This is a genomic window from Herbaspirillum rhizosphaerae, from assembly GCF_046025915.1.
In the GTDB taxonomy this organism is placed as follows: Bacteria; Pseudomonadota; Gammaproteobacteria; order Burkholderiales; family Burkholderiaceae_D; genus Herbaspirillum; species Herbaspirillum rhizosphaerae_A.
In genome coordinates, this window is record NZ_JAQQFR010000016.1 from 1 (window position 1) to 110,879 (window position 110,879).

At 57.0% G+C, this 110,879-nt stretch carries 107 protein-coding genes and 1 tRNA gene; 57 read left to right on the forward strand and 51 right to left on the reverse strand.

The annotated features are described in order from the left end of the window. The first annotated feature begins 116 nt into the window (after nucleotides 1-116). From PQR63_RS20735 to PQR63_RS20780, 10 genes are read left to right on the forward strand one after another with little or no spacing between them, the layout of a single operon-like run. Nucleotides 117-557: a hypothetical protein gene (locus PQR63_RS20735; RefSeq protein ID WP_408169842.1), complete on the forward strand. Its 441-nt coding sequence runs from the start codon at nucleotides 117-119 to the stop codon at nucleotides 555-557. Beyond that, nucleotides 554-976, forward strand: a complete 423-nt coding sequence (locus PQR63_RS20740; RefSeq protein WP_408169843.1) for a zinc-finger-containing protein — start codon at nucleotides 554-556, stop codon at nucleotides 974-976. Before PQR63_RS20735 ends, PQR63_RS20740 begins: the two co-directional genes overlap by 4 nt. 10 nt (nucleotides 977-986) lie before the next feature. Beyond that, complete coding sequence (locus PQR63_RS20745; protein WP_408169844.1) at nucleotides 987-1,532, forward strand: hypothetical protein; 546 nt, start codon at nucleotides 987-989, stop codon at nucleotides 1,530-1,532. 3 nt (nucleotides 1,533-1,535) lie between these two features. Continuing rightward, a complete protein-coding gene (locus PQR63_RS20750) occupies nucleotides 1,536-2,120 on the forward strand; it encodes a hypothetical protein (protein ID WP_408169845.1) in 585 nt (194 codons plus the stop codon). After that, nucleotides 2,120-2,392 (forward strand): hypothetical protein, encoded by a 273-nt coding sequence (locus PQR63_RS20755; RefSeq protein WP_408169846.1) that lies wholly within the window; start codon nucleotides 2,120-2,122, stop codon nucleotides 2,390-2,392. Before PQR63_RS20750 ends, PQR63_RS20755 begins: the two co-directional genes overlap by 1 nt. Further along, the gene (locus PQR63_RS20760) at nucleotides 2,389-2,772 is read left to right on the forward strand and encodes a hypothetical protein (RefSeq protein ID WP_408169847.1); all 384 of its coding nucleotides are present in this window, start codon (nucleotides 2,389-2,391) and stop codon (nucleotides 2,770-2,772) included. Before PQR63_RS20755 ends, PQR63_RS20760 begins: the two co-directional genes overlap by 4 nt. After that, on the forward strand, nucleotides 2,769-3,311 hold the full coding sequence (locus PQR63_RS20765) for an HNH endonuclease signature motif containing protein (RefSeq protein WP_408169848.1): 543 nt from the start codon (nucleotides 2,769-2,771) through the stop codon (nucleotides 3,309-3,311). The genes PQR63_RS20760 and PQR63_RS20765 overlap by 4 nt, the downstream gene beginning before the upstream one ends. A gap of 9 nt (nucleotides 3,312-3,320) precedes the next feature. Then, the gene (locus tag PQR63_RS20770) at nucleotides 3,321-3,614 is read left to right on the forward strand and encodes an ASCH domain-containing protein (protein WP_408169849.1); all 294 of its coding nucleotides are present in this window, start codon (nucleotides 3,321-3,323) and stop codon (nucleotides 3,612-3,614) included. 1 nt (nucleotide 3,615) lies between these two features. Then, nucleotides 3,616-3,819, forward strand: coding sequence for a DUF4224 domain-containing protein (locus PQR63_RS20775; RefSeq protein WP_408169850.1), 204 nt, complete (start codon nucleotides 3,616-3,618; stop codon nucleotides 3,817-3,819). A gap of 25 nt (nucleotides 3,820-3,844) precedes the next feature. After that, nucleotides 3,845-4,846, forward strand: coding sequence for a tyrosine-type recombinase/integrase (locus PQR63_RS20780; protein ID WP_408169851.1), 1,002 nt, complete (start codon nucleotides 3,845-3,847; stop codon nucleotides 4,844-4,846). A 390-nt stretch (nucleotides 4,847-5,236) separates the two neighbouring features. Here the strand turns inward: PQR63_RS20780 and PQR63_RS20785 are convergent, their stop codons facing one another. Further along, nucleotides 5,237-5,512, reverse strand: a complete 276-nt coding sequence (locus tag PQR63_RS20785; RefSeq protein WP_408169852.1) for a hypothetical protein — start codon at nucleotides 5,510-5,512, stop codon at nucleotides 5,237-5,239. Nucleotides 5,513-5,645: 133 nt separating this feature from the next. On the opposite strand from PQR63_RS20785, the gene PQR63_RS20790 reads away from it, so the two are divergent. After that, the gene (locus PQR63_RS20790) at nucleotides 5,646-6,305 is read left to right on the forward strand and encodes a thiopurine S-methyltransferase (RefSeq protein ID WP_408169853.1); all 660 of its coding nucleotides are present in this window, start codon (nucleotides 5,646-5,648) and stop codon (nucleotides 6,303-6,305) included. 29 nt (nucleotides 6,306-6,334) lie between these two features. On the opposite strand, the gene PQR63_RS20795 is transcribed toward PQR63_RS20790, so the two are convergent. After that, nucleotides 6,335-6,775: a winged helix-turn-helix transcriptional regulator gene (locus PQR63_RS20795; protein ID WP_408169854.1), complete on the reverse strand. Its 441-nt coding sequence runs from the start codon at nucleotides 6,773-6,775 to the stop codon at nucleotides 6,335-6,337. A 166-nt stretch (nucleotides 6,776-6,941) separates the two neighbouring features. Between PQR63_RS20795 and gstA the strand changes: the two genes are divergently transcribed. Continuing rightward, nucleotides 6,942-7,550 (forward strand): glutathione transferase GstA, encoded by a 609-nt coding sequence (gene gstA, locus PQR63_RS20800; protein ID WP_408169939.1) that lies wholly within the window; start codon nucleotides 6,942-6,944, stop codon nucleotides 7,548-7,550. Between the two features lie 23 nt (nucleotides 7,551-7,573). On the opposite strand, the gene PQR63_RS20805 is transcribed toward gstA, so the two are convergent. Next, nucleotides 7,574-8,608 (reverse strand): dienelactone hydrolase family protein, encoded by a 1,035-nt coding sequence (locus PQR63_RS20805; protein WP_408169855.1) that lies wholly within the window; start codon nucleotides 8,606-8,608, stop codon nucleotides 7,574-7,576. Nucleotides 8,609-8,864: 256 nt separating this feature from the next. Between PQR63_RS20805 and PQR63_RS20810 the strand changes: the two genes are divergently transcribed. Then, nucleotides 8,865-9,320 carry a hypothetical protein gene (locus PQR63_RS20810; RefSeq protein ID WP_408169856.1) on the forward strand — a complete coding sequence of 152 codons (456 nt, stop codon included), beginning with the start codon at nucleotides 8,865-8,867 and terminating at the stop codon, nucleotides 9,318-9,320. Nucleotides 9,321-9,359: 39 nt separating this feature from the next. Here PQR63_RS20810 and PQR63_RS20815 read toward each other — a convergent pair whose 3' ends face one another. From PQR63_RS20815 to bla, 7 genes are all read right to left on the reverse strand, one after another. Continuing rightward, nucleotides 9,360-9,503, reverse strand: coding sequence for a hypothetical protein (locus PQR63_RS20815; RefSeq protein ID WP_198361802.1), 144 nt, complete (start codon nucleotides 9,501-9,503; stop codon nucleotides 9,360-9,362). A 172-nt stretch (nucleotides 9,504-9,675) separates the two neighbouring features. After that, complete coding sequence (locus tag PQR63_RS20820) at nucleotides 9,676-11,025, reverse strand: sigma-54-dependent transcriptional regulator (protein ID WP_408169857.1); 1,350 nt, start codon at nucleotides 11,023-11,025, stop codon at nucleotides 9,676-9,678. 41 nt (nucleotides 11,026-11,066) lie between these two features. Then, nucleotides 11,067-12,899 (reverse strand): sensor histidine kinase, encoded by a 1,833-nt coding sequence (locus PQR63_RS20825; RefSeq protein WP_408169858.1) that lies wholly within the window; start codon nucleotides 12,897-12,899, stop codon nucleotides 11,067-11,069. A gap of 147 nt (nucleotides 12,900-13,046) precedes the next feature. Next, the gene (locus PQR63_RS20830; RefSeq protein ID WP_408169859.1) at nucleotides 13,047-14,342 is read right to left on the reverse strand and encodes an MFS family transporter; all 1,296 of its coding nucleotides are present in this window, start codon (nucleotides 14,340-14,342) and stop codon (nucleotides 13,047-13,049) included. A 262-nt stretch (nucleotides 14,343-14,604) separates the two neighbouring features. Beyond that, nucleotides 14,605-14,838: a hypothetical protein gene (locus tag PQR63_RS20835; RefSeq protein ID WP_408169860.1), complete on the reverse strand. Its 234-nt coding sequence runs from the start codon at nucleotides 14,836-14,838 to the stop codon at nucleotides 14,605-14,607. Beyond that, nucleotides 14,835-16,457, reverse strand: coding sequence for a methyl-accepting chemotaxis protein (locus PQR63_RS20840; protein ID WP_408169861.1), 1,623 nt, complete (start codon nucleotides 16,455-16,457; stop codon nucleotides 14,835-14,837). The genes PQR63_RS20835 and PQR63_RS20840 overlap by 4 nt, the downstream gene beginning before the upstream one ends. Nucleotides 16,458-16,715: 258 nt before the next feature. Further along, nucleotides 16,716-17,615 carry a class A beta-lactamase gene (gene bla, locus PQR63_RS20845; RefSeq protein ID WP_494410436.1) on the reverse strand — a complete coding sequence of 300 codons (900 nt, stop codon included), beginning with the start codon at nucleotides 17,613-17,615 and terminating at the stop codon, nucleotides 16,716-16,718. A 113-nt stretch (nucleotides 17,616-17,728) separates the two neighbouring features. On the opposite strand from bla, the gene PQR63_RS20850 reads away from it, so the two are divergent. From PQR63_RS20850 to PQR63_RS20860, 3 genes are all read left to right on the forward strand, one after another. Then, nucleotides 17,729-18,607 carry a LysR family transcriptional regulator gene (locus PQR63_RS20850; RefSeq protein ID WP_408169862.1) on the forward strand — a complete coding sequence of 293 codons (879 nt, stop codon included), beginning with the start codon at nucleotides 17,729-17,731 and terminating at the stop codon, nucleotides 18,605-18,607. A gap of 240 nt (nucleotides 18,608-18,847) precedes the next feature. Then, complete coding sequence (locus tag PQR63_RS20855; RefSeq protein ID WP_408169863.1) at nucleotides 18,848-19,000, forward strand: hypothetical protein; 153 nt, start codon at nucleotides 18,848-18,850, stop codon at nucleotides 18,998-19,000. A gap of 347 nt (nucleotides 19,001-19,347) precedes the next feature. Continuing rightward, nucleotides 19,348-19,932, forward strand: a complete 585-nt coding sequence (locus PQR63_RS20860) for a gamma-glutamylcyclotransferase (RefSeq protein WP_408169864.1) — start codon at nucleotides 19,348-19,350, stop codon at nucleotides 19,930-19,932. Between the two features lie 28 nt (nucleotides 19,933-19,960). Here the strand turns inward: PQR63_RS20860 and PQR63_RS20865 are convergent, their stop codons facing one another. Continuing rightward, nucleotides 19,961-20,599, reverse strand: coding sequence for a LysE family translocator (locus PQR63_RS20865; protein ID WP_408169865.1), 639 nt, complete (start codon nucleotides 20,597-20,599; stop codon nucleotides 19,961-19,963). Nucleotides 20,600-20,960: 361 nt separating this feature from the next. On the opposite strand from PQR63_RS20865, the gene PQR63_RS20870 reads away from it, so the two are divergent. Continuing rightward, nucleotides 20,961-21,884 (forward strand): hypothetical protein, encoded by a 924-nt coding sequence (locus tag PQR63_RS20870; RefSeq protein WP_408169866.1) that lies wholly within the window; start codon nucleotides 20,961-20,963, stop codon nucleotides 21,882-21,884. A 21-nt stretch (nucleotides 21,885-21,905) separates the two neighbouring features. Further along, complete coding sequence (locus PQR63_RS20875; RefSeq protein WP_408169867.1) at nucleotides 21,906-22,496, forward strand: IMPACT family protein; 591 nt, start codon at nucleotides 21,906-21,908, stop codon at nucleotides 22,494-22,496. On the opposite strand, the gene PQR63_RS20880 is transcribed toward PQR63_RS20875, so the two are convergent. Both PQR63_RS20880 and PQR63_RS20885 read right to left on the reverse strand, forming a co-directional pair. After that, nucleotides 22,436-22,630, reverse strand: a complete 195-nt coding sequence (locus PQR63_RS20880) for a hypothetical protein (RefSeq protein ID WP_408169868.1) — start codon at nucleotides 22,628-22,630, stop codon at nucleotides 22,436-22,438. The two genes, PQR63_RS20875 and PQR63_RS20880, sit on opposite strands and share 61 nt — an antisense overlap. A gap of 23 nt (nucleotides 22,631-22,653) precedes the next feature. Beyond that, nucleotides 22,654-24,123 (reverse strand): MFS transporter, encoded by a 1,470-nt coding sequence (locus PQR63_RS20885; RefSeq protein ID WP_408169869.1) that lies wholly within the window; start codon nucleotides 24,121-24,123, stop codon nucleotides 22,654-22,656. An 85-nt stretch (nucleotides 24,124-24,208) separates the two neighbouring features. Between PQR63_RS20885 and PQR63_RS20890 the strand changes: the two genes are divergently transcribed. From PQR63_RS20890 to PQR63_RS20900, 3 genes are all read left to right on the forward strand, one after another. Further along, nucleotides 24,209-24,871 (forward strand): helix-turn-helix transcriptional regulator, encoded by a 663-nt coding sequence (locus PQR63_RS20890; protein WP_408169870.1) that lies wholly within the window; start codon nucleotides 24,209-24,211, stop codon nucleotides 24,869-24,871. A 120-nt stretch (nucleotides 24,872-24,991) separates the two neighbouring features. Beyond that, on the forward strand, nucleotides 24,992-25,423 hold the full coding sequence (locus tag PQR63_RS20895) for a hypothetical protein (RefSeq protein ID WP_408169871.1): 432 nt from the start codon (nucleotides 24,992-24,994) through the stop codon (nucleotides 25,421-25,423). 362 nt (nucleotides 25,424-25,785) lie between these two features. After that, on the forward strand, nucleotides 25,786-27,183 hold the full coding sequence (locus PQR63_RS20900; protein WP_408169872.1) for a GGDEF domain-containing protein: 1,398 nt from the start codon (nucleotides 25,786-25,788) through the stop codon (nucleotides 27,181-27,183). 791 nt (nucleotides 27,184-27,974) lie between these two features. Here the strand turns inward: PQR63_RS20900 and PQR63_RS20905 are convergent. Next, nucleotides 27,975-28,814, reverse strand: a complete 840-nt coding sequence (locus tag PQR63_RS20905) for an alpha/beta hydrolase (RefSeq protein WP_408169873.1) — start codon at nucleotides 28,812-28,814, stop codon at nucleotides 27,975-27,977. Nucleotides 28,815-28,977: 163 nt separating this feature from the next. On the opposite strand from PQR63_RS20905, the gene PQR63_RS20910 reads away from it, so the two are divergent. Further along, nucleotides 28,978-29,769, forward strand: a complete 792-nt coding sequence (locus PQR63_RS20910) for a substrate-binding periplasmic protein (protein ID WP_408169874.1) — start codon at nucleotides 28,978-28,980, stop codon at nucleotides 29,767-29,769. Between the two features lie 265 nt (nucleotides 29,770-30,034). Here PQR63_RS20910 and PQR63_RS23620 read toward each other — a convergent pair whose 3' ends face one another. Next, on the reverse strand, nucleotides 30,035-31,438 hold the full coding sequence (locus PQR63_RS23620; RefSeq protein ID WP_459251794.1) for an HdeD family acid-resistance protein: 1,404 nt from the start codon (nucleotides 31,436-31,438) through the stop codon (nucleotides 30,035-30,037). Nucleotides 31,439-31,661: 223 nt separating this feature from the next. On the opposite strand from PQR63_RS23620, the gene PQR63_RS20920 reads away from it, so the two are divergent. From PQR63_RS20920 to PQR63_RS20930, 3 genes are all read left to right on the forward strand, one after another. Further along, the gene (locus tag PQR63_RS20920) at nucleotides 31,662-32,438 is read left to right on the forward strand and encodes a YdcF family protein (protein WP_408169875.1); all 777 of its coding nucleotides are present in this window, start codon (nucleotides 31,662-31,664) and stop codon (nucleotides 32,436-32,438) included. 187 nt (nucleotides 32,439-32,625) lie between these two features. After that, on the forward strand, nucleotides 32,626-34,398 hold the full coding sequence (locus PQR63_RS20925; RefSeq protein ID WP_408169876.1) for a methyl-accepting chemotaxis protein: 1,773 nt from the start codon (nucleotides 32,626-32,628) through the stop codon (nucleotides 34,396-34,398). A gap of 306 nt (nucleotides 34,399-34,704) precedes the next feature. After that, nucleotides 34,705-34,893: a hypothetical protein gene (locus tag PQR63_RS20930; RefSeq protein ID WP_094563154.1), complete on the forward strand. Its 189-nt coding sequence runs from the start codon at nucleotides 34,705-34,707 to the stop codon at nucleotides 34,891-34,893. 62 nt (nucleotides 34,894-34,955) lie between these two features. Here the strand turns inward: PQR63_RS20930 and PQR63_RS20935 are convergent, their stop codons facing one another. Next, nucleotides 34,956-35,873: a LysR family transcriptional regulator gene (locus PQR63_RS20935; RefSeq protein WP_408169877.1), complete on the reverse strand. Its 918-nt coding sequence runs from the start codon at nucleotides 35,871-35,873 to the stop codon at nucleotides 34,956-34,958. Nucleotides 35,874-36,007: 134 nt separating this feature from the next. Here PQR63_RS20935 and PQR63_RS20940 point away from each other — a divergent pair, with 134 nt between their 5' ends. Continuing rightward, entirely contained in the window at nucleotides 36,008-37,390 is a 1,383-nt protein-coding gene (locus PQR63_RS20940) for an NAD(P)H-dependent oxidoreductase (RefSeq protein WP_408169878.1), read from the forward strand. A gap of 67 nt (nucleotides 37,391-37,457) precedes the next feature. On the opposite strand, the gene PQR63_RS20945 is transcribed toward PQR63_RS20940, so the two are convergent. The 4 genes from PQR63_RS20945 to uraH form a co-directional block, all read right to left on the reverse strand. Further along, nucleotides 37,458-39,701 (reverse strand): TonB-dependent receptor, encoded by a 2,244-nt coding sequence (locus tag PQR63_RS20945; protein ID WP_408169879.1) that lies wholly within the window; start codon nucleotides 39,699-39,701, stop codon nucleotides 37,458-37,460. A gap of 111 nt (nucleotides 39,702-39,812) precedes the next feature. Further along, entirely contained in the window at nucleotides 39,813-40,193 is a 381-nt protein-coding gene (locus PQR63_RS20950) for a DUF2946 domain-containing protein (RefSeq protein WP_408169880.1), read from the reverse strand. Nucleotides 40,194-40,443: 250 nt separating this feature from the next. Continuing rightward, complete coding sequence (locus tag PQR63_RS20955) at nucleotides 40,444-41,166, reverse strand: cobalt ABC transporter substrate-binding protein (RefSeq protein ID WP_408169881.1); 723 nt, start codon at nucleotides 41,164-41,166, stop codon at nucleotides 40,444-40,446. A gap of 605 nt (nucleotides 41,167-41,771) precedes the next feature. After that, nucleotides 41,772-42,125: a hydroxyisourate hydrolase gene (gene uraH, locus PQR63_RS20960; protein ID WP_408169882.1), complete on the reverse strand. Its 354-nt coding sequence runs from the start codon at nucleotides 42,123-42,125 to the stop codon at nucleotides 41,772-41,774. A gap of 166 nt (nucleotides 42,126-42,291) precedes the next feature. On the opposite strand from uraH, the gene puuE reads away from it, so the two are divergent. The 4 genes from puuE to PQR63_RS20980 all read left to right on the forward strand — a co-directional run bounded on the left by puuE (nucleotide 42,292) and on the right by PQR63_RS20980 (nucleotide 45,232). Further along, entirely contained in the window at nucleotides 42,292-43,263 is a 972-nt protein-coding gene (gene puuE / locus PQR63_RS20965) for an allantoinase PuuE (RefSeq protein WP_408169883.1), read from the forward strand. Nucleotides 43,264-43,335: 72 nt separating this feature from the next. Next, nucleotides 43,336-44,184, forward strand: coding sequence for an outer envelope protein (locus PQR63_RS20970; RefSeq protein WP_408169884.1), 849 nt, complete (start codon nucleotides 43,336-43,338; stop codon nucleotides 44,182-44,184). Between the two features lie 90 nt (nucleotides 44,185-44,274). Beyond that, the gene (locus PQR63_RS20975) at nucleotides 44,275-45,030 is read left to right on the forward strand and encodes a class II aldolase/adducin family protein (RefSeq protein WP_408169885.1); all 756 of its coding nucleotides are present in this window, start codon (nucleotides 44,275-44,277) and stop codon (nucleotides 45,028-45,030) included. Beyond that, nucleotides 45,011-45,232, forward strand: a complete 222-nt coding sequence (locus PQR63_RS20980; RefSeq protein WP_408169886.1) for a 4-oxalocrotonate tautomerase — start codon at nucleotides 45,011-45,013, stop codon at nucleotides 45,230-45,232. The genes PQR63_RS20975 and PQR63_RS20980 overlap by 20 nt, the downstream gene beginning before the upstream one ends. 86 nt (nucleotides 45,233-45,318) lie before the next feature. Here PQR63_RS20980 and PQR63_RS20985 read toward each other — a convergent pair whose 3' ends face one another. From PQR63_RS20985 to pmbA, 3 genes are all read right to left on the reverse strand, one after another. Further along, entirely contained in the window at nucleotides 45,319-46,917 is a 1,599-nt protein-coding gene (locus tag PQR63_RS20985) for an MDR family MFS transporter (RefSeq protein WP_408169887.1), read from the reverse strand. A gap of 238 nt (nucleotides 46,918-47,155) precedes the next feature. After that, nucleotides 47,156-47,920 (reverse strand): carbonic anhydrase, encoded by a 765-nt coding sequence (locus PQR63_RS20990; RefSeq protein ID WP_408169888.1) that lies wholly within the window; start codon nucleotides 47,918-47,920, stop codon nucleotides 47,156-47,158. Nucleotides 47,921-48,227: 307 nt separating this feature from the next. Beyond that, complete coding sequence (gene pmbA / locus PQR63_RS20995) at nucleotides 48,228-49,592, reverse strand: metalloprotease PmbA (protein WP_408169889.1); 1,365 nt, start codon at nucleotides 49,590-49,592, stop codon at nucleotides 48,228-48,230. Between the two features lie 69 nt (nucleotides 49,593-49,661). Here pmbA and yjgA point away from each other — a divergent pair, with 69 nt between their 5' ends. Together yjgA and mog are read left to right on the forward strand one after the other, a co-directional pair. Beyond that, nucleotides 49,662-50,273, forward strand: a complete 612-nt coding sequence (yjgA, locus tag PQR63_RS21000; RefSeq protein ID WP_408169890.1) for a ribosome biogenesis factor YjgA — start codon at nucleotides 49,662-49,664, stop codon at nucleotides 50,271-50,273. Then, a complete protein-coding gene (gene mog / locus PQR63_RS21005; RefSeq protein ID WP_408169891.1) occupies nucleotides 50,257-50,871 on the forward strand; it encodes a molybdopterin adenylyltransferase in 615 nt (204 codons plus the stop codon). Before yjgA ends, mog begins: the two co-directional genes overlap by 17 nt. 150 nt (nucleotides 50,872-51,021) lie before the next feature. On the opposite strand, the gene PQR63_RS21010 is transcribed toward mog, so the two are convergent. Next, nucleotides 51,022-51,648, reverse strand: a complete 627-nt coding sequence (locus PQR63_RS21010; protein WP_408169892.1) for a hypothetical protein — start codon at nucleotides 51,646-51,648, stop codon at nucleotides 51,022-51,024. A gap of 153 nt (nucleotides 51,649-51,801) precedes the next feature. On the opposite strand from PQR63_RS21010, the gene PQR63_RS21015 reads away from it, so the two are divergent. Beyond that, nucleotides 51,802-52,482, forward strand: a complete 681-nt coding sequence (locus PQR63_RS21015; protein WP_408169893.1) for an alpha/beta hydrolase — start codon at nucleotides 51,802-51,804, stop codon at nucleotides 52,480-52,482. Nucleotides 52,483-52,571: 89 nt separating this feature from the next. Here PQR63_RS21015 and PQR63_RS21020 read toward each other — a convergent pair whose 3' ends face one another. Next, complete coding sequence (locus PQR63_RS21020; protein ID WP_408169894.1) at nucleotides 52,572-54,686, reverse strand: TonB-dependent receptor; 2,115 nt, start codon at nucleotides 54,684-54,686, stop codon at nucleotides 52,572-52,574. Nucleotides 54,687-55,014: 328 nt separating this feature from the next. Next, nucleotides 55,015-57,327: an NADP-dependent malic enzyme gene (locus tag PQR63_RS21025; RefSeq protein ID WP_408169895.1), complete on the reverse strand. Its 2,313-nt coding sequence runs from the start codon at nucleotides 57,325-57,327 to the stop codon at nucleotides 55,015-55,017. 267 nt (nucleotides 57,328-57,594) lie between these two features. Here PQR63_RS21025 and thiL point away from each other — a divergent pair, with 267 nt between their 5' ends. The 3 genes from thiL (at nucleotide 57,595) to PQR63_RS21040 (ending at nucleotide 59,683) form a co-directional block, all read left to right on the forward strand. After that, a complete protein-coding gene (gene thiL, locus PQR63_RS21030) occupies nucleotides 57,595-58,560 on the forward strand; it encodes a thiamine-phosphate kinase (RefSeq protein ID WP_408169896.1) in 966 nt (321 codons plus the stop codon). Next, a complete protein-coding gene (locus PQR63_RS21035) occupies nucleotides 58,557-59,093 on the forward strand; it encodes a phosphatidylglycerophosphatase A family protein (protein ID WP_408169897.1) in 537 nt (178 codons plus the stop codon). Before thiL ends, PQR63_RS21035 begins: the two co-directional genes overlap by 4 nt. Before the next feature lie 110 nt (nucleotides 59,094-59,203). Continuing rightward, nucleotides 59,204-59,683 (forward strand): CinA family protein, encoded by a 480-nt coding sequence (locus tag PQR63_RS21040; RefSeq protein ID WP_050475787.1) that lies wholly within the window; start codon nucleotides 59,204-59,206, stop codon nucleotides 59,681-59,683. 144 nt (nucleotides 59,684-59,827) lie between these two features. Here the strand turns inward: PQR63_RS21040 and pyrF are convergent, their stop codons facing one another. Continuing rightward, nucleotides 59,828-60,646, reverse strand: a complete 819-nt coding sequence (gene pyrF, locus PQR63_RS21045; RefSeq protein WP_408169898.1) for an orotidine-5'-phosphate decarboxylase — start codon at nucleotides 60,644-60,646, stop codon at nucleotides 59,828-59,830. A 184-nt stretch (nucleotides 60,647-60,830) separates the two neighbouring features. Between pyrF and PQR63_RS21050 the strand changes: the two genes are divergently transcribed. The 3 genes from PQR63_RS21050 to PQR63_RS21060 are packed head-to-tail and all read left to right on the forward strand — an operon-like array spanning nucleotide 60,831 to nucleotide 62,778. Next, a complete protein-coding gene (locus tag PQR63_RS21050; protein WP_408169899.1) occupies nucleotides 60,831-61,424 on the forward strand; it encodes a LemA family protein in 594 nt (197 codons plus the stop codon). Between the two features lie 8 nt (nucleotides 61,425-61,432). Further along, nucleotides 61,433-62,278 (forward strand): TPM domain-containing protein, encoded by an 846-nt coding sequence (locus tag PQR63_RS21055; RefSeq protein ID WP_408169900.1) that lies wholly within the window; start codon nucleotides 61,433-61,435, stop codon nucleotides 62,276-62,278. Further along, nucleotides 62,278-62,778, forward strand: a complete 501-nt coding sequence (locus PQR63_RS21060; protein WP_408169901.1) for a TPM domain-containing protein — start codon at nucleotides 62,278-62,280, stop codon at nucleotides 62,776-62,778. Before PQR63_RS21055 ends, PQR63_RS21060 begins: the two co-directional genes overlap by 1 nt. An 82-nt stretch (nucleotides 62,779-62,860) precedes the next feature. On the opposite strand, the gene dacB is transcribed toward PQR63_RS21060, so the two are convergent. Further along, nucleotides 62,861-64,300 carry a D-alanyl-D-alanine carboxypeptidase/D-alanyl-D-alanine endopeptidase gene (gene dacB, locus PQR63_RS21065; protein WP_408169902.1) on the reverse strand — a complete coding sequence of 480 codons (1,440 nt, stop codon included), beginning with the start codon at nucleotides 64,298-64,300 and terminating at the stop codon, nucleotides 62,861-62,863. 219 nt (nucleotides 64,301-64,519) lie between these two features. On the opposite strand from dacB, the gene PQR63_RS21070 reads away from it, so the two are divergent. After that, nucleotides 64,520-65,665 (forward strand): diguanylate cyclase, encoded by a 1,146-nt coding sequence (locus PQR63_RS21070; RefSeq protein WP_408169903.1) that lies wholly within the window; start codon nucleotides 64,520-64,522, stop codon nucleotides 65,663-65,665. Nucleotides 65,666-65,839: 174 nt separating this feature from the next. Here PQR63_RS21070 and PQR63_RS21075 read toward each other — a convergent pair whose 3' ends face one another. Continuing rightward, nucleotides 65,840-66,022 (reverse strand): hypothetical protein, encoded by a 183-nt coding sequence (locus tag PQR63_RS21075; protein WP_094563126.1) that lies wholly within the window; start codon nucleotides 66,020-66,022, stop codon nucleotides 65,840-65,842. A gap of 761 nt (nucleotides 66,023-66,783) precedes the next feature. Between PQR63_RS21075 and mgtA the strand changes: the two genes are divergently transcribed. Continuing rightward, nucleotides 66,784-69,546 carry a magnesium-translocating P-type ATPase gene (gene mgtA, locus PQR63_RS21080; protein WP_408169904.1) on the forward strand — a complete coding sequence of 921 codons (2,763 nt, stop codon included), beginning with the start codon at nucleotides 66,784-66,786 and terminating at the stop codon, nucleotides 69,544-69,546. 112 nt (nucleotides 69,547-69,658) lie between these two features. Here the strand turns inward: mgtA and PQR63_RS21085 are convergent, their stop codons facing one another. The 5 genes from PQR63_RS21085 to PQR63_RS21105 form a co-directional block, all read right to left on the reverse strand. Continuing rightward, a complete protein-coding gene (locus PQR63_RS21085) occupies nucleotides 69,659-70,309 on the reverse strand; it encodes a DUF1345 domain-containing protein (RefSeq protein WP_408169905.1) in 651 nt (216 codons plus the stop codon). A gap of 225 nt (nucleotides 70,310-70,534) precedes the next feature. After that, complete coding sequence (locus PQR63_RS21090) at nucleotides 70,535-71,011, reverse strand: SecDF P1 head subdomain-containing protein (RefSeq protein WP_408169906.1); 477 nt, start codon at nucleotides 71,009-71,011, stop codon at nucleotides 70,535-70,537. Further along, a complete protein-coding gene (locus tag PQR63_RS21095) occupies nucleotides 71,011-71,229 on the reverse strand; it encodes a hypothetical protein (protein WP_408169907.1) in 219 nt (72 codons plus the stop codon). Before PQR63_RS21095 ends, PQR63_RS21090 begins: the two co-directional genes overlap by 1 nt. Before the next feature lie 120 nt (nucleotides 71,230-71,349). Further along, nucleotides 71,350-72,762: a sensor histidine kinase gene (locus tag PQR63_RS21100; RefSeq protein WP_408169908.1), complete on the reverse strand. Its 1,413-nt coding sequence runs from the start codon at nucleotides 72,760-72,762 to the stop codon at nucleotides 71,350-71,352. 5 nt (nucleotides 72,763-72,767) lie between these two features. Beyond that, the gene (locus tag PQR63_RS21105) at nucleotides 72,768-73,436 is read right to left on the reverse strand and encodes a response regulator transcription factor (RefSeq protein WP_007880395.1); all 669 of its coding nucleotides are present in this window, start codon (nucleotides 73,434-73,436) and stop codon (nucleotides 72,768-72,770) included. A gap of 371 nt (nucleotides 73,437-73,807) precedes the next feature. Between PQR63_RS21105 and PQR63_RS21110 the strand changes: the two genes are divergently transcribed. Further along, nucleotides 73,808-76,030 carry a TonB-dependent receptor gene (locus tag PQR63_RS21110; RefSeq protein WP_408169909.1) on the forward strand — a complete coding sequence of 741 codons (2,223 nt, stop codon included), beginning with the start codon at nucleotides 73,808-73,810 and terminating at the stop codon, nucleotides 76,028-76,030. A 24-nt stretch (nucleotides 76,031-76,054) separates the two neighbouring features. Beyond that, nucleotides 76,055-76,741, forward strand: a complete 687-nt coding sequence (locus PQR63_RS21115) for a Fe2+-dependent dioxygenase (RefSeq protein WP_408169910.1) — start codon at nucleotides 76,055-76,057, stop codon at nucleotides 76,739-76,741. 25 nt (nucleotides 76,742-76,766) lie between these two features. On the opposite strand, the gene mdtD is transcribed toward PQR63_RS21115, so the two are convergent. From mdtD to PQR63_RS21140, 5 genes are all read right to left on the reverse strand, one after another. Further along, entirely contained in the window at nucleotides 76,767-78,134 is a 1,368-nt protein-coding gene (gene mdtD, locus PQR63_RS21120; RefSeq protein ID WP_408169911.1) for a multidrug transporter subunit MdtD, read from the reverse strand. Between the two features lie 80 nt (nucleotides 78,135-78,214). Continuing rightward, nucleotides 78,215-79,069 (reverse strand): ABC transporter permease, encoded by an 855-nt coding sequence (locus tag PQR63_RS21125; RefSeq protein WP_408169912.1) that lies wholly within the window; start codon nucleotides 79,067-79,069, stop codon nucleotides 78,215-78,217. A gap of 63 nt (nucleotides 79,070-79,132) precedes the next feature. After that, nucleotides 79,133-79,954, reverse strand: a complete 822-nt coding sequence (locus PQR63_RS21130; protein WP_050475772.1) for an ABC transporter ATP-binding protein — start codon at nucleotides 79,952-79,954, stop codon at nucleotides 79,133-79,135. Between the two features lie 146 nt (nucleotides 79,955-80,100). Next, a complete protein-coding gene (locus PQR63_RS21135; protein WP_408169913.1) occupies nucleotides 80,101-81,114 on the reverse strand; it encodes an ABC transporter substrate-binding protein in 1,014 nt (337 codons plus the stop codon). 51 nt (nucleotides 81,115-81,165) lie between these two features. Continuing rightward, nucleotides 81,166-82,158 (reverse strand): ABC transporter substrate-binding protein, encoded by a 993-nt coding sequence (locus tag PQR63_RS21140; RefSeq protein WP_408169914.1) that lies wholly within the window; start codon nucleotides 82,156-82,158, stop codon nucleotides 81,166-81,168. Between the two features lie 227 nt (nucleotides 82,159-82,385). Here PQR63_RS21140 and PQR63_RS21145 point away from each other — a divergent pair, with 227 nt between their 5' ends. Then, the gene (locus PQR63_RS21145; protein ID WP_408169915.1) at nucleotides 82,386-83,060 is read left to right on the forward strand and encodes a response regulator; all 675 of its coding nucleotides are present in this window, start codon (nucleotides 82,386-82,388) and stop codon (nucleotides 83,058-83,060) included. A gap of 2 nt (nucleotides 83,061-83,062) precedes the next feature. Continuing rightward, nucleotides 83,063-84,481, forward strand: coding sequence for a sensor histidine kinase N-terminal domain-containing protein (locus PQR63_RS21150; RefSeq protein ID WP_408169916.1), 1,419 nt, complete (start codon nucleotides 83,063-83,065; stop codon nucleotides 84,479-84,481). Between the two features lie 68 nt (nucleotides 84,482-84,549). Here PQR63_RS21150 and PQR63_RS21155 read toward each other — a convergent pair. From PQR63_RS21155 to PQR63_RS21170, 4 genes are all read right to left on the reverse strand, one after another. After that, nucleotides 84,550-84,624, reverse strand: a tRNA-Val gene (locus tag PQR63_RS21155). A gap of 113 nt (nucleotides 84,625-84,737) precedes the next feature. Next, entirely contained in the window at nucleotides 84,738-85,460 is a 723-nt protein-coding gene (gene dnaQ / locus PQR63_RS21160; protein ID WP_408169917.1) for a DNA polymerase III subunit epsilon, read from the reverse strand. Nucleotides 85,461-85,479: 19 nt separating this feature from the next. Then, nucleotides 85,480-85,914 carry a ribonuclease HI gene (rnhA, locus tag PQR63_RS21165; protein ID WP_094566185.1) on the reverse strand — a complete coding sequence of 145 codons (435 nt, stop codon included), beginning with the start codon at nucleotides 85,912-85,914 and terminating at the stop codon, nucleotides 85,480-85,482. 122 nt (nucleotides 85,915-86,036) lie between these two features. After that, nucleotides 86,037-86,825, reverse strand: coding sequence for a class I SAM-dependent methyltransferase (locus PQR63_RS21170; RefSeq protein ID WP_408169918.1), 789 nt, complete (start codon nucleotides 86,823-86,825; stop codon nucleotides 86,037-86,039). A gap of 21 nt (nucleotides 86,826-86,846) precedes the next feature. Here PQR63_RS21170 and gloB point away from each other — a divergent pair, with 21 nt between their 5' ends. The 8 genes from gloB to rbsD all read left to right on the forward strand — a co-directional run bounded on the left by gloB (nucleotide 86,847) and on the right by rbsD (nucleotide 96,002). Continuing rightward, complete coding sequence (gene gloB / locus PQR63_RS21175; RefSeq protein WP_408169919.1) at nucleotides 86,847-87,674, forward strand: hydroxyacylglutathione hydrolase; 828 nt, start codon at nucleotides 86,847-86,849, stop codon at nucleotides 87,672-87,674. 326 nt (nucleotides 87,675-88,000) lie between these two features. Continuing rightward, nucleotides 88,001-89,539: a transglycosylase SLT domain-containing protein gene (locus PQR63_RS21180; RefSeq protein ID WP_408169920.1), complete on the forward strand. Its 1,539-nt coding sequence runs from the start codon at nucleotides 88,001-88,003 to the stop codon at nucleotides 89,537-89,539. A gap of 379 nt (nucleotides 89,540-89,918) precedes the next feature. Next, nucleotides 89,919-90,875, forward strand: a complete 957-nt coding sequence (locus PQR63_RS21185) for a sugar ABC transporter substrate-binding protein (RefSeq protein WP_408169921.1) — start codon at nucleotides 89,919-89,921, stop codon at nucleotides 90,873-90,875. Nucleotides 90,876-90,976: 101 nt separating this feature from the next. Continuing rightward, on the forward strand, nucleotides 90,977-92,539 hold the full coding sequence (locus tag PQR63_RS21190) for a sugar ABC transporter ATP-binding protein (protein ID WP_408169922.1): 1,563 nt from the start codon (nucleotides 90,977-90,979) through the stop codon (nucleotides 92,537-92,539). Between the two features lie 38 nt (nucleotides 92,540-92,577). Then, nucleotides 92,578-93,552 (forward strand): ABC transporter permease, encoded by a 975-nt coding sequence (locus tag PQR63_RS21195; RefSeq protein WP_408169923.1) that lies wholly within the window; start codon nucleotides 92,578-92,580, stop codon nucleotides 93,550-93,552. Nucleotides 93,553-93,595: 43 nt separating this feature from the next. Next, nucleotides 93,596-94,588 (forward strand): LacI family DNA-binding transcriptional regulator, encoded by a 993-nt coding sequence (locus tag PQR63_RS21200; RefSeq protein WP_408169924.1) that lies wholly within the window; start codon nucleotides 93,596-93,598, stop codon nucleotides 94,586-94,588. Between the two features lie 72 nt (nucleotides 94,589-94,660). Next, the gene (gene rbsK / locus PQR63_RS21205; protein ID WP_408169925.1) at nucleotides 94,661-95,587 is read left to right on the forward strand and encodes a ribokinase; all 927 of its coding nucleotides are present in this window, start codon (nucleotides 94,661-94,663) and stop codon (nucleotides 95,585-95,587) included. Between the two features lie 22 nt (nucleotides 95,588-95,609). Next, nucleotides 95,610-96,002 (forward strand): D-ribose pyranase, encoded by a 393-nt coding sequence (rbsD, locus tag PQR63_RS21210; protein WP_408169926.1) that lies wholly within the window; start codon nucleotides 95,610-95,612, stop codon nucleotides 96,000-96,002. A gap of 27 nt (nucleotides 96,003-96,029) precedes the next feature. Here rbsD and PQR63_RS21215 read toward each other — a convergent pair whose 3' ends face one another. The 4 genes from PQR63_RS21215 to PQR63_RS21230 all read right to left on the reverse strand — a co-directional run bounded on the left by PQR63_RS21215 (nucleotide 96,030) and on the right by PQR63_RS21230 (nucleotide 101,697). Then, on the reverse strand, nucleotides 96,030-97,652 hold the full coding sequence (locus PQR63_RS21215) for an ABC transporter ATP-binding protein (protein ID WP_408169927.1): 1,623 nt from the start codon (nucleotides 97,650-97,652) through the stop codon (nucleotides 96,030-96,032). Then, nucleotides 97,649-98,719 carry an ABC transporter permease gene (locus PQR63_RS21220; protein WP_408169928.1) on the reverse strand — a complete coding sequence of 357 codons (1,071 nt, stop codon included), beginning with the start codon at nucleotides 98,717-98,719 and terminating at the stop codon, nucleotides 97,649-97,651. Before PQR63_RS21220 ends, PQR63_RS21215 begins: the two co-directional genes overlap by 4 nt. Further along, complete coding sequence (locus tag PQR63_RS21225; protein ID WP_408169929.1) at nucleotides 98,716-99,774, reverse strand: microcin C ABC transporter permease YejB; 1,059 nt, start codon at nucleotides 99,772-99,774, stop codon at nucleotides 98,716-98,718. Before PQR63_RS21225 ends, PQR63_RS21220 begins: the two co-directional genes overlap by 4 nt. 114 nt (nucleotides 99,775-99,888) lie before the next feature. Beyond that, nucleotides 99,889-101,697, reverse strand: a complete 1,809-nt coding sequence (locus PQR63_RS21230) for an extracellular solute-binding protein (RefSeq protein ID WP_408169930.1) — start codon at nucleotides 101,695-101,697, stop codon at nucleotides 99,889-99,891. A 303-nt stretch (nucleotides 101,698-102,000) separates the two neighbouring features. On the opposite strand from PQR63_RS21230, the gene fabI reads away from it, so the two are divergent. Together fabI and PQR63_RS21240 are read left to right on the forward strand one after the other, a co-directional pair. Further along, nucleotides 102,001-102,783, forward strand: a complete 783-nt coding sequence (gene fabI, locus PQR63_RS21235) for an enoyl-ACP reductase FabI (protein WP_408169931.1) — start codon at nucleotides 102,001-102,003, stop codon at nucleotides 102,781-102,783. 410 nt (nucleotides 102,784-103,193) lie between these two features. After that, nucleotides 103,194-104,639, forward strand: coding sequence for a DEAD/DEAH box helicase (locus tag PQR63_RS21240; protein ID WP_408169932.1), 1,446 nt, complete (start codon nucleotides 103,194-103,196; stop codon nucleotides 104,637-104,639). Between the two features lie 141 nt (nucleotides 104,640-104,780). Here the strand turns inward: PQR63_RS21240 and PQR63_RS21245 are convergent, their stop codons facing one another. The 4 genes from PQR63_RS21245 to PQR63_RS21260 are packed head-to-tail and all read right to left on the reverse strand — an operon-like array spanning nucleotide 104,781 to nucleotide 108,449. Further along, nucleotides 104,781-105,422, reverse strand: a complete 642-nt coding sequence (locus PQR63_RS21245) for a PqiC family protein (protein ID WP_408169933.1) — start codon at nucleotides 105,420-105,422, stop codon at nucleotides 104,781-104,783. Next, on the reverse strand, nucleotides 105,422-107,053 hold the full coding sequence (locus PQR63_RS21250) for a PqiB family protein (protein ID WP_408169934.1): 1,632 nt from the start codon (nucleotides 107,051-107,053) through the stop codon (nucleotides 105,422-105,424). The genes PQR63_RS21245 and PQR63_RS21250 overlap by 1 nt, the downstream gene beginning before the upstream one ends. Further along, on the reverse strand, nucleotides 107,050-107,802 hold the full coding sequence (locus PQR63_RS21255) for a paraquat-inducible protein A (protein WP_408169935.1): 753 nt from the start codon (nucleotides 107,800-107,802) through the stop codon (nucleotides 107,050-107,052). The genes PQR63_RS21250 and PQR63_RS21255 overlap by 4 nt, the downstream gene beginning before the upstream one ends. Continuing rightward, nucleotides 107,799-108,449 (reverse strand): paraquat-inducible protein A, encoded by a 651-nt coding sequence (locus PQR63_RS21260; RefSeq protein WP_408169936.1) that lies wholly within the window; start codon nucleotides 108,447-108,449, stop codon nucleotides 107,799-107,801. Before PQR63_RS21260 ends, PQR63_RS21255 begins: the two co-directional genes overlap by 4 nt. Nucleotides 108,450-108,896: 447 nt before the next feature. Here PQR63_RS21260 and PQR63_RS21265 point away from each other — a divergent pair, with 447 nt between their 5' ends. Together PQR63_RS21265 and leuA are read left to right on the forward strand one after the other, a co-directional pair. Further along, entirely contained in the window at nucleotides 108,897-109,022 is a 126-nt protein-coding gene (locus PQR63_RS21265; protein WP_408169937.1) for a hypothetical protein, read from the forward strand. A gap of 77 nt (nucleotides 109,023-109,099) precedes the next feature. Continuing rightward, on the forward strand, nucleotides 109,100-110,803 hold the full coding sequence (leuA, locus tag PQR63_RS21270) for a 2-isopropylmalate synthase (protein ID WP_408169938.1): 1,704 nt from the start codon (nucleotides 109,100-109,102) through the stop codon (nucleotides 110,801-110,803). Nucleotides 110,804-110,879: the final 76 nt, after the last annotated feature.

Consider the following 110,879-nt stretch of genomic DNA (forward strand, 5'->3'; position numbering starts at 1 on the left):
GTAATTTAGTGATTTAGTCAAATGGCTATCCATACCCAACTTCCAATCTACAAGGTTGCTTATGACCTGCTCGATGTTGTGACTAATATCGTCAAGAACATGTCGCGGAGTATTTCATGAACAAGATCGGGAATATTAAGCATGGCGGTCATGGCACGCTGACTTATAGCCGCTGGAAGGCAATGCGTCAGCGCACCAGCGGCAAGCGCGACCAACATCATGCGGAGCACTACGCAGGTGTTTCGTGCTGCGATCGCTGGTCCAGCTACGAGGCGTTTGCGGAAGACATGGGCGAATGCCCGGCCGGCCACACGCTGGATCGGTTTCCAAATGCTGAGGGCAACTATGAGCCCGGTAATTGCCGGTGGGCCACGATGGCGCAGCAAAACGCGAACCGATCAAGCTGCATCCTGATTACTCGCGACGGCATCACAAGGACGGCAACCGAGTGGGCGCGTGAACTTGGCTTGAATCCTTCGACAGTGATCGAGCGGTTGCGCCGTGGATTTAGCCATGAAGACGCGCTTAGCCAGCGTGACATGCGCAGGAAAGCATGAAAAAGCAGAAGACATGCCGCTATTGCCAACAGCCAGCTCAACTGCTTCGCAAAGGCGACCAAGGATATCCGTACTGGCGCGACTATGGGCCAACTTGGACGTGCGTTCCCTGCGGCGCCTGGGTCGGGTGCCACGAAGGAACAACGAACGCCCTTGGCGGCCTTGCGAATGCCGAGCTGCGCGACTGGAAGATAAAGGCTCACGCCGCTTTTGATCCTCTGTGGCAGGCAAAGATTCGGCGGGATGGCTGCACCAAGTCAAAAGCTAGGCGCGCCGGATACAAATGGCTTTCCGAGAAATTGGGAATTGATTTGAAGAAGACGCACATCGGGTACATGAGCGTCGAGGAATGCAAGCAAGTCGTTGAAATCTGCGCCTCAGTTGGTCAGCGCGACAAAACGCCGGAAACAAACACTTAGTGAGGATGACATGAAAGACCAAGACCTGTGCAACCTGCTGAACCGGCATCAAGGCCCAATCGGTCAAGTTGAAGTGTGCCGCGAGGCTGCTGAGCGAATTGCCGCGCTGTCGCCGGAGATGAGCAAATCCAAGGCTGTCGCGCATTACACCGAGCAAGCGCGCCTGGCATCGCCGCAAGTAACGGATGAGCAGATCATGAAATTGACGCGTGTCATTGACTGCTTGGAAATTCTGAATGCACGGCCTCGTCCAATGTGCCGCGACTGCGCCGACGAATGTGGTGTCTGCCCTCATGACGACCTTGACTGCGACATGGCAGGTCTGATCGCATCTGCCCGCGCCCTTCTCTCAGCACCGCCGGCAGCAGAGACGCATTGCATTGCCTGCGCGGGTCATGGCGCATCGCTGGATGGAAGCCGTGATTGCGTGCGCTGCGGTGGGACTGGTGAGAAGACTCCAGCAGTTCCACTTAACGCAAATTCAGTTGTGACAGGTGCGCTTAACGCAAAGGCAGCAGCAGCATTCACCATTCTCAGCACACCTTTCAGAAAGTAAGCCATGACCTTAGACATAAAACGTGAGCGCCGGGATTTTGAGGCGCAACCAGGAATCAAAGAATCCTACGATCTGACCGGCTTCTATGCCGAGGGTGAGTGGGCATATAACGACGGGAAAGCTAATTGTGCTTTCTTTGACGGTTGGCTTGCCGCCAAGCGCGCCGCCGTGGGGAGCGCGGAGCCGTTCACTTATTACAAAGCACCGTTCAAAGGCTGGCCTGAGTACAGCAAAACAAACGAATTCAGTGATGGCAGCAGCGACGGCATCCCTCTTTATCTACACGCCCCTCCAGCGCCTGTAAGTGCGGAGCCGGTAAGGGTGTGGATTGCGAAGTATAAGTATGACCTTGCCGATATTTATGATTCAGAGGGCAATTACATTGCCACTATGTATGGGAAAGAAGCGCGGGCCGTAGTTGAGTCGCACAACAAAAGCGCCCCGCCATTCACAGATACGAAGGACAGCGAGCTTTTGAAAGCCTTGGAAGAATTGGTCGCTGTGGCTGAGAAAGTTGATTCGTGGGAGTCGTTCCCCCGCGCGCCGCTTGAAAGAGCTTACGCAGCTATCGCGGCTAAGGGGGCGTGATGTACGGTGAATTTAGCCAGTCCGATGCGGACGAAATCACAACAGAACATGCGCACAGAACGCTAGGCCATAGGATTGCAGACGGCCACAAAAAAGAGCGTGATGAGGCCATAGGCAATGCAGAATACTGGCGCGAGGAATACCGAGTGGCGGCACACGCCTTGTCCGAACTGTTGCAACGACAGCACAAGACCGATAAAGACGACATCGTGACGGCTCTTGCAGGAATTTCAACAAGCATGAATGTTATCGCAAAGAAGGAATCCCCATGAGCCACCAGTTACCGGAGTTGCCAGAAACGCCCTACCTCACTTTTTGGAGGGAAGAAGCTACGCCAATGAATCCCTTTCATGCTGAACATTTTAAATTCAGTGATGTGAAACTTCTTCCATGGGGAAGACAAAATTTAGTGCGCTTATACACCGCCGACCAAATGCGCGCCTACGCCGAACTCGCCATTGCCAGCGTGAAGCGGGAGCCGCTGAGCGATGAGCAGATTGAAGCGATTTGGGAATCGCATAAATATAAACTGAGCGGCTGGGACTATGACGGCATGAGTGTCATGCAAGAGACTGATTTCGAAAGAGGTGCTCGTGCCATCGAGCAGGCCCACGGCATCGGCGCAACCGTCAAGGACCCAGAGCAAAAATGAAATCTATTCTTACCCAGGATTATCTCAAATCTCTACTTCATTACGATCCAGAGTTGGGGCGATTCTTTAGGATTGTTGCTCGCGGAAGGATGGGGGCCTTTGGAAGTATGGCCGGCGGCCTTAAAAAGACTGGCTATCGCAGTATTCTGATAGACGGCAAATCCTACCAAGAGCATCGCCTTGTTTGGCTCTACGTCTATGGTGTGATGCCTGAAGATCAACTTGACCACATCAACCACTGCAAAGACGACAATCGTGTCGAAAACCTGCGCGAGGCGTCGAATCAAGAAAATAACCGAAATCGTTCAAAGAGTAAAAATAATATCAGCGGGATTACAGGCGTACATTGGCACGAGAGCGGTAGCAAGTGGCGAGCATGTATTAAGGCCGACGGAAAATCAAAGCATCTCGGTAGCTTTGAACATTATTTCGAAGCAATATGCGCTCGCAAGTCCGCAGAATTGCATTATGGTTTTCACGAGAATCATGGCATTCGAGAAGTATCAATCCGAGATAACGCCACCAGCACCAGGCACTGAGGAATCGTAATGGCTGACTTGATACTGCCGGTGAAGGCGATTTACTTTCACCAGATCCGCGAAGGATCGAAGCCGGAAGAGTTTCGGCTAGACAATGAATACTGGCGCAAGCGGCTGGTTGGTAAGACGTTTGACCGCGTAATCGTGACGCTGGGCTATCCGAAGGCCGGCGATACATCACGCCGCGTTATCCGGCCATGGCGCGGCTACGTCATGCGCACCATCACACATGAGTTCTTCGGCAATATGCCGCAGCATGTATTTGCAATCAACGTGTCGGTGCCAGGCGCTGAGGGAGAGTGAAGTGTTTCTGACCGAAGAAGAAGTAGCGATCCTGACCGGTCGCAAGATGAAGGGGCGCCAGATCGAGGCGTTGCGTCAGATGGGCGTGCCGTTCCGGATCAATGCGACCGGGCATGCTATCGTCACGCGTGCGGCCATCGAGGGGCGCAAAGAAGAAGCTGCAGCGCGGCCAGCGTGGACGCCGCGCGTATTGAAGGCTGGTTGAGATGGGCCGCAAGCCGACGCGAAACATGAGTCTGCCGGCAGGGATGCGCGCGCGCCACCGGGCGACCAAGACTTATTACTTTCTGGATACTGGCGAGAAGCCGCGCCGCGAGATCCCGCTGGGCAGCGATTACCACCTGGCTGTCATGAAGTGGGCTGAACTGACGGTGTCCAAGGCGGCAACGACGAACTCAATCACGTTTCGTTACGTCGCAGGCCGCTACGTCAAGGACGTAATCCCGACCAAGGCACGTCGCACGCAGATCGACAACCTCAAGGAATTGGACTGGCTATACAAATTTTTCGATGACGGCGCCGCAATTCTTGACGACATTGAGCCGAAGCACATCCGGCAATATCTTGACTGGCGCGAAGCCAAGGTACGAGCCAACCGCGAAAAGGCGCTGTTCAGCCATATCTGGAACTATGCGCGCGGCAAGGGACTGACCAACAAGGCCAATCCCTGCGCCGGCATCAAGGGCAATGCTGAGACTGGGCGCGACATATACGTCGAGGATGCCGTCTATCGCGCCGTATGGGACGCCGCCGGCGACACGCTGCGCGATGCGATTGACCTCGCCTACTTGACCGGCCAGCGCCCTGCTGACGTCCTCAAGTTGTCGCATGCCGATATCAAGGATGGCGCCCTCGTTGTGCGCCAGAACAAAACCGGAAAACTTCTTCGTGTAGCGATCGAGGGGCAACTCGCCGCGGTGATCAAGCGGATCAGCGAGCGGAAGGTTGTAGGAACGACGCTGATATGCACCTCTGCCGGCCAGCCGATGACGGCCTATATGCTGCGCGGGGCATTTGGACGGGCGCGCACTGCAGCGGCAAACAGCCACCCTAAACTCGCAGCTCAGATCAAGGCATATCAGTTCCGTGACCTGCGCGCAAAGGCAGGAACGGACAAGGAAGAGTCGGAAGGCATGGGGGCTGCTCAGGATCAGCTTGGGCATACGACGGCGACGATGACGTCACACTACGTCAGACACCGAAAAGGGAAGCTGGTGACTCCTACGAAATGAGCGGATTCTCGTTCCGCAAAAATATTGCAACCCGCCACCATACTGACTTTCAAGAAGGCTAAGTTTACTAAATTGCGGAACAAAATAACAACGTAAGTATTTGATTATGTTTAAATTGGCGATGGACTCTTAATCCGTAGGTCGAGTGTTCGAGTCACTCACGCCCCACCAAAGAATACAAAGGACTTGAATCGAAAGATTCAGGTCCTTTTCTTTTTGTACGAAGAAATGACGACGAGGAAAGTGACTGGGATTCCAGCTCGAAATCCTCTCACGCACGCATCAGAGATGTGCGCGTTTTCTCAGCGCAAATTTTGATCAGTATTTTTTGAACTGCAGCATGACCGCGCATAAATAGAACATCGGCGGCCATGCTTGCACATCATGCAGTTATGCCGCGCGCGTCGCGATATGCGCATCAAACTCGCGCTGCGCTTCTTCAAGCGCCTTGAGCGCGTTTTGCCACGGTTCGTAGTCGGCCATGGTCAACCACTCCTGGCCTGGATTCTTTTTCCATTCTTCCAGCTTCGAATTGAGCAACTCATATTCGCCAAGCTGCACCTCAAGCAAGATTTCGATCTTTCCCATCAGCTCACTGGCTTGTTCCGCCCATGCGTCTGGTGCTGCGGGAGTTTCTGGTGTTGCCGGCGTTTCTGGTGTTTCCATTTTTTCCTCCATGAGATCGCAGAATCCTAACATGAAAGAGCACGCCCTCTTGCTTCTCTGCATCATGGCTTGCGCATCACCGGCGGTACAATACGCATCACCTTTGCACTCAACAATTCAACGGGACAACACCATGGAAGCAGAATTCTGGCTGGAGCGCTGGCGCGATGGGCGCACGCATTTTCATCAACATCGCGTGACGCCACTATTGCAGAAATACTGGCCCACGCTTGGCCTGCCGAAAGACAGCCGTGTCCTGGTGCCGCTGGCGGGCAAGTCGCTGGATATGCTGTGGCTGGCGGAACAAGGACATCGCGTGTTGGGAGCCGAGTTGTCGCAACTGGCGGTGGAACAGTTTTTCAGTGAGAACAATCTGCAGCCGGCCATCCAAAACTCTGTATACGGCAGTCACTACGTCGCCGGTAACATTGAAATCATCTGCGGCGATATCTTCAAACTCGATGCGGCGATCTTGTCGACCTGTTCCGGCGTGTACGACCGCGCTGCGCTGGTGGCCTTGCCGACGGCCATGCGTGCTCAGTATGCGCAGCACGTCTATGGCCAGTTGGCGAATGATTATCGCGGTGTCCTGATTACGCTCGATTATCCGCAAGAGCAGATGGATGGCCCGCCTTTTTCGGTGCAGGATGAGGAAGTGCAATCGATCTATTCTGCGCACTCCGAGGCGGCCATCATCGACCGGCGCGATATTCTGGACAAGGAACCGAAGTTCCTGGAACGCGGCGTAAGCCGGCTGGATACGGTGGTGTACAAGCTGCAGCGTCGGGCTTGACGCCTCGCTGGTAATGCTGAAAAGACCGCTTACTTTGCGGTTTTTTTCGCCATGTTTTTGGCTGTACCTTTAGTCATTTTCTGTATCCGTATCGTGGTCATGCCCTTGCGCGCCGCGTCGTCGCTTTCTGCGCCCTGCTCGCTCTCTTCTCGCGGCGGCCGGGCCTTGAGCCAGCGACCGAAGGTATGCAGCATCTCGAGCAAGGGCTTGAGTCGTTCTCCATCGCCAGTCAGTGCATATTCCACGCGCACCGGCACCTCCGGGTAGACGGTGCGCAAGACCATTCCGGTTTCCTCCAAGGCCCGCAACTCCAGCGTGAGCATGCGCTGCGAGATATTGGGAATATCCCTGCGCAATTGATTGAATCGCTTCGGACCGTCGAGCAGGAAGTGTGCAATCAACATGCGCCAGCGACCGCCGACAAGACTCATCGCTTCTTCAACCGGACAGCCGGATACGTTCTCTTTCATGCACTTTCCCTAACGCGCTTATATAGCGGTGATCAAACAGCGGCGATCAAAAATATAGCGGTATAGTTTTTGTACCTACACCACAAAAAACTGCCTTCTATACAACGGTAACCACCATCGAGATAATACCTCTCCTTGTCACCACGGAGATCGTATGAAGCCCGCCCTGAAACTTTATTTTGCACCTGAGACCTGCTCTTTTTCACCGCACATTGTCTTGCATGAACTCGGCCTGCCTTTCGATCTGGTCAAGGTCAATAACCAGACCAAGCAGACCTCGGACGGCAAGGATTTCTTGACGATCAATCCCAAGGGATACGTCGCAGCGCTGCAGCTAGCCAATGGTGAAGTACTGACCGAAGGCGTCGCCATCCTGCAATACCTCGCAGACTTGAAACCCGAAGCGGGTCTGGCGCCGATCAATGGCTCATGGGAACGCGTGCGCTTGCAGGAGATGCTGAACTTCATCACCAGCGAGATACACGCCGGCCTGAGTCCGCTCTTCAATGCGGAGATTCCGGAGGAAGTGAAACTACTGTTCAAAACCAAACTGAACAAACGCTTTGACCAGATCGAGAACACGCTGCAGCGACGCGACTATCTGCTCGGCGATGCCTTCACCGTAGCGGATGCTTATCTTTTCACGGTGCTGCAATGGACTCGTTTCTTTGCGATCGATCTCAATGGCTGGCCGGCTATCGCTGCCTATCTGGAGCGCATTCGCCTGCGCCCTTCGGTGCAGGCCGCGTTACAACGCGAAGCGGCCTTCCATTGACGATTGTTGATGATCTTTCATAATCAATCGATCATCTTGATCTTGCGCAGAAAATCCTCGATATCTTTTGCCGCCATGTTGCGGTATTTGCTGTCGTAGGACCCGACCGTCACGCCTCGCTTCACGCAATCTTTGTACATCTGATTTTCTTCCGCGAGCGAGAGGCGTTGGCCGGTCGGGACGACAGATCTGGCCCAGGACGGGATGTCGGTTTCCACCATCGGGCAGTCGCGTGTTGAGGTACCTGTCGGGAGATAATGCGCGCCCTGATTGTTGTCGAAACTGTGGTTGGCGCCTTCATAGACGCGATAGTCGATCACGTCCGGATACTCTTGCTGCATGCCTTTGATCTGATCGAGACAGAACCGGGCTGGCGTATAGTCATCCTTGCTGCCCATCAAAAACAGCATCGGCGCGCCGGTGCGATCAAAGCTGCCGTTCTTGCGATAACGCGAATTCTGACATCCTGCGTAGACAGGAATATGGAAAGCAAATTGCAGGTTCTTGTCCGCACGTAAAACATTGTCGCGGAAAGTCTTGGTCGACGTTTCATTGGCAGCCAGACCGCCGCGACTGAAACCGATGATGCCGACTCTGTTGGCGTCAAAACGCGGATCCGCCGCGATAAATTTCAACGCGAAAAATGCATCTGCGGTGTCTGCCGCATTGCTGACCAGCGCCTGGTCATCAACCGTACTCTTTACGCCACGCGGTGTAAATGAATCCACAACGAAGCTGGCAAAGCCCAGCTTGTTGAAATACGGTGCCCAGAATGCGGTGTCCTTAGCTTCAATCCCGGCGCTGCCGTGGGCGATGATCACGACCGGAATTTTGCCGCTGACAGGGATCGTGGGTAGAGAGAGATAACCAAAGATTTCAATGGGCTTGCCAGGCTTCCTGGCCATCTCGAATTTGTTGGCGTATTCCGCCGAGGGGAAAGCGATCTTTTGCTGGGCGTACGCTGGTGATCGCCATGCCGAGGCGGCGACAAACAACAGCAAGCACAGAATGAGTCGCAGGAAAACAGTGGCGTGACGGCTGACGGCAGTGTGCTTCATGGTCGCTTTCTTCTGGAGGTGAATGACGGAGCGTGACGGATCATGATGTCGGATTCCGCCAGCATCTTACCTGTGGATTTCAAATCCGGCAGAGCGACGCCACTCATTGCATGAATGGCAACAAACGCAAACTTCATCCGCAAGACGCGTCATCACGGTGCCGCCGCATGCAAAAGAGCCGATAATGCAGGTCTCCGAAGGGGAGCCAGTGTTGCAAGTAGGCATACGCAAGCAATAACAACCAAGAACTAATCACATGCACGATCCAGAGCAAGATTCTCCACAAAATCCCGAGCAAGATCCGGAGCAAGGCCTCGGTGACGTCCAGCCTACCCGCCCGTGGATTGTCCTCACAACCACCTATGACGTGGAAGCGTGGATAGACAACTACAACCGGGATTTGCAACAGGCGGTCAAGAAGGACAACACCAAGGGCTACGGCATCTGCTTTTGCCTGGAACTGGGCGGCGAAGTCTATATGCACACGACATCGGAAGGCGACATTTTGCTTGATGTCACCGAAGAGGCTGAATGGGTAGCGCCGGTGATCACGGCCGCAACAGGTATCGCTGCGCCGGGATCATCGGTGTGGGGCTTGCCTGGCGACACGCTGACGCAACTGGTGCTGGGGCTGAGCGGCTTGATTGTGGCCACACGCATCGTGGTCAGCCACACGTTCAAGACACCGAAATCCTGGCCGCAGCGTTATTGAGTCAATGCTGAGTCGCACAAGAAGCAGACTCAGCGCAAATCAGTACTGTGGTTTTGGTTTGGTATTGACGGCGCGGCGCGCATCAGCGTCACGCTCGGATTTTTTTTCGAATTCTGTTCGTTCGCAGGCGCACAGGATAAAAGCGATGCAGGCGGCCAGCGACAAGGCGATAAAGCGCTTCATGACATTCCCCAAATTGACGGATCCGATGCTGCTTGGCGGTGATGACGCAGCTTGAAATCGCACCCGATGTTTCCCTAGGCCAAAAGTCTAACCCAGCCCCTGTCAAAAACAAAGGACATACGTTAAATATAGCGCGAACAGCGGCTTATGCCACCCGTGCTAACTGCACCACTCACACAACAGATCCGCGTGTGGTCGCCAGATCGTATTTCTTGATCTTGTCATAAAGCGTCTTTTTGGGAATGCCCAAGTGCTCCGCAGCCAACGCTACATTACCCTCGGCAGTTGCCAACGCTGCCTCGATCAGGCTGCGTTCGTAGACGTCGAGCTGCTGCGGCAACGCTGCTCCGCTCACTGACGTATCAAGAACAATGCCATCTGCCACCCCCAATACCCAGCGATCGGCAAAATTACGCAGCTCACGCACATTGCCGGGCCAGTCGCGCTGCTGCCATTGCGCCATCTGCGCAGCCGTCCATGCAGGTGCTTCGCGACCATAGCGGATCGCTGCAGCGTGGATAAAGTGCGCCAGCAGCAGCGGGATGTCTTCACGCCGTTCGCGCAGGCGCGGCAGGTCGATACTGACCACGCCGATGCGGTAATACAGGTCTTCGCGAAACGCGCCCTGCCCGCTCAATTGCAGCAAGTCCACCTTACTGGCGGCAACCACACGGCAATCGATGACGATCGATTCATTGCCGCCCAGACGTTCCAACCGGCGTTCCTGCAACACGCGCAGCAGCTTGACCTGCAAGGCCATGGGCATGCTTTCGATCTCATCGAGAAACAGCGTGCCGCCGTTGGCATATTCGAGTTTGCCGATACGGCGTTTTTGCGCGCCGGTAAAAGCACCGGCCTCGTGACCGAAGATTTCGCTTTCGAACACACTCTCCGGCAGTGCGCCGCAATTGATCGCGACGAACGGTCCCTTGCGCTCACTGGCGGCATGCAGCTGACGCGCTACGACCTCCTTGCCGGTGCCGGTCTGACCGTTGATGAGGATATCCACGGCGGTCGGGCCGACGCTGCGGATCAGCGTACGCACGCGCTCAATGGCGGCGGATTGCCCTACCAGTGGCGGTGTATCGGGATCGGCTTGCCAGGCTTCTTTGAGACGGCGGTTTTCGAGAACCAGATTGCGCTTTTCCTGCGCGCGTTTTGCGGTCTCGACCAGACGTTCCGCCGCAAAGGGCTTCTCAATGAAATCGTAGGCACCGGCGCGCATCGCCTCCACCGCCATGCCGACGTCGCCGTGGCCGGTCACCACGATCACCGGCAGATCGGCATCCGCTGCGACCACGTGGGCCAGCACCTCCAAACCGGAACGGCCCGGCAGCCGCACATCGGTGACGACGATGCCGGCAAATCCCGCATGCAACAGCGGCAAGGCTTGCTCGGCGTCAGCGCAAGCCTGTACGGAGAAACCACCCAGCTCCAGCGTCTGTGCCGTGGCCTTGCGCACGCTTTGCTCGTCCTCGATCAGTATTGCCAGCGCAGCCGGCGCCGGTGATTGCTTGTTCATTGTCCGTTCTCGCTTATGTTTCGCTTATGTTTCGCTTATTTTTAGCTCGTTCGTTCTTGCTCTGAGATGTCAGGCAAGCGCACGATAAATTCGGCCCCGCCTTCCGGAAGATTATGCGCCGACAACTGCCCGTTCATCGCCTGCACGATGGATGATGAAATCGCCAGTCCGAGGCCCAGCCCCTTGCCGGTCGACTTGGTGGTGAAGAAAGGTTCGAACAGATGCGGCACGACCTCGTCGGGGATACCCGGTCCGGTATCGCGGATACGGATCACGACTTCTGCATCTGCACCTATACCTTCGCGATCAAGAATCACCGTCACACGCTTGTTCGCCACCAACTCTACCGAATCGACGGCATCAATGGCATTGCGCAGCAGATTGATCAGCACCTGCTCGGTGCGTACGGCATCCCCCATGACTTGTACCGGATGACGCACGTCAATTTCAATGGCGATCGCCTGTTGCTGAAATTCATTGCGTAGCAACAGTACCGCAGCTTCCACCGTCTGCGGCAGATCCACTACCGCGATGGCATCGCCGCTCTTGCGCGCAAAACCTTTGAGCTGACCGATGATCTTGCCCATGTGGGCGCTGGCGCTGCTGATGTGTTCGAGGTTTTCTTCAACCTGCGGCAACTGACCGCGCCGCATGAACTGCACGGCGTTATCGGCAAAGGCGCGAATAGCCGCCAGCGGCTGGTTCAGCTCATGCGTCATGCCCGCTGCCATCTGCCCCAGCATGGCAAGTTTGCCGGCCTGTACCAGTTCGTTCTGTGTCGAGCGCAACAAGCTTTCGGTCTGCTGCAGCTTGGCGTAACGGCCTCCGAGCGCCTGATTGGCGACACGCAGCTCCTGAGTGCGCACGGCGATGGTGGCATCCAGTTCTTGTGCGGCGCGACGCAAGGCATCGCGCGACTCCAGCCGTTCTTGCAAACGCCGCCTGCGCTGATAAAGCGCCCATAAGGAAATCGCTGCAATCGCCATCACCAGCGCCACCCACATTGCCCACAGCATGGCCACGCGAGCGATGCGTGCCTGCGAGGGAAACAGCATCAACTGCCATCCTTGCTTGGGGATGGCCTGCATGATGTGCTCGCCAAAACCGCGCCGCTGTTCCCTGCGCATGGAGCCGACCGATGCGATCGGCTGGTCGGCGTACTGATGCGTGCCGGCCAGTTCTTGCTGCCTGCGGCTGTCGAGCGGGCGCAGGCTGTGATATTTCCACAGAGGGCGATTACTCAGGAACACCACGCCACTGCTATCCACCAGCGTGATCGGATCATCGCTGCTGCGCCAGGTGTGTTCGAATTCAGACAAATCAACTTTGACGGTCATGACACCGATCGGCGCGCCCTGACCGCGCGGTACACCCGCCGGATAAATCGGCTGCGCCATGAAATAGCCCGGCTCACTCGAAACATTGCCGATGCCGTAGAAGCGGCCGATGCGGCCGGCCAGCGCTTCGCTGAAGTAAGGCCGGAAGCCGAAATCACGGCCGACAAAGCTGGTGTCTTCGTTCCAGTTGCTGGCCGCCAGGGTCATGCCCTTGTCGTCCATCATGTAAATCGCCAGCACACGCGACTGGCGCTGGATCGATTGCAAGGTTTGGTTAAGGCGCGCGACGGCTTCGGCGTCGTCGGGATGGTGCAGCACCTGATCCACGTCAGCCAGAGCGCCGAGCGCAAAAGGCATGGTCTCGAACTTGTCGAGTATCGACTGCAAGTCCAGTGCGACGATCTGCAACTGACGCTGACCGGCGGCACGCAAGTCATTGCGCGCCTTGCCTGCAGCGATAAAATAAGTCGCAAAAAAAACCGCCACCGCGCACAGCGCGACGACGGTGATCAATATTGGAGTCTTGCGGGAAGTCATGTCAGGCAAATCGATCCGGTCTGAATAAAATGATGGTGAGAGTAGAAGCGCGGCAGCAGTGCCCGCCATGATACTCGCCTCCACCGAATCACAGCCGGATGAATCGCAGCCGGACAAACCGGCTGGAGACCCGTCCCCGCAGAATCATCAGTCCTCGTCTTTGAGGTAGCCGACCTTGGTTGGATCCTTCATGCGGAAGGAAATCAGCAAGGCAATCGCGCACATGATCGAGACGTACCAGTAGAAGCTGGACTCCATGCCCGCCGCCTTGAACGACAGCGCGACGAATTCAGCCGAACCACCGAACAGCGCATTCCCAACCGCGTACGACAGGCCGACGCACAGCGCGCGCACTTCCGGCGGGAACATTTCCGCCTTGATCAGGCCGCTGATCGAGGTGTAGAAGCTGACGATCGCCAGCGCCAGAATCGCCAAGCCGAAAGCGGCATACGGATCAGTGACGTCTTTCAGCAAATGCAGGATGGGCACGGTGCACAAGGTGCCAAGCACGCCGAAGCACAGCATCATGTTGCGACGGCCGATCCTGTCGGACAGCGCGCCAAACAGCGGTTGCAACACCATGTAGACGAACAGCGCACCCGTCATGACAGCGCTGGCGGTCTTGGCATTCATCCCGGCTGTGTTGACCAGGTATTTCTGCATGTAGGTGGTGAAGGTGTAGAACATCAGCGAACCACCGGCAGTAAAACCGACGACGGTGAAAAACGCGCCCTTGTGTTTCCACAAACCGGCGAAGGTGCCGGCTTCTTTCTTCTTGCGGGTTTCGTCGCTGGCGGTTTCAGTCAGCGAGCTGCGCAGGTACAGCGCGACCAATGCACCGGCGGCACCCAGCACGAACGGCACGCGCCAGCCCCAGGCACGCAGTTCTTCGGTGCTCAGTGTCTGCTGCATCACGACTAATACCAGCACCGCCAGCAACTGGCCGCCGATCAGCGTGACGTATTGGAAAGAGGCGAAGAAGCCGCGATTGTTCTTCGGCGCGACTTCACTCATGTAGGTGGCGCTGGTGCCGTACTCGCCGCCAACCGACAAGCCCTGAAACAGACGCGCCACCAGCAGCAGGAAAGGCGCTGCGGCGCCAATCGTAGCGTAGGTCGGCATGAAGGCGATCATCAGCGAACCGCCGCACATCATCAATACGGAAATCATCATCGAACGGCGACGGCCGTGCTTGTCGGCGATACGGCCAAATAGCCAGCCGCCGATAGGACGCATCAGGAAGCCGGCCGCGAAGACGCCGGCAGTATTGAGCAATTGCGTCGTGGTGTCGCCCTTGGGGAAGAACGCGGGTGCGAAATAAATGGCACAGAAGGAGTAGACGTAAAAGTCGAACCACTCCACCAGATTGCCGGACGAGGCGCCAAAAATGGCGAAAATACGCTGCCGCGTATCTGCTGCTTTTGAAAGGTCTTGCTTGATCATCGTTATCTCCGGATGTATCCCTGTATTTATTAAAAGGCAGTACACGGTGCATGCAGAGCATGTTGACGACCCGGTTGACGACCCGGTTGACGAACCTACCGGTGCGTTCCACATGTTTGCTTCAGTCCGTATGCTGCCGAAAAGGGGCAAAAAGCGCCTGCAATCGTAATCCGCATCAGAAAGCGGCACGACAAGAGCAAGAAAAGGACGTTGATTTACTGCGAGGAAGTTGGCGTCACATCTGTCTCCTGATTTTTATTTTTCAGATTCCTAATGCAGGCTTCGTGCCAATCGGAGATACAACAGCAAAAAAACACCAAGCCCTTGATTCAAAAGAATATTTAAAAATCAAGGTGGCGGAGGCGGAGGCTTGAATTTGCGGATATCCGGAATCCCGGACAACCACTTTCCGGATATCCATCCTGACGCCGATAAAAAAGCCCGGACCTTTGCAGGGCCGGGCTTCATGGCGGAGAGCAGCATCTTGCAGGATCAAGGCAAACGCGGCTCCTTCGGCGTGATGTCGATGGTGCGGCGCGCCTGCGGCAGTGCCGGTTTGCCATTGCTGGCGCTGATCGTAAAGACGCTGACCAGTTGCGCCAGACTGTCGGCCTGGGTCTGCATCGATGCAGCCGCCGCGGCAGCCTCTTCCACCAATGCCGCATTTTGCTGGGTGACCTGATCCATCTGCGTGATCGCGTGATTGATCTGTTCAATACCGGTGGTCTGTTCCTGGCTGGCGGAGCTGATCTCGCCGACGATGTCGGTGACGCGCTTGACGCTGTCGACCACTTCTTGCATGGTCGCACCGGCTTGCTCGACCAGCTTGCTGCCGTTGCCGACTTTTTCGACGGAATCGTTGATCAGCACCTTGATCTCTTTGGCTGCTGCGGCAGAACGTTGCGCCAAACTACGAACCTCCGAGGCAACCACCGCAAAGCCGCGGCCTTGTTCACCGGCACGCGCGGCTTCGACCGCGGCGTTCAATGCGAGGATATTGGTCTGAAAGGCGATGCCGTCAATCACGCTGATGATGTCGACGATCTTGCGCGACGACTCGTTGATGGAGCCCATGGTATCGACCACTTGCCCCACTACACCGCCACCCTGAGTAGCGATCTCGGAGGCGGATACCGCCAGCTGGTTGGCTTGGCGCGCGTTATCGGCGTTTTGCTTGACGGTGGAGATCAGCTCTTCCATCGAGGATGCGGTTTCTTCCAGCGCGCTGGCTTGCTGTTCTGTACGCGAAGAGAGATCCAGATTACCGGCAGCAATTTCGCTTGATGCCGTGGCAATGGTGTCGGTGCCGCTGCGCACGTTGGTGACGATGCCGCGCAGGCTGTTGCTCATGTCTTGCAGAGCTTGCAACAATTGGCCGGTTTCGTCCTTGCTGTTGACCTTGACGTCGGCAGTCAGGTCACCCTCGGCAACACGGCGCGAGAGGACGACGGCGGTATTGATGGGGCGCGTGATACCAACGGTCAGATACCAGGCGCACAGCACGCCAAGCGCCAAGATCAGGCCTTCCAGCACCAGCAGCAGAACGCGGCTTTCATTGGCGATGACGTCGATATGCTGGGCGGTTTCATCGATATCCTTGCGCTGCAGTTCAACCAGCTTGCGCATGGTGTCCTGATACGCCGTCGACGCCGGAACGAAGACCTTCTCAAGCACGCGCTCAGCTTCTTCGATATTGCCTGCAGCCTTGGCCTTGTTGATGTCGTCGCGTGAAACCAGGTAGATCTTGCGCTGCTCGCCGATCTGCTGGAACAGCTTCTTTTCTTCGTCCGTTTCCAGCAAGGCTTCCACCTTCTTCTGATATTCGCCGGAGCTCTTGGAAGATGCTGCGGCCTCTGCCGCAAAGTAAGGGCCGAGCGCCGGATCACTGCTCTTGGCGATGGCGATGGTGCGACGGATGCCGCTGGCGAGATTGGCGTACCAGTCGCCGATCAGCCGTTCCTTCAGCAGCGGCTGGCTCATCATGTCGCGCGTCGCGTCCGACACTGCCTGCAAACGCCAGATGCCGATGCCGGTAATCACGATGGAAAAGGCCAGAATGAGGGCAAAGCCCAACGTGAGGCGCTTGCCGATCTTCATGTTTCCGATAATGTTCATTGCTTGTTTCCATCCCTGGTTTCCGCCGCTGCTGCGGCTTGTTTTCGATGTTCCTGTGTGCACTGCACACCTGCCCTGCCGAGGTACCGGCAAAGACCGCTATTACACATCGAAACCAGTGATTTGATTTACAGCAACATCAGCCGAAAAGCCCCGTAAATCGGGGCTTTGGTGTTTCCAAACGCCTTTTTCAGGAAAAATCAGCGAATAATTTATCTTTCAACAACAAGCTGCCCCGCCAATCTGCGAAGCACCGCATCAGCGATCAAGACCGACGATGATCTTGCCGACTTCGGCCAACACGGCATTGCGCTGATCCTCAGGCGCCTTGGTTCTGGTCAGGTAGATCGACGCCAGCAAGGGCTTGCCTTGCGGCGGCCAGATGATGGCGATGGTGTTAGTCGTGCCATAGTCGCCCGAACCGGTCTTGTCGCCCACTGACCATCCAGGCTGCATGCCGGCACGCACACGGCGGTCCCCGGTCTTGTTGCTACGCATCCAGGCGATCAGTTGCTCGCGCGACGACGGCGACAGCACGTTGCCCAGCAAGACATGTTGCAGGTTGTCGCTCATGGCAGCAGGTGTGGTGGTGTCGCGCGGATCGCCGGGAATGGCGGTATTAAGCTCGGTCTCGAAGCGATCCAGCCGGGTCTGCTTGTCACCCAGCGATTTGATGAACTTGTTGAACGGCTCCAGCCCGCCGAGGCTTTTGAGAATCAGATTGGCTGCGGTATTGTCGCTCAGCGTCAGCGCGGCCTCGCACAATTGCCCCAGCGTCAGGCCATCGCCACCGACATGCTTGCTGGTCGTTGGCGAATACGACACGAGTACGTCATTGCCGTAAATGATGCGGCGGTCAAGCTGCTCTTGTCCGGCGTCGACACGCTTGAGGACGGCGGCAGATGCCAGGAACTTGAAGGTGCTGCACATCGGAAAGCGTTCATCCGCCCGATAGCCCCAGCGCCGCTGCGTGGCGCTATCGATGATCTCCACGCCAAGACGGCCACCGACGCTTGCTTCGAGCTTCGCCAGCTCGGAAACCAACGAGGACGAGCCCATAGTTTTTTTTAGCTCTTTATTGCCTGCGGCAAAAACGCCCGTGGCAGCGCCACTCAATGCCAGCCCGGTCAGCGTAAGAAATTGTCTTCTCGCAATCATAATTTTTCCTTGCAAAAATGGAGATGAAGCGAAATGATAGGCAGCAACGGATGCCCTCGCAATTCACGATAATTGGCATCAGACCACAGAAAAACTGATATCAAATAAATTCTATGCACTTACCCCTCAATGCTCTACGCGCCTTCGAAGTGGCGGCCCGCCATCTGAGCTTTACTCACGCCGCAGACGAACTCAACGTGACTCAGACTGCCGTCAGCATGCAGGTAAAAAATCTGGAAGAGCGCATGGGCGTGGCCTTGTTTCGCCGCTTGCCGCGCGGCCTGGCGCTCACGGATGAAGGCCTGGCGCTGCTGCCGGTACTGGCGGAATCCTTCGAACGCATCGGCAACGTACTCGGCCAATTCGAGAACGGGCAGATGCGTGAAGTGCTGACGCTGGGCGTGGTCGGCACTTTTGCCGTCGGCTGGCTGATGCCGCGTCTGCGCGAATTTCAGAAGACCAATCCTTTCGTTGATCTGCGCTTGCTGACCAACAACAACCGCGTTGACCTAGCCGGAGAAGGACTCGACTACGCCATTCGCTTCGGTGATGGCGCGTGGCACGGCACCGACGCCGACCGCCTGTTTGCCGCACCGCTGTCGCCCATGTGCGCGCCGGCGATCGCTCCGCGTCTGCGGCGCCCACAGGATCTTGCAAGCGAAACGCTGCTGCGCTCTTACCGAACTGACGAATGGAACAGCTGGTTTGCCGCTGCCGCTGCGCCCTGCCCGCCGATACGCGGTTTTGTGTTCGACTCTTCGCTGACGATGGCGGAAGCTGTGGCGCAGCAGGCGGGTGTGGCCTTGCTACCGGTCAACATGTTCGAGCGTGAATTGCGCGAAGGACGGCTGGCCTGCCCCTTCGACATTTCCATCACTCACGGCGCCTATTGGCTCACGCGGCTGAAGTCAAAACAGCCGACACCGGCAATGCTGGCGTTTCAAAATTGGCTTCTGGCGCACGCCGCAGAGGTCGAAGCACAGTCTGGATAAGGATGAAGACAACGCGATGCGATGCCCGGCATGTGACCCGACGTAAGGCAAAAAAGCGACAAATCCCTCAGGAAAACCCCGATAGACGCGAAAGACCGCCCCTCGTAGAATAAATGATATAAACTATTTACAGGTCGCACGGTTTTTACGGTTGTCGTGAAAAATGAAAACGATTATATGGTTGGTTACGTAATGGCGTGCGGTTGGCAACAATGTCTCAACAAAGAAAAGGGGGACATCATGAAAAAGTACTTCGCGACACTCTACAGAAAACTGGTCGACTATCTGAACGACTCCAGTGCCCTGACGACCGGTTCCCATCGCGGCGAGCCGCATTGCTGCGGCATGTACTCCGGCCTCTCCAATATGGACCAGACCCACGACAAGAGCTGAACCTCCTTTTTCCGTTCCGCACACGCCATCGGTGCGCGGAACGGTGTTGCGCCATCCTGCTTGCCCTCCTCCAAACGCCCTCACCGCAGTACACCTCTCACCAATTCCACCGGCAAGCCCTCGTCTTTAGCCTGCCAACAAGCGCGCCCTGATCTCATCTTCAGATCTGTCAGCGATGATGCATAGCAACAACCGGCACACTCCTCCAGACAGCTCCATAACCTCCGCATTGCGTACGTTATCCATATCGTCCTGCACCAAATATCAATGCCGACTGAAGCAAAACAGGCTTGCCCTTATAATTTCCCACTACACGGCGCGCGCCTGCCCAGTCACGAAACCAGCTCATGTCCGACAACACCATCTCCCGCAACAAAGCCATGACCAAGTTCGACCAGCATGACAGCGTGTGGCTGTTTGGCTATGGCTCACTGATCTTCAAGGCAGACTTTCCTTTCATCGAGCGTCGCCCCGCCCATATCGTGGGCTGGAGCCGTCGCTTCTGGCAAGGCTCGCATGACCATCGCGGCACGGTACAGGCGCCGGGGCGCGTAGTGACATTGATCCAGGATGAAGGCGCGACCTGCGCGGGCATGGCGTATCTGATTACGCCGGAAGTGTTCGACCATCTGGATTACCGCGAAAAGAACGGCTATCTGCGTCTGTCGACCGACATCATTTTTGAGGATCACAGCAGCGCAGAAGGATTGATCTATATCGCGACCGAAGAGAACGCGGCCTTCCTCGGCCCGGCCCCGGAGCGCGACATTGCACGCCAAATCGCCAAGGCAGAAGGCCCCAGCGGACGCAATGCCGACTACCTGCTCGGCCTCGCCGTCGCTTTACGCGAACTGGGCAAAGAGGATGCCCACGTGTTTGAAATCGAACGGCATCTGCAACTGCTCAATGCCATCAATCAGGACGCTGAATAGCCGCCAGCCTTTTGACTGCTATGGCGGACTACTGACGCGCCGCCAGCAACAGCGCACCGGCGCCGATAAAGAAACCGCCGGTCGCCTTGTTCAGACGTGCAACGCCGCGCGACGTGCGGATGAAGCGGCGGATCTGCTTGCCGCAGAGAGAATAGACCGTGCTCGACACGAATTCAGCGCACAGATAAATCGATCCCAGTACCAAAAACTGATGTGGCGCCGGACGTGCAGCGTCGATGAACTGCGGGAAGATCGCTGCGAACAGCATGATGGCTTTCGGGTTGGTGATACCAAGCAGAAACTCCTGCATCACCAGCGCGCGCACGCTCTTTTGTAATGGTGCACTTGCACCGGCTTTTTCCACGCCGTCGGCCAGTTCCAGACCATGGAATTCGCGGCTGCGCCAGGCGCGATAGCCGAGATAAAACAGATAGACCGCTCCCACCCACTTCACCGCCGTAAACGCGGTTTCGGAAGCCAGCAACATGGCGCCGAGCCCAACGGCGGAAATCGTCAAAAAAATCGCAAACGCCGTCACTCGTCCGAAGGTCGCCAGCAAGGCCACACCGACACCGCGGCGAATGCCGTTATTGAGCGCGCAAAAATTATTCGGACCAGGCACCAGCGCCAGCATGATGGCGACAGGGATGAAGAAAAAAGCGTCCATTGCGATTCCGTATGAAGCGTGGGAAGACTCTGATTTTAACAGCCACCCCGGTTTTTCGTTGCCGTCTTGCGCAGCAAGTGCCCTGATGCGCATCCTTGCGACGATCAGCAAACCGCCTTCCAATAGCATTACCGAAGCGTTACCTTGCCGATCATTTAGGCGAATAGCATGCCGCTTGACCGTCTTGGCGCGCATGCCTGGGTTGACCAGTATCGTAAGTTTTGGGAAACCCGCCGTGATCGCCTAAAAGAACTGATGATGGCACTGCGCTACAACTGAACCAATCCGCAAGGAGTCCGGTGTCGCAGGTAGTGTAAAATTCCGGGCCGCCACCGACTCGCCGGGGCGGACCAGGGAAGCCATGAACATCACCATCAATAACGAACTCCTCCAATACATCGATCCGCTCACCGCCAACGAATACGCTGCTCTTGAGCGCAGTCTGCTGGCAGAAGGTTGCCGCGACGCGCTGGTGCTATGGGGCGAAGTGCTGGTCGACGGCCACAACCGCTATGAAATCTGCCGCAAGAACGGCATCGAATTCAAGACCGTACAGAACACCAGTTTCACGTCGATTGACGACGTCATGCTGTGGATGATCGATAACCAGCTCGGCCGCCGCAGTGTCACTGACTTCCAACGCGGCGTGCTGGCGCTGCGCAAGCGCGACATCATCTCGGCCCGCGTCAAGGCGGAAATGGATGCGTCCATCGAGTCGAAGGACGCGTCTGCCTATGAACCTGTCGGCGACGGCGCTGCCAAGCCTGCTGAGGATTCCGCAGCAAATCCCGCTATCCCGAGCGCGTCCATCAAGACGCGCGAAGACATTGCACGCGTCGCCGGCATCAGCAGCAACACCGTCGGCCAGATCGAAAAAATCCGCAAGACCGCTGCACCGGAACTGGTTGAAGCCGTGCGTGCCGGTACGATCTCCATCAACGCGGCGGCAGCCGTCGCGTCTTTGCCCAGCGATGAACAAGTCAACGCCGTTGCCGGCGGCAAGAAGGAATTGCGCCAGGCCGCCAAGATGGTGCGCGAGCAGCAAGCGGCAAATCGTACACCACGCACACCACGCGCACCGCACGCGCAATCGGAAGATGGCGAATCAGGAAATAATGATTCGGATAACGGTGCCCCCTTCTCCGGTTCGTCCCCGGTCGGCAGCAATGACCCCGTCGCCTTGCGCTCGGAAATCGCAGCATTGAATGCGCGCATCGCAACACTGACCGCAGAGAATCAGGCCTTGCAAGCTGAAATCGACGCACTGCGCGGCGTAGCCGCCTGAGTCCGATAGCCGCCAAGCATTTTGCCGACCTATACGCTCGCCGCCGCCGTCGAAGCCGAAACGGAAATCCGTAAGAGCCGCTTCATCGGCATCGTCATGCCGGTCGACAGCCGCGAGGCGGCACAAGCTGAACTGGAACGCCTGCGCGCACAACATCGGGCCGCAACACATGTGTGCTGGGCCTTGATGGCCGGCGGTCAGTCGGGCATGTCGGATGACGGCGAACCCTCCGGCACTGCCGGGCGTCCGATGCTGGAAGTCTTGCGCCACCATGAACTCGATGGCGTGCTGGCTGCGGTGGTGCGCTACTACGGCGGTATCAAGCTGGGCTCGGGCGGACTCGTGCGCGCCTACACCGATGCCGTCGCAACGGCCTTGAAGCAGGCGCAACGTATCGAACGCATCGCCTACGCCGAAGTGGAAATCGCCATCGCCTACGCGGATGAATCGCATCTGCGCTACTGGCTGCAACAGAAACAGTACGCATTGGTCGGCAGCAGCCACGACACACTGGCGCGGCTGCATGTACGACTGCCCGCCGCAGATCTCGATCAGTTGAAAGAATCCTTGCCGCGACTGGCTTCAAACGCTTCGATCAGACAAATCATGTAATCCATTCTGGCGGACTCGGCAGGGTTAAGTCGCCGGGTGCGCCCCCAAAGTGCATCGAATTCAGCGACGATCAGGTGATATTCAATCTCGCTGATGTCCGATGGCAGAGCGGCTTCCTGCAGGCTTGCTGACATGATGGCCTCCTTCCTGTTTCTACTTACTGCGCCGTCAATCTGCGTACCAGAACAATCGCAGCCATCGGCCCCAGCGCAAACAATCCAAACAGGCAATAGGCTGCCATACGCGCACCATCCGGGCCTCCCGGCTGGCTTAAACCGGCTGCGTTGACCGTCAACCCTGCCAACGCTGCGCCGATCGCCATTGCATACAGCTGGACTGTGCTGATACCGGCCGAGGCCAGATTTTCCTCACCGGCCTTCGCCGACTTCATCACACGTGTCACCAGATGCGGCCAGCCCATGCCGATGCCTAGTCCGACACCGGCCAACGCTACCGCGATACACGCGCCTTCGATGGCAGGGGCGATGCCATCGATACCATTTAACAGATCCCCCGGCAACAGCAAGGCCAGCGCTATCAGGGACAGCGCCATGATCACCGGCCCTGCCCGCACCATCCGATCGGCACCCGTATCGCTGCTCGACGAACTGAGCAAGGACGCCAGGCTCCAGCCACCGGCCATGGCGGCCGTCATGTAACCGGCCTGCAACGGCGAGTAGGCATGCAGCGTTTGCAAAAAATACGGTACGAAAATTTCCGTCATGCCGGCAATCATCAGCAAGGACAAACTGGCGAAGACTTTGCCCATCGCACTCTTCAGGGTGTAGGCGTCGGCAGGCAACAAGGCAACACCAGGACGAAGATCGAGCCGCGCAACCAGCACCCCCAATACCAGTCCGGCAGTCACGCCAAGCAACTTGCCGGCGTCATCCGGTGCTTGCCCAGCCAGCGCCACCAGCAATACAGACGCTGTGAGCAAGGCGATTTTCAGCAATGGCATGCGTACAGTCGACTTGCCTGCACCTTGTTTGCCGCGCAACTGGGCGGCGACAATCAACGCTTGCGCCAGCGATATCGGCAGCAGGCACCAGAACGCCAACCTCCACGCGCCGCTTTCCGCAAATATTCCGCCGACCGCGGGTCCGAGCAGTGTGGCGATGCCCCACATGCCTGATACCAGCGACACCGCACGCGACCAAAGCCGTTGCTCAAATACGATACGAATCAAGGCGTAGCTCAACGCGGCCAGCAAGCCGCCGCCGACGCCTTGCACGCTGCGCCCTCCCAGCATCCAGAACATGTCTTGCGCCGTCGCGCACAAGATGGATCCGGCGGAGAAAACAGCCAGCGCGAACAAATAGGTGCGACGCGGGCCAAGCACATCCAGCAGTTTGCTGGTCAGCGTCGAACCGAAAATCGACGCCGCGACAAATAATGTGATGTTCCACGCGTAATAGGCCAGACCGCCGATATCGCGCACAACCGAAGGCAGGATGGTGGTGACGATGTGGACGTTGATGGCATGCAGCGCAACGCCGCCGGTCAACGCCACGGCACGCCAGGCGTTGCCGCCGGAGAGCAGTTCGCCCCAGCTAGCAGAGGCAACGTCGTTGCGGATGCGTTTGCTTGCTTGGATTGCGTCTTCAATATTGCTTGTGTCAGTCATCGCGCACCTCGACATTCGAATGGGGAAAGCATAATATGCAAGTGTTTAATTGGATATTTATTCAAACGCATACTAAGCCAGCCCAATGAAATATACAAGTAAACACTTGGAAAACACTGAGACCATGCCGACGGCCGAACGCATTCTGTTTCGCCTGAAGACCAAGGGACCGGCCTCGACCGCCCTGCTGGCGCAGGAATTGGCGATGACCGCGGAAGCGGCGCGGCTGCAAGTGCAAAAGCTGTTGGCGGAAGATCTGATCAAAGGCGCTCAGGAGGTCTCCTCCGGCGCCGGCCGGCCGAAGCAGAACTGGGAGCTCAGCGCGGCAGGCCATGCCCGCTTCCCCGACTCACACGCCTACCTGACGGTGCAACTGATCGGATCGATCCGGCAATTGTTTGGAGAAGAAGGACTTGACCGCCTCATTGCGCAACGTGAAGGGGAAATGCGCAGCGACTATCTGCGCGCCTGCCAGAGCCAAAGCGGCATCCCCAAGAAACTGGAAACGCTGGCCGGCCTGCGCGCTGCCGAGGGTTATATGGCGCGCGTCGAAAAACAAGGCAAGGACTGGTTGCTGATCGAAGACCATTGTCCGATCTGCGCTGCTGCACAAAGCTGTCAGGGCTTCTGCCGCTCCGAGCTGCAACTATTTCAGGAAGTGATCGGCGCTGAAGCGTCGGTGACGCGCGAAGAACATTTGCTGGCTGGCGCACGGCGCTGCGTCTATCGCATCCACCCCGAGAGCTAGCCCTCATTGCCGTATTGCCCCACGTCATGGTCGCTTCGTGTCAAAATCACCGTCACGAATCTGGAATACAGATAAAAAAGAAGCATCCAGAACCCTCATTTATCCTATAAGGAAGCAGCAATGAAGACACCGATCACCGCCTGCCTGCTGGCATTGACGTTGGCGGCATGCAGCACCACGCCGCCGAACCAACAGACAACGCCGACCGGACAAGTCCCACTGGCACGCATCTATATCAAGAGCATGACGACGCAAATGCCTGATCTGGCTGAAGTACAGTTCTCGCGCGAGTCCGGATTTTTCATTGGCAGCTCACCTGAGGAACTGGCAATCAATGATGTTGTTCTGGCAGAGATCTGGGAAGGCGAACGCCTGAGCATCTGGCTCAAGCCGGGTACCAGCTACACCTTCAGTGTCAAACCCATGCGCTCGCTCAATACCAACTACACGATTCCGCCGGCGACCCTGACACTCGATCTCAAAGCACCAAGCGTCTACAAAGTACGCATCGGCTTTGATAAAAAAGGACTCACGCTGCAATCGCAAAACTGAGTTTGCAAACGCGACAGCACAATACGTCAGGCACAACAAAAAAGCGCGGCAAGTCCGCGCTTTTTTACGCTTACTGCTTTCTCGGCCTTTCGCGTTGGCCTTCTCATCCCCATGCAGTTCACGTTATTTTTCTGAAGCCCGAAACGCCATTGCCAATCAGCAATGAATGCCTGCACGCAACACGCGAACGCTCATCAGGAGCGACTTTCCGGCATTTTTTGAACACTTTCATTGCCCCCAAAAAACTATCTCAGCCAAATTACAACACTCCCAAATAAATTATCAATCGGGCATGATTCTTCTCAGTCGGTTGACTTCTTCCGCACTAATATGTGGGAAAAATGAACTAGAAGACGAGTGACATGCAAGACGAACTTTATCTCATCAAGGAAGCAGAAGTAGGCAGTCGCCAGATCGGCCTGGCCAAGGTCGTCGTCACGCTGTTGTTGCTGTCTGCTGCCATCGCCACACCGCTGGCCATGGTGCCGCTGGTGCCGATACCTGGCTATATGAGTGCGTTTGGCATTGCGATGATCATCATCAACATCATTCTTGGCGCGCTGCTTTTTGCCAAGGGCCTGATCGAGAGCAAAGAACGCACGATACGACTGGGCACCGCGTACTTCTTCGTCACGGTCATTTTCATTCCGCTGATTGCGGCGTTTCCCGGCGGTCTGATGACAGCCCCCATTATCGGGACGACGAGCAGCGCAGTCTGGCTGTGGTGCTACTGGCACACCGGTTTCGGCCTGCTGATCATTCGCTATGCACTGAGTTCGGACGACGTTGCCGGCACCGCCACCAGTGTGCGGACTTCCATCATTGCGACGATCGCCGTGGTCGTACTGCTGACCCTGAGCGCGACGATCGGTCTGCCTTATATGCCTGCGGTGTTTAGCAACGGCAAAAACTTTTTCGACGATTCAACCCTGGTCATCCCTGCACTGGTATTCGGCGTCAATCTGATTGCCCTGCTCTGCGTCATGCGCATGCGTGACAGCAAGCCCGAGCAGTTGTGGGTGATGGTCGGCATGTTCGCCGCCTGTATCGACATCTGGCTGACGCTGTATGGCGGCTCGCGCTTTTCGCTGGGCTGGTATTTCGCCAAGATAACCAGCCTGTTCACGTCGCTGGTGGTGCTGATCTCACAGCTCTACGGCATCACCCGGCTCTATAACAGCATCGCTGGTGCCAATAAAATCCTCATGACACAGGCCAATCAGGACGGGTTGACGGCATTGTCAAACCGTCGCTGCTTTGACCAGGTGCTGGAGATCGAATGGAATCGCGCGCGCCGCGACAAGCGGTCATTGGCGCTGCTGATGATTGACGTCGACTTTTTCAAAAAATACAACGACTCCTATGGTCATCTGGCAGGCGACGACTGTCTGCGCAAGATTGCCAACCATATGCTGGCAGTGATCAACCGCCCCGGCGACGTCGCCGCACGCTACGGCGGCGAAGAATTTGTGGTGATATTGCCCAATACCGACGCCAGCGGTGCGCGGCTGGTTGGCGAACGCCTGCTCTATAACCTCTCGCAAACCGCCATCCCCCACGCGCAGAACCTGCCATCCGGACTGGTGACGCTGAGTATTGGCGTGTCGGCCATGGTTCCCGGGGCAGGCAGCAATACGACAATGCTGGCCCTCGCTGCCGACAAGGCTCTTTATGAAGCCAAGGAACACGGCCGTAACCAGATCCGTACTGCCGCTCCGGAGAGTATCGCTCCCATGCCGCCGGCCTTCCTGCTAAGTTGACTGAAACTTCACCGAAACTGATTGGGCTGATTTGGTCTATTCAACCGATTTCAGCAGATATTCAACAAACCAATAACTGGTATTGGTAATCAAAATTGGAAAAAACGGATTGAAACACGCATACTGCAACGCAACATAAATCACTTTTGCGGAGCCTGCCATGCGTATTCTGATCGACATCCTGCCTTACACCCTGCTGATCGCTGCAATGGTCGCGCGCTACTTCGCATCGACACGTTAATACGGCTGACGGTATCGACCGTTAAAGCCTGAATCCGCTATGATGCGGATCTGGCACGGTTAACCAAGAAATATAAAAGGGCAGAGTTCATCTGCCCTTTTGCTTTTTCCGGGCCGCTCATCTCCTGCATGACGGTACGTCACTCCCGCAAAATCGTCTTTACAATTGTTTCCCCACATTCAAGAAAAAACCTGCCGCGTCGATATGCTGGTGGGGCGTTGTCGTCCGTTGCCTTTACTTGCTGTTACTCTCCCTGCTTTTTATTTATTTTGAAAGATTGCTCATGCGGCGCATCATGACCATCATCCTCTCTACAGCACTGGCGCTCGCGCTCAACGGCTGCGCATGTGCTCCTGGATTCGTGGGCTTTGACAGTCGCTGCAGCTTTCTCAACTTCCCGAGTGGACAACCCTGACGCGCCTTTTCACTTGTAAATACAGGTTAATTTTTACTCACACATTTCCATCAATTCAGATCACCTATCGCAAACCGGGAAACACCGTGTGCATTGCAGCAAAAATCAGCGATCTGTTTCCGCTCCCCTACCACTTCACGCCAGATGCAACGCAAGCCAGCTTTGCAAATCGCCCTGAACGCGCAAGCGACGCTCCTTCGATTCATTAAAAATCTCGTGGTAAGCGTCGTCATAGCAATACAGGCATTTGTCGACTTGCGGCACGCGCGAAAAGAAAGAACGGCTTCCCTGCGGATCCACAAACGCATCGTCGCCCGCGATCTGCAATAACAGCGGCAGGGTAAACGTGCCCGCGTCGCGCTGCACCTGTGCCATCGCCGACAGCATGAAATTGACCACGCGCGCGGCGACCTTGCCGTGATTGAGCGGATCGTTGCGATATCTCTGCACCACTGCCGTATCGTGCGATACCAACTCTGCCGGCAAACTGGTCGGCACGGCAAAACCCGGAGCAAGGCGCGTCGTCAGGGCAAGCAATATTTTCTGGAAGCCGCTCATGCGAATCGCCAACGCCGGCGACGACAAGAGCAAGCCCCGCACCTTCGACAAGCCGCCAGTGGCAAAGCGCGCCGCCACCAATCCCCCAAGGCTGTGACCAAAAATAAAAGGCGTGGTATTGCACTGCTGCGCAAAATCATCAAACACCAATTTCAGATCGGTCAGAAAATCGGCATCGCTGCGCAAACTCCCGCGCGCGCCGCCTGATTTCCCGTGACCGCGATGGTCGTGAATTCGCACCGACAATCCTGCGTCATGAAACAGCCCGGCCAACTCCGCATATCGTCCGCCGTGCTCCCCTAGCCCATGGACAAGAACAATGGCGCCGCGCGGTTCTGCGTGTCGCCATTCTCGATAAAACAGCGTGGTGCCATCGCTGGCCTGAACAGTTCCGGTATTTTCGTTGTTGAGCTGCATGGAAGTGTGAAGTTAAATGTGGGCCCGCCCGCATCGCGACATGTATGTAAACACAGTGTCTTATATGCCCATCCTCGTAGACAATCCTGGCAATAACATGCATCGTTGACATGCCATCACCTGGCACAGTCATGCAAACAGCACTGGTACGATCGAGGGGGATATGGAGCAACTAGACAAAACAACAAAGTTCCTCGTCCGACTCCTGTTTTTGGCAGGCGCGACAACCGGCTCTCTTGCGCATTCGGCAGAATGCAGCAAAGTCATTATATCGGGAGGTTCGGATTATCCCCCGCTGCATTGGTACGACGGCTCGAAATTGACCGGAGCAAGTATTGAGGTGGCAACCACCGCATTGAAAGCGTTAAAAATACCTTACGAGGTGCGCTATGCGGGACCGTTCTATCGCGCACTGGAAGGAGCCAGAAACGGAGAGATCGACATGTTGGCTACGCTCAAGGATACCCTTGAGCGACGCGACTTTCTGAGCTTCGCAACGCCCTCTCCGTTCACCAGTCCAATTGCTGTATTCACGCTGCGCAGCCGGCCGCTCCAGTACCGCGCATGGAACGACTTGATCGGCAAAAAAGGCGGCGTCACTCTTGGCTATCAGTTTGGCGATGGCTTTGATGACTTCCTCAAGGAAAAATTGAAGGTCGAAACCGAACAGAAGACGTACATGAACTTTTCCAAGCTCGAGCGTGGCAGTATCGACTATCTGATCACCGGCTATTACAACGGTCTGGCGTATCTTGCAGAGAGTAAGCAGACCGAACTGTTCATCGCACAAATGCCCTTCGTCACCGAATCAAAAAACTATATTGCCATCGCGCAAAAGAGTCCCTGTATCAAATATCTGAAGAGCATCAATCAGCAATTGGAGATCATGCAAAACAACGGAGCAACCAAAGTGATTCTGGATCGTCACACCAAGCTGCTTCTGAACAACAAATAAAGCCACGCAGCATGACGTCTGAAAATAGCGACAGGAGGCAGGTCAATAGCAGATCTGAAAAGATCGCGGCGAGATTCATGCGTAAATGACAGCAAATGAATCCGCCGGATCAGTAAGGAGTACGCAGAACGCGTCCCCTGAGAATTGGTGTTGGTATATTTTTTAACCGCCAACTCCGGTGTGGAGACCAGATAATACGGTCGCCCTCATAACCCACCAATCGGACGACGCCGGATTGGCGTGTAGGACAATATCCCGCTGTCGTTTACCGGCCGGGCGCTGAATCTTCTCTCTGATTAACCGATGCAGGCAGCACGCGACTCGCCGCATCGGCGCGTCGAAAACGTTTGCTGCGGCGGATCGCCAGTTGCACGCTGGCCATCCATGACAAAGGCCGTGGATGCACCACGGCACGCAAGGCGCGTGCATAGTCGAGCGTCAATCCCGGCGTCCACGCCATGGTCGCGGCGCGCTTCTGGATCTGGCTGGCGACCCAGACCTCCGGCGTAAAAAGCACCTTGACGAAACCCAGCCAGTGATCGGCACGCCGACCAATGACACCCTCCAATGCCGCCTCCAGTGCGTACGCAACGGTGCTGGAGCAATTGCGGTAGGTCAGGTTGTAAATCTCTTCCTGACGGTATTGCTGCCAGAACCGCAGAAGCCGCCGCGAATCGTAATCGCGAAACGAAATTTTCTCTGTTGACGGACACCATGATGCCGCTTCCGATGGATAGTCGGTCAAATAACGGCCGCGCACATTGTTGTCCGGCGTAGCGCGCAGCAGACGCGCGAACTCATCCGGTGAGCGGTCGATTTCCTCGGCCGGATACAGGCTGATGTACAAGCTCGGCGCAACCTCCAGCGCCGCATGGCCGGTTGAAATTCTGCCGCTGGCATCCACCGCTGCGATGTAGCGATTGACGATGGGCCGATTCAAAGTCTGCTCTTTGGCCGAACCGACCGGCGTCCATACATGCACCGTCAAAGGCGCCGCGCTATCGAGCTCAGGCAGCGTATCGTCGACAGCAGAGGTATCGCGATCATGGCTGCCTGCATCGAGCGGGCGATCGGAATCCGCATTCCGAAAAGACAACTGAGAAATCGACGTGGTCTTCGGCAATCGACGTGTACGGCTGGCCAGCCAGATAAGACTCCAGCCACTGAAGATCAGCCCCATTCCGAGGCAATAAGGCAGCGTCCCCTTGTAATGCGTCGGATACGGTTGGAAGATAATGATGGCGATCAGAATTTGCCCGATGCCGCCGGCCAGCGCCATGCGCCAGCGCGGAAAGCGCACCACCAGCGCCGAGGCAATCTGCAAGCCGCCACCTATCGTGAACGCTGTCCCGAACAACATGGCCAGCACCATGTCGCTGGTCGGATGCAGCGAGATCACCAAAAGGGAAATGAGCAAGAACAAACCACCCTTCAGATAACGCAGCGATTTTTGCGCGCCGATGCCGCTGGATGCAAGGAAGAGCGTTGCCAGGCTTTCCGCCAACAACAAATAGCCGAACACGGTAAGAGGAAACACCAATACGCCATCGAGCGCATCGATGCACAGACTGACACCGATCACGCCCCATGCCAGACCGATCAACGCCAGCACATGCCAATAACGGCGAATGAAATCGGCACCCAACAATAGCAAGACCAGACGTATCACTTCCTTCTCCATTTTAAAATTTTATCGGAAAGGTATCATGCAGCTCCAACCACCGAACTTGGCAATCTGATGTACGAAATTATTAGTCTGTTTTTTAATATACATGCCTGTTACCATTTCCTGATGTCATTCTATCGTTGACCGCACTTTTTTCTCAAATCGCCCGCCACAAGACATTCATACCGAAGCACGGCGATAATGAATCTCTCTCATCAAATTCCCCATGTCGCTGCCCATCAAGCTTGCCTCCACCTTCCTGCTCTTTCCAGCCAATCTGCTTTTACCCGCAGCGCTCGGCCTGTTTTTACGTCATCGTTGGCGCCGTTCAATCTGGTTGACTTGGAGCGCATTAATCTTGCTCTGGTTATTCAGCTCACACGCCGGCGCGCTCCTTCTTGTCGAGCCACTGGAAGCACAATCGCCTGCCATCATCAACATCGCGAGCCTGCCGTCGACGATACAAGCGATTGTCGTCCTAAGCGCGGGCAGGCAGTCGCACGCTCCTGAATATAGTAATCAAGATGTACCCAACTACATGGAGCTGCCTCGACTACAATACGCCGCCCGACTTCACCGGCTCAGCCATTTACCGTTACTCCTTACTGGCGGAAAAAGCGACAACACAGCTGAAAGCGAAGCCGAAGTCATGGCGCGCAGTTTGCGTGATGACTTCGGTGTGCCCTCACGATGGCTGGAAAACGAGGCGATGGACACAGCGCAAAATGCATCTCTGTCGGCAGCAATTCTCCGTCAGGCAGGCATACAGCACGTCTTATTGGTTACAGATGCGATACACATGCCAAGGGCATTGGAGAGTTTCCGGAGAACAGGCCTGGAGGTTACTCCCGCGCCCACCGTGTTTTTGCACCGAGAGCTTTTCAGTCTGTACGACTACCTTCCTAGCTCGGAAGGTTTGCGCCGCAGCAACTACGCCTTGCATGAGTGGATAGGCTTGCTTTGGTACACGCTCAGGGACAAGGTCACGAGCAAGGTCAGATAAAGCCTGTGAAAGCCGCACTAATCGCGGCTTTCTTTTTTTCTAGCACGTTTAAAGTTACTCTGTTGCCGCGCCGTTAATAACTAAAAAAACGACAACAACTCGGGTATCGCTATCCAAGTTTCCAAGGCGAGCAAAGACTCGCAGGACACCACAACTATTAATCTAGGAAAACTTTGGAGATCATCGGATGAAACTCTCATTCAAACAACGGTTGTGGACGCCGCTCGTCATCAGTCTGATTGCGTTGCTGGCCATTTCAATCTTCAACATATTTCAGGCGCGCGACATTCGTGTCGAAGAGCGCAAGAAAGATCTGATCAACGTCGCGCAAGTCGCCATGAGCACCATCAAGGAATATGGTGAACTGGCGAAAAGTGGCGCAATGAGCAAAGAAGACGCGCAAAAGGCAGCCTTGTTGCGTGTGAAAAACATGCGCTATGGCACCGATGGCTATTTCTCGGTCTCCAACTCGCAGGCCGTGACGGTGATGCATCCGATCAAACCTGAGCTCAACGGCAAGGATTTGTCGACCTTCAAGGATCCCAACGGCACACTGGTGTTCGTAAACATTTCCAAGGCCGGCGCCAAACCGGAAGGCGACTTCATCCACTACGTCTGGCCCAAGGTCGGCTCGCAAGATCCGGTGCCAAAAACTTCTTACGCTTTCCGCTATGAACCTTGGGATTGGATCATCACGACCGGTGTCTATGTCGACGATATCAACAGCGCTTTCATGCGTTCAATCTATCAGGCAGCGGCTATTTTCTTCGGCTTTGCAATCATCCTGATCGGCCTGGTGGTAGTGAACAACCGCGGCATTCTGCGCACCATCGGCGGTGATCCTGGCGACGCTGCTGAAATCGCAAACAAGATTTCCGACGGCGATCTGACGCTGGTGATCAACACGGTGCCGGGCGATACGTCGAGTCTGGTGTATGCCTTCAAACGCATGCGCGATTCACTGACACACACCATCTCCAACATCAAGTCATCCGCTGACACCATCGCTACAGCCTCAAGCGAAATCGCCAGCGGCAACCTTGATCTGTCCAGCCGGACTGAACAGCAAGCCGGCTCAATCGAAGAAACCGCTTCAGCGATGGAAGAGCTGACCTCGACCGTCAAGCAGAACGCCGACAATGCACGCCAGGCAAATCAGCTTGCAGTATCGGCCTCGGAAGTCGCGGTTCAGGGTGGCGCAGTCGTCAGTCAGGTCGTTGATACGATGGGCTCCATCAATGACTCGTCGCGCAAGATTGTCGACATCATCAGCGTAATTGACGGCATCGCCTTCCAGACCAACATCCTGGCGCTCAACGCTGCGGTGGAAGCTGCACGTGCCGGTGAACAGGGCCGCGGCTTTGCTGTGGTGGCCTCTGAAGTGCGCAGTCTGGCGCAACGCTCGTCCGCAGCCGCCAAGGAAATCAAGACGCTGATTGACGACTCCGTCGCCAAGGTCGACGTCGGCAGCAAGCTGGTACAGCAAGCGGGTGAAACCATGAACGAGGTCGTCGCCAGCGTCAAGCGCGTGACCGACATCGTTGGTGAAATCAGCTCGGCCAGCCAAGAGCAAAGCGCCGGTATCGGCGAAGTCGGCCAGGCGATCACGCAAATGGACGAAGGCACGCAGCAAAATGCCGCGCTGGTGGAACAAGCTGCTGCTGCTGCGCAATCGTTGCAGGATCAGGCGGCTACATTGGCCGATCTGGTTGGTCGCTTCAAGCTGGATGCAACACAAACGCAGCACGTTGCAGCCGCAGCGATTCGTCGCAGCGCACCACAATCGTTCAAGGCGCCCGTGAAAGCAGCAGCACCGACGACAACGGCCAAACCTGCGGCGATTGCCAAAGCCAAACCGGCCCCGGCGTCAGCGCCACGCCTCGGCAGCGCCGGCGCCAAACCGGCCAGTGCATCGAAAGCAGCAACGCCTGACTCGGATTCGGACTGGGAAACATTCTGAAGCGGAGATTGCGATTACCGGATAGCAATTTGCCGCGGAATAAAAAATAGCAAACAAGAAACAAAAAGGGTCTGCACATGCAGGCCCTTTTTTATTGTCATCTCTCCTTTGTCATCTTTCCTTTATCTCTGTCTCGCAGCAAGCACATTTCTTGCTCGCACTTTTTACACAAGTCACAGTCAAATCCAGAATAGGCTTAAAATAAGTCGTCGTAAGCCTCTGGCCGTGCATCTTGCCCGGCCGTCTGTGAAGTCCAGAAGTGTGTTTGACAGGTTAGCCTGTCGAGTCCGTTTAAGGGAAAGAGACATGGCGAACTCACCTAAAAATATCTCCAGCCTGATGTGCGAACTCAGCGTCGCACTTGCCGACCTTGCCGAAAAGATGAGCAATCTGGCAATCAATCTGGAAAATCAGTATCTCGATTCCGACGCCGAAGAGCCGGTTGCCTTGATGGAAGCGGCGCGCTCAACGATAGAGAAAGCCAAAAGCAGTTAAGCCGGTTCTAGATTCATCATATCGGAATGCATTAATCCGTAATCCGGCCTGACAAAATATCATTACGTGATCGTCTGATCGATCCAGAACTCTTCGCCTTCTGCCTGTACACGTTCCGCAATAAAATCCGCAACCACATTGACCCGCAAAATGTCACGTGCGTCCGCATGCGTGATGAGCCAGTAAGAACGGTAAAGCCGGATATCCGGCAACAAACGCACCAGGCCTTCCGCTCTCTCCTCCTCACGCGCCATGAAGCATGGCAACACGCCCAGACCTGCACCGCCGACCACCGCCGCCATCTGACTAATGATGTTCGATATCCGGATGCGCGGGCGTAACAAGGGCGATATTTCCGACAGATAGTCCAGCTCGCGCGACCACATCAGGTCTTCCACATAACCGACCCAGGTATGCGCTTCCAGTTGCGCCTTGTTGTCGATATGGCCGTGTCGCTGCAGATAATCGCTGGACGCATAAATCCCCAGTTCGTAGTCATTCAGACGACGTGCATAAAGACGTCCCTGCTCCGGACGCGTCATGCTGATGGCGATGTCGGCTTCGCGCTTGGACAGGCTGAACATGCGCGGGTTGGCGATGAGTTCCACTTCCAGCTCAGGATGTTGCTGGGCCAGCAAGTTCAGTTGCGGCGCCAGAAAGTAGGTGCCCCAGGCTTCCGGCGTGCCAATGCGGATCGAGCCGGTCAACCCTTGCTTGGCGTCGTCCTGGCGAGCATGGATGCGGACGGCCAGACTTTCCATGGCTTCGGCATCGGCGATCAGGCGCTCACCTTCCACCGTCAAGGCATAACCAGCAGACCGACGGTCAAACAGCACTGCCCCGAGCGATGCCTCCAGCCCGGCGATGCGACGGCTCAAGGTCGAATGATCGATACCGAGCTGGCGGGCGGCCACAGTCAGACGACCGGCCCGCACCACGGCGAGAAAGGCTTGCAGATCGTTCCAGTCGAATTTACGCATGGTCTTTTGCATAAGAATTTTTGCACATGAAGTTTGTGATATTCGGCATTTACCACGAAAAATCCCAATGCTACTCTTTTTCCAGGCTGCGACCCGCAAGCCCCATAAAGACAATGACAAAGCTAGGAGACAGCATGGCAACCATGTTCCAACAATTGAAGGCGCTGGCCGAAGCCGGCAAACCGGTGCGCGTCGGCCTCATCGGTGCAGGCAAATTTGGCTCGATGTTCCTCTCGCAGGTGCCGCGCACACCCGGTGTGCATCTGCTGGGCATTGCTGACCTGTCGCCCACACGCGCGAAGCAGGCGTTGACGCGTGTCGGCTGGAAAGACGACATGCATGCTGCACGTTCCTGGGATGAGGCGCTACGCGACGGCAGCACCTTTGTGCAGGACGATGCCGAGGCGATGATTTCGCATCCGCAACTGGATATCGTCATCGACGCCACCGGCAGCCCTGCCGCCGGTATTCGTCACGCTCTGCTGTGCTGCAAGCATCGCAAACACATCATCATGGTCAACGTCGAGGCGGATGCCCTCGCCGGTCCGCTGCTGGCGCGCCGCGCCGCCGAAGCCGGGATCATTTATTCGATGGCCTACGGCGACCAGCCTGCGCTGATCGCCGAGATGGTCGACTGGGCGCGCACCTCCGGCTTCGACGTCGTGTGCGCCGGCAAGGGCACCAAATATCTGCCGATCTATCACCAGTCGACGCCGGATACGGTGTGGGGACACTACGGCTTCAGCGAAGCGCAAGTGGCCTCGGGCGACTTCAATGCGCAGATGTTCAACTCCTTCCTCGACGGCACCAAATCAGCACTGGAAATGGGCGCGGTCGCCAACGCCTGCGGCCTCACGCCGGGCGCAAGCGGATTGGCCTTCCCACCGTGCGGGGTCGATGATCTGCCAAACATTCTGAAACCCGCATCGGCGGGCGGCATCCTGTCACATTCTGGTACGGTGGAAGTCGTGTCATCGCTGGAGCGCGATGGCCGTCCGGTGTTCCGCGATCTGCGCTGGGGCGTGTACGTCACCTTCGAAGCGCCGAGCGATTACGTCCGCGACTGCTTCGCCCAGTACGGTCTCAAGACCGACGCCAGCGGTCGCTACGCTACCATGTACAAACCCTACCACCTGATCGGCCTGGAGCTGGGCATCTCGGTCGCCAACATCGCCGTGCGCGGCCAGCCGACCGGCAACACATTAGCTTTCAGCGGCGACACCGTTGCCACCGCCAAGCGCGACCTCAAACCGGGAGAAAAACTCGACGGAGAAGGTGGCCACATGGTCTATGGCAAGCTGATGCCTGCAGTGGATTCGCTCAATGCAGAAGCGCTGCCGATCGGGCTGGCGCATCACATCGTGTTGCAACGTCCCGTCGCTGCAGGACAGACCGTACGTTGGAGCGACGTCGCCATCGACAGCAGCCTGGAGTCGATCCGCATCCGTCGTGAAATGGAAGGATTGTTCCGCAAGGAGATGGGACTGGCGGCACCGCGCAGCAGCATCGCCGCCTGATTTTCAGGGCACAAAAAAACCGCCGCGCAGTCCATTGCACGGCGGCTTTTTTTTCCGAAACGGTAAATCAGAAGTCGTATTTCAACTCTGCAAACAAGGTTCTCTCCGGGAACGGATGGAACAGGAAGTAGTTCTTGTTGGTGAGATTGTCGATGCCGACTGCGGTGCTCCAATGCTTGTCGATCTTGTAGCGTACGCGCGCATCGAACACCATGAAGCCGTCAAAGCCTTGATAGGTATGCGTGTTGATGTCGCTGTTGTCGACCGTCGAATAGAGACGTCCGCTGTAGCGCCCTGCCAGCGTATACGCCCACTTGTCATCAGGGCGATACGTTCCCACCAGCGTGGCGCGCCATTCGGGCACATAGGGTGTGCGCTTGCCGACGGATGTTGTGGTGCTCGACACAAAGCTGCTGTTGGCAAGGATGCGCGCGTCGACATAGGTCACGCTGCCGTTGATCTCTAATCCCCGGATCAGCACATCGTCTTTTTGCACGACGAACTCAACGCCACGCTGGCGTGTCTTGTCGACGTTCTGCGTGAAGGACGACACCACCGTCCCCAGTGTCGACGTCTGCGAAATCAAGGCATCGGAAACTTCTTCCTGGAACAAGGACAGACGCAGCTTGCCTTTGTCGAGTGCGCGCTCGATGGCCAGCTCACTCGATAGCACGCGCTCGGGCTTCAGATTGGGATTGGGCTGGCGATAGATGTTGTCGCTGCCGAGTACGTTCTGGTACAACTCGCCGACCGTCGGAAAGCGCAAAGCCTTGCCGAACGAGCCGGTGAACTGCCACAGATCACCAGGCGCCCATGCCACCGACAGTTTGGGAGAGAAGCCTGAATTGCGCACTTCTGGCTGATTGATGCCGCCACTTGCCACCGCATAGTTGTAACCACCAAAAGCGCGCCACCATTCATAGCGTCCACCCAACGTGGCTTTCCAGTCCGGTGCCAGACGCCAGACATCCTGTGCCCACACAGCGCTGGTTTCGGTCTTGCCGCGCGAGTCGGTCGACAAGGCGCCGTTGCTGCCGGAAACCCAGTTGCTGGTCGAATAGGTCGGGCTGACCAGTTTGTATTGATCGTAGTGACCACCGAAGCTGACGATATGCGCCCCTTTTACGCCATCCGGCCGCCAGATGCCTTTGAGATCCAGGGTTGACCAGCCGGTGCCGCTGGCATCGGCGATGGTACCGCTGCCGCCGGTTTGGGCAGCGGGATAAGTGCCGGTTGACGTCCGCGTGGAATCCTTGGCGGTGTAGAAGTTGCTGGCGATGGCTTCCCAATCGAACACGCCCTGCGTCTTGCTCCTGACGGCCAGGCTTTGTATCCACTGTTCCTGATCGGTGCTGTTGCTAACGAGGCCGCTCGGATAGACCGTCGCGCCGGCGGCATTGGTGAGATAGGACTGCCCATGCGAATCTGCCCGGTTCTGCCAGTAGCCCAAGATATAAGTTGCGGTCAGCGTTGGGGAGAAATCATAGGACAGTTTGAGCTTGGCATTGTCTTGCACGGTATGCGTCAGGCCGTTCGCACCGACCAAGAAGCTGCTCTTGCCGTTACGGTCTTGCGTGGTATAGCCGCCGATACTGCCTCCAGGCGCTGTGCCCGGTACATAGCTCAACGGCTGGCTATAACCGTCCAAATGATTGGCGCTGAACCACCATGACCAGTCGCCGCTGCGATTGCCGAGCGTGGCGGCGAATTCTTGCGAGCGATAAGTGTTGCTGGTGCCGTATTGGCTAAAGTCCTGAAACGCGGTATTGGCCTTGACGCTGGCTTCGAAATGATCAGGCATGCGCGTGGTGATCTCGGTGACGGCGCCGTAGGAATTGCCGGGATATTGTGCAGCAAAGGGGCCGTACAGCACGTCAATACGTTCGATTTCTTCCGGCGCGACGAGGAACCAGCGCGGTGAACCATTGCCGTTATTGTTGGCGATCAACGCCGACAACAGCGTGCCATCGGCATAGATCAGACTGCGCGCGCTGGCGTTGATACCCGTAGTGCGTGTGGACATCGGGGCCTGCGTGTCGCCGATAAAGCGCTTGCGGATCAGCACGCTGGGCATGTACTTGAGGGTATCTTCAACGTTCATCGCGTTGACGGTGTCGGCGATTTTTGCGGCGGTGACACTTTCGGTGGTGGTCGGCAGCTTGTTCTTTTCGCTGACCGATTGCGATTCTTTGACGACGACCTCGGGCAAGGCGGGGTCGCTGTTTTCAGCTTGGCTCAGCGGACTCCAGGCAGCAATCAGCGCCAGCAGCAAAGGACGCAGGGTTCCCGGAAATGGTGTGGATGTTTTCATGTGATATCAATTTGCGACTTCTGTGCGACACGGCAACACCGGCGCAACAGCGTGTGAATGGAGTGTGTCTGGATCCGCTCGCGAAAAACTCAGCTGAGCGGCGGACTAGCTTCAAGCAACTACGGGCGGCCCACGAGAAGGCGCAACGATCCACGCAAACAACGGCTGCGGCGCGCGATAAAACAGGCGCGGCAACAAGTGAGAAATGGTGAAGACGGTCTCACCGACGGCGACATGAGGTGGCGGCGTCAGGACGTCCGCATGCATCAGGCAATACGGGCAATGGGCCGATGCGGCAAGCTGTTCTTTCCCCGAAACCGGTGCATCGCTTTTGTTGACGCCAAAGGCGCTGCAGATTTCCATCCAGAACGCAGGTGAAGAAGGTTCCGGCGAAAAGGCGCGCGACAAGGTCGGAGCAAGCACCATCAGCAGCACCGCAAAAATAGCGGTCCAAGCGGTGATTTTTTGTTTGATTGTTGATCTCTTCCCCATCCGGCGACTTTAGCACGCAGGGGTAGCGCAGCGTACTGCCGCGAAGGTGGCGCTGGCGGAGAAAAGTACGAGGGATGAAATTATCTCGATCGGCCAAAAGCCTTTACAGAAAAGGATTTGCGAGATATCGACGTTCAGAAAAACGGGCTAAGAAAACAAAAATGCAGAGGGTGCGACAAATTGCCGCACCCTGCAGAAACCAGTGCCTGCGAGCAATCGCCAAGACTGCTTGCAGCAAGCTGCGACTATCTTACTTGACCGGGCTTGGCTCAGTCACAGCGGCAGCAGGAACTGCCTTGATACCCTTGGTTTGCGTCAGTGTCAGGCTGGTGACGAAGCTGGCGATGTCGTAAGGCTTGCCGTCACGTTCACCGGCAGTCTTGTCGGTGTGATGCGCTTCGACAACGTAGGTGCCTTGCCACGGCAAATCAAATTTCACGACGCCTTGTTCATCCGTGTGGCTTTCCTTGCTCCAGCCGGCCGGCACCTGAATGTTGATCTTGGTCTTTGGCAGCGGCTGGCCCTTGTAGAACAGCTTGAACTCGCCGCGCTTGCCGGTCGGCACAACATCCAGCGTCAGACGTGGAGCCTGCTCTGCATCGGAGGTGACCAGACGTGCTGCAGGTGTCCATGCGGTGCGTACGACGGTGTCGCCGGTCTTGCGCTCCATCACCGGGTAATGCGCTTCTTCGGCGATGATGGATTCGTTCTTGCCAGCGCGTGCGGACAACGTAAAGCCGTTCTTGCCCTTCTTCAGATCCAGTGTCTTGTCGCCATTGCTGCCCAACAAAACGGCGGTCGGCTGCTCGAACTTGTCGAGACGGCCCGGCGACGCTTCGCGCAGGTTTTCAGCGAATTCGCCGAAGTAGAAATTGGCGGACTTCGCATCCTGTTGCAGCCAGACGTGGTGGGCTTGCGCCGATGCAGCGAACAACATGGTGGACAACAAGGCGGGAATGACAAGACGTTTCATGTAGTACTTCCTTTCAGGGTCGATGAAATAGTGACGCAACAAGACAAACAGAGAGGACGCAAAATGCTTCCGTCCCGCGTCACCGTTTTCACGGGACTGGAAACATCGGGCATACCGGACATTGCTGAATGACTCTCTGGCGCGTTCGCAGCGGCGATATGAAACATCGAAACCGCATCGTTGCAACGCACATCTGGCCTGGCTTGAGGCTTGGCGGGATCTGGATAAATAAGGATTCGTCCGATGGATCCGGACATGGAGGCGTCTTTTTGGCTTGTTGTTTTGCTCAACAAACGGCGCTTTTTAATTATCGAGAATGATTATCATTATAGTGATTGATTCCAACGGAGACAATCACTTCCTGACAAAAACCTGAGCAAACAAACTCATGCAATGGCCGCGTCTTTTTTAGACTTACCGCGCGTGTTGGCACAGGCATCCGAATTCTTCAAAGACCTGGCGCGCACCAACAACGAACTGGTGCAAGGATCGAATTCTGTGTCTGCGATCCGGCGGTTCTGTGTTTTTGTCTTTCTGAAGCCCATAAAAAAAATCCGACCACTCCTTTCGGGAGGGCCGGATTTTTTATGTTCTGCGCTGAGCAGTCAGCTACCGCGATACGTCGAATACGACCAAGGCGAAACGACCAACGGCACGTGATAGTTCTGAGCCGCATCGGCGATGCCGAAGGCGATGACGACTTCATCCACAAAACGTGGCGCCGGCAACTCTACACCCTGCCCGGCGAAATAATCGCCTGCGCCAAACACCAGCTCATAACGTCCGGTCACAAATTCGTCGCCTTGCAACAACGGCGCGTCGCAACGGCCATCGCTGTTGGTAACGGCGTTTTTCAGCAACACTTTTTCATTTCCCTTGATGACATACAGGGCCAGTTTGACGCCTGCGCCCGGCTTGCCTTGGGTCACGTCCAGGACGTGGGTGCTCAGTTTTCCCATTGTGCTTCCTCTCTTTAGCAAATTTTTGACCATTCTTTGACCGGCAAATGATATACCGCAGTTTTAAGGTCTATATACGTTCCAGCTTATATCCACAATCAATTCTAAAGACATAATTCGGCGATCACATGAAACAAATCAAAAGAACGAGCAGAAGGCAGGAGACATGAAAGATTCCAATTACCCACGCGACCTGGCCGGTTACGGCCGTACGCCACCACACGCGCAATGGCCGGGTGGCGCGCGCATCGCGTTGCAGTTCGTGCTGAACTATGAAGAAGGCGCGGAGAATTGCGTACTCGACGGCGACGCTGGCTCGGAGGTTTTTCTGTCTGAAATCATCGGCGCACAGAGTTTCCCTGCACGCCACATGAGCATGGAATCGATCTACGAGTACGGCTCGCGCGCCGGTTTGTGGCGCTTGCTGCGCATGTTTGAAGACCGCAAACTGCCGCTGACCATCTTCGGCGTGGCGCGTGCATTGCAGCGCAATCCGGATGCAACCGCAGCCTTCATCGAACTGGGCCACGAGATCGCCTGCCACGGCCTGCGCTGGATCAGCTACCAAAACACCGATGAAGCAACCGAGCGCAAACACATCGCCGAAGCCATCGCCATCATCAAGGACATCACCAACAACGCGCCGCTCGGCTGGTACACCGGGCGCGATTCACCCAATACGCGCCGCCTGGTCGCTGAGCACGGCGGCATCGCCTACGACGCCGACAGCTATGCCGACGACCTGCCCTACTGGGAGAACGTCAACGTGCGCAATGCCGACGGTTCAACGGCTTCCGCGCCGCAACTGATCGTTCCTTATACGCTCGACAGCAACGACATGCGCTTCGCCGCGCCGCAGGGATTCAACTCGGGCACGCAGTTCTTCGATTATCTGAAAGACGCCTTCGACCTGCTCTACGCCGAAGGTGATCCGGCCGGACTCGATCGCCCCAAGATGCTGTCGGTCGGTCTGCACTGCCGCATTGTCGGCCGTCCTGCACGTGCAGCGGCGCTGGCGCGTTTCCTCGACTACGTACAACAACACGACAAGGTCTGGATCACGCGCCGCATCGATATCGCCGATCACTGGCGCAAAACACATCCACATCCACACCCGCACCCATTCAGCAAGGTTTGATCTACCGCCGTGGCGGATCCACGGAACACTATAAAAAAGCAGTTCGACATACCATTTAATGGAGGAGACACCATGCAACAAGCAAACGCAATCCTGCGCAAGCCAGTCAGCACACATCTCGCAGCGGCGGGCCTCATCGGGCTGTCCGCAATGGCGGCAATACAGCAGGCGCATGCTGCCGACTGGAGCGACAATTCCATCGGTTACCGCTACGGCACCAAGTTCGCCGAGCCCTACAACACGCAGGACATCAGCAAGAACATCATCAACTTCACGCACGCCAGCGGTTACAAGTACGGTACCAATTTCCTGAACGTCGACCTGCTGATGTCCGACAAGAAGGACAGCAATGCGCAGGAAGCGTACATCACCTATCGCCATACGCTGGACATCGGCAAGATCAGCGGCAAGGACTTGTCCTTCGGCCCTGCGCGCGGCGTCGGCTTTACCGCGGGCTTCGACTGGAACACCAAAAACGATCCGGGATACGGCTCCAAGAAACGCATGATCGTCGCAGGCCCGACGCTGATGATGGATGTGCCCGGCTTCCTCAACATCAGTCTGTTGGCGCTGTGGGAAAGCAACCAGCCGGTTGGCATCTCCAGCCGCTATTCATACGACGTGCACCCGATGTTGACCGCTGCATGGGGGATACCGTTCGGCACCAGCGGCTTTGCATTTGAAGGCTATGTGAACTACATCGCCGCCAAGGGTAAGGATGAGTTCGGCAGCCCGACCAGCCCGGAACTGAACTTCGACGGCCAGATCATGTACGACGTCGGCACGCCAATGGGGCTAGGCAAGAATACCTTCCGCATCGGCCTGGAATATCAGTACTGGCGCAACAAGTTCGGTAACCAATCCAAGGTGCCAGGCTCCTTCGCCAAGACACCGATGATCCGCGCCGAATACCACTTCTAAGTCCGGGTGTAAGATGCCGGGGGACGCTGTTGCGTCCCCTTTTTTTATTCTTCATTCTTTATTCATGCTCTCCACGTTGCCACGACTGCCATGATCGCTTCTGCCAAGCCAGCCCCTATCAGCCACGCCGAATGGCAAACCCGTATCGATCTCGCCGCCTGCTACCGGCTATGCGCATTGCAAGCCTGGGACGATGTCATCTACACGCACATCTCGGCCACCGTGCCGGATGAGCCGGGACATTTTTTGCTGAACCCATTTGGCTATCGTTTCGATGAGATCTGCGCATCGAATCTGGTCAAAATCGACCAGCACGGCCAAATTGTCGGCGACAGCCCCTACCGCATCAATGTCAGCGGTTTCGCGATCCATGGCGCGGTGCATGCGGCGCGTGCCGACGCGCATTGCGTCATGCATCTGCACAACGACCATGCGGTTGCCGTCAGTGCACTGCCGCAGGGATTGCTGCCGCTGTCGCAACATGCGTTGCGCTTTTATGAACAGATTGCTTATCATGATTACGAAGGGCTGGCATTGACGCCCGGTGAACAGACACGGCTGATCGAACGTCTCGGCGACTATCCCGCACTGCTCCTGCGCAACCACGGCAGCCTGATCTGCGGCCGTACCATCGCTGAGGCCTATGTCCTGATGGATACGCTCGACAAGGCTTGCCGTATTCAGCTACTAACGCAAAACAGCGAACAAACGCCGCAGATGCCTGCTGCCGATATCTGCCGAAAGACGCATCAGCAATTGCTCGGCGACGGCAGCCCGGAAGGTGTGCTCGAATGGCCCGCGCTGCTGCGCAAACTGGATGCACTGGATGCGTCTTACAAAAATTGATTTTACCCAAGGAGAGAACATGCCCACATTCAACATCCAGCTGTTTGAAGGCCGTAGCATCGAACAAAAACGTGAACTCGTGAAGGCAATTACCGAGGTCACCTGCAAGACCTTACAATGCGGCCCGGAGTCGGTCGACATCATCATCCAGGACGTCAAGAAAGAGAACTGGGCGACTGCAGGAAAACTGTGGTCGGACTGACAGCCTGAATCAAACACGGAAGCTCAATGAAAAATGGCGCGCCAACTGATATCAGCGGCGCGCCATTTTTGGTTATTACACACTTCTTATTCGGACATCACCGGTTCCACTTTTGCCTTGTTGGAAAAACGGATCAAAGGCACCCGGCGCACCATCCACAAACCGATCAACGCCGACACGATCGCCAGCGCAATGCCCATGTGAATCGCTCCGACCAGCGCATCGCGCGCCGCGTCGAGCAAGGCTGAACCGTTGTGGCCGGCCTGCAGCATTTGCGCCAGCAGTGTCGACTGGATGTCGTGATTGACGAGGATTTCCGGGTCCTTGAATTCAGCCATCCATTGTGCCGCATGATCGCTTTCCAGCGCGCGCTGAACGCCGCTGCCGTACATCTGTGTCACCAGCGTACCGGTGACCGCCGTACCGAGCATGCCGCCGATCATGCGCAAGGATTGCAGCAAGGCAGTGGCGATGCCGAGATGTTCGCGGCTGGCAGCCTGCTGCGCAAAGACCGTCAGATTCGGCAACACCAGACCGAGACCAAAACCACCTGCCAGCATCGCAGCCAGCATGAAGGAAGTCGAGGTGCCGCGCTGCGACAGCACGATGCCGAGACAAGAAATCGCAATCAGCGCAAAGCCGACGTACATCATCATGTTGGGATTGGGAATGCGTGTGACGACGCGTCCGTTGACGATACTCGCCACGGTAATACAGGCCACCAGCGGGGTGATCAATAAACCGGCCTCGCGCGGCGACATGCCGAATCCGCCCTGGAACAACAGCGGCGAATACATGAGCATCGAGAACATCGAGAAACCGGCAAGGATCGACAACAGGAACAGGCTCGACAGCGCAGGATCCTTCACCATTTCAAATGGCAGGATGGGCTGCTCGACGTGACGCTCCCACTTCCACAGGGCGTAGAACGCGGCAACACTGGCGACCAGCAAAACGGCCATGCCGGTAGTCAGGCCGCGCTTGGGCAACATCTCCACCAGCAATTGCAGGCTACCCAGTGCGATGGTGATCAGCACCGCGCCAAACCAGTCGAGACGAATCTTGCCTTCGTGCTTGATATGGCGAATATGCGGGATGTAGCGCATGGCAAAAAACAAGGAGATCAATCCGACCGGCAGGTTGACGTAAAAGGTCCAGCGCCAGCCCAGCGATTGGGTCAGAAAGCCGCCCAGCGAAGGCCCGATCGAGGTCGCAATACCGTACGCCGCGCTCAGAATGATCTGCCAGCGCAGACGAATATGCGGATCCGGAAACAAGTCTGCAGCCGAGGCAAATGCCGTCCCGACCAGCATGCCGCCGCCGATACCCTGGAGGCCGCGCGCCAGCACCAGAAACAGCATGCTGTTGGCCATCCCGCACAGCATGGAAGCGATGACGAAGATGATGATTGATGCAATCAGAAAAGGCTTGCGACCGAAATAGTCACCGAGCCGGCCAAAAATCGGCACGGTAATGACCGAGGTCAGGAGATACGAGGTTGCGACCCATGCATAAAGATCAAAGCCCTTGAGCTCAGCGACGATGGTCGGCAAGGCGGTTCCCACAATTGTCTGATCCAGCGCCACCAGCATGATGACGAAGCAGATGCCAAGAGTGGCCATCAGGGATTCGCGGAAAGGCAAGACTTGACCGCTCGAATGCGCGGCTTCTTTATGTGGAGACATGTTGGGAAAATCGTTTGGCCGAAGCTTGCAGACGTCTGTGTTGGCGAAACGACAAGCACCTGCAGATGACTACTTGTCGTGCACGACCACATTCATCACAGGCGCCAGCCTGAAGTGACTGAACCGCTATTCTATCAATTGCGGCCGTACTCTGCAGAATGTCACGGTGGGAATGCCGACGACCGTGTTTCATCGGTCGCCGGATGTTTGGGTACCACCGGCGACACGAGTGCCGGCGTTAAGGTTTTGTCTCTTGGTGATACAACACTTCACGATCATTCCGCGGCTGCAAAGCTCGGCTGTTGGCCGTGTAGTAACGATGAAAATCGTCTAACTGAGCAGACGACAATGTGATCGGCTGCGGCAGAACATGCCACTCGACATTTTGGCTCAGCGGCGGTGTCGTCAACGAGCCGAGATAGTGGAAGTAACTCAAGTTTGCCGGCAACAATTGGCTGATATCAAACTCGCGCATCGGTTCCGCCCGCCCTGCACGTATGACACGTCGCATGATGGCGTCAAATGCCGGATTAACGGCGCCCTCCTGAAACAGGACGCCGATCACCGCCAGACGACCGTTTTTGGCCTTGTAGACGAGGTGCAATTCGAGCGGATATCGCTTGCCGTTGACTACATGTTCGCTAGGGGTATGAAAGTGGAATTGCTGCAGTTGAAAACGGCGCCCGCGAATAGTCGCAAAATTTCCTGGTAAGACGTTAACTTGTATCGTATTAGTGTTGTCCACCACGACGGCGTCGCTGGTCCTGCCCGAGATCCTGATGCTGTCGTCTGCATCGTCGTCGAGATCGGGCGTCGCCTTGTTCACATCGAGCGCAATCGGTGATTGACGATCGCCATGCACTTGGTTCCACTCTGCCTGATGCGCGTAGTCAAAATGCGTACTTTCAGCCATTGCAGCAGATCCGGTACCAGCCAGCATGATCGTGGATAACAGCGTCGCGTGCAGCGCCTTGCCGCAAAAAAAATACATCGTAGATTTCATCAAAATCCTCCGTCGCAGTGTGGTTCATCAAGCTCCATCCCAAACAGACAGACACGTGCTGTTGCCGGGCAAAGCTGAGGCCGGATTTTAGTCGCGCAGTTGCCGGGATCACATCGCACAGAGGGAATTTTCAGAGATACAACGGTCTATTCGAAATCGAACGACCTTTTTATCGTCGTGATCGCAATCGAAAAACGGAGGAGGATGAACCGCTATCAGGAACCTGATAAGCGCTATGCTTGAACAGCTGCCTGACGAAAAAATCAGGCAGCTGTATGAGAGGAACTACAGAAGAACGGAGTCGATATCAGTCGCCCGCGATGGTCATGTTTTCCAGCAGGATGGAGCCAGTTTCCTTGGTGCCGCGGATCAGCGTGTCGTTACCGATGGCGACGATCTGGCGCAGCATGTCTTTCATGTTGCCGGCGATCGTGATTTCTTCCACAGGGTATTGGATCACGCCCTTTTCAACCCAATAGCCTGAGGCGCCGCGCGAGTAGTCGCCGGTCACGTAATTCACGCCCTGCCCCATCAGTTCGGTCACTAGCAAACCGGTATCGAGCTTTTTCAGCATGCCCTTGAAGGTGTCGGCTGCAGTGGTCAGCGACGAGGTTATCGACAAGTTGTGCGAACCACCCGAGTTGCCGGTGGTTTCCATGCCCAACTTGCGCGCCGAATACGTGGAGAGGAAGTAACCTTGCACCACACCGTCTTTGACCACCTCACGGCGATGCGTCTTGACGCCTTCTTCATCGAAGGGTGCAGAGCCGACGCCACCGATGACGTGCGGATCTTCCAGAATCTGGATGTGATCCGGCAGAACTTGCTTGCCCAGCGAATCGAGCAGGAAAGTGGATTTGCGATACAGAGCACCACCCGAAACAGCTTGCACGAAGGCGCCCAGCAATCCGGCCGCCAGCGGTGCTTCGAACAGCACCGGGCATTTGCGTGTGGACAGCTTGCAAGCATTCAGACGCGCCAAAGCACGTTCAGCGGCGTAGCGGCCGATGGCTTCCGGCTTGGCCAGCTTCTTCGGATCGCGCATTGACGAATACCAGTCGTCGCGCTGCATGTTGCCGCCTTTGCCGGCGATCGGTGCAACTGAAATCGTATGGCGCGAGAAGGGATAACCACCGATGAAGCCGCGCGAGTTAGCGGCGACAAAATGCGATTGCTGCGCGTAGACGCTTGCGCCTTCGCTATTGGTGATGCGCTTATCGACCGACAGCGCTGCCGCTTCGCAGCGTTGCGCCAGTTCGACGGCCTCTTCCGCTGTGATCAGCCATGGCGTGCACAGCTTGAGATCGCGCGGATTCATTTCGAGATTTTCGACATCCGGCAAGCCGGCGCAATCGTCGATCGCGGTGAAGCGGGCGATGTTGTAGGCCGCTTCGACGGTTTCTTTCAGCGCCTGCTGCGAGAAATCGGACGTACTGGCATTGCCGCGGCGAACATTGCGACCTTCGCCCATGTAGACGGTGACGCCGATGCCCTTGTCCTTATTCTGCTCAATGGTCTCGATCTTGCCCTTGCGCACCGCTACCGACAGCCCGCTACCCTCGCTGATGTCTACCGCCGCATCGGATGCGCCTTTTTCCTTGGCATAACGCAACACATCTTGTGCAAGCTGCTTCAATTGGTCTTGACTGTGGGTAAATACGGTATCGCTCATTGGCCTGTTTTCTTCGAAATGCGTATAAAACGGGTATCATAGCAGTCGTTTAGCTTATTTATCTGAATCATGCCAAATCCCAATCGCGGGTCCTGCGGCTTCCAATCCAACGAATTCGAGCAGGAATACGACCGTCCCTCCAAATCCCAACTGAAACGCGAAATGACTGCGTTGCAGAAACTGGGCGAAGAACTGGTTGCCGAGCCACGCGACCGTGTCAAACGCGTGCCTATGCCCGAAGACGTACGTGACGTCATCCTTGAATGCCAGCAAATCAAGGACCACGAAGGGCGTCGCCGCCAAATGCAATACGTCGGCAAGAAGATGCGCACCCTGGATGAAGACGAAATCGCCGCCATCCAGCGTACGCTCGACAGCTGGCGCGGTCTGTCCAAAGCAGACACTGCCTCGATGCACGCTCTTGAGCGCCGTCGCGAAAAGTTGTTGAAAGACGACAATGCCCTCACTGAGTTGCTTGCCCAGCATCCCGATCTCGACGTGCAACACTTGCGCACGCTGATTCGTAATGCCCGCAAGGAACAAGCGGAAAACAAGCCGCCCAAGGCATATCGCGAACTTTTCCAGATTCTCAAGCAGCTGCAAGTCGCTTCGCGTGGCGCCAATGCCACAGAAGGCGCTGAAGATGGTGCGGATGAGTTGGAAGATGAGCAAGAAGACTGATCCGGACGAACTGCTGATCGGCCTGGTGTCGATCTCTGACCGTGCTTCCGGTGGCGTCTATGAAGACAAAGGCATTCCGGCGCTGCAAGACTGGTTCGGCGCTGCGCTGACCAGCCCGTGGCGCATGGAAACCCGCCTGATCCCCGACGAGCGCGCACAAATCGAGAAAACCCTGATCGAGCTGGTGGATGACATCGGTTGCGATCTGGTGCTGACTACCGGCGGCACCGGCCCTTCGCGCCGCGATGTGACGCCGGAAGCCACACTGGCAGTTGCCACCAAGGAAATGCCCGGCTTCGGCGAGCAAATGCGCCAGATCAGCCTGCAATTCGTTCCTACTGCCATTTTGTCGCGCCAGGTCGCGGTGATCCGTGAAACCTCAGATCACGCCGCCCTGATCATGAATCTGCCCGGCCAGCCCAAGTCCATCAAGGAAACGCTGGAAGGCGTCAAGGATGGGGAAGGCAAGCAACTTGTGCCCGGCATTTTTGCTGCCGTGCCGTACTGCATTGACCTCATCGGCGGCCCCTACGTCGAGACCAACGAAGCCGTGTGCAAGGCTTTCCGTCCCAAGTCGGCAATTCGCCCGGCGAAATAATTTACGTGTTTCGAATTCTTGAAGTGTCGATGCTTGAAGGTTCGATGATTGAGGGCTGATGGCTCGGGTGAGCGGTCAGCTCACCCTTCTACTCATACACTGACGCCTCGCCATGGCCGATTCAAGCTACTGCAGGTTGGCTGAGATTGCCTAACGCGGACAAGTCAGTTGATCCTGGCCGCCACAGATCGTTGCACGATTCAGCAGGTCGAGATATTGCTGCAGCTTCTGCGGCGTAATGCGTAAAGGATTTCCCTTGAGTTCGTTTTCGGTTGCCGGACGCCAGCCGAACTGCACCAGAAACAGATTTCTTGTGCCTTCAAAGACGGCAATGAGGCTGCCTTCTCCAAATGGCGCCGTACTTCCCAGACGGTCGCAAAAACCACCGCTGATGGACGTGTAAGCACCGTTGGTCATGCTGTCTTTTTGCTTCATCGGCGTGAAATGACCTGCGCAGTTGCGCTGCGCACCTTGCAGCACACGCTGGACGATTTGCGTCGAAAGATGCGTACCGGCGCTGAGATCCGCGGTGCCGCGCTGCACCGACATATAGCCTTCGCGCCAGTTCTCGTGGCTTTCGTTTTGCGGCATGAATTCAACGACATAGTCGCCGGTCGGACTGCCGTTCATGTACGCGAGCCGCCAGCCGGAAGGCGGCTGCACCACCAGATTTTCGCCGCTGGGCTGAAACACATTACCTTCGAGCAGCGCCGCATTCGACGACGCAGAAACAAGCAGACTTGCCTGGAGCAGTAACAAGGCCAGCATTTTTTTCATCAGGGTTCTCCATTGAAACTGTGCAGAGATTCGGCGCAGACATTTTCTGGTGATATCGTCGTATCATGGCGCTTTCAAAGCCCAAGAAGTATCTCTACTGCAAACCCGTATTGTGCACCAAAGCTGCACAATCCCGAATCGAAGAAAACTTCCATGTCCTCACCAGCCGCTCTCCTCCAAACCATCGAAATCGAAACTGCGCCCAATCCTGCTGCTGCCGTCATCTGGCTGCACGGCCTCGGTGCCGACGGCAATGACTTCGTACCGATTGTGCGCGAACTCGATCTGTCGGGGTCCCAGCCGATCCGCTTCATCTTTCCGACGGCGCCTACCATGCCGGTGACGGTCAATGGGGGCTATGTGATGCGCGCCTGGTACGACATCTTCGGCCCGGATCTGGTGCGTCGCGAAGACGAGCCAGGACTGCGCGCGTCGCAAGCGATGGTAGAGGCGCTGATCGCCAAGGAAAAGGCGCGCGGCATTCCGGCTGAGCGCATCGTGCTTGCGGGTTTCTCACAGGGCTGTGCGATGACCCTCCAAACCGGTTTGCGCCATCCCGAGAAACTGGCAGGCCTGATGTGCCTGTCCGGCTATTTGCCGCTGGCAGGGACCATTGCGGTGGAGTCCAGCTCCGCCAATCAGACTACGCCGATCTTCATGGCCCATGGCCGCCAGGATCCGGTGGTGGTCATGCAACGTGCTGAGGAATCACGCGATTTGCTCAACACCTTCGGCTATCAGATTGAATGGCATGAATACCAGATGCAGCACTCGGTCTGTCAGGAAGAAATCGAAGATGTCGGCCAATGGCTGGCGCGGGTATTGCCGAAGTAAGCGCACCACCGTCGATCAGACAGCGCCATGAAAAAAGCCTCCGATGCAAAACGCATCCGAGGCTTTTTAACTGAAACAACGATTGTTGCTTACATCGAATAACGCAGGGTCAGTGCAACGTTACGCAGTGCGCCCGGCAAGCTCAGATTCGGGCTGGTGCCGTGACCGGAGACGATATAACCGGTGTTGAAGATGTTGTTGACGTTCAACTGCACCGAATATTTTTCTGCCTTGTAGACGGCCATCGCATCGGCAGTAAGGTAGCCCGGCAAAGTGACGGTATTGCCCGGATTGGCAAAACGGCTGCCGACAGCGTTGGCACCGCCACCGACCGTGAAGCCGTTACCGATGTCTTTGGTCAGCCATAAGTTCGCACTATGCTTTGGCGTCAGCGTTGCCGCCTTACCCTTAAATGGAACGTTCGCCGGGCTGTTCACGCTTGCGTCTACAGCTACGGATTCAATCACCTTAGCGTCCAGGTAGGCATAGCCAGCCAATACCTTCCAACCTTGCTTCAGGTCGGCCGCGAATGTCACTTCAGCGCCGTCTGTACGTTGTTTCCCGACCGGGATGATGGTCGTTGTGCCCGGAATCGTCGCCTTCATGTTGTCACGTTCGAGGCGGAAAATCGACACGGTCGCATTAGCACGGCCTTCCCAGAAATCATACTTCGCGCCGATTTCGGTATTGCGCGTATTTTCTGGTGCGAGGTCCGCATTGTTCGTCGCCAGCGGCAAGGTTTCGCCCGACGGCTGGAACGAGCGGCTCCACGACAAGTAATACGACTGTGTTTCGCTTGGCTGCCAAACTAAGCCGGCGCGTGGGCTATAAGCATTGTCGGTACGCGACAAATTGGCTGTACTGGTCGTGACGACGCGCGATTGTTGCTTGAAGCTGTCGTAGCGGATACCGAGCAGTGCTTTCCATTGGTCGCTGAACGCGATCGTGTCTTGCACATAACCGGCCAGCGTGTCATAGGTGCCGAAGGTACGGTTGGTCACAGTCACCGCGCTTGGATTAATCGTGGGCAAAACCGGATTGAAGATCGAGGTCGCCGCCGACGTCGGGCCGCTGGAGCTTACCGAATCCTTGCTTTGCTGGCCAACTTCCACGCCATAAAGGATTTCATGTTTGGTACCGGCAATCGTCAGTTTTTGTGTCAGTTCAGTCTGGTTGAACCAACCGCTTTCGTCACGATACAAGGCTGCATGCCCAAACTGCATGGTGCGGGCAACTTCATTGACGTTGCCGCTGATGTTGGTGTTGTTGCGGTTCAGCTTGTATTGGTAATAACGGAACGCATTGCGCAGCGACAGGCTGTCATTGAAACGATGAGTCAATGTTGCTGCTGTCGACGCTACACGCGACTGGCTGAAGTCAGCGTCGCGCGCATTGGCCGCTCCATAGTAGGAGCCAGGATCGACGCTGACCGGGCGACCCTGATAAGACGGAATACCAAAGTCAGTCAGACGACGATCTTCCAGATAGTCGGCTTGCAGCAGCAATTTGGTATCGGAAGAAAACTTGAACTCCACCGAAGGCGCGATCGCGGTGCGATCGATGAATTGCTGTGCACGATAGCTGTCCGATTGCTCGCGCGCGCCGGTCAGACGCCACGACACCGTCTCGCCGCTACGTCCCAGATCAATTTCTCCGCGACGGCCGGCAGTGCTGGTCAAACTGACGCTGACATCAGCGATGTCAACGCCCGGCTTCTTCGAAACCCGATTAATCAGGCCACCCGAGGAGCCGCGGCCGTATAAAACCGCCGCTGGGCCCTTGATGACTTCCAGACGCTCAACGTTGGACAGATCACGGAAATACAGCGCATCGTCACGGAAGCCGTCAACAAACTGGTCGCCAATCGCTGTAAAGCCACGAATGAAAACCTGATCGCGCTGACCATCACCGGTGGACAAGCCGACGCCTGGGACGTTTCTCAGGATGTCTTGCAAGGACGTCGCATGCTGATCGCGGATCACTTCAGCGGAGATCACATTGATGGTTTGGGGAATATCACGCAGCGGCGCTTCGCTCTTCGTGGCGCTGACGGAAGTGGGCGCAACGTAACCGTCACGGGCACCGCTGACCTGGACTTCAGGCAGGCTGCCGGCTGTCTGAGCAAAGGCGTTATTTATTGCAATGGAGGTAAGCGACAATGTTGTCAGGACAGCCAGATAGCTCGGCTTGATGCGGAACTGCATGTAGACACCCAATTTAAATGTTAATAGTAATAATTCCTATTTATATTAACTTTTAAATGTAACCGGTTGTAAAGATATTCTTACAAAATGCTGATTTTTATGAAATTGGATCGAGTATGTTGTACTTATGCAGCAAAAAATAGATCGTCGCAGCAAGCGCTCAACACGAATTTATTGACCAGGAACTGACCCAAAATTCTGCCCTCCCCTCAAAAAAAACGATCTCTCCTGCTGAAGATACATAGCGGCAAATACAAAAGCGGCGCACTTCTTTCGAAATGCGCCGCTTTGTTTTGAAGCTTGAATCAGTCGATTAAGACTCTCCGGATTAACGCTCCGACATCGCGTCCATGACACACAGTGCCGTCATGTTGACGATACGGCGCACTGTAGCCGATGCGGTCAGGATGTGCACCGGCTTGGCGCAACCCAACAGGATAGGACCGATTGCCACGCCGTTGCCGGACGCTGTCTTGAGCAGGTTGTAAGCGATATTGGCAGCGTCGATGTTTGGCATCACCAACAGGTTGGCATCGCCCTTCAGTGGCGAATCCGGCATGATTTGCGCCAGCAGTTTCGGATCAAGTGCCGTGTCGCCATGCATTTCGCCGTCGGCTTCCAGCTCTGGAGCCTGCTCTTGAATCAGCTTCAGTGCGGTACGCATCTTGATTGCCGATTCACTGTTGCTGGAACCGAAATTCGAATGCGACAGCAATGCTGCTCGTGGATGCAGACCAAAGCGGCGCATTTCTTCTGCTGCCATGATGGTGATTTCCGCCAGCTGTTCTGCGGTCGGGTTTTCATTGACGTGCGTGTCAACCAGCACCAATTGGCGGCTCGGCAGAATGACGCCGTTCATGGCCGCGTAGACGTTGACGCCTTCGCGCTTGCCCAATACCTGATCGATATAGTGCAAATGCAGCTGCGTGGTGCCGTAGGTACCGCAGATCATGCCGTCGGCGTGACCCTTGTGGATGGCCATGGAACCGATCAGCGTGTGACGGCGGCGCATTTCCAGCTTCGCGTATTGTTCGGTGACGCCACGACGCTTGGTCATCTCCAGGAAAGTCTGCCAGTAGTCGCGATAGCGTTCGTCGAAGTTAGGATTGATGACTTCGAAGTCGACGTTCGGACGCAGACGGAGACCAAACTTCTTGATACGCTGTTCCAGCACTTCCGGACGGCCGACCAGAATCGGCTTGGCCAGGCATTCGTCGACGATGACTTGCACCGCACGCAGAATGCGCTCTTCTTCGCCTTCGGCAAAGACGATACGCTTCTTGGCTTCCGGGGCTTTCTTCGCCGCCTGGAAGATCGGACGCATGAAGGTGCCGCTGTGGTAGACGAACTGTTCCAGCTTTTCCGCGTAGGCGTTCATGTCCGGAATCGGACGTGCGGCCACGCCGGAAGTCTCGGCAGCGCGCGCAACCGCAGTCGCGATCTTGATCATCAGACGCGGATCGAACGGCTTCGGGATGATGTATTCGGGGCCGAACGACAGATTGGTCACGCCGTAGGTCGCTGCCACGATATCGGATTGCTCGGCTTGCGCCAGTTCGGCAATCGCGTGTACGGCAGCGATTTCCATTTCACGTGTGATCGTCGTGGCGCCGGAATCCAGCGCACCGCGGAAGATGTACGGGAAGCACAGGACGTTATTAACCTGGTTCGGATAGTCGGAGCGGCCGGTGGCGATGATCGCGTCGTCGCGCACTGCCATCACTTCTTCCGGCAGGATTTCCGGTGTCGGGTTGGCCAGTGCCAGCACCAGCGGACGCGGCGCCATCTTCTTGACCATGTCTTGCTTCAGCACGCCGCCGGCGGACACGCCGAGGAAAATATCAGCGTCAGGGATGACGTCAGCCAGGGTACGTGCATCGGTTTCGCGTGCGAAGCGTTCCTTGTCCGGATCCATCAGTTCGACGCGGCCCTTGTAGACCACGCCGGCCAGGTCGGTGACGTAAATGTTCTCGATCGGGAAGCCGAGATCGACGATCAGATCCAGGCAAGCCAGCGCTGCTGCGCCCGCACCGGAGACAACCAGCTTCACTTCTTTAATGCTCTTGCCGACGACCTTCAGGCCGTTCAGGATCGCTGCGCCAACGATGATCGCGGTGCCGTGCTGATCGTCATGGAAGACCGGGATCTTCATGCGATCGCGCAGTTTGCGTTCAATGTAGAAGCACTCAGGCGCCTTGATGTCTTCCAGGTTGATACCGCCGAAAGTTGGTTCCAGCGAGGCGATGATGTCGCACAGTTTGTCCGGATCAGTTTCGTTGATTTCGATGTCGAAGACGTCGATGCCGGCGAACTTCTTGAACAGCACGCCCTTGCCTTCCATCACCGGCTTGGAAGCCAGCGGGCCGATGTTGCCCAGACCGAGCACGGCGGTGCCGTTACTGATGACTGCAACCAGATTGCCGCGCGCGGTGTACTTGAATGCGTTGGCGGGATCCGCAACGATTTCTTCGCAGGCTGCAGCGACACCCGGCGAGTACGCCAGAGACAGGTCTCGTTGATTGGTTAGTAGCTTGGTGGGCGTGACGCTGATCTTGCCCGGCGTTGGAAATTCATGGTACTCCAGCGCTGCCTGGCGAAGTTGCTGACGCAATTCTTCTTTCTTGCTGATCATCGAATCCATACTCTGCGTTCTCTTTTAGACTTGTCGAAGACCTGCGATTTTAGCAGAGGTCGGCTCACTCTCATAGGGTGGAAACTACTGATTCATGGCGCAGCGCAGCATTCCAAGACCCAATACTGGTGCGGCTTCGGGCGCAACTTGGTGCGCCCGGTTCACAGGTAAAACCTTCACCAAAATGGTCATACCAATTACTCTTCTGAACATCCTGCGAAGAATTACCAGGATTAATTACAAGGATTTGATGACGCATTCGTTACAATCACGCCCATGCTCTCCGAATTTGAACTCATCTCCCGCTATTTCACACGTCCACCGGTACCGGGCAGCCGTACCGCGCTCGGCGTTGGCGATGACTGCGCCTTGCTCACACCTGCACCCGGCATGCAATTGGCGGTGTCGACCGACATGCTGGTCGAGGGCCGCCACTTCTTTCCACATGCTGATCCGTATGCGCTTGGGCATAAATGCCTGGCCGTCAACCTATCGGATCTGGCAGCCATGGGTGCGCAGCCGATCGCGTTCACACTGGCGTTCTCGCTGCCGGAAGCACGCGAAGACTGGCTGGAACCATTCGCACGCGGGCTGCTGAAACTCGCAGATGAACACGGCTGCGAACTGGTCGGCGGCGATACCACCAAGGGCCCACTCAACATCAGTATCACCGTGTTCGGAGAAATTCCGTTCACGCAAGCACTGCGCCGCGATGCGGCAAAAGACGGCGACGACATCTGGGTGTCCGGCACGCTCGGCGATGCGCGGCTGGCATTGGCAGCCTATCGCCACGAACTGTCGTTGGCGACTGAAGCGCACCACGTTGCGGCACAACGCATGCACCAGCCCACACCCCGTGTGGAGCTCGGTTTGGCGCTGCGCGGCATCGCTCATGCTGCTATCGATGTGTCGGACGGCCTTGCAGGCGACCTCGGCCACATCCTTGAGCGCTCTCATGTCGGTGCGCGTCTCGATGCCGACGCCTTACCGCCCGGCAGCATCCTCAAGCAACAAACGCAAGAACTGCGGCGCCGCTTCACGCTGTCCGGCGGGGATGATTACGAACTCTGTTTCACCGCACCACAAAGCCGTCGCGAACAAGTCCTCGCCGCTGCCGAAAAGACAGGTACCGAGGTCACTCGCGTCGGCGTCATCGAATCCATGCCGGGACTGCGCCTAGTGGATGCGGGCGGTGAGCCACTGGATCTTGCACTGACTTCTTTCGACCATTTCACTTCATGACAACAACAATAGAACCGGGCCGGAAGGCGCAACTCAATAAATCGGTACGCCCGACCGCGCGCTTCATGCTGGCGCATCCGGCGCATTGGCTGGCGCAAGGTTTCGGCAGCGGCTTGTCGCCAATCATGCCGGGCACCTCCGGCACCTTGTTCGCCTGGCTGGCCTATGCCGTGCTGAGCGTGCGCTGGCCGGCCGTCTTTACGCCGCTGACCTGGCTGATCATTATCGGCGTGGGCTTTTTCGTCGGTGTCTGGGCCTGCCATCGTACCGGCCGCGATCTTGGTGCGCCGGACCATGGCAGCATGGTGTGGGACGAAATCATCGCTTTCTGGCTGGTGCTGGTGTTGCTGACGCCAGCAGATCTCAAGACGCAATGCTGGGCTTTCGTCTGGTTCCGTTTTTTCGATATGGTCAAACCGCCGCCGATTGCTTATTTCGATCGCCGCTTCAAAGGTGGGTTTGGCGTGATGTGGGACGACATCGTTGCAGCGTTTTATACGCTGCTCGTATTTGCGTTCTGGCGCTCGATGTAAGATCGTGAACAGGTTTTAAAGAGCGTCCAACAAGAGTATGCTTGTCGCATGGGAGTTGCCTCTCATCACACGTTGACCACCACCCGCAAACAACGAAGGATGACATCAACATGGACACCTCGACAGACCTCGCCGCACGCGTCGGCCAAGCGCTCAAAGCCAGGAAGTTGTTGCTCTCGACCGCCGAGTCCTGCACTGGCGGCGGCGTTGCACAAGCCATCACGGAAATCGCCGGCTCCTCGGAATGGTTCGACTGCGGTTTCGTGACCTATTCCAACGTATCGAAAAATGAACTGCTGGATATTTCGGAAGCGCTGATCGCCCAGCACGGCGCCGTGAGCGAAGAAATCGCCGCCGCCATGGCCGAAGGCGCGATTGCCAACAGCAGTTCGGATGTCGCCGTCTCCACGACCGGCATCGCCGGTCCTGGCGGCGCAGTCCCCGGCAAACCCGTCGGCACGGTCTGCTTCGGTTGGAAAGTCGGCGATCAGACCTTCACCGAACGCCTGGTGTTCGCCGGCGACCGTCAGGCTGTGCGCGAACAGGCTGTCGTGCATTCCCTCCAAGGCCTGTTGCGCATGCTGACCTGAACGAGATAGAAACAGCGTCATCAGTATCATCAATGCCTGACGCTTACACATGCCAGATGTAAAAAGAGCCGCTGCGTTCAGATCGCAGCGGCTCTTTTTTCTTGATGAGGCTTAGTGCTCTAGTGCATGCAAAGTGCAAGCATCTCAACGATACTGATTGATCGCATCACGCGTTTCCAGCGCCACACGGCGTGCTGCCGCGGCGTAGTCTTCGCCGTCTTCCGGCTTGGCGTACAAGATGGCGCGCGACGAATTGATCATCATCCCCGCTCCATCCGCCGTTTTACCGGACTTGACCGTCGCAGCCACGTCGCCGCCCTGCGCACCGACACCCGGCACCAGCAAAGGCATGTCGCCGATGATGCTGCGCACTTGTGCCAGCTCTTCCGGGAAAGTCGCGCCCACGACAAGGCCACACTGACCGTTGGTGTTCCACTTGTCTGCCACCAGACGCGCCACGTGCTGATACAGAGGCACGCCGTCAATATTCAGGAATTGCAAATCGGAACCGCCGGCGTTGGACGTACGGCACAACACGATGGCGCCACGATCTTTCCATTCCAGATAGGGCGCGACCGAATCAAATCCCATATACGGGCTCACCGTCACCGCATGTGCGCCATAGCGCTCAAAGGCTTCACGCGCGTACTGCTCGGCGGTAGCACCGATATCGCCGCGCTTGGCATCCAGCACGATCGGAATATGCGGATAGCGGGTACGGATGTAGCTGCAGATTTCTTCCAGTTGATCTTCGGCACGCAAAGCGGCAAAGTAGGCAATCTGCGGCTTGAAGGAGCATGCCACGTCGGCGGTGGCATCGATGATGCCCTTGCAGAACGCCAGAATCGCATCCGGCTGGTTCTTCCATTCCGCCGGAAATTTGGCGATATCCGGGTCCAGGCCGACACATAGCAGAGAATTGTTGGCCTTCCACGCAGCGGATAATTTGTCGATAAATGTCACGGTAAACCTTAGCGCTTTAATATATACAGGTACGACATTGTAACGCGACCGGGCCAGAAACCCTGCATTTGAGGCACCATTTGGGGCGTCTTGAGAGCATTAGCATCGTGTTTTAAAGCAGTACTTGACGGCCATCCAAGGACTGATCACAGTAGCGAATGTTTTAATTTTCGAGAGAAATACAATGAAAAAATGGTTCGCATGGCTGGCTATCGCCGCTTCCGTATTGACCCTGAGCAGCTGCGGCTACAACGATTTCCAAGCCAAGGATGAAGCCACCAAGGCCGCCTGGAGTGAAGTCGTCAACCAATACCAGCGCCGCGCCGACCTGATTCCCAATCTCGTCAATACCGTCAAGGGTTATGCCGCGCATGAAAAAGATACGCTGGAAGCCGTCACCAAGGCGCGCGCCGCCGCGACCAGTTTTCAGATCACACCGGAAGTGTTGACCAACCCTGAAGCCTTCAATAAGTTCCAGCAGGTGCAAGGCCAGTTATCGTCCGCGCTGTCGCGTCTGATGGCCGTATCGGAAAACTATCCGCAACTCAAGGCGGACACCAGCTTCCGAGATCTGCAATCGCAACTGGAAGGCACCGAAAACCGTATCACCGTGGCACGCCAACGCTATATCGTCTCGGTACAGGAATACAACGTGCTGGCGCGCAGCTTCCCGACCAATATCACCGCCAAGATTTTCAGCTATCCGGTCAAGCCGTCCTTCACGGTTGACAACGAGAAGGCAATCTCCACCGCGCCTGCCGTCAATTTCGGTAAGTAAGTTTCACTATGCCGTCTTTTCGCGCCCTTCCGGCGTTCTTCCTGAGCATCCTGCTCGCCGGCTTTCTGCAACTTGCCGGTGCGCAGGATTTCGTTGCCGTTCCGGCGTTGAGTTCACATGTGATCGATCAGGCGCAGATGTTGGAAGAACAGCAGCGCCGCGCACTCGATCAGGTGCTGGTCGATTACGAGATTCGCACCGGCAGCCAGATCGCGGTCCTGCTGATTTCCAGTACCGCGCCGGAAGCCATCGAGCAATACGGCATCCGCGTCGCCGATGCCTGGAAGCTCGGACGCAAAGGCATTGACGACGGCGTCATCCTCATCGTCGCCAAGGCCAACCCCAAGGCGCTGCGCCGCCTGCGTATCGAAGCTGGTCGCGGTGTGCAAGGCAGCCTGACGGATGCGAAATCGAAACGCATCCTGGAAGACGTCATCGCCCCACATTTCCGCCAGAACGACTATTACGGCGGCCTCGCAGCAGGCGTATCAGCGCTGACCAGTTTGTTGGATGAAGAACATCTGCCGGCCGCAGAAAAAGCAAAACAGGCTTCCGCGCAAGAGGATGGCGGCTGGATTGAGCTGATTGCCGTCGTTCTATTCCTAGCTGTCTTTTTCGGCGTCATCCTGTTCGTACGCCGCCGTCCTCGCAATAACCTCAACAACAATGACTGGGGACACACGGCAGGCGTCATCATCGGCAGCATTCTGAGCGATGCTGTTCAGAATCGTGGCAGTCGTAGCGGTGGATTCAGCAGCGGTGGTTTTGGCGGCGGATCAGGCAGCAGCTCGGGTGGTGGATTTTCGGGCGGTGGCGGCGGCTTTGACGGCGGCGGCGCCTCGGGAGACTGGTAATGGCTAAACTCAATCGCCTGTTCAAACATCTTACCGCCACGCGCAGCCAGGCGCGCAATCTGTTTCCACGTTCAACGCTGCAAGCAGTACAAGCCTGCATCGCAGCCGGAGAAAAACAGCATCGCGCAGAAATCCGCCTGATCGTTGAAGCGGCATTACCGCTCAATACCGTGTTGCGCGGTGAGTCTTCGCGCGCACGTGCACACGAGTTGTTCTCGCACTATCGGATATGGGATACAGAAGAAAACTGCGGCATTCTGATCTACATCAACGTTGCGGATCACAAGGTGGAGATTTTGCCTGATCGCACCGTCGGCAAAGCACTCAAACGCGACGACTGGCATGCGGTGTGCCAAACCATGACGCTTGGTTTTGCGGGGAAAAATTATCACGACAGCCTGCTGCTGGCGCTGACACAACTCAACGAGCTGCTGGCGGTGCATTTCCCCGATCAGGACAAACACAAGAATCAGCTGTCGGACCGGCCGTTGATACTCTGAAAATACTTCAAAACCTGATCATAAAATTGCCGCCCTCCTCCATCGCGAATGAGGGCGGCAAGACAGATCACTGCGTTCTACATCAGCCCTTATCAAATACCCACTGCAACAAGGCATCCTGCGCGGCCTGGCCGAACGGCGCATTGGGGTGATTGATCAGGCACACCACGACATACATCTTTCCTGATGACGCCTGCACAAAGCCGGCGACCGAACGCACATCGTTGAGCGAGCCGGTTTTGATATGCGCCTGTCCTGCCACGCTTTCACTGCGCAAGCGTTTACGCATGGTGCCGTCATAACCGACCAGCGGCATGGACGCGATGTATTCCGGCATCACCGGTGAATGGAAGGCTGCCACCAAGACCTGACCCAGCGTATTCGGCGCCACACGCTCATTGCGCGACAAGCCCGCGCCGTTTTCGATCACCAGTTCATCCGCGCCGATGCCTTTTCCGGACAACCAGTTGCGGATCGCACTTGCTCCGCGTTGGGTGCTGCCGGGTGCCTGCGACATTTGCGCACCGATGGTCAACAGAACCTGGCGCGCCATCACGTTATTGCTGTACTTGTTGATATCGCGAATGACTTCCGGGACGGCAGGCGATTGCCACTCAGCGAACACACTCGCAGAAGACGCTACATTACCCGGTACGACCTTGCCGGAAATCGTGCCGCCAAGATCGCTCCACATCTGACGCAGCACACCGCCGAAGTATTGCGTCGAGTTCATGCGATAAGGGTGGATATACCAAACCTTCTCGCCGCAGGCAGCGGGGTAGCTGCCGTTAAAAGCCGCAGTGCTGACACCGACGTCGGCTTGCAATTTGCTCTGCCAGTCGCCGCAGACGGCTTCTTTCGACAAGCGCGGCGCGACCAGGTTATAGCCAACCAAGGGCGGCTCCATCGTCACACTGATTTGCCCCGTAGCTTCATCGGGAATAAAACGCAAAGCGATCGTTTTGTAATTCAGCAGCAACGCGTCGGGGCCGACGTTGTAGGGCTTTTGCGGATCGCCGTCAAACTGCGCAGGGTCATACACGTTCTCTTCGAATGCACTGCGGTCAAGCACGACGTTGCCACGAATATCGCGCACGCCCTTGGCGCGGATCTGGCGCAAAAACATCCAGAAATTTTCCATCACCAGCTTGGGATCGCCGCTGCCTTTGATGGCGAGGTCTCCCGTCAGAACGCCGCCACTGAGCGCGCCTTCGACGTAGGCCTGGGTCTTCCAGTTGAAGGTCGGCCCCAACAACTCCAGCGCAGCGTCGGTCGTGATCAGTTTCATCACCGATGCGGGATTGAACGGTGCCGCAGCATTGAAGCTGAGCATGGGGCGTGCGGCATCGACTTCCTGCACAAAGACGCCGACATTTTTTACGGGAATTTTTGCTTGCTTGAGTGTGGTGGTCACCACCAGCGGCAACTCCTGTGCTTGCGCCGTCACCGGAGAGATCGTTGCTACGCTACAAAAAGCTGTGATGAGAAATGCCAGGGTCCGGAATTCTTTAAAAATCTGCATAACACGCCAATCAGGAAGGAATCGGCATTATATGTCCGTCTATCGGCATATTTATGTGTACATTCCGCCGCCCCATGATGGTGAAGCGCCGACTTATGTTGTAACCTAGCTACATTGGTTCAATGCAAGTTACGTAACTTATTCATTATTTGTTACGCCGTGGCACCGACTTCACCCTGCCCTTGATTCCTTTATTGCCGCCGAAAAGCCTTGCTCACCATGCCCTCACCCAAACCCCGTTCCAGAAGCGAAAAATCGCGTGCGCGACCGGCATCGTTTTTTTCTTTCAAACGGGCGCAACGGGCTTTCGGCGATTCTCCGTCGCCTGAAGAACTCATCGGCAAGGGCGTGCGCTTCGTCAAACGCATTTACGCACTGCGCGTCATCGGTTTGTCGATCGGATTTTTCTGCGTTGCCGCTGCTTTCCTGCAAAATCCAGTCGGCTGGCCGCTGTGGGCGCTGCTGATTTTCCATGGCTACATCTGGCCGCACGTTGCTTATCGTGTTGCGCTCAGCAGCAAAATTCCGTATCGCACCGAGCGCATGAACCTGGTCGCCGATACCGGTTTCGGCGGCTTCTGGATCATCGCAATGCACGGCAGTCTGGTGCCGAGCGCAGTCATTCTCGCCATGCTATCGATGGATAATATTGCGGCAGGCGGCACCAGGCTATTCCTGCGCGGCTTACTCGGCAGCGTGTTCGGGGCATTGATCGGTCTGTTGCTGCTCGACTTCCGGTTCGCACCGGAGGCTGATCTATACACCGTGGTTGCCTGCCTGCCGATGCTAGCGCTTTACCCGCTGGCGCTGGGCAAGTCGACCTACGACATGTCTAAAAAACTCGCCGAACGTTCGCGTGAATTTGAAACCGTCAGCCAACGCGACGGCCTCACTGGTCTACTTAACCGTCGTTATTGGGAGTCGCTGCTGATTGAAGAATTCGATGCCTGCCATGAGAAAAAACGTAGTTCCTGCCTGCTATTGCTCGACATCGATCACTTCAAGAATATCAACGACACGCACGGCCATCTGGTCGGCGATGAAGTGCTGAAGAATTTTTCGCAGTTGCTGAAAGAGAACCTGCGTACCGATGACCTGATCGGCCGTTATGGCGGCGAAGAGTTTGTCGTCATCCTGCAAGACATCAGCCTGCGCGAGGCAGAAACGCTGGCAGCCCGCCTCATTGAGCAAGTGCGCCAGCATCGCAGCTCAGACAACATGCTCTGGGGTTGCACCATCAGTGCCGGACTCGTGAGTTTTCACAGCGATATGGAAGCGCATTATTCCTGGCTCCAACGCGCCGATCATGCGATGTATCAGGCGAAAGATCGCGGACGCGATTGCCTCGTTGTAGAAGGACGCTGAACAAATAAAAAGGCCGCCGCGTCATCTTAGGGGAAGACGCAACGGCCTCGCAATCAAAGGTGGAACGCCCGACGAGTCTTTGGAGTCGATTTATACAAATACGCACTCCCTCCGGCGTTCCAGCCACCGCCACAAATCGAAGTTTGATCCGCAGCGAACGAGCAAGAAAGCTCGTTAAATTAGCACTGGCAGTACCTCCAGCACTAAAAGCGCAATCAGTGCTCCACCTAGGGCACCGATTCCACGCAATACCGTCCTCACCAATTTCGACGCTACCGGCACTTCGCCAAACAACACCAATCCGGCAAACGCCATGGGCAAAAAGAACATGAGATTATTCGTGACGATATTCGGCATGATTTTTGTCTCCTACATGTTTTCTTTATGATTTGAGTATAGGTCGCTTACTACATAAAACAAGGATAGTTTCGAGAGGACATGTCCCGCAGTGCACCATCCGCGCGTCATTTGGCCCGGTGATCGCAGCGCTCAGACGCATCCCGCTGTTGTTAAATGGCCTTGACCATGCAGAAAGCCCGGGGGTAGAATCCGCCCGTTCTTATTTTTATGGAGTCCCTTTCATGGGCACTTGTTCGAGTGACAGTTGTTGCCGGGAAACGTCCCGGCTCACCTCGGCAAGATAACGCAGGACTTCTCCCTGCCGTCATCTTGCTCGAGCAGATGATGGCATCCGGCATTCGCCGCTTCAGGCGCATGTCCTTACCAACAGACAACACAGACTGACGCGCCGCTATGCGGGTGCGGCATTGGCGTTTTCCGCCCTTGCCGATCCCGTGGCGCACCTCTACCGGCATTGCGCGCTTAGCATCCCTGCGCATACCGGAGAGAATGCGTTCGCGACCGGCTTTTGCCGGCCGGACCAGCCATGCCGTCAGCAGAACCAGATGTCGACGAAAGGGTCTTCGCAACCTCAACCTGCGGAGTCCTTATGCCCGATTTACCTTCACATTGATCGCCTGTATGTCATCGATATGTCAGGAGGATTCGTTACAGTTTGACGCCTTCTGATTTTTCCCCTTCGATGACTGCACGAACCGGACTGCCGCGCGCTATCCGGCCCAGTACTGCAAACTGTTGCAAAGAAAAAGAGCTTCATCATGAATCTGGATCTGTTGAAAGAAACCTTCGCTAGCTTCATCCGTGCACGCGGCATGGATCGCCATTTCCGCCGTCTCGGCGTGGACATGTTCCGCAGCTCGCCGACCACCAAGGAAGTCCCGCAAACCGTGGCGCAAAGCCTGGTGAGCGCCTCCCAGACCGACCTGTCCGAACTGCTGAAAAACCTGGGTTCCCGCACCGACGGCCTGACCGAACAGGAAGCCGACGCTATCCGTGCCGAAGTCGGGCCGAACGAAGTCGAACACGAAAAACCACTGACCTGGTGGGTCCATCTGTGGCATTGCTACAAAAACCCGTTCAACCTGCTGCTGACCGTGCTCGCCGCCGTCTCGTACTACACCGAAGACATGAAGGCCGCCATCGTGATCGGCACCATGGTGGTCGTGTCGACGCTGATGCGCTTCGTGCAGGAGTCGCGCTCCAACACCGCCGCCGACAAGCTCAAGGAAATGGTCAGCAACACTGCGACCGTGATCCGCCATGACATCGTCGCCGACATCGCCGAAGAAGCGCAGCGTTACTTCGATGTCACCTTGCATCCCAAGGGCGCCAAGCGCATCGAACTGCCGATCAAGAAGCTGGTGCCAGGCGACATCGTGCAGTTGTCTGCCGGCGACATGATCCCTGCTGACCTGCGCCTGATTGCTGCCAAAGACTTGTTCATCAGCCAGGCAGCCATGACCGGCGAATCGCTGCCAGTGGAAAAGTTTGCCGAGCATCGCGGCGTCGATGCCAGCAACCCGCTGGAACTGGATAACCTCTGCTTCATGGGCACCAACGTGGTCAGCGGCTCGGCGACCGCGGTTGTGCTGACCACCGGCAAGCGCACCTACTTCGGCGCGCTGGCGGAACGCGTCACCGCCACTGACCGCACCCCGACAGCATTCCAGTCGGGCGTGAACAAGGTCAGCTGGCTGCTGATCCGCTTCATGCTGGTGATGACGCCGATCGTGTTCTTCATCAACGGCTTCACCAAGGGCGACTGGGTTGAAGCCTTCCTGTTCGGCCTGTCGATTGCGGTCGGCCTGACCCCGGAAATGCTGCCGATGATCGTCACATCGACGCTGGCCAAAGGTGCGGTCGCGCTGTCGCGCAAGAAGGTCATCGTCAAGCGTCTCGACGCGATCCAGAACTTCGGCGCAATGGACGTGCTGTGTACCGACAAAACCGGCACGCTGACGCAGGACAAGATCTTCCTGGAGCGCCACACCGGCATCCTCGGCGAACCGAACGACGAAGTGCTGCAATACGCCTATCTGAACAGCTACTATCAGACCGGCCTGAAGAACCTGCTCGACGTCGCCGTGCTGGAACACGCCGAATTGCAACGCGAGATGGCAATCGCCTCGGCCTATCGCAAGGTTGATGAAATCCCGTTCGACTTCCAGCGCCGCCGCATGTCGGTGGTCGTCAGCGAACGCGAAGATCACCATGAGCTGATCTGTAAAGGTGCCGTCGAAGAAATCGTCTCGATCTGCACCCACGCACGTAACAACGGTGAGATCGTGCCGTTCACGCCGGAACTGCTGGCAGAGATCAAGCGAACCACGGCCAGTCTGAACTCCGAAGGTCTGCGCGTGGTGGCCGTGGCCGCCAAGGATCTACCGCCAACCAAGGAAACCTACAGCGTCGCCGATGAATCCGATCTGGTGCTGATCGGTTACATCGCCTTCCTCGATCCACCGAAGGAGTCGACCGAACCTGCGCTGGCCGCCTTGCGCGCCCATGGCGTCACGGTCAAGATCCTGACCGGTGACAATGAACTCGTCACCGCCAAGATCTGCCGCGAAGTCGGCCTCGAAGTCGAAGGCATGCTGCTCGGTTCACACGTGGAAAAGATGAGCGATGAAGAGTTGTCCGTCGCCGTTGAGACGACCACCGTCTTCGCCAAGCTCAGCCCGACGCACAAAGAGCGCATCGTGCGCGTGCTGCACGACAAGGGTCACGTGGTCGGTTTCATGGGCGACGGCATCAACGATGCACCGGCATTGCGTGCGGCCGACATCGGCATCTCAGTCGATACCGCCGTCGATATCGCGAAAGAAGCCGCCGATCTGATCCTGCTGGAAAAGAGCCTGATGGTGCTGGAAGAAGGCGTGCTGGAAGGCCGCAAGACCTTCGCCAACATGCTCAAGTACATCAAGATGACCGCCAGTTCCAACTTCGGCAACGTCTTCTCGGTGCTGGTGGCGAGCGCCTTCCTGCCCTTCCTGCCGATGCTGCCTTTGCATCTGCTGGTGCAGAACCTGCTGTACGACGTCTCGCAGATTTCCATCCCATTCGACAATGTCGACAAGGAATTCCTCGAGAAGCCGCAACGCTGGAACCCGGGTGAAATCGGCCGCTTCATGGTGTTCTTCGGTCCGATCAGCTCGATCTTTGATATCAGCACCTTTGCGCTGATGTGGTACATCTTCGGCGCCAACTCGCCGGATCATCAAACCCTGTTCCAATCGGGCTGGTTTATCGAAGGCTTACTGTCGCAAACGCTGATCGTGCACATGATCCGCACCAAGCGCATCCCGTTCATCCAGAGCCGTGCTTCGTGGCCGCTGATGGGCATGACGCTGATCATCATGTGCATCGGGATCATTCTGCCGATGTCGCCGCTGGCCAGCTACTTCAAGCTGCAGGCACTGCCGCTGAGCTACTTCCCGTGGCTGTTGGCGATACTGATTGCTTACGGCGCGCTGATTCAGTTGATGAAGAAGTGGTATACCAACCGCTACGGCTGGCAATAACTGGCAATAGCCCGCTAAGCAGTTGAGGACGTAAAAAAGGGATGTGTGCAAACACATCCCTTTTTACTTTTTAGCGAGCAAATATTGGACCTGATATGAGTGTTGCTGATGATCAGCTAGTGAGGCTCGCCGCAATATTGATCGACAACCCCAGAATCGCCGCATTGAAGAGAAAGCCGATCACCGAATGGGCCAGCACGGTTTTACGTAAAGCGCGTGTGCCGACACAGACATCGGAGGTCTGCACCGCCACGCTGATGGTGAAAGAGAAGTACAGGAAGTCCCAATAGTCAGGATTTTTTTCACCGTCGGCGAAACGCAGAGGCGGTTCGGCATCATCGTCTTCGCCATAGAACAGGCGCGCGTAATGCAAGGTGAACATGGTACCGATCAAAAACCACGATCCCAACACCGTACCGCCGGTAAAGACATAGCGCAGCAACTTGTGCTCGCCCAGATGCGACGCGCCGGCCAGCTCGACGATGATAGCGGCAAGGCTGGCGATTGCCGCAATGCACACCATGACCAGCACCAGTTGCGCACTCTCGTCCTCGGTTTCAGCCAGGCGTTTGACGTCGGCCGCTTTGGCGCCCAGCATCATGAACCAGATCGACAGCAGATAACACAAGACCCCCGCGTTCCAGCCGACCAGCAAGCGCGTGATGGTTTCGCCTGCAGGCCACAAGACAAAACCCAATACACCGATAACGACGGCAACCAGCAGACGCGGATGAACCTGGACAATATGACGAGCAACGGACATGGTGGGGGCGAGTAGTTAAGTTGCCGTCACCTTACCATGACTGCGAGGTGCGTTTCTTACGGAGACCTTGGCTAGCGCTCAACTGCCATTCAGTTCATAACCGGCACATTTATTACCGTCGTCCCAGCGAACGCTGGGATCCAGTGTCGTGGCTACGGTTGAACACGACACTGGATCCTGACTTTCGTCAGGACGACAGACAAGAACAGTCCATAGATTGCTGCCTTATCGTTTCGGCGCAATACCTTCTGCTACCTGCTGCGCCTCTTCAAACGATTTGAAGCCGGTGATGGCGAAGCGATTACCGCTGAGCGGTGCCGACACCACCGGCGCGGTCAACACCTCGCCGTTGATCATCACCGCCATGCGCTGCCGCAACAGGACACGCGAAGCCGAACCCAGGCGGATCGTGCCGGCAGGCGTCATCTGGATGATGATCAGCACCTGTCCACCAAGATCTTTCTTGGCATTGGCCAGCGCCACGTCTGAATTGTCCAGCAGCACCTCCGGCGCGACATAGACCGTCGTGCCAGGATCGTCAAGCAAGTTGGCTTTTTGCCAATCCGGACTCTCCGTCAGACTGGCTGCATGGATTTCAAACCGGGCGGATTGCGATTGCGAATAGCCCGTTGCGCACGCCGTAAGACCGCTGCACAACATGGAGACCGCGAGGATTTTTTTCACATGAGAAACAACCGCCATCAGAACTCATGCTCCTTCAAGGCGCGTTCGGCGCGTTGTTTGGCGTTGTCCAGCGCTTCCTGCAGGGAACCGAACAAGCCGGCAGGGATATAGGTTTCGGCAACTTCGGGTTCACGCGTCAGGCGCACGAAGACTTGTGCTTCAAACACATCCTCTTCTTTTTTTACTGCGTCGAAACGTGCGATATGCGTGCCGCTTTGTAGGACTTGCTCTGTCATAAAACCTCCATCGATGTCGATACAGGGATTGGACAGAGGCATATCCAACTGGTTCTGGATAATTATTTCAAACGGGAAACAGGGAAAACGATGATATAGCGTGAGGCCGCTATACGCCTGCTATGTGTCTGCCTTGGCGCCGTGCGGAAAACGTACGGTAAAAATCGTGCCGCAGTCTTCCTCGCCCGATGTCAGGGTGATTTCGCCACCATGATCCTTGGCGATATCGCGCACGATGGCCAGACCGAGACCGCTGCCGGAAATCTTGTCATTGACGCGATAAAAACGATCGAAGATCAGTTCGCGGTGTTCCGGCGCGATACCGGGGCCGGAGTCTTCGATGGACAACAGCGTCGCATCTTCCTGTTCGCGGCAACTGACCGTCACCGTGCTTTGTGCTGGCGAATAACGTATGGCGTTGTCGACCAGATTATCGATCAGGTCACGCAACATGAAACGGTCGCCCTTCACGCGCGCCGGCTGCAGGTCAAAGCCGAGGTCGATCTGTTTCTTGTCGGCCTGCTCGATGAAATGCTGCACCGATTCTTCCACCAATTTATCGAGAGAAAGTTCTTCCAGATGGGTCGGCTTGAAGCGGCTCGGTTCGGCGCGCGCCAGCGCCAGCAACTGGTTACTCTGGCGCACCATGCGCTCGACTGAAGAGGTCATCAGCTCGGTCGAATGCGCCGTTTCCGGCTCGTTGGCGTGACGCTGCTGCAACCATTCCAGTTGCAAGCGCAAACCGGTCAATGGCGTGCGGATCTGATGCGCCACATTGGCCAGGAAGTTCTGCTGCGCCGTCGCGCCCTTGCGGATATTGTCGAGCAGGCTGTTGATCGCCTTGACCACCGGCGTCAGTTCTTCGGTGGTCTGTTCCACGTCGATCGGCGTCAGGTTATCGCGATTGCGCTGATCCAGATTCTGTTGCAGTTCACGCAGCGGATGCAGACCTTTGTTCACCGCCACCAGCACGATGACGATGGAGAATGCCGTGAGCACCCCGTCGAGCAGCAACAGCGAAATCAGGATGACGTAGTGGGTCTGGTTACGTTTGCGGAACGTCTCGGCGATGCCGATATAGATGGGAGTACGTTCGATGCTCACATACAGAGCGGCAATGCGAACCTGTTCGCCATTCATGACGCCGTCGTAGGTCACCGGCTCATTGGGTTCGTCAATCTGGTTGACCGGAGGGAAGTTGTGATCACCTGCCAGTGTTTCGCCGTTGGCATCTCGCACCACGAAATACATCGTATCGAAATGATCCGAACGCAGCATCTGCTCGGCTTGCTTGGTGAGTTCAAGAGACGTCTTGCCGCGCACCCGCTTGATCTGCGAAGTCAGCGCCCAGGCCGCGTCGGTAATACTCTGGTCGAATGCATCTTGTGCCGGCAGCCACGCCAGCCAGTACGTCAGCCCGGCGCCGATCAGATTGACCGCGAGCAGCGGCGCAATCAGCCATTTCAGCAGATTGAATTTAATGCTGTGACGCACGACCTTGCGAGTCGTATCGGAGGCTGGCGACCGGCGCATCAAAATCAGGCGTCGCTTTTTTCCAGCATGTAGCCGAAGCCGCGGATAGTACGAATCGCCACGCCGGAGCCGGCGGTCTTGGTGCGGATGCGGGAGACATAGACCTCCACCGCATTGAGGGTCACGTCTTCACCCCAAGGCAGTACGGCATCGATGATCTGCTGCTTGGATACCACACGCGAAGCTTGCTGCATGAGGTATTCCAGCACAGTCCATTCACGGACCGAGAAATCAACTTTTTTGCCGTCGATCGTAGCGCGCTTGGACGAGGTGTCGAGCGACAGACCGCCGATAGTGAGCTGCGTCGGCTGCGGGCTGCTGCGACGGATCAGCGCCTTGATGCGTGCGACCAGCTCGGGTGTCGCGAAAGGCTTGACCAGGTAGTCATCTGCACCCAGTTCCAGTCCGTGCACACGGTCAGGAATCGTATCGCGCGCGGTCAGCAGCAGCACCGGCATGTTGCTGCCACGGGCGCGCAGCCGGCGCACCACTTCAAAACCATCCAACCCTGGCAGGCCGATGTCGAGCACCAGCACCGTGGCCGTATAGCGTTGCAACAGCGCATCGGCGTCAGTGCCGTTATTGACTGTGTTGACACTCAGGCCATGCGATTTGAGCATGCGCGACAGACCATCCGCCAAGACCAGGTCATCTTCCACCAGCAGAACATTCATATATCAGGACCAGATTGAAAGTAAAACTGCAAACTGCAAACTGCAATATGCAGCAAGAAATTATCCCCTGCCCGAAACCGGCAAGGCTAAGTATTGTAGCGCTCTGCAGCATGCCTAAATTGCCACTCTATCGGATAGGCAGCCCTTTATTTGTGCCATTTTGACGACAGTCAGCAAATAGTCAGCTTTTCGTCAGTACTTAGAAAGGACAGCGCTTTAGTCTAGCGCTCATCGATACGAAATGAGAATCGAAATCATCTACAAATGATGAGGCCACTCTCCTTTCCAGACGCATTTTAGCCAGCCAAACGGGACTTTGTCCGTCGTAGCCAGCCACTCCATTCTGTGACTAACCTAACGATAACGACCACATGAACCGTCTCACGCCGATCGCTGCCGCGCTTGTCGCGCTGTTTGCAGCACCCATCTCCCTGCATGCACAACAGACTTCCCCTGCCGCCCCATCCTCTTCCCTGAAGGAAGTCGTGGTCGAAGGCCAGCGTGACGACTTCAACACGAATAGCACCGCCATCACCAAATTGCCGGCAGATCTGCATGACGTGCCGCAATCAGTTGTCGTTGTGAATAAGGCGCTGATGCAGTCGCAAGGTGCGAGCTCACTGTCTGACGCGCTGCGCAATGTCGCTGGCATCACGTTGGGCGGAGCGGAAGGTGGTCAGATTGGCAACAACATCAACCTGAACGGCTTCTCGGCGCGTACGGATATCTATCTGGATGGTTTCCGCGACCGCGGCCAGTACTATCGCGACACCTTCGCCATGGATGAAATCGAAGTCCTGATGGGACCTTCCTCCATGCTGTTCGGTCGCGGTTCAACCGGTGGCGTGATCAATCAGGTCACCAAGAAAGCCAACCTGAAAGAATCGACCGAAGTCTCCGCTTCCGTCACCAGCAACGGCCTGGTGCGCACGACTGTTGACCACAACCAGCCGCTGACCGATACCTCCGCCTTCCGTATGTCGGCGATGGTGCAGGACGGCGCGGCATCGACGCGCAACCAGACCAATGTGCAGGACTTCGGCCTGGCAGCCTCGTATGTCAACGGCATCGGCACCTCTACTGAAATCACGCTGTCCGCGCTGATCCAACATAACCATGACCAGCCCGATTATGGCCTGCCGCCACTGAACGGCCATCCGGTCAATGTTGACCGCAACACGTCTTACGGTCTCAACAGCGACCGCACCGATCAGGACGTGGTGTCGTTGAACGCCGGCATCAAACACAAGATCACTCCGGATGTCACCATTCGCAATCAGACCCAATTCAACTGGGTTCATACCAACGCGGTCGAAACTGCACCGAACACGATCGGTACTGTCTCCGGTGCCGGCTTCACCGCGCTGACCGGTGCCGCCAGCAGCCTGCCACTGTCGAGCTTGTACGTCCGCGCACAAAGCCACGACCGCAACATTCAGGATTACTCGATCTACAACCAGACCGAACTGTCGGCCAAGTTCACCGGCCTGGGCATCAAACATGATTTCCTCGTCGGTCTGGAAGTCGGCCATGATGGTTACGACAATCAGGCTTACTACCGCAACGGTTCCTGCAACGGCGTAGCGCTGACGGATGCGACGACACCGACGAGCGGCTATGCCGACTGTATCTCCGTCGTCAGCCCGACCTACAGCGCCGCCGGCGCCAACGTCGTCAGTCAGGCAGGCAATCGTCAAGGTGGCAGCGCCAACACCATCGCGACCTACTTCAACGACACGATGGAACTGAGCAAACAGTTCAAGCTGGTCGGTGGTTTGCGCTTTGACCGCTATGTCGCCAGCATCACCAACACGCTGAACTCAAGCAATACGCCGGCCGCTGCAAAGAATACCGCGCTGGCCAGCGCCAATCAGACCGTCAACTTCCTTAGCGTGCGTGCAGGCGGTATCTGGCAGCCGAGTGCGGCACAGTCTTACTACCTGTCTTACGGCACGTCGTTTAATCCGTCGCTGGAACAGTTGACCGGTACTGCGGGCCAGACCAATCTCGATCCGGAGAAAAACAAGTCGTATGAGCTGGGCGGCAAGTGGGATCTGGCGGAAAACCTGTCGACCAATGCAGCAATCTTCCAGATCAAGAAAGAAAACGCACGCAGCCTTGTCACCACCGGCGTCTACGAGCTGCAAGGTACCGTCCGCGTCAAAGGCGCACGCCTGGGTGCAACAGGCCGCATCAACAAGCAATGGCAAGTCGCTGCTGGCTACACCTATCTGGATGCTCAGGTTCTCAGCGGTGCTGCCGGCGACACCGCCGTAGGCAAGATCCCCGTCAACACGCCGAAGCACACCCTGACCACCTGGACTACCTACGACGTCATGCCGCACTGGCAAGTTGGCGGTGGTGCGACTTACATGTCGCAACGCTATGCCACCGCGACCGATACGGTACAAGTCGGCGGCTACACACGCTGGGACGCCACCGTCGCCTATACGCAAAAACAATACGATATTCGTTTCAACCTGTTCAACCTGACCAACAAAATGTATTACGATGCGCTGATCCAGTCCGACGGCGGGCGTTCGGTGCCTGGCACCGGCCGTACCGGCATGATCTCGGTCAACTATCGTATGTAATTTGAAGTAGAAAGAAATCCATCCATGCTGATCGCCATTCCCAAGCTGCTCGACGCGCAACAACTCAACGCTGTACGTCAGCTCTTGAATCAGGCGGGACCGGCATGGGTGGATGGCCGTGTGACTGCAGGCTATCAAGGCGCACCGGTCAAGTACAACCAGCAAATCGACGAGCGCTCGGAAGTCGCGGCGCAATGCCAGCGCATTATCCTCTCCGCACTCGAACGCAATCCGCGCTTCATCAGCGCCGCCTTGCCGAACATGGTGTATCCGCCGATGTTCAATCGCTACAGCGAGGGCATGACCTTCGGTGCGCATGTCGACGGCAGTGTCCGCATCGACCCGCATACCGGACGCAAACTGCGTACCGATCTTTCGGCGACACTATTTTTGTCTGATCCTGCCAACTACGATGGCGGCGAGCTGCAAATCCACGATACCTATGGCGTTCATTCTGCCAAGCTGGAAGCCGGCGACGTGTTGGTCTATCCTGCCACAAGCCTGCATCAGGTAACGCCGGTCACACGCGGTGTGCGCACGGCGTGTTTTTTCTGGGTACAAAGTCTGGTGCGCGACGATGGTCAGCGCAGCATGCTGTTTGACATGGACAACGCCATTCAGACACTGAATCAAACTAATGCTGATGAGATCGCGCGACGCACGTTAGTCGGCTGCTATCACAACCTCATGCGCCAATGGAGCGACACCTGATCGCAGCACTATCGTTCAATTGAACTCAGTTGAAATACTGCGCATCCATCCGGCGAAACACCAGCGCCGACAACAAGGTCACCACGCCGACGCAAACGAAGGTCAGCGTAAACGTCCACTCCCTCGCCCACGCCACGCCGTCGAGTCCGCTCAGCATCGATCCGGCAATGGTGACACCCAGCCCCAGCGCCAGCATCTGCACCATCGAGAACAGACTGTTGCCACTGCCGGCATCTTTGCTGTTGAGCCCCTTGAGCGTCACACTGTTCATCGCTGCGAACTGCATCGAGTTGCTCACACCGAAAACCGCTAGCTGCAAGATGCCAATCCAGATCGGCCACGTCGGTGTGATCAATGCGAACGAGACAATAGAGCCGCCGACAAGAATCGTGTTCACCAGCAAGAAGTTCTCGTAGCCGAAGCGACGCACCAGCGGCGCAATCCAAGGCTTGGCGATAGTGCCGGAAATTGCCGCCGGCAGCAGCACCAGGCCGGCATGCAAAGGTGAAAAGCCAAGCTTGACCTGGAGCAGCAGAGGCAGCAAGAACGGCACGGCCGATGAACCGATACGGCACACCAGATTGCCGATCAGCCCGACACTGAAATTGGGTTCGTTGAACAAACCCAGACGAAACAAGGGTTGCTCGTCGCGGCGCGCATGCAGCACATACAGCCACACCGTCAGCACCGATACGCCCAATAATCCGGCGCTCCACCATTCGCGATATTCGGTCATGGGCACATCCAGCGCCAGCGAAAACGTCACCATGCAAGTCGACAGCAGCGCGCATCCAAGCAGATCAAAGCGCGGCGGCGAAGTGATTTCTTCAGCAGGCAAAAAGTGATGCACGGCGAACATGCCGATCACGCCCACCGGCACGTTAATCAGAAAAATCCAATGCCAGCCGATGGTCTGCGATAGCCAGCCTCCCGTCACCGGCCCCACCACCGGGCCAAGCTGCCCTGCAATCGAGATGAAAGCCAACGCCGAAATATACTGCGCCCCCGGCACACTGCGCAGTACTGCCAGGCGACCGATAGGCAGCAGCATGGAACCGCCGACGCCCTGCACCACACGCGCCAGCAGCAACTGCGGCAAGGAATGCGCATTAGCGCACAGCAGCGAGCCGAGTACAAAAATCAGAATAGCGAGGAAGTAGACACGGCGCGTGCCGAAGCGGTCAGCCAGCCAACCGGAGGCCGGTGTGAGCGAGGCCATCGTCAACGTATAAGAAACCACCACCGGGTGCATCGCCAGTACCGGCTCGCCGAGACTGGCGGCCATGGACGGCAATGCGGTGTTGACGATGGTGGTGTCCAGCGTCTGCATGAAAAAGCCCGATGCGACGATCCACAACAGGGCTTTTTGAGAACGGGAAGAAGTAAGAGGCATGGAGAAGAATTTTATCGTCCCTGCCCGGGGCCTGCACAACTATCCGGAGATTTACTGTCGGCAGGCCCGGAAAGACACCATCAGAATGCGGCAGGACGCCATTTCAGCAAGCGCTTTTCCAGCGAGGTCAGCAGATAGTCCGCCAACAGCGCCACCACCGCCAGCACGATCATCGCTGCAAACACGCCGCTCGCGTTGAACGCACCTTGCGCCGTGGAGATCAGCAGACCGATACCTTGCTTGGAGCCGAGGAACTCACCCACCACGGCGCCGACCAGTGCGAAGCCGAAGCTCACGTGCAAGCTCGCCAGAATCCAGCTCAATGCCGATGGAATCACCACCGCCATTGTCACCTGACGACGCGAAGCACCAAGGATCTGCGCATTGGCAATCATGTAACGGTCGGCTTCACGCACGCCCTGAAAGGCATTGCCGAACACCACGAAGAACACCATCACCACCGCCAGCGCCACCTTGGACGCCATGCCCAGGCCCAGTGCGATCACGAAAATCGAACCCAGCACCACACGCGGAATCGAATTGGCGATCTGGATGTACAGACTGAACACATCCGACATCAGCTTGTTGCGACCCAGCGCGATGCCGGCAATGATGCCCGCGATGGAACCGATCAGGAAGCCCAGCACGGTTTCTTCCAGCGTCACCATGACCTGCACCCACAAGGGGCCTTGCGAGGTTCCTTCCATGATCCAGTCATAAATCTGGATCACGATCAGCGATGGTTGCGAAAAGAAGAAGGGATCGATCCATTGCATCGTGGCGGACAGTTCCCAGCCACCGAGGATGATGACCAGAATCGCCAGGCGCAGCGAAATCACCAGCCAGTAGCGTTGTTTGATCTTGCGTTGCGCTTCGCGCTCGACTTCCGCGATTGCCTCCGGGCTCATGGCGCGGCTTGTATTTACTTGTGTCATGTTGCTCACCTGTCTTGTCGTTGGTGTGGTGTAAGGAGCAGAAGATATTTCTGTAGAAGGCGCTTACTTGATCTGCACTTCTTCACGCAGATCCGACCAGATTTTTCTGGAGATATCGATGAAGCGTTGCTCGTAGCGCACTTCTTCCATCACGCGTGGGCGCGGCAAATCGATTTGGTAAGTGCTCTTCAACGTCGCCGGACGTGCGGTCAGCACATAGACCTTGTCGGCCAGCGCAATCGCCTCCTCCAGATCATGGGTGACGAACACCACCGAGCCGGAATGTGCCGACCACAGTTGCAGCAGCTCATCTTGCATCAAGGTACGGGTCTGCATGTCGAGCGCGCTGAAGGGCTCATCCATCAGCAGGATTTCAGGGCTGTTGATGAAGGTCTGTGCCAGCGCCACGCGCTTGCGCATACCGCCCGACAATTGGTGCGGATAGTGATCGCCGAACTTGTCGAGGCCGACGCGACGGATCCATTCGTTGGCCAGTTCATAGGCCTGATCCTTCGGTTTGCCGCGGAACAGCGGGCCGGCGGCGACGTTGTCGCGCACGCTGCGCCATGGGAACACGGCGTCATTCTGGAACACGAAACCGATGCGCGGGTCGATGCCGTTGACCGGTTCACCCATCACACGCACTTCGCCGATGGTCGGTTTCAGCAAACCGGTGATCAGGCTCAGCGTGGTGGACTTGCCGCAACCGGTCGGACCAACCACGGCGACGAACTCGCCGCGGGCGACGCTCATGGAAAAGTCGCGCAAGGCAACGGTGACATTGCCGTCAGCGGTGATGAAGCGGCACGACACGTTATCCAGCTCGATGGCCGGCGTGTCGAGTTTCGCTGCTGCAGCTGGCTTGGCGGTGGCAGTTTGGTTCATGGAGGACTCTTTCATCGTAATAACGTCAATTGCTGCAAAATTTCTGCGTGCTGCGTACGAGCGATCCCTTCGTATCCGTCCGGCTGAACGGATACGTCGGTTCACATCATTGTTGAAACGGTTTTCTTAAGTCTTGCTCAAGCTGATTACTTGACCAGATTCACAAACTCGTTGGTGTAGGTCTTGGACAAATCGATGTGCTTGCCCTTGACGTTCGGATTGAAGCCCGACAGTACCGACAGCACTGTTTCAGGACCGCCAACCGGCATCTTGCCGTCAGCCGAATACATCGGCAGCGAGTTTTCCAGCGCCTGAACGTACAAGGCCTTGTTGTTGCCGTAGTAGTCCTTCGGCATCTTGTCGGCGATCTCGGTGGCGCTATGAGTCTTGATGAACTTCAGCGTCTTGACGAAAGCACGCGCCAGCTTGGCAGCGTCATCCTTGTGGCCATTGAGCCAGTTGCGTTGCACATACAAGCTCGAGGCAGGATACAAACCGCCCAGTGCCTTGACCGTGCCTTCTACCGAACGCATGTCGACCAGCACCTTGGCTTCACCGGTCTTGAGCATTTGCGATACAGTCGGCTCGGTCGTCATGCCGGCATCGATACGGCCTTGCTTCATCGCGGCGATGAAGGTGTTGTCGGCGCCGACCGGCAGCACTGAGTATTCTTTCGACGTGATGCCGTAACGCGATGCCAGATACTGCGTCAGGAAGTTGGTCGACGAACCCAGACCGGTCACACCCAATGTCTTGCCTTTGACATCGCCCATGTTTTTGATCGATGCAGAAGCCTTGGTCGAGACCAGCTCCACTTCACCCGGTACCTGGCCGAAGATCACGATGGCGGTGATTTCCTTTCCCTTGCTTTGCAGATCGATGGAGTGATCGTAAAAGCCAACCACTGCCTGCACAGCACCTGCCAGCAATTCATTCTCGGCATCCACGCCGGCCGGTTGCGATTGCAGCTCGACGTCCAGACCTTCTTCCTTGAAGTATCCCAGTTGCTCAGCCAGTTTGGCCGGCAGATAAACCATCTTGGTGATACCGCCGACCATGATGGTGATCTTGCCTGCGGCAGATGCCGTACCCGGCAAAGCCATCATCGTGGCACCGGCAACGGCCAGTGAAATCAGTGTGCGGCGAATGTTCTTGTTCATGAAGTCTCCTTGTAGGTATTTGTATGCGTAATGCAAATTCGGTGTGAAGCCCTACTTCACCTGATTGACGAATTCGTTGGTGTAGGTCTTCGACAAGTCAATCTTCTTGCCCTTGATGTTGGGATTGAACCCCGCCATGACCTTGAGCACCACCTCAGCGCCTTCAGGCGGCATTTTGCCATCCGGCGAATACATTGGCAGCGAAGCCTTCAGCGCCTGCACATACAGCTTCTTGTTGCCGCCGTAATAGTCAGCCGGCATCTTGTCGGCGATCTCTTCCGCGCTGTGGGTCTGGATGTACTTGAGCGTATTCACGAAGGCACGCGCCAGCTTGGTGGCTTCGGCCTTGTGCGTCTGCAACCAGGCGCGCTGCACATAGACGGCTGAAGCCGGATACAGGCCGCCCAACGCGGCGCGCGTACCGTCAGCACTGCTCATGTCGACGAGTACCTTGGCTTCACCGCTGGCCAGCAACATCGACGTGGTCGGCTCGGTGGTCCAGACGACGTCAACGCGTTTTTGCTTGAGCGCGGCGATCAGGGTATTACCCGCACCGACCGGCAACATCGAATAGTCACTGGTCTTGAGGCCATTGCGGCTAGCCAGATATTGCGCCAGGAAGCTGGAAGAAGAACCCAGGCCGGTCACGCCGAGCGTACGGCCCTTGAGATCGGCCATGCTGCGCACTTGCGTCGCCAGGTCGCTGCGCACCATCTCCATGCCGCCCGGCACCACCAGCAACTGGGTAATGGACTGCACTTCCTTGCCCTTGCTCTGCAGATCGATGGAGTGATCGTAATAGCCGACCACGGCCTGCACCGCACCGGCCAGCAATTCATTCTCGGCATCGACACCGGCTTGCTGCGATTGCAGCTCGACGTCCAGGCCTTCCGCCTTGAAGTAACCGAGGTTTTCCGCCAGCTTCGGCGGGAGGTAGATCAGCTTGTTGATGCCGCCGACCATGATGGTGATCTTGTCCGCAGCCTGCGCTGTCGGCACTGCGGCTACATTGACCAGCAGGGCAGCCGCGAAGCTTGCAGACATTGCAGATATACCTCTGCCGCGGGTAAAGACGCTGGCAAACACATTGAAGCGTTGACGCATTATGATGTCTCCTGGATGAGAAAAAGACCGGCAGATCAAGTCTGCTCAGCTAACTCTACTTATTATTAATATACTTGCCGGTATTCTAAGAACCGCAAACCTTCATCCAGCTTTCCAAATTTGCTGTTTTTTTCCTGCAGTGCAACAAAAAAATATAGGTCTTTTGCATGAAATTGCTGCTGATTGAAGACAACCCGCCTCTGGCGCATTGGCTCACGCAGATCCTCAAAGAGAACAAATTCAGTGTCGACGTCGCCAGCGACGGCGAAATGGCTGACCACGTCCTGCACACCGAGAACTACGACGTCGTGCTGCTCGATCTGATGCTGCCAAAAATGAGTGGAAAGAATGTCTTGCGCCGCCTGCGCGAACGGCACAATTCGGTGCCGGTGATGATCTTGACCGCCAGCGGCTCCATCGATGAGAAGGTCGAATGCCTCGGTGCCGGCGCCGATGACTATCTGGTCAAACCTTTTGAAGTACGCGAACTGGTGGCCCGCATCAAGGTGTTGATCCGCCGCCAGACACCCGATAAGGCGGCTGAAATCCATTGCGGCGATCTGGCCTACGACAGCAACACGCGCCAGTTCGCCATCGCCGGCAAGACACTGGCGCTGCCCGCGCGCGAACATGACGTGCTTGAAATCCTCATGCTCAAGCAAGGCAAGACCGTCTCCAAAAACGCGCTGGTCAGTGGCATCTTCAATCTCTCGGAAGAACCCAGCGCCGACGCCATCGAGATCTATATCTCGCGCCTGCGCAAAAAACTCGACGCTTCGCAAGCCGCCATCATGACCTTGCGCGGTCTAGGCTATCTGCTCAAACAAAAAGATGATCGTTAAAGATGATCGTTAGTCTGCGCCTGCGGTTGCTGCTCTGGCTGCTGATCCCGCTCACCGTCTACGTCGGCATCAGCACCAGTTACACCTATGACAGCGCGGTCACCAGCGCCAATCTGATCCAGGATCGTGCGTTGGTTGCCTCCGCCCGCATGATGGCCGGACAAGTCACGTGGGAAGACGGTGCGCCGGTCGTCAACATCCCGCCCGCGGCGCTGGAAATGTTCGCGTCGCCGAGCCACGACGAGGTTTATTACCAAGTGTTGATGGACGACGAAACCTTGCTGGCCGGCCGCCCCGACTTCCCGGTCGATGTCGACTTCTCGCTGATTGCGCCCGCCTACGCCACGACCTATTTCAACAACCAGCCGCTGCGCGTGGTCAGCTATGTACGCGCACTGTACGACAACGGCACGCTGCGCATGGTCGCCGTGTCCGTCGGCCAGACCATGCGCGGCCATCAGGAATTGCTGGACGAACTCTGGCGCCCTGCCCTGCATCGCCAGATCATCATGCTGCTGCTGGCCATCGCGCTGGTCGTGGTCGGACTGACCATGGAACTGCGCCCCATCCTGCGCGTCAAGGATGAACTCGCCACACGCGAGCCGAACTCGCTCACACCATTGCGCGCCGGTGAGCTGCAGATGGAATTGCGCCCCATCGTCGAAGCCATCAACCAGTACATCCAGCGCCTCAACACCCAGGTCGCCGTACAGAAACGTTTCATCGCCGACGCCGCGCATCAATTGCGGACACCGCTGACCATCATCGACTCACAGATCCAGTTCGCACGCCAAATTGAAGACCCGCAGCGTCTGGCCCAAGTGCTGCAAGCCTTACAAGACAGCAGCCGCAGCATGACCGACCTGACCAACAAGCTGCTGCAACTGTCGCAGGCGGAAGCCTCCAACAGCACAGCCTTCCCGCGCCATCCAATCGAACTGGTGGCATTGACGGCCACCGTATTGGAAGAACTGGTCAGCCTGGCGCAACGCAAGCATATCGACCTCGGCATGGAAGCCGGCGTCGACGAAGCCTGGGCCATGGGCAGCCAGGCGCTGTTCTCCGGCATGCTGATGAACCTGATCGACAACGCGCTGCGCTATACGCCGGAGCACGGCAAAGTGACGGTGGGCGTGGCCATGGAAAACCCCGGAGAAGACAAATCGGAAGTAGTGATTACCGTCGCCGACAACGGCCCCGGCATCCCCGCAGAAGCACGCGAGCGCGTGTTCGAACGCTTCTACCGCAATGCTGCGCCCGACCAGCACGGCGCGGGACTCGGCATGGCGATTGTGAAAGAGATTGTGCAGGCGTCGCAGGGGACGATTGTGCTGGGGACGAATGCGGAAGGAAAAGGTTTGAAAGTGACGGTCAGATTGCCGGCCTCATCCGTGGCCGGTGCAGGCAATGTGCAGACATAAAATGCGACCAACAAAAATCGTCAACAGAAACGAAAAAAGCCAACGCGAACGCTGGCTTTTTTAAATTCTGGTGGAAAGTGCAAGTTTCGAACTTGCGACCCCTGCAGTGTGAATGCAGTGCTCTACCCCTGAGCTAACCTTCCATTTTGCTGTCGCCACCGCCGAATAGGCTTGGTGTGAAGCGGCCCGAATTATGACACAGAATTGACTTGCCGGGCAAGCCGCTTCTTATTTTAAGCAATTATTTCCAAACAATTTACGCTGGTGGCGCTTCTTCAGGGACTTTGCGCCACACGCAGGTGCCTTTGACTTCCTTGTCCAGCGTGTTGAGCATAGTTTCATGCAGACCCAACTCGTCCTCGCTGGCGGCCACCACGATCACGTCGGCCAGTGGTGCCAGCTCAAGCACAGGGCTGCCGTCTTCATTGTCGCCACCGTCGGCGAGATCCATGGTCAGGCTGTTCTGGCCGCGCGTCATGGCCAGATAGACTTCCGCCAGCAGGGCCGCATCGAGCAGGCCGCCGTGCAGGGTGCGGTGCGCGTTGGAGATGCCGTAGCGGTCGCACAAGGCGTCCAGCGAGTTGCGGCGGCCCGGATGCTGCTCCTTGGCCATCTGCAGCGAGTCGACGATGTTGTTGACGTGTTCCTTGAATGGCGCCAGTCCCAGCAACTTGAACTCGGCGTCGAGGAAGCCGACGTCGAAGGGAGCGTTGTGGATGATGATTTCGGCGCCGCGCACGTAGTCGCGGAACTCGTCGGCGATTGCGGCGAACTTCGGTTTGTCGCTGAGGAACTCGGTGGTCAATCCGTGCACCGCCAGCGCGCCTTCGTCGGAATCGCGTTCAGGGTTGATGTAGAAATGCAGGTTGTTGCCGGTGAGCTGGCGGTTCAGCATTTCGACACAACCGATTTCAATGACGCGGTCGCCGGTGCGCGGGTTCAGGCCGGTGGTTTCCGTATCGAGAATAATTTGTCGCATGGTGTGCTCCTGAAGTGCTTCAGCGGATCGTATCTACGCCGCGATTGGCGAGCTGGTCGGCGCGTTCGTTGCCGGGATGGCCGGCATGCCCCTTGACCCAGCGCCATTCGATCTTGTGCTCTGCCTGCGCGGCGTCGAGCGCCTGCCACAGGTCGACGTTCTTGACTGGCTCACGCGAGGCGGTTTTCCAGCCGCGTGCTTTCCAGCCATGAATCCACTCGCTGATGCCCTTTTGTACGTACTGGCTGTCGGTGTAGACGGTCACGTCGCAGCGGCGATTCAAGGCGCCCAGCGCTTCGATGACGGCTTTGAGTTCCATGCGGTTGTTGGTCGTGTTGTTTTCACCGCCGCACAATTCCTTCTCGCGACCGCCGGCGATCAGCAAGGCGCCCCAGCCACCTTTGCCGGGATTGCCCTTGCAGGCGCCGTCGGCATAGATCTCTACTTTGTCCATCTCTACGTTGTCCATCTGTTCTTTGCTCATGTTCATTTCTTCAGTTGCTGGGTTATAGCTTAGTTGTTGCTTAATCTTTGTTCACTGCGCGGACATCACCGACAATCCGCGAAGGCGGCATTCTAATCTTTATGGATGCGATGGACCCTGTTCGTGGCAGGCACACCCTTCGGCACCTTCACTTTTTGCTTGCTCCAGGCCGGGCCGATCAGGCGCATGCCTTTGACCCGTTTGATCGCCTGCACGATATACACCGCGCCGAAATAAGGCCACCAGCGATCGCCGGCTTTTTCCATGAAGTCGAAACGGTCCAGCCATTTTTGTGTGGCACAGGGCGGCGCATAGCAGCCGAAGTGACCGCGATTGACTTCCATGTTGAGCAGCTTGAGCCAGTCCTTCAGGCGCGGCAGGCGAATGAACTCGCCATCCTGCGGCAGAAAATGTGCACCGGTCAGACGACCGCCCGCCTGGCGCGCGCCCCACAAGCTGGTGGGATTGAATCCGCAGATGATGACCTGCCCTTCGGGGATCAGCACACGCTCGACTTCACGCAACACTTGATGCGGCTCGGCGCTGAATTCGAGAACATGTGGCAAGACCACGAGATCAAGACTTTGCGTGGCGAACGGCAATTCGGAGAAATCATGCGCCACCACCAGAGGAATCTCCCGCCCTTCCTGAGATTCCGTGGGCAGGCAGTTATCCGTCAACCAGCGATACGGCATGCGATTGGCTTGCAGCGCACTGATTTGCGGCATGCCGATCTGCACAGCGTTAAAGCCGAAGATGTCCGCCGTCAGCGCGTCGAGATGCTTTTGCTCCCAGGCGCGGACGTAATTACCCATCGGCGTATGCAGCCAGGCGTCGAGGGCTATAATCGACTTGTCCAGATCCGTATCGATCCCAGCCATTACGCGAGCCCTCTTCCGACCATGTCAGTACAGCCAGCCACTAGCTTAGCCATCCCGAACGCATCATTGAATGTTTTAACTGTTCCCGCATTTGACGATAATTACCTCTGGTTGATTCATGACGGCGTACATGCTGCGGTAGTCGACCCCGGCGATGCGGCACCGGTCATTACGGCGCTCGAAGCGCATGGTCTGACACTGGTCGCTATTCTACTGACTCATCACCATGCTGACCATGTCGGCGGTGTTCCCGGCCTGTTGCAGCATACCCAAGTTCCGGTCTACGGCCCCGCCGGTGAAGCGATTCCGACGATTACCCAGCCTTTGTGGGAGGACGCCCTGGTGCATCTGGCCGACCTGTCGCTAGATCTGAAGGTCATCGACGTACCCGGCCATACCAAGGGCCACATCGCTTACTACGCCGCTCGCCAGGGCTGGTTGTTCTGTGGCGACACCTTGTTTGCCGGAGGCTGTGGTCGCCTGTTTGAAGGCACCGCGGCGCAGATGGTGAACTCGCTGTCCAAGCTGACTGCGTTGCCGGGAGACACAAAAGTCTATTGTGCCCACGAATATACCTTGTCCAACCTGCGCTTTGCCCGCGAGATCGAGCCGGGCAACGACCTATTGACCGCCCGCATCGAAAACGAACAGGCCAAACGCGCCCGCCACGAACCCACCGTGCCGTCGACTATTGCGCTGGAGATACAGACCAACCCTTTCCTCCGGTACAAGGAAAAAACGGTCGTGGCGCGCCTGCAGGAAGCCGGTCGCCTGCCCGCTGCAGCACCACAAATTGACCCCGTGGAAACATTTGCCGCCCTGCGCGAATGGAAGAATAGCTACAAATAGACCCGGATAACACCTTTTTTCGGACAAATACCAAACGAATCAAGGGCTTAAGCTTTGTAACATAAGTCAATTTTTACTTGACGAGTGAAAAGGGGCTTACGTACACTCCGTTAATCTCCAAATCCCATCGGCTTGCAAGCCGTTTTTAGATAAACACACGGTTTTGTCGTTTTTTAATAACAGAACCGGGTAGAGCGCAGTTGTTATCCACTTGCGCTCCCATTGTTGCATTTCTCACATACTTCTTAGCAGGAGGTGCAGTGAATCTAAAACGACCGATGAACAGACAACGCTTTCTTCAGCCTCAGGCACAGGATCTTGTACCCATGCAGCGAACATTCAAGAAATTAGCGATAGCCGCGCTTTTCTCTCTAGGTACTCCACTCCTCGTCCACGCCAACGACATCTCGATCTACCCCGCTCCCTTCAACGCGATCAATCCCAACGATCCTTCGTCCGCTCTGCCGGGCATGGAAGACATCGATATATGGGCGCGTATTCGCAAGGGTTTCGGCATTCCGAATCTGGAAAATCCTTTAGTCGACAACCAGACCCAGTGGTACAGCTCGCGCCCTGACTATATCCAGCGCACCACCGTACGCGCATCGCGCTACCTGTTCCACGTCGTGCAAGAACTTGAAAAGCGTGGCATGCCGACCGAACTGGCGCTGCTGCCGTTCATCGAGTCCGCGTTCAATCCGCAAGCGCTGTCGACGGCCAAAGCAGCCGGCATGTGGCAGTTCATTCCATCGACCGGCCGCGACTACAACCTGAAGCAGAACATGTTCACCGACGAGCGCCGCGATGTGCTGGCCTCGACCGATGCGGCACTGACCTACCTGCAAAAACTGTACGGCATGTTCGGCGACTGGCAACTGGCGCTGGCGGCGTATAACTGGGGCGAAGGCTCGGTGCAGCGCGCCGTGAACCGAAACCTGGCAGCCGGCCTGCCGATCGACTTCAACACGCTGTCCGCGCAGATGCCAAATGAAACGCGCAACTACGTGCCGAAGCTGCAAGCCGTCAAGAACATCATCGCCATGCCGGGCGACTACAACATTGATTTGCCGAAGGTCGACAACCAGCCTTACTTCGTCACCATCGGCAAGACCCGCAACATCGACGTCAAGGTTGCCGCCCAGCTGGCTGAATTGTCCCTCGACGAATTCAAGGCGCTGAACCCGCAATTCAATCGCCCGGTCATCATCGGCGGCGACGATACCAAGATCCTTCTGCCGGAAAGCAATGCCGAGAAGTTCAAGACCAACATGTCCAAGTTCACGCAGGCTTTGTCCTCGTGGACGGCACATACCGTCTCCAGCGCCCGTGAACGCATCGAAACCATCGCCAGCAAGTTCGGGACGACACCGGACATCATCCGCAGCGTGAATCAGATCCCGCCGAAGATGGTATTGAAGGCCGGTTCGACGATTCTGGTGCCGAAGACCGAGACTTCGGTGGAAACCGAAATCACGCCAGAGATGGCAGACAGCGCCCGCCTGGCGGTTGCACCGGATGTTCCGGACTTCAAGCGCATCTATGTGAAGGCCGGCAAACGCGACACATTGGCGTCCATCGCCAGCCGTTACCGCGTGAGCGTGGTGCAGATCAAGCAATGGAACAGCCTGCACCGCGACGTGCTGGCCAACGGTCAAAGCCTGCAATTGCAAGTGCCGTATCAGGCCCACACGCCAGCACCTGCAGCCGGCCCGATCCGCGTGCGTCAGGTTGTCCATGCGCCGGCCAAACCGATCCGCAAAGCCCCTGTGGTCGCCAAGAACAACGTCCGTGCAGCACCGGTGCGCAAGACCGCCTCCAACGCACCGATCACCCTGGCTTCCGAAAACGGCACCCGCCGTCGTTGATTGTCCTTCTGTACAGGCCGGAATCGCTCCGGCCTGTTCGCTTCATTGCATCAGCCACGGTAGTTCTCCGCTCTCTCCCGCAATTCCCCGCAACCTCGTGAAATCTTCCCCGTTTTTGCCGCAACGCAAAAATGAACGCATCTCGCATGTTTTCAACGCTGCAGCAAGATTAAGCCGACACTTTTTCCAGTAAAAATTCTAATCAATATGACCAGAAACTGCCGCGCCGCCGCATAAATCGTTTCGTCGGCGACCTTCATTTCTGCGAATTCCAGTGCTATTATTCAGTCGCGCAAACGTTTGCGCATTGCTTGTTACTGCTCATACCGGCATTCGACCCATACGAAACCTGCCGCTTACAACACATCTGGAGACTTTGATGAATACACGTATCCGCCTCAAGCTGATTGCCGCCACCGTCCTCGCCTGCGCGCTGCCGACATTGCCGGCCATGGCCCAGACCGCGGCAAAACCGAAGGTTGCGCTGGTGATGAAGTCGCTCGCCAACGAGTTCTTCCTGACCATGGAAAACGGCGCCAAAGAACACCAGAAAGCCCACGCTGCGCAATACGATCTGATCGCCAACGGCATCAAGGACGAACAAGACACCGCCAACCAGATCAAGATCGTCGAACAGATGATCGTTTCCAAAGTCAGCGGCCTGGTCATCGCACCCGCTGACTCCAAGGCGCTGGTGCCTGTGATCAAGAAGGCGATTGACGCCGGCATCATCGTGGTCAACATCGACAACAAGTTCGACGATGCAGCTCTGAAGGAAAAAGGCATCACCGTCCCGTTCGTCGGCCCGGACAACCGCAAGGGCGCCAAGCTGGTCGGCGACTTCCTGGCGAAGCAGATCAAGAGCGGCGACAAGGTTGCCATCATCGAAGGCGTGTCGACTACCTTCAATGCACAACAACGCACCCTGGGCTTCCAGGATGCAATGGGTGCAGCCGGCGCCAAGGTGGTATCGGTACAATCCGGTCAATGGGAAATCGATCCGGGCAACAAGGTTGCCTCCTCCATGCTGAACGCGCATCCTGACATCAAGGCAATCCTGGCCGGCAACGACAACATGGCGCTGGGCGCGGTTGCCGCCGTCAAGGCAGCGGGCAAGACCGGTAAGGTGCTGGTGGTTGGTTACGACAACATCAACGCCATCAAGCCGATGCTCAAAGACGGACGCGTACTGGCGACTGCTGACCAGTTTGCTTCGCAACAAGCTGTGTTCGGTATCGAAACGGTGCTCAAGGCACTCAGCGAGAAGAAGCCGCAAAGCAGTTTGGGCGGTGCGGTTGAGACCAAGGTCCAACTGGTGACCAAAGACAGCAAGTAAGCACATGAAGTCCCGGGCGGAAGCATCGTTCTTTATACTGTGCTCCGCCCTTTCCTCCGTAATATTGAATCATCAAACCACACCTTCGCGGTGGAGGCTGAATGTCCAATCCATCATCCCCGGCCCTACTTTCGCTCACCGGCATCGGTAAGACCTATGTCGAACCGGTTCTCAGCGACGTCTCACTGGAAATCCGTCCCGGCCAGATCCTCGCGCTGACCGGTGAAAACGGTGCCGGCAAGAGTACGCTGTCCAAGATCGTCTGCGGTCTGGTGCAATCCACCACGGGCGCCATGCTGCTCGACGGCCAGGCCTACCAGCCGCGCTCGCGCACCGAAGCGGAACAGCTCGGCATCCGCATGGTGATGCAAGAGCTGAATTTGATCCCGACGTTGAGCATTGCCGAAAACCTGTTTCTGAACCAGCTCCCACAACGGTTCGGCTGGATCGACAAAACCAAACTGGCGACACTCGCGCAGGCACAAATGGCGGCTGTCGGCCTGACTGATATCGATCCCTGGACGCCGGTCGGCGACCTCGGCGTGGGTCATCAGCAAATGGTGGAAATCGCGCGCAATCTGATCGGCAGCTGTCGCCTGCTGGTGCTGGATGAGCCAACCGCGATGCTGACCAGCCGCGAAGTGGAATTGCTCTTCGCGCAGATCGCGCGCCTGCAATCCGAAGGCGTGGCGATTATCTATATCTCGCATCGCCTGGAAGAATTGAAACAGGTGGCCGACCGCATCGCTGTGCTGCGTGACGGCAAGCTGGTCTGCGACGACGACATCGGCGGCTACAACAGTGATGCACTGGTGCAACTGATGGTCGGCCGTGCTGCGGAAGCGGAACTCGACCTCGGTCACCGCGATATTGGCGCACCGCTGCTGCGCGTGCGCAATCTGGGCCGAGGCAGTGTCGTCGCACCGGCGTCCTTCGATCTGCGTGCCGGAGAAATCCTCGGCATCGCCGGCTTGATCGGATCGGGCCGTACTGAATTGCTGCGCCTGATTTTCGGCGCCGATCGCGCAGATCAGGGTGAAGTTTTCATTGGCGATCAAACCCAGGCCGCCGACATCCGCTCGCCCAAACACGCGATCGCTTCCGGCATCGCCATGATCACCGAAGACCGCAAGAGCCAGGGCTTGCTGTTGCCGCAATCGATCGCCGTCAACGCCACACTGGCCAAACTCGGGGACGTGAGCAAGATGGGCATGCTCGACGGCGACGCGGAAAGCGCGGTTGCCGAGGACTACATCAAGCGCCTGCGCATCCGCTCGCGCGACGGTTCGCAAGCTGCGGGAGAACTCTCCGGCGGTAACCAGCAAAAGGTCGTCATCGCGCGCTGGCTCTATCGCGACTGCCCGATCATGTTGTTCGACGAACCGACACGCGGCATCGACATCGGCGCAAAATTCGACATCTACAAACTGCTGGCCGATCTGTCGCGTCAGGGCAAAGGCTTGCTGATCGTTTCCAGCGACCTGCGCGAACTCATGCTGATCTGCGACCGCATCGCCGTGATGAGCGCGGGCAAACTCGTCGATACCTTTGAGCGCGGCCACTGGACCCAGGAAGCCATCCTTGCATCGGCGTTCAGCGGCTACATGAACTCGCCTGCTGCCGCTGCCGCTGCCGATACCGATACCGTTACTCTGGCGGCCTGACCGTGACGACACCCACACTAGCAAAACAAACAAAGATCATGACCCATCCCAACCGCACCTTCTCTGTGTACGGCTTGTCCGCCGTCAAGAACTATCTCGGCCTGATCGGCGCCTTGCTCGCGATGTGCGTGCTGTTCGCCTTCCTGAGCGAAAACTTCCTCACGCTGGCAACCTTCAGCACCTTATCCAACGATATCCCGACGCTGGTCGTGATGTCGGTCGGCATGACCTTCGTACTGATCGTCGGCGGCATCGATTTGTCGGTCGGCTCGGTGATGGCGCTGGCGGCCTCGATCCTGTCGATGGCGATGGTGCGCTGGGGCTGGCCGCTGTTTGCTGCCGGCTTGCTCGGCATCTTCGTCGCCAGCCTGTGCGGCATGCTGACCGGCCTGATCTCGGTCGGCTGGCGCATCCCCTCTTTCATCGTCTCGCTGGGTGTGCTGGAAATGGCGCGCGGCATGGCCTATCAGGTCACCAATTCGCGCACCGAATATATCGGCAGCGCCGTCGACAGCATCAGCTCGCCCATCATCTTCGGCCTGTCGCCCGCGTTCATCGCGGCTATCGTGGTTGTCATCATCGGCCATCTGGTGCTGACACGCACCGTGCTAGGCCGCCACTGGATCGGCATCGGCACCAATGAAGAAGCGGTGCGCCTGGCCGGTATCAATCCGCGTCCGAGCAAAGTTCTGGTGTTTGCACTGATGGGCTTGCTGGCAGGCGTCGGTGCGCTGTTTCAGGTGTCACGCTTGGAAGCAGCCGATCCGAACGGCGGCGTCGGCATGGAACTGCAAGTGATCGCGGCGGTCGTCATCGGTGGCACCAGCCTGATGGGCGGCCGCGGCTCGGTCATCAGCACCTTCATCGGCGTGTTGATCATCTCGGTGCTGGAAGCGGGTCTGGCGCAGATCGGCGTCTCCGAACCGATGAAGCGCATCATCACCGGCCTGGTGATTGTCGCCGCTGTGGTGCTGGATACCTACCGCCGCCGTGGCGAACGCAATACACATTGATGCGCACGAACATACGCACTAACAACATCAGCGATAACAAAACATGGCAACCATCAAAGACGTAGCGCGCCACGCCGGGGTGTCTTACACCACGGTATCGCACGTGTTGAACAAAACACGTCCTGTCAGTGTTGACGCGCGCGACCGTGTGATCGCCGCTGTCGAAGCATTGGCCTACGTGCCCAGCGCCCTGGCGCGTTCGCTCAAGAGCAATGCCACCGGCAGTATCGGGCTGATCATCCCCAACAACACCAACCCCTACTTCTCGGAAGTGGCGCGCGGCATCGAAGACAGCTGCTACGCCGCCGGCTACAGCGTCATCCTGTGCAACTCGGACGACGACCCGGCCAAGCAGCGCGACTATCTCAACGTGCTGCTGACCAAACGCTGCGACGGCCTGATCGTCGCAACGCTGGCACAGACCGACGGTGAACTGCTGCGCAAGATGAAGGTGCCGACCGTGCTGCTCGACCGTGCGCCAAAAGACATGGCCATCGATCTGGTCGCCGTCGACAACGCCGCCGGCGGCGCACTGGCCGCCGAACATCTGTTGTCGCTGGGACGTCGCCGCATTGCCTGCATCGGCGGGCCGGAGAGCCTGGACATTTCGTACGAACGCATTACCGGACTGCGCCGGACGCTGCAGGATGCCGGCGTCACCGTGCAGGACGACATGTTGAAATACGCCGACTTCACCAGCGCAGGCGGCTACACCGCGGCACGCGATCTGCTGGCCTCGGGTGAAGCACCGGATGCCATTTTCTGCTGCAACGACCTGATGGCCATCGGCGCCTTGCGCGCCGCAGCCGAACGCGGCATCGACGTGCCGGACGCCTTGTCGATCATCGGCTTCGACGATATCGATCTGGCGCAGTTCGTGCATCCGCCATTGACCAGCGTGTCGCAAAACACCCGTACCCTAGGCCAGTTGACCGCGCAATGCCTGCTCGACCGGATTGCCGATCCAAGCCGGCCGGTACAACGACAAACCATCACGCCGCAGCTGCATGTTCGCGGTTCGACGGTCAGAGCCTGACTGCGTTATTTTGACTCGGTTTTCTGATTTATTTTTTGATTCGTTTTTGATTTATTTCACGTTAAGACACACATGATCGTCATCATCGGCAGCATCAATATGGATCTGGTTTTGCGCGTGCCGCGCATGCCGCTTCCCGGCGAAACCATCACCGGCGGCCAGTTCCGCACCATTCCCGGCGGCAAGGGCGCCAACCAGGCCGTGGCCTGTGCGCGTCTGAGCGCCGATAGCGTCAAAGTCGCGATGGTAGCCTGCCTCGGCGACGATGCCTTCGGTACCGAACTGCGCGCCGCCTTGCGCACGGATGGCATCGACGACAGCCATGTCACTACCATTCCGAACACCGCGTCCGGCATCGCCTCCATTCTGGTGGACGACAACGGCCAGAACAGCATCGTGCTGGCGTCCGGCGCCAATGCAGAACTCAGCCCGGCACATATCGACGCTGCGCGCGCGCTGATCGAGCAAGCCCGTATCGTCGTGCTGCAATTGGAGTCGCCGCTGCCGACTGTGATCCACGCCATCAAGCTGGCGCATGTACTGGGCAAGACCGTGGTGCTCAATCCTGCACCGGCACAAGCTTTGCCAACAGAATTGCTCGGTCAAATCGACTATCTGGTGCCCAATGAAATCGAAGCGGCCATGCTGGCCGGCGTGCCCGCCAACGGCATCGACATTGATAAAGACAGCGACGATCAGATCGCCGACATCATCGCGAAGCTGCGCGCCAACGGCTCCAGCAACGTTCTGGTGACGCTTGGCGAAAAAGGCGTCTACGCCGCGCTGGCCGCCGGATCCACCCACTTCGATGCGCAAGCCGTCAAGGCAGTCGACACCACCGCCGCAGGCGACACGTTCATCGGCGGCTTCGTCGCTGCACTGGCGGAAGGCTGCAGTGAAGCCGATGCTATCGCGCTCGGTCAGCGCGCCGCAGCGATCAGCGTCGCGCGCGTGGGTGCGCAAACGTCTATTCCGACGCGTCAGGAAGTGACTAACTGAACAAGGGAAGTGAGAGACTGACATGAAGAAAACACCGCTCCTCAACATCGCGCTGTCGCAACTGATCGCCTCGCTGGGTCACGGCGACAGCATCGTCATCGGCGATGCCGGCCTGCCGGTGCCGCCTGGTGTGCCACTAATCGACCTCGCGTTGACGCGCGGCGTGCCCGGTTTCATGGATACCTTGCAAACCATTCTTGCCGAGATGCATGTAGAACACCACGTGCTGGCCGACGAACTGGCCGGGCGCAGCCCGCAGCTCGCGCAGCAAATCAGTTTGCTTGGCCTGGCCGGCAAGCAAACCATGCCGCATGAAGACTTCAAACGCCGTACCCAGCAGGCACGCGCCGTGATCCGCACCGGCGAGTTCACGCCTTACGCCAACATCATTCTGATCTCGGGCGTCGTTTTCTGATGAATGAAATGACTACGTCCGGCAAGGTCAGCCGCCGGCAAAGTCCTCATCATTGTCAACACCATCTCTGATGTTGTCGGCCGCATAAGTCGCCGCCGCCAGCAAGCGCTGGGTATAGGCATGCGACGGCTGCTGCAATACATCGGCAACGGCGCCGCTCTCCACCACTTTGCCGTCTTTCATGACCACCACCTGATGCGCCATGGCGCGGATCACGGCGAGATCGTGGCTGATGAAGAGATAGGTCAGGCCATGTTTGCGCTGCAACTGCGCCAGCAACTGCAATACCTGCTGCTGCACCGTGACATCGAGCGCCGAGGTCGGCTCGTCCAGCAGCAACAGCTCAGGTTTGAGCACCACTGCGCGTGCAATCGCAATACGCTGGCGCTGGCCGCCGGAAAACTCATGCGGATAGCGTTGCAGCATGTCTTCGGACAATCCGACTTCCAGTAACGCGGCGACGACCTCGGCCCGCTGCTGGGCGGCATTCAAGTTCGGATGATGCAGAGCAAGTCCTTCACCGACAATCTGCTCAACCGTCCTGCGCGGTGACAGCGAAGCAAACGGATCCTGAAACACCACCTGCATGCGTGCGCGCAAGGGACGCACGGCGCTCGATGACATGGCGCTGACCTCTTGACCGTCGAAGCGGATCTTGCCTTCTACCTGCGCTGATGACAGACGCAGCAAGGCCATGCCGAGGGTTGACTTGCCCGAACCGGATTCGCCGACAATGCCCAGCGTTTCACCTTTGCGCAGCGTGAGATCGACATCGTCAACCGCGATGAACTGCTTGCGACGCAGCCAGCCTTGCTTGATCGAGAAGGTGCAGCGCACGCGTTCTCCGGTCAGCAGCACCGGTGCATCAGGCGCGATTTCATCGACATTGCGTTTGGGCTGGCTGGCCAGCAGCTTGCGTGTATAAGCCTGCTGCGGCGCTGCGAACAATTCCGCCGTGGCGCCGGTCTCAACCAGCTTGCCCTTTTCCATCACGCCGACACGATCGGCAAAATGACGAACCAGGTTAAGGTCATGCGAGATCAGCAGCACCGCCATGTTTTCATCGCGCTGCAACTGATTGAGCAGTTCCAGGATCTGCACCTGAATTGTCACATCCAGCGCCGTGGTCGGCTCATCCGCGATCAGTAACTTGGGGCGGCAAGCCAGAGCCATCGCGATCATGGCGCGCTGACGCTGGCCGCCGGACAACTGATGCGGATACGCCAGCGCGCGGCGCGCAGGTTCGGGAATGCCGGTTTTCTCCAGCAAGGCGATGGTGCGTTGTGCCGCAGCCTTGGCGCTCAGGCTTTCGTGCAGCATCAGCACTTCAGCGATCTGGTTGCCGATAGTAAACAATGGATTCAAGGCCGTCATCGGTTCCTGGAAAATCATCGCCGCATCCAACCCGCGCACACCACGCATGGCGGCTTCACTCTTTTGCAGGATGTCGTCGCCGTTGAACAGGATTTTCCCACCGTAGTTGGCGTCCTGATTCAGACGCAATACCGACAAGGCGCTGACCGTCTTGCCGGAACCGGACTCGCCGACCAGAGCGAACTTTTCGCCGGGTTCGACTTTGAAGCTGATGTCATCGACGACGGTCGCGTTGCCGAAGCGCACCGACAGATTGCGGAGTTCAAGCAGACTCATGCCTTCCTCCGCACATCGAGAGCATTGCGCAAGGCATCACCGATATTGGTCAGCAACAACAGAGTCACGGTCAGCACGATGAAGGTCGACAAGGCGATCCACCAGGCATCGAGGTTGTTCTTGCCCTGCGCCAGCAACTCACCGAGGCTCGGTGTCGAAGGCGGCACGCCGAGGCCGAGGAAGTCGAGGCTGGTCAATGCGAGAATCGACGCGCTCATGCGGAATGGCAAAAAGGTCACCACCGGCGTCAGACTGTTGGGCAACACGTGGCGCCAGATGATTTGCAAATTCGACAGACCGAGCGCGCGCGCAGCCTGTACGTATTCCAGATTGCGGTTACGTAAAAAATCTGCGCGCACATAATCCGACAAACCCATCCACCCGAACAGCGACAACAACACCAGCAGCAGGCCAATGCTTGGTTCGAAGATCGAGGAAAAAATGATCAACAGATACAGCTCAGGCATCGATCCCCAGATTTCCAGGATGCGTTGCATGAACAAATCGGTACGCCCGGCGAAGTAACCCTGCACCGCGCCGGCCAGCAAACCCAGCACCACACCCGTCGCTGTCAATGCAAGGCCGAACAGGATGGAAATACGGAAGCCGTACAGCAAACGCGCAAACACATCACGCCCGCGGTCATCGGTGCCGAACCAGTTCTCCGAAGATGGAGGCGCCGGATTGGGTTGTGTCGCGAAATAGTTGAGCGTGTCGAAGCGATAACGATTAAGCGGATAGATTGCCCAATTGCCGTCTTTCTTGAACTGATCCTGAATGAAGGGATCGAGATAATCCGCCGGAGAAGCAAAATCACCAGCGAACTCTTTTTCCGAATAGTCATGCGCAATCGGGAACAGAATCTTGCCGTGATAGCTGGCCACCAACGGCTTGTCATTGGAAACCAGTTCGGCGCCGAGACTGATGACGAACAGCACCAGAAAAATAATCAGGCTCCAATAACCATTGCGGTTCTGGCGGAAGCGCAACCAGATGCGGCGGCCCGGAGAAATCGAAGGCGAAGGAAATGGAGAAGAAGGAGAAGCAGTCAAGGTCGTCGCGCTCATTTGGCCAGACTTTCAAACTGGACGCGCGGATCGGCCCAGACGTAGCAAAGATCACCCAGCAGTTTCACCACGAGGCCGATCAACGTGAACAGATACAGGGTGCCCATAACGACAGGATAGTCGCGGCGGATCACCGACTCATACGACAGCAGGCCGAGACCGTCTAGCGAGAACAGCGTCTCGATCAGCAGGCTGCCGGCAAAGAAGGCGCCGATGAAGGCTGCCGGAAATCCGGTCACCAGCGGAATCAGTGCATTGCGGAACACGTGCTTGTAGAGCACCTTGTTTTCGGAGAGGCCTTTGGCCCGCGCAGTCAGCACGTATTGCTTGCGAATTTCGTCGAGGAAGGTGTTTTTCGTCAGCATGGTCATGACCGCAAATGATCCGGCCACCGACGCCAGCACCGGCAAGGTGATATGCCAAAGGTAATCCTTGATCTTGCCGAACAGCGACAGCGTGGCCCAGTCGTCCGAGGTCAGTCCGCGCAGCGGGAACCATTGCAGGAAACTGCCGCCGCCGAACACCACCAGCAGGAACACGCCCAGCACAAACCCGGGAATCGAATAGCCCACCAGCACCACTGCGCTCGACAGCGAATCGAAACGGCTACCCTCACGCACGGCCTTGGCGATACCCAGCGGCACCGAGATGAGGTACGTCAGGAAGAATGTCCACAAACCGATCGTGATCGATACCGGCATCTTGGATTTAACCAGTTGCCAGACATCACTGTGATGATAAAAGCTCTTGCCCAGATCGAAGGTGAGGAAGCCCTTGAGCATCTGCCAGAATCGTTCCGCCGGCGGTTTGTCGAAACCGTAGAGCGCCTTGATCTCATTGACACGATCAATGTCGACACCCTGCCGTCCACGATACTGCGAAGCGCCGCCGCCGGAAGCTTCACCGCCGCTGTTGAGTCCCTTCATTTCGATCAGCGCCTGCTCGACCGGGCCGCCCGGTACGAACTGAATCACGGCGAAGGTAATTGCGATGACGCCGAACAGTGTCGGCAGCATCAGCAAAATGCGTTTGAGGATATAGAACCAGATATTCATCGTGTCGCTGTCAGATTAAAAAGGTAGCAAAAATAAAAACTGGAATAGAACTGAAGTACCGGACTCACTTGCACATCCACGCACATTCACGTAAGTCTCTAGGAGCCTGAGCGATCATCGCGGCGTCTTTTCCCACCATGTCGAAATCACGTAGGGATCGGCCTGGTAATACAAAGGCGCGGTCGCGGGAATGCCAAAACGATTGCGGTAGGCCACACGGTGGGTTGACGAATACCACTGCGGCACCACAATGTATTTGTGCAGCAGCACGCGATCCAGTCCGCGCGCAGCGGCGACCAGATCCTTGCGGGTATCGGCGGCGACCAATGCTTCGACCAGTTTGTCGATGGCTTTGTCTTTGAGCCCCCAGACATTGCTCGAACCTTTTTCATCGGCGGCCTTGGAGCCGAACATGTCGAACATCTCGTTGCCTGGGCTACTGACATCAGGAAAACGGATGCTCGTCATGTCGTAATCAAAATCATCCATGCGCTTGGCGACCAAGGCAAAATCCGCCGTGCGCTGCGTGACCTGGATGCCCAGTTTTTGCAGGTTGCGCACGTAGACGCTGATCACACGTGACAACGCCGGCTGGTCGTCGAGAATCTCGAACGAAAACACGTCGCCCTTGGCATTGCGCAAGGCGCCGTCGCGGTATTCCCAACCGGCCTGACGCAGCAGTTCACGCGCCTGCAAGAGGTTGACGCGCAAGGAGCCGGGAGGATTGGTATTGGGCGGCACCGGCGCGGGACCGAACACGGCCGGATCGATCTTCGCGCCGCCGGCCTTGATCGATTCCAGCAGCTTCAGCTCGTCGCCTGTCGGTGTGCCGGTGGCCGCGAGTTCGCTGTTGTTGAAGAAGGAGTAGATGCGCTTGTACTGGCCATAGAACAACTGGCGGTTCATCCATTCATAGTCAAGCGCCAGACCCAGCGCCTGACGCACGCGCGCATCCTTGAACTGGTCGCGGCGCAGGTTCATGACGAAGCCTTGCATGCCGGCGCCGTTGGAATGCGTCAGCTCGCGCTTGACGATTTCGCCGCTGGTGAACTTGGGACCTTTGTAGCTGCGTACCCAGTTCTTCGCGCTGTACTCCACCACGACGTCGAACTCGCCGGCCTTGAAGGCTTCCAGCCGCGCAACATCGTCTTTGTAAAAACGATAGGCGATGCGCTCAAAATTGAAGGTGCCTTTACGCGATGGGATAGTCGATCCCCAGTAATCCGGATTGCGTTTGTAAGTGATGCTGCGGCCGACGTCATAGGTATCGATGACGTAGGGGCCGCTGGTGATCGGCGGCACCAGTTGGATATTGTCGAAGGCAACGCCTGCCGCCCATTTTTTGGAGAATACCGGCACACCGCCGACGATCAGCGGCAGCTCATGATTCCTGGTCTTGAATTCGAAACGTACGGTTTGCCCGTCGACCACAACGCATTGCTTGACGTCGGCGAAGAGCGATTTGAATTGCGGCGCACCTTTGGAGACCAACGTGTCGTAGGAATATTTCACATCGGCAGCCGTCACCGGGTCGCCGTTGTTGAAGCGTGCCTTCGGGTTCAAGTGGAAGGTCATCGCCATGCGATCCGGCGCGAGCGTCATGTCGTCAGCCAGCAAGCCGTACATGGTGGCGACCTCGTCAGATGAGCCGATTGCCAGCGTCTCGAACATCAGCGTCGACACACCTGCCGCAGCCACGCCTTTGAGCGAAAACGGATTGAATTTGTCAAAGCTGCTGCGCCGGTCCGGATTGGCCAGATACAGCGTACCGCGCTTGGGGGCGTCAGGATTGACGTAATCGAAGTGGGTAAAACCGGCGGGATATTTGGGCGTGTCGTACAGCGAGAAAGCGTGTTCCGCGTTGGCGATGTTCAAATGACTGAGCGCGCCCAGCAGCAAGGAAGAAAGAATGAATTTACGCATGCGTCCTGTCGGAGTCGAATTCCCGTGAAATTCCTGCAAAGTTGTTGAGATGCAAAATTGATGCCTATTCTACCCACTGGCACTCGACGGCAAGGCTTCCGATGACAAAATAGCAAGCCGGCATCCGGTGCAACCGCCATCTACAGACCGCGAAAAATCGCCCCATCGGTTGCTCCCATCGCTGCAAGCCCCTACAATCTTGCCCAGTTCAGACGCAAATATACTGCATCGAATAGAAATCCCCTTATTTCGTCCTGGCCGATGCCGCTTTTGGCGTCGTCGCGGCGATCACTCGGAGTCAACATGGCATTTTTGCAAGGCAAGAAAATCCTGATCACAGGTCTGTTATCCAATCGTTCCATCGCTTATGGCATCGCCACGGCGTGCAAGCGCGAAGGCGCGGAACTGGCGTTCACCTATGTCGGCGAGCGTTTCAAGGACCGTATCACCAAGTTCGCCGAAGAATTCGACAGCAAGCTGATTTTCGATTGCGACGTCGGCAGCGACGAGCAAATTAATGCCCTATTCGCCGATCTGGGCAAGTCCTGGGATCAACTGGACGGCCTGGTGCACGCTATCGGCTTCGCGCCGAATGAAGCGATTGCAGGCGACTTCCTGGAAGGCTTCTCGCGCGAAGGCTTCAAGATCGCGCACGACATCTCGGCCTATAGCTTCCCGGCAATGGCCAAGGCTGCGCTGCCAATGCTGCGTCCCAACTCGGCTCTGCTGACATTGACCTACCTCGGCTCCGAACGTGTGGTTCCAAACTACAACACCATGGGTCTGGCCAAGGCATCGCTGGAAGCCAGCGTGCGTTACCTGGCGGAATCTCTGGGCCCTAAAGGCGTGCGCGTCAATGGCGTGTCCGCTGGTCCGATCAAGACACTGGCAGCCAGCGGCATCAAGGGCTTCGGCAAGATCCTCGGCTTTGTGGCCGACCATGCCCCGCTGCGCCGCAACGTAACTGTTGAAGATGTAGGCAATGCTTCGGCCTTCTTGCTGTCTGACCTGGCGAGCGGCATTACTGGTGAAATCACCTACGTGGATGGCGGCTTCTCGCGCGTCGTTGGCGGTATATCCGAGTAAGATGATCGAAGACTTGGGGCTTGGTCGATGCAAATCTCCGAGCAAACCTTAGTGCTAACTTCGACATTTTCCTGTATGATTCGGTTTGTGCGTTGCAATACGACGTACAAACCGTAATCCGGCTCACTGGGTTACTCAGCAGCTTCGCAAGCCCTAACTGTCGCGCTAGACAGTCGACAGTACGTAGTAAAAGCCCTCCCGCCTTGAGTGTCCTTAGTCTTTAAGCGACACCGTCCCGGCGCAAAGCTTTTGTGCCGAAATTTCTTTGTTTTTCATAGTCATTTCGTTGGTTGGCGTTGCTTTTTTGCGTTCACCGCATTTGTTGTGCGCTCGTTGCGTCCGTTCACTCTGACGCAAGCGTTGCGCTGCATTGCATTTGTCTGGCGCTCATACACAAAACGAAAGAAAACATGACTTTTGAAACACTAGGCCTGCACCCATCGATTATCAAAGCCTTGACCGATTCCGGCTACACCGCGCCGACTCCGGTTCAGGAACAAGCTATCCCTGCCGCCATCGCCGGTAAGGATCTGCTGGTATCGTCGCAGACAGGCTCCGGCAAGACTGCAGCATTCATGCTGCCGTCGCTGCACAAGTTTGCCTCCATGCCACCTGCTGCTGCTGGCGCGAAGACACCAAACCAGGAAGCGCAAGCCGCCAAGGCACGCGGCGACCGTCCACGTTTCCGTCCTGCACAGCCAAAGATGCTGGTGCTGACGCCAACACGCGAACTGGCCCTGCAAGTTACTACCGCAACCGACAAGTATTGCGCTCACATGCGTCGCCTGAAGGCCGTGTCCATCCTGGGTGGCATGCCTTATCCGAAGCAAATGCAATTGCTGTCGCGCAATCCTGAAATTCTGGTGGCGACACCTGGCCGCCTGATCGACCATATGGATTCGGGCAAGATCGATTTCTCCGAACTGGAAATTCTGGTGCTGGATGAAGCTGACCGCATGCTGGACATGGGCTTCATCGAAGACATCGAAAAGATCGTCGCTGCCACACCGGCAACTCGCCAAACCATGCTGTTCTCGGCAACGCTGGATGGCGTCGTCGGCAACATGGCAAAGCGCATCACCAACGCACCGCAGATCATCCAGATCGCCGGTTCCGCCACCAAGCATGAAAACATCGCTCAGCGCGTGCACTTCGTCGACGACCTGTCGCACAAGAATCGCCTGCTGGACTTCCTGCTGCGCGACGTGACCATGGATCAGGCTGTTGTCTTCACTGCGACCAAGCGTGATGCCGACACCATCGCTGACCGTCTGAACATCGCTGGTTTCGCTGCAGCTGCTTTGCATGGCGACATGCATCAAGGCGCACGTAACCGCACCCTGGATGGCATGCGTCGCGGCCAGGTTCGCGTGCTGGTCGCTACCGACGTCGCCGCTCGCGGTATCGACGTGCCTGGCATCACCCACGTGTTCAACTACGATCTGCCGAAATTCCCGGAAGATTACGTTCACCGTATCGGCCGTACCGGTCGTGCCGGCCGTAACGGCGTTGCCGTGTCGCTGGTCAATCATGCTGAAGGCATGCACGTCAAGCGTATCGAGCGCTTCACCAAGCAACCGATTCCGGTTGATGTCGTTGAAGGCTACGAGCCAAAGAAAACAGCAGCACCTGCACGCACAGCACGCAAGCCAGGCGGCTGGCGTCCAGGCGACAACCGCAGCGGCCCGCCACGTTCGGCCGGTAACGGTGCTGGCAATGGCGGTGGTCGCAGCTTCGGCGGCAAGCCGGCAGGCAGCGGCGGCCCACGTAAAGAAGGCGGCGGCGGTGGCGGCGGTTACAAGGGTGGTGGCGCTCGTTCTGACGGCGGCGCACGTCGCTCTTACGGCGATCGTTAATCTGTCCTGACGCTACCTGCTGAAACAGCGATCATCGTTCAGCGATGATCGCTGCAGCAAGTAGGCATGCTACAAAACAAAAGGCCGCTTCATTGAAGCGGCCTTTGTCATTTCATTGGCGACAGAATTTTTCAATCGCTCTCAGCTACTGCAAGCGCCGCCCTTCCCCGCCCGCAACGCTGTCACGTCGGCCGAAATCGCATCGGCGACATTGGCTACCGCGCGTTGCATTCCCTGCACGACACCATCAACGCCAGCACCACTGGCAGGTTCCACCACCGCCAGACGGCACACACTGCTGGCACTATTGTCGCTGCGCGTAATCGTCCATCCGAAGGATGCATCCACCTTGCCGCCCTTGACCGCATCGAGCTGGCGCAATTCGACAATGATCCGATAGACCGGTTGATTGACCGGACGACCACCGCGCGTCACGTCGACTGCGCCGAGACGATTGGCGATACCGCTGGCCAATGCATCGCGCAGCTCGTTGTTGAACGGCGCCGACCAGCGATCCTGCTCAAGAATATCAACACGCGTATCGTCAGTGCGCACCACAATCTGCGGACGCGCCAGACGCTCCGGCACGCTGACCGGCAAGACCTCGATAAATGTCTGCCCAGCCGCGACGGCGGGCATTGCAGCTGTTGCCTTGGCCGTCGCCGGCGAAGTACTTGATCCACCCGCTGCAGCTAACGTATAGAACCGTGTCGGCGTACTGGAACATGCCGTCAACGCCAGCATCAGCGCTGCCGTCGAGAAAAGTGTGAATCTACCCTGCATTATTTATCCTCCTGCTTGCCGCGAATCAACGATTCCGGATGTTGCTGCAAATAATCGGTGAGCACCTTGATGGATGCTGCCGCACGCGACAGCTCCTGCATGGTCTGGCGCACGTCCTGCTGCAACGGCGCGTCCTCGGACAAGGTGCGTTCGGCGGCGTTGAGCGTCTTGCGGGCATCGCGCATGGCAGCGGTGATTTCCGGTGCGACGTCGTTGTTGATCTTGTTCATGGTCTGCTCGGCACTGCTCAGCGTACGGTTGAGCGTGGCCAACGTCTTGCGCAGATCTTCGCCGATCTTGTCGAACGGCACCTTGCTCAGTTTGCGCGTGACGTCGGCAATCTGATTCTGGATCTCGTCGAGACTGTTCGGTATCGTCGGGAAGATCAACGGAGTCCGCTCGATGTCGATCTGTGCCGGCTCCGCCTTCGGGAAGAAATCCAGCGCGACATAGACCTGGCCGGTCAGTAAGCTGCCGCTGCGCAATTGAGCACGCAGGCCATGCGCAACAAGGTAACGCAGACGCTGGCGCGGCGTGTAGCGCGATTCCTGCTGCTCGTTGAACTTTCGGCCGAGACGATCCGGATACAGTGTCACCACCACCGGCATCAGGAACTGACGCGTCTTGTCGTCGTATTCGATACCAATCGATTTGACCTCGCCCAGCACCACACCACGGAAATCCACCGCCGCGCCCGGCTCAAGACCGCGTAGCGACTGGTTAAAATAAAGCAGCACGGTTTGCGAGCGACCGTCAGGCTCTTTCAATGCAGCAGTTTCATCATCGGCCAGACGGAAGCTGGTGTTCTCCTTGGCGGCGGCATTGGCATCGGAGTCGTCCATCGACTTGAATGCGATACCGCCCAACACCACTGTTGCCAGTGATTGGGTATGCAGCTTGAAACCGCTGGCATTGATCTGCATGTCGAAGCCGCTGGCATGCCAGAAGCGCGAATTGATACCGACGAATTTGTCGTAAGGCGCGTTCACGAAAATGCGCAGCGTCACGCCCTTGCCATCCTGATCGAGATCATAGGCGGCAACCTGACCGACCTTGATGCGCCGATAAAACACGGGCGAGCCGATATCCACCGAGCCGAGATCGGCGGCATGCAGCACGAACTGCTTGCCCGAGGTGTCGCGTGTGATGATCGGCGGCTGTTCAAGACCGGCGAATTCCTTTTTGGTTTCCTCCGACTTGCCGGCATCGGCGCCGATATAGGCACCCGACAGCAAGGTGTTCAGGCCGGAGATGCCGGATGCCGCGACGCGCGGACGCACCACCCAGAAACGCGTATCGTCGGCGGTAAAGCTCTCGGCTTCCTTGGTCAATTGCACGGTGGTCAAGACATGCGAGCGGTCTTTGCTCAGCGTAATCGACTGCACCAGACCGATATCGACGTCCTTGTATTTCACCTTGGTCTTGCCGGCTTCCAGCCCTTCGGCAGAGGAGAAGCTGATCGTGATCACCGGGCCGCGTTCGATCAGTATCTTGGCAACGAGTGTCAGGCCGACCACAGCGGCGACGATAGGAATCAGCCAGACCAGCGACGGCAGCCAGTTGCGCTGACGGGCGCGTTTAGGCTCCGGCAACGCGGGGGAATGATTAGGTGGCGTCGTTTGTTCAGTCATTCACTATCCTTTTTTTGTTGCTCTTGCAGGTCGACATGTGGCGACGGCACGGTATTTTCATCAGGAACCGGTTCATCCTGATCCCAGATCAAGCGAGGATCAAAACTCAGCGACGCCAGCATGGTCAGCACCACGACCGAGCCGAATGCCGCTACACCGACACCTGCGGTGATTTTTGCAAAACCTTCGATCTGAACCAAGCCGGTCAGCAATGACACCACGAATACATCCAGCATTGACCAGCGTCCTATCGACTCCACTACGCGATACAGTTTGGCACGTTGCAGGCGCTGCCAGCTGCTGCGTCGGCGCGCGCTCACCGTCAGGATGATCAGGGACACCAGTTTGAAGAGCGGCACCAGAAAGCTGGCAATGAACACCACAATCGCCAACTCCCACGATCCATCGACCCAGAAGTAGATGATGCCGCTCATGATCGTGTCCTGCTGTTCATCCAGCAGCGTCGTCGTGGTCATCACCGGCATCAGATTGGCCGGGATGTACATGATGCAGGCCGCGATCAGAAAAGCCCAGGTGCGATTGAGACTATCGACCTTGCGAACATGCAGCGGGCTGTGGCAGACCTCGCAATGCGCGTCGTCGGGGGCATCTTCCCAGACTGTGCCGCAATGATGGCAGGGACGAAGCTTGGAGGCGATGGCGCTGCTCATTAGAGGCGCAGCAGCATGTGCAGCCTCTGGAGCCTTTGTCGCAGACGCGTCAGGTGCGGAATAGGTATCGGCGCTCATCGTACCGGCTCCCCGTCTTTGACCGGATCGGCCTCTTCAATGTGCGCGATCACCAGCGAGCGCCAAAGATAGCGCGGGTTGAACGACACGACTGCGGTCAATACGACCGTCAGCGCACCGAACGCCCACAGAGCAACACCGGGAATCACCGTCGCCATATTGGACAACTTGACCACCGCGACCAATACGCCGAGCAGGAAGACCTCCACCATCCCCCAGGGACGTACCATCTGCATGATCCGCAGCAGGGTCTTGACGCCGGGACGGTTCACGCCGTGTGCCGTCGGCAGCAATAAATAGAACAGCACCAACAATTGCACCAGCGGGAACAAAATGGTCGTAGCCATCACCAGCATGGCTACCAGCGACATGCCTTCCATGCCCAGCACTTTGACGGCGCCGATCAACGTGGTCTGGCTGGTCAATCCTTGCAGCTCGATTTGTACAATGGGAAAGCTGTTGGCGATCACAAACATGATCAGGCTGGCAACCGTCAGCGGCAGCAAGCGTTGCTGGCGTCTGCCGGTGTCGCGCTCCATTTCTGCCCCGCAACGCTGGCATTGCGCAATTTCAGCACGTCTGAGTACCGGCCTGCGATGCACTGCATCACACTCTTCGCAAACGATCAGATCCGGACGTCTATGCATGAGTTGATTAAATAAGAAGATAAAAACCTAATAACGATCAAATAATGATCGAATAAAAACCGCATGTAGCCAAACTACCAATGGCTTGCCGCCTCATTATTCTGGGGGGAACTTGGATTCTAACAACAAAAGGCACCGGTTCCACCCCGCTTTCAGCTCGCTTTTGGCATGATCGGGCAGATATTGCTTGACAAGCCAAACGGCAATCTTCTAAAGTGAACAGATGAACTCCGCAACACAATTCTCCCTATCACTATCGCACTTCGCTGGCGCCCTGCTAGCGTTGCTACTAGTGACGCTACTACCAGCTTCGCGCTAATCCAAGTTTCTCCCTAGTTTTTGCAGTTTTCTCGCTGGCGTCTTGATCTGAAAGCATCCGAAACGGATCCTCAGAATCACATCGCAGCACAAATTAAAAAGTTGTAAATTTTTACTGAAAAGCCAGTTATGCCGCTCTTGCATACCAAGTCCATCGCTGCAACTCCGACTTCCGGCGCATTGATCGCCGCGATGATCTTTGCACGTGCCTTGAAGCTACTACCGCTACCGATCGGTTGCCTGGCCTCGCGTTAGTGGCAGTCAGGCGGCCCTTCAGCCACATCGGATGATTTCCCAATTTCACTGCAGTGACAAATTAAAGAGGTTTTACCATGATGTTAAGCAACCCGGCAGCAAAGTACCGTGCATTCCCAACGATTCCGTTGTCTGATCGTACCTGGCCCAATCAGTTCATTTCCAAGCCACCGATCTGGATGAGTACCGACCTGCGCGACGGTAATCAGGCGCTGATCGAGCCGATGAGCCCGGAACGCAAACTGCGCTTCTTTGAAATGCTCCTGCAAATCGGCCTGAAGGAAATCGAAGTCGGCTTCCCCTCCGCATCGCAAACCGACTTCGACTTCGTTCGCAAACTGATCGAAGAAAACCGTATCCCTGACGACGTCACCATCATCGTGCTGACGCAGTCGCGCGAAGAACTGATCCGCCGCACCATCGACTCGCTGGCTGGCGCCAAGCAAGCCATCGTCCACTTGTACAACTCGGTGGCACCGGCTTTCCGCAAGATCGTCTTCAACATGTCCCGCGACGAGATCAAGAACATCGCCGTCACCGGCACTCAACTCGTCAAGGAACTGACCGACGCCCGTCCGGAAACTCAATGGCGCTATGAATATTCGCCGGAGTCCTTCAGCACCACCGAGCTCGACTTCTCCAAGGAAATCTGCGACGCCGTCTGCGAAACCTGGGGCGCCACACCAGAACGCAAAGTCATCCTGAATCTGCCATCGACCGTCGAATGCAGCACGCCGAATGTCTACGCCGATCAAATCGAATGGATGTGCCGCAACCTGAAACATCGCGCCTCCACCATCATCTCGGTGCACCCGCACAACGACCGCGGCACTGCTGTCGCTTCGGCTGAACTGGCTGTCATGGCAGGGGCCGATCGCGTCGAAGGCTGTCTGTTCGGCAATGGCGAACGCACCGGCAACGTCGATCTGGTCACGCTCGCACTGAACCTGTACACGCAAGGCGTGAACCCGGGCTTGGATTTCTCTGATATCGACACCGTGCGTCAGTGCGTTGAAGAGTGCAACCAGATCCCGGTTCACCCACGTCACCCGTATGTCGGCGACCTGGTCTTCACGGCTTTCTCCGGCTCGCACCAGGATGCCATCAAGAAGGGCTTCGCCAAGCAGCAAGCGGACGCCATCTGGGAAGTGCCTTATCTGCCAATCGACCCGGCCGATCTGGGCCGCAGCTACGACGCCGTGATCCGCGTCAACAGCCAGTCCGGCAAGGGCGGCATGGCCTACCTGCTGGAACAGGAATACGGCCTGTCGATGCCGCGCCGTCTGCAGATCGAATTCAGCCGCGCCATCCAGCGCGAAGCCGATGCCACCGGCAAGGAAATCGTCGCCGGCGACATCTACACGATTTTCAAGAGCGAGTATCTGGATCGCACCACGCCGTACGTCTATCGCGCGCACCGCATGTCGGAAGATTCCTCGCATCAGGAATCGATCAAGATTGAAATCGACATCGAGCGCAACGGTGAAAAAGCCACGCTGCGCGGCACCGGTAACGGTCCGATCGACGCCTTCGTCAATGCACTGGGTCTGGACATCAAACTGATGGACTTCCACGAGCACGCCATCGGTGCCGGCGCCAACGCGCAAGCCGCCAGCTACATCGAACTGCGTCTGAACGAAGCGCCGACCGGCTTCGGTGTCGGTATCGACGCCAACATCGTCACCGCATCGTTCAAAGCCGTACTCAGCGCCATCAATCGCCAGATCGCGATCGATCAAAGCGCCAATCAGCCTTCTTCGCCAAAAGCGAAAGCCGCCTGATCAGCCTGACAAACCCACGTCAGGCACCATAAGAAAAGCCGCCGGTTTATCCAACCGGCGGCTTTTTTGTTTTGTG

What these genes read in the sequence shown, in the direction of transcription:
- PQR63_RS20735 (WP_408169842.1), top strand. Translation starts at nt 117, where the DNA reads ATGAACAAGATCGGGAATATTAAGCATGGCGGTCATGGCACGCTGACT.
- PQR63_RS20740 (WP_408169843.1), top strand. Translation starts at nt 554, where the DNA reads ATGAAAAAGCAGAAGACATGCCGCTATTGCCAACAGCCAGCTCAACTG.
- PQR63_RS20745 (WP_408169844.1), top strand. Translation starts at nt 987, where the DNA reads ATGAAAGACCAAGACCTGTGCAACCTGCTGAACCGGCATCAAGGCCCA.
- PQR63_RS20750 (WP_408169845.1), top strand. Translation starts at nt 1,536, where the DNA reads ATGACCTTAGACATAAAACGTGAGCGCCGGGATTTTGAGGCGCAACCA.
- PQR63_RS20755 (WP_408169846.1), top strand. Translation starts at nt 2,120, where the DNA reads ATGTACGGTGAATTTAGCCAGTCCGATGCGGACGAAATCACAACAGAA.
- PQR63_RS20760 (WP_408169847.1), top strand. Translation starts at nt 2,389, where the DNA reads ATGAGCCACCAGTTACCGGAGTTGCCAGAAACGCCCTACCTCACTTTT.
- PQR63_RS20765 (WP_408169848.1), top strand. Translation starts at nt 2,769, where the DNA reads ATGAAATCTATTCTTACCCAGGATTATCTCAAATCTCTACTTCATTAC.
- PQR63_RS20770 (WP_408169849.1), top strand. Translation starts at nt 3,321, where the DNA reads ATGGCTGACTTGATACTGCCGGTGAAGGCGATTTACTTTCACCAGATC.
- PQR63_RS20780 (WP_408169851.1), top strand. Translation starts at nt 3,845, where the DNA reads ATGAGTCTGCCGGCAGGGATGCGCGCGCGCCACCGGGCGACCAAGACT.
- PQR63_RS20785 (WP_408169852.1), bottom strand. Translation starts at nt 5,512, where the DNA reads ATGGAAACACCAGAAACGCCGGCAACACCAGAAACTCCCGCAGCACCA.
- PQR63_RS20790 (WP_408169853.1), top strand. Translation starts at nt 5,646, where the DNA reads ATGGAAGCAGAATTCTGGCTGGAGCGCTGGCGCGATGGGCGCACGCAT.
- PQR63_RS20795 (WP_408169854.1), bottom strand. Translation starts at nt 6,775, where the DNA reads ATGAAAGAGAACGTATCCGGCTGTCCGGTTGAAGAAGCGATGAGTCTT.
- PQR63_RS20805 (WP_408169855.1), bottom strand. Translation starts at nt 8,608, where the DNA reads ATGAAGCACACTGCCGTCAGCCGTCACGCCACTGTTTTCCTGCGACTC.
- PQR63_RS20810 (WP_408169856.1), top strand. Translation starts at nt 8,865, where the DNA reads ATGCACGATCCAGAGCAAGATTCTCCACAAAATCCCGAGCAAGATCCG.
- PQR63_RS20815 (WP_198361802.1), bottom strand. Translation starts at nt 9,503, where the DNA reads ATGAAGCGCTTTATCGCCTTGTCGCTGGCCGCCTGCATCGCTTTTATC.
- PQR63_RS20820 (WP_408169857.1), bottom strand. Translation starts at nt 11,025, where the DNA reads ATGAACAAGCAATCACCGGCGCCGGCTGCGCTGGCAATACTGATCGAG.
- PQR63_RS20825 (WP_408169858.1), bottom strand. Translation starts at nt 12,899, where the DNA reads ATGACTTCCCGCAAGACTCCAATATTGATCACCGTCGTCGCGCTGTGC.
- PQR63_RS20830 (WP_408169859.1), bottom strand. Translation starts at nt 14,342, where the DNA reads ATGATCAAGCAAGACCTTTCAAAAGCAGCAGATACGCGGCAGCGTATT.
- PQR63_RS20840 (WP_408169861.1), bottom strand. Translation starts at nt 16,457, where the DNA reads ATGAACATTATCGGAAACATGAAGATCGGCAAGCGCCTCACGTTGGGC.
- bla (WP_494410436.1), bottom strand. Translation starts at nt 17,615, where the DNA reads ATGATTGCGAGAAGACAATTTCTTACGCTGACCGGGCTGGCATTGAGT.
- PQR63_RS20850 (WP_408169862.1), top strand. Translation starts at nt 17,729, where the DNA reads ATGCACTTACCCCTCAATGCTCTACGCGCCTTCGAAGTGGCGGCCCGC.
- PQR63_RS20855 (WP_408169863.1), top strand. Translation starts at nt 18,848, where the DNA reads ATGAAAAAGTACTTCGCGACACTCTACAGAAAACTGGTCGACTATCTG.
- PQR63_RS20860 (WP_408169864.1), top strand. Translation starts at nt 19,348, where the DNA reads ATGTCCGACAACACCATCTCCCGCAACAAAGCCATGACCAAGTTCGAC.
- PQR63_RS20865 (WP_408169865.1), bottom strand. Translation starts at nt 20,599, where the DNA reads ATGGACGCTTTTTTCTTCATCCCTGTCGCCATCATGCTGGCGCTGGTG.
- PQR63_RS20870 (WP_408169866.1), top strand. Translation starts at nt 20,961, where the DNA reads ATGAACATCACCATCAATAACGAACTCCTCCAATACATCGATCCGCTC.
- PQR63_RS20880 (WP_408169868.1), bottom strand. Translation starts at nt 22,630, where the DNA reads ATGTCAGCAAGCCTGCAGGAAGCCGCTCTGCCATCGGACATCAGCGAG.
- PQR63_RS20885 (WP_408169869.1), bottom strand. Translation starts at nt 24,123, where the DNA reads ATGACTGACACAAGCAATATTGAAGACGCAATCCAAGCAAGCAAACGC.
- PQR63_RS20890 (WP_408169870.1), top strand. Translation starts at nt 24,209, where the DNA reads ATGAAATATACAAGTAAACACTTGGAAAACACTGAGACCATGCCGACG.
- PQR63_RS20895 (WP_408169871.1), top strand. Translation starts at nt 24,992, where the DNA reads ATGAAGACACCGATCACCGCCTGCCTGCTGGCATTGACGTTGGCGGCA.
- PQR63_RS20900 (WP_408169872.1), top strand. Translation starts at nt 25,786, where the DNA reads ATGCAAGACGAACTTTATCTCATCAAGGAAGCAGAAGTAGGCAGTCGC.
- PQR63_RS20905 (WP_408169873.1), bottom strand. Translation starts at nt 28,814, where the DNA reads ATGCAGCTCAACAACGAAAATACCGGAACTGTTCAGGCCAGCGATGGC.
- PQR63_RS20910 (WP_408169874.1), top strand. Translation starts at nt 28,978, where the DNA reads ATGGAGCAACTAGACAAAACAACAAAGTTCCTCGTCCGACTCCTGTTT.
- PQR63_RS20920 (WP_408169875.1), top strand. Translation starts at nt 31,662, where the DNA reads ATGTCGCTGCCCATCAAGCTTGCCTCCACCTTCCTGCTCTTTCCAGCC.
- PQR63_RS20925 (WP_408169876.1), top strand. Translation starts at nt 32,626, where the DNA reads ATGAAACTCTCATTCAAACAACGGTTGTGGACGCCGCTCGTCATCAGT.
- PQR63_RS20930 (WP_094563154.1), top strand. Translation starts at nt 34,705, where the DNA reads ATGGCGAACTCACCTAAAAATATCTCCAGCCTGATGTGCGAACTCAGC.
- PQR63_RS20935 (WP_408169877.1), bottom strand. Translation starts at nt 35,873, where the DNA reads ATGCGTAAATTCGACTGGAACGATCTGCAAGCCTTTCTCGCCGTGGTG.
- PQR63_RS20940 (WP_408169878.1), top strand. Translation starts at nt 36,008, where the DNA reads ATGGCAACCATGTTCCAACAATTGAAGGCGCTGGCCGAAGCCGGCAAA.
- PQR63_RS20945 (WP_408169879.1), bottom strand. Translation starts at nt 39,701, where the DNA reads ATGAAAACATCCACACCATTTCCGGGAACCCTGCGTCCTTTGCTGCTG.
- PQR63_RS20950 (WP_408169880.1), bottom strand. Translation starts at nt 40,193, where the DNA reads ATGGGGAAGAGATCAACAATCAAACAAAAAATCACCGCTTGGACCGCT.
- PQR63_RS20955 (WP_408169881.1), bottom strand. Translation starts at nt 41,166, where the DNA reads ATGAAACGTCTTGTCATTCCCGCCTTGTTGTCCACCATGTTGTTCGCT.
- uraH (WP_408169882.1), bottom strand. Translation starts at nt 42,125, where the DNA reads ATGGGAAAACTGAGCACCCACGTCCTGGACGTGACCCAAGGCAAGCCG.
- puuE (WP_408169883.1), top strand. Translation starts at nt 42,292, where the DNA reads ATGAAAGATTCCAATTACCCACGCGACCTGGCCGGTTACGGCCGTACG.
- PQR63_RS20970 (WP_408169884.1), top strand. Translation starts at nt 43,336, where the DNA reads ATGCAACAAGCAAACGCAATCCTGCGCAAGCCAGTCAGCACACATCTC.
- PQR63_RS20975 (WP_408169885.1), top strand. Translation starts at nt 44,275, where the DNA reads ATGATCGCTTCTGCCAAGCCAGCCCCTATCAGCCACGCCGAATGGCAA.
- PQR63_RS20980 (WP_408169886.1), top strand. Translation starts at nt 45,011, where the DNA reads ATGCGTCTTACAAAAATTGATTTTACCCAAGGAGAGAACATGCCCACA.
- PQR63_RS20985 (WP_408169887.1), bottom strand. Translation starts at nt 46,917, where the DNA reads ATGTCTCCACATAAAGAAGCCGCGCATTCGAGCGGTCAAGTCTTGCCT.
- PQR63_RS20990 (WP_408169888.1), bottom strand. Translation starts at nt 47,920, where the DNA reads ATGAAATCTACGATGTATTTTTTTTGCGGCAAGGCGCTGCACGCGACG.
- pmbA (WP_408169889.1), bottom strand. Translation starts at nt 49,592, where the DNA reads ATGAGCGATACCGTATTTACCCACAGTCAAGACCAATTGAAGCAGCTT.
- yjgA (WP_408169890.1), top strand. Translation starts at nt 49,662, where the DNA reads ATGCCAAATCCCAATCGCGGGTCCTGCGGCTTCCAATCCAACGAATTC.
- mog (WP_408169891.1), top strand. Translation starts at nt 50,257, where the DNA reads ATGAGCAAGAAGACTGATCCGGACGAACTGCTGATCGGCCTGGTGTCG.
- PQR63_RS21010 (WP_408169892.1), bottom strand. Translation starts at nt 51,648, where the DNA reads ATGAAAAAAATGCTGGCCTTGTTACTGCTCCAGGCAAGTCTGCTTGTT.
- PQR63_RS21015 (WP_408169893.1), top strand. Translation starts at nt 51,802, where the DNA reads ATGTCCTCACCAGCCGCTCTCCTCCAAACCATCGAAATCGAAACTGCG.
- PQR63_RS21020 (WP_408169894.1), bottom strand. Translation starts at nt 54,686, where the DNA reads ATGCAGTTCCGCATCAAGCCGAGCTATCTGGCTGTCCTGACAACATTG.
- PQR63_RS21025 (WP_408169895.1), bottom strand. Translation starts at nt 57,327, where the DNA reads ATGGATTCGATGATCAGCAAGAAAGAAGAATTGCGTCAGCAACTTCGC.
- thiL (WP_408169896.1), top strand. Translation starts at nt 57,595, where the DNA reads ATGCTCTCCGAATTTGAACTCATCTCCCGCTATTTCACACGTCCACCG.
- PQR63_RS21035 (WP_408169897.1), top strand. Translation starts at nt 58,557, where the DNA reads ATGACAACAACAATAGAACCGGGCCGGAAGGCGCAACTCAATAAATCG.
- PQR63_RS21040 (WP_050475787.1), top strand. Translation starts at nt 59,204, where the DNA reads ATGGACACCTCGACAGACCTCGCCGCACGCGTCGGCCAAGCGCTCAAA.
- PQR63_RS21050 (WP_408169899.1), top strand. Translation starts at nt 60,831, where the DNA reads ATGAAAAAATGGTTCGCATGGCTGGCTATCGCCGCTTCCGTATTGACC.
- PQR63_RS21055 (WP_408169900.1), top strand. Translation starts at nt 61,433, where the DNA reads ATGCCGTCTTTTCGCGCCCTTCCGGCGTTCTTCCTGAGCATCCTGCTC.
- PQR63_RS21060 (WP_408169901.1), top strand. Translation starts at nt 62,278, where the DNA reads ATGGCTAAACTCAATCGCCTGTTCAAACATCTTACCGCCACGCGCAGC.
- dacB (WP_408169902.1), bottom strand. Translation starts at nt 64,300, where the DNA reads ATGCAGATTTTTAAAGAATTCCGGACCCTGGCATTTCTCATCACAGCT.
- PQR63_RS21070 (WP_408169903.1), top strand. Translation starts at nt 64,520, where the DNA reads ATGCCCTCACCCAAACCCCGTTCCAGAAGCGAAAAATCGCGTGCGCGA.
- PQR63_RS21075 (WP_094563126.1), bottom strand. Translation starts at nt 66,022, where the DNA reads ATGCCGAATATCGTCACGAATAATCTCATGTTCTTTTTGCCCATGGCG.
- mgtA (WP_408169904.1), top strand. Translation starts at nt 66,784, where the DNA reads ATGAATCTGGATCTGTTGAAAGAAACCTTCGCTAGCTTCATCCGTGCA.
- PQR63_RS21085 (WP_408169905.1), bottom strand. Translation starts at nt 70,309, where the DNA reads ATGTCCGTTGCTCGTCATATTGTCCAGGTTCATCCGCGTCTGCTGGTT.
- PQR63_RS21090 (WP_408169906.1), bottom strand. Translation starts at nt 71,011, where the DNA reads ATGGCGGTTGTTTCTCATGTGAAAAAAATCCTCGCGGTCTCCATGTTG.
- PQR63_RS21095 (WP_408169907.1), bottom strand. Translation starts at nt 71,229, where the DNA reads ATGACAGAGCAAGTCCTACAAAGCGGCACGCATATCGCACGTTTCGAC.
- PQR63_RS21100 (WP_408169908.1), bottom strand. Translation starts at nt 72,762, where the DNA reads ATGCGCCGGTCGCCAGCCTCCGATACGACTCGCAAGGTCGTGCGTCAC.
- PQR63_RS21105 (WP_007880395.1), bottom strand. Translation starts at nt 73,436, where the DNA reads ATGAATGTTCTGCTGGTGGAAGATGACCTGGTCTTGGCGGATGGTCTG.
- PQR63_RS21110 (WP_408169909.1), top strand. Translation starts at nt 73,808, where the DNA reads ATGAACCGTCTCACGCCGATCGCTGCCGCGCTTGTCGCGCTGTTTGCA.
- PQR63_RS21115 (WP_408169910.1), top strand. Translation starts at nt 76,055, where the DNA reads ATGCTGATCGCCATTCCCAAGCTGCTCGACGCGCAACAACTCAACGCT.
- mdtD (WP_408169911.1), bottom strand. Translation starts at nt 78,134, where the DNA reads ATGCCTCTTACTTCTTCCCGTTCTCAAAAAGCCCTGTTGTGGATCGTC.
- PQR63_RS21125 (WP_408169912.1), bottom strand. Translation starts at nt 79,069, where the DNA reads ATGACACAAGTAAATACAAGCCGCGCCATGAGCCCGGAGGCAATCGCG.
- PQR63_RS21130 (WP_050475772.1), bottom strand. Translation starts at nt 79,954, where the DNA reads ATGAACCAAACTGCCACCGCCAAGCCAGCTGCAGCAGCGAAACTCGAC.
- PQR63_RS21135 (WP_408169913.1), bottom strand. Translation starts at nt 81,114, where the DNA reads ATGAACAAGAACATTCGCCGCACACTGATTTCACTGGCCGTTGCCGGT.
- PQR63_RS21140 (WP_408169914.1), bottom strand. Translation starts at nt 82,158, where the DNA reads ATGTCTGCAAGCTTCGCGGCTGCCCTGCTGGTCAATGTAGCCGCAGTG.
- PQR63_RS21145 (WP_408169915.1), top strand. Translation starts at nt 82,386, where the DNA reads ATGAAATTGCTGCTGATTGAAGACAACCCGCCTCTGGCGCATTGGCTC.
- PQR63_RS21150 (WP_408169916.1), top strand. Translation starts at nt 83,063, where the DNA reads ATGATCGTTAGTCTGCGCCTGCGGTTGCTGCTCTGGCTGCTGATCCCG.
- dnaQ (WP_408169917.1), bottom strand. Translation starts at nt 85,460, where the DNA reads ATGCGACAAATTATTCTCGATACGGAAACCACCGGCCTGAACCCGCGC.
- rnhA (WP_094566185.1), bottom strand. Translation starts at nt 85,914, where the DNA reads ATGGACAAAGTAGAGATCTATGCCGACGGCGCCTGCAAGGGCAATCCC.
- PQR63_RS21170 (WP_408169918.1), bottom strand. Translation starts at nt 86,825, where the DNA reads ATGGCTGGGATCGATACGGATCTGGACAAGTCGATTATAGCCCTCGAC.
- gloB (WP_408169919.1), top strand. Translation starts at nt 86,847, where the DNA reads ATGTCAGTACAGCCAGCCACTAGCTTAGCCATCCCGAACGCATCATTG.
- PQR63_RS21180 (WP_408169920.1), top strand. Translation starts at nt 88,001, where the DNA reads ATGCAGCGAACATTCAAGAAATTAGCGATAGCCGCGCTTTTCTCTCTA.
- PQR63_RS21185 (WP_408169921.1), top strand. Translation starts at nt 89,919, where the DNA reads ATGAATACACGTATCCGCCTCAAGCTGATTGCCGCCACCGTCCTCGCC.
- PQR63_RS21190 (WP_408169922.1), top strand. Translation starts at nt 90,977, where the DNA reads ATGTCCAATCCATCATCCCCGGCCCTACTTTCGCTCACCGGCATCGGT.
- PQR63_RS21195 (WP_408169923.1), top strand. Translation starts at nt 92,578, where the DNA reads ATGACCCATCCCAACCGCACCTTCTCTGTGTACGGCTTGTCCGCCGTC.
- PQR63_RS21200 (WP_408169924.1), top strand. Translation starts at nt 93,596, where the DNA reads ATGGCAACCATCAAAGACGTAGCGCGCCACGCCGGGGTGTCTTACACC.
- rbsK (WP_408169925.1), top strand. Translation starts at nt 94,661, where the DNA reads ATGATCGTCATCATCGGCAGCATCAATATGGATCTGGTTTTGCGCGTG.
- rbsD (WP_408169926.1), top strand. Translation starts at nt 95,610, where the DNA reads ATGAAGAAAACACCGCTCCTCAACATCGCGCTGTCGCAACTGATCGCC.
- PQR63_RS21215 (WP_408169927.1), bottom strand. Translation starts at nt 97,652, where the DNA reads ATGAGTCTGCTTGAACTCCGCAATCTGTCGGTGCGCTTCGGCAACGCG.
- PQR63_RS21220 (WP_408169928.1), bottom strand. Translation starts at nt 98,719, where the DNA reads ATGAGCGCGACGACCTTGACTGCTTCTCCTTCTTCTCCATTTCCTTCG.
- PQR63_RS21225 (WP_408169929.1), bottom strand. Translation starts at nt 99,774, where the DNA reads ATGAATATCTGGTTCTATATCCTCAAACGCATTTTGCTGATGCTGCCG.
- PQR63_RS21230 (WP_408169930.1), bottom strand. Translation starts at nt 101,697, where the DNA reads ATGCGTAAATTCATTCTTTCTTCCTTGCTGCTGGGCGCGCTCAGTCAT.
- fabI (WP_408169931.1), top strand. Translation starts at nt 102,001, where the DNA reads ATGGCATTTTTGCAAGGCAAGAAAATCCTGATCACAGGTCTGTTATCC.
- PQR63_RS21240 (WP_408169932.1), top strand. Translation starts at nt 103,194, where the DNA reads ATGACTTTTGAAACACTAGGCCTGCACCCATCGATTATCAAAGCCTTG.
- PQR63_RS21245 (WP_408169933.1), bottom strand. Translation starts at nt 105,422, where the DNA reads ATGCAGGGTAGATTCACACTTTTCTCGACGGCAGCGCTGATGCTGGCG.
- PQR63_RS21250 (WP_408169934.1), bottom strand. Translation starts at nt 107,053, where the DNA reads ATGACTGAACAAACGACGCCACCTAATCATTCCCCCGCGTTGCCGGAG.
- PQR63_RS21255 (WP_408169935.1), bottom strand. Translation starts at nt 107,802, where the DNA reads ATGAGCGCCGATACCTATTCCGCACCTGACGCGTCTGCGACAAAGGCT.
- PQR63_RS21260 (WP_408169936.1), bottom strand. Translation starts at nt 108,449, where the DNA reads ATGCATAGACGTCCGGATCTGATCGTTTGCGAAGAGTGTGATGCAGTG.
- PQR63_RS21265 (WP_408169937.1), top strand. Translation starts at nt 108,897, where the DNA reads ATGCCGCTCTTGCATACCAAGTCCATCGCTGCAACTCCGACTTCCGGC.
- leuA (WP_408169938.1), top strand. Translation starts at nt 109,100, where the DNA reads ATGATGTTAAGCAACCCGGCAGCAAAGTACCGTGCATTCCCAACGATT.